This window comes from Streptomyces sp. NRRL F-5650 (assembly GCF_000721365.1).
Taxonomy (GTDB): domain Bacteria; phylum Actinomycetota; class Actinomycetes; order Streptomycetales; family Streptomycetaceae; genus Streptomyces; species Streptomyces ardesiacus.
Genome location: NZ_JOGV01000033.1, coordinates 1 through 115343 on the forward strand (window position 1 = coordinate 1; position 115343 = coordinate 115343).

Below are 115343 nucleotides of genomic sequence, written 5' to 3' on the forward strand. Positions count from 1 at the left end.
GACGACGCCCGCCGTCCCCCCCGCCCACACCCCCGTGCGGGCACCTCGCCGCGCCCCCTCCGCGGCACCCCCCGAAGGACGGGGAGACCCCGGCCCGGTGACCCCCGCAACCACCCCCGGAGCACACACCCAACCTCGGGGCACACACCCCCCGGCCACCCCGCTCCACAGCAGCCCCGGCACCCACACCAGCAGCACCGCCCCCCTCGCAGAACCCGGAGGTACCGGCCGGTGAACCCCGTGACCGCTCCTTGGATCCGCACCCGGCTGCGGGCCGCCCCCGGTGCCGCCGTCGCGCTGGCGGTGCTGGTGGCGCTGACCGCGTGCCTGGCCGCCGCGTTCCCCCGGGCGCTGGACCGGTACACGGACGCCGGGCTGCGCCGAGCCGTCGAGCGGGCCCCGGCCGACGTGACCGGCGTCCTGCTGTCCGCCGCTCCCGACCCGGGGGTGAACGAGGCGACCCTGGAGGAGAGCCTCCGGCCCCGGCGCCTCACCGACGCCTACCGCTCCGTCCTCGGCCTCGTCGAGCACCCGCTCGCCGCCGACGAGGAGCAGTCGTCCTACGGCGTCCGCACCACCGAGAGCCTGCCCTCGCCGGAGCAGTGGCTGCCGCGGCCCGACGGCCTGCCCGCGGAGATGGTCCTCGTCGCCCCGCAGGGCCTCGACGGCCACGCCCGGCTGCGCTCCGGCCGGCTGCCGAAGGTCACCGGCGGGCAGGCGGACGCCTCGACCACCGAGGTGGAGGCCGCCGTGACCGAGGAGACCGCCCGCACCCTGCGCATGAAGGTGGGCTCGGTCGTCCACGTACCGGGGCGCCGCGAACTCACCGTCCGCGTCACCGGCGTCGTCACGCCCGAGCGCCCCGACGGCGCCTACTGGTCCGTCGACCCCGTGCTGCGCACCCCGTCCCTGCGGCGCGTGCCGGCACCGGCCGGCGCCCCCAGCCCCACCTACTGGGTCGGCGGCCTGCTGCTGGCCCCCGAGGCGGGCCCCGCGCTCCTGGGTGCGGCCCCCGTGGTCCGCTACTGGAACCTCGCGCCCGACCCGGACACCCTGCACGCCCGCGACCTCGACGGGCTCGCCTCCGCGGTGGCGTCCCTGGAGTCCGGGCCCGCCCTGCAGCAGCTCCGCTCGAAGGTCAGCCCCCTGACGGACGCCACGACCGGCCTCGACGACGTCTTCACCACGTACGGGCGGCTCCGCGACGACATCGGCCCGCTCATCGCCGTCGCCGCGTCGGGCGCGGGCACGGTCGCCGCCGTCGTGCTGCTGATGACGGGCGGCCTGGCCGCCGGCCGGCGCCGATCCGAACTGGCCCTGCTGCGGGCCCGCGGCGCCTCCGTACGGGGCCTGGCGGGGCGGCTGCTGGCCGAGACGGCGGTCGTGGCGGTGCCCGCGGGCGCGCTCGGCCTCGGCGCGGCCCTGGCGGCGCTGCCCGGCGCCCGGCTGCTCCCCGCGGTGGGGGCCGCCCTCGCGGTCACCGCCGTGGCCTGCCTGGCGCTGCCCCTGCGGGCCGTCGCCGCGCACCACGCCGTTCGGATCCACGAGGGCCGCCGGGACGCGACCACGCCCCGCGCGTCCCGGCGCCGTGTCGTCGCCGAGCTGACCGTCGTGGTCCTCGCCCTCGGCGCGGTCGAGATCCTGCGCCGGCGCGGCGCGACGGACGGTGCCGGGGACCTGGTGGCGATGGCACCGGTACTGGTCGGCGTGATCGCCGCGCTGGTCCTGGTACGCCTGTACCCGCTGCCGCTGCGCGGGCTGGCCCGCCCGGCCCGGCGGCTGCGGGGCGCGGTCGGGCCGCTCGCGCTGGCCCGGGCCGGCCGCAGCTCCGCCTCCACGGTGCTGCCCCTGCTCGCGCTGCTGACCGCGTTCACCGTGGCGGCGTTCGGCGGCTCGGTGCTCAGCGGCGTGGCCGACGCCCGCGACCGGGCCGCGGTGCTCGCCGTCGGCGCCGACGCCCGGGTGGAGGCGACCGGGGCGCTGCCGTCCTCGCTGTCCGACCGCGTCGGCCAAGTGTCCGGGGTGCGGGAGGTCACCGAGGCCGGCGTCGACTGGCTGGCCAGGACCCCGGACGGCCGCCAGTCGGTGCCGCTCGCGGCGGTGGACCCGGCGGGCTACTCGGCACTGGCCGCCCGGACGGACCTCGGCGCCTTCCCCGCGGGGCGGCTCACGCGGCCGGACGGCGCCGGGGGCGGCTCCGAGGACGCCGTGCTGCCGGCGCTGGCCTCCCCCGCGGTCGCCGAGCGGCTGGGCGACGACGCCTTCCCCCTGCGCCTGGCCGACGGCACCTTCGCCACGCTGAGGATCGTGCTCGTGCGCGAGCGCACCCCGGCCGTGTACGGCGACGAGTTCCTCGTCGTGGACCGTGCCGGACTGCCCGCCGGGTCCGCACCGCCGAATGTGCTGCTGCTGACCGGCGACCACCTGGACGCGGGCGCGCTGCACCGGGCGGCGGACGACGCCGGCAGCGTCCGCCTGCGGTCGGAGGCGCGCGACCGGTACGTGGACTCGCCGTTGCAGTCGGGCGCGGAACGCGTCTACACCGCCGCGGTGGCCGCGGGTGCCGGGTACGCCGTCCTGGCCCTGCTGCTGTCCCTGGCGAGCGCCGCCCCCGAACGCGCCGCGCTTCTCGCCCGGCTGCGCACCATGGGCCTCACCCGTGCCCAGGGGCGCCGCCTGCTCGTCCTGGAGTCCCTGCCGCAGGCCCTGCTCGCCGCGCTGGGCGGCATCCTGACCGGCTGGGCGGCGGTACGGCTCCTCTCCCCCGGCATCGACCTGACGACCGTCGCGATGGCGACGACGACGTCCCCGGTGGGCCGCGCGGAACTGCGCGCCGACCCGTGGTCCCTGGCCGTCCCGGCGGCGGCGGTGCTGGTGCTGGCCGTGGGCGTGGCGGCGCTCCAGGCATGGTGGTCGGGCCGGCGCAAAGCGGTGACGGAACTACGGGCGGGCGACGCCCGATGACGGCGCAACGGGCACGGACACCCGATGACGGCGCAACGGGCGGGGTGACGCCCGATGACGGCACGACCGGAGACGCGGAGGACCGCGGACGCGGACACGGAGGAACCCCGATGACGACCGACCCCACCCTCGCCGAACTGACCGACCGCGCCGCCGCCTCCCGCGACCGGCCCGCCTACGGGCACGACGCGCTGATCACCTGCGACCGCCTGGTGCGGATCTTCAGCGCGGACGGGGTCGAGGTGCAGGCGCTGCAGGGCCTCGACCTGCTGGTCCGCGAGGGCGAGCTGATGGCGCTGGTCGGCGCCTCGGGCAGCGGCAAGTCCACGCTGATGAACATCCTGGCCGGCCTGGACACGCCGACCGCCGGGGCGGCCCGGGTCGCGGGGCGCGATCTGCTGACGATGACGGCGAAGGACCGCCTGGCCTACCGCCGTTCGGTGGTCGGCTTCGTGTGGCAGCAGACCTCGCGCAACCTCATGCCGTACCTGACGGCGGCGCAGAACGTGGCCCTGCCCATGCAGTTGGCGGGCACCGGCGGACGCCGGGCGGCGCGTGCCGAGCGGGCGCTGGAGCTGCTGGACCTGATGGGCGTCGCCGACTGCCGCGACCGCCGCCCGCAGCAGATGTCCGGCGGCCAGCAGCAGCGGGTCGCCATCGCGGTGGCCCTGGCGGGCGACCCGTCGGTGCTGCTCGCCGACGAACCCACCGGCGAACTGGACTCCCACACCGCGGAACAGATCTTCGCCGCCTTCCGCACGGCGAACGAGCACCTGGGCACCACGGTCGTCATCGTCACCCACGACCAGGCGGTGGCCGGCGAGGTGCGCCGCACGGTCGCCATCCGCGACGGCCGCACCTCCACGGAGGTGCTGCGCCGCAGCGAGGTGGACGCCGAGACCGGCCACGAGACGGTGGTGGCCCGCGAGTACGCCATGCTCGACCGCGTCGGCCGGCTCCAGCTCCCCGCCGACTACACCGCGGCCCTCGGCATGCGCGACCGCGTCGCCCTGGAACTGGAGAGCGACCACATCGCCGTACGCCCGGACGACAGCGAAACCCACGGCTGAACCCGGCCGGCCCCCGGGCGGTTCAGCGGACGCTGATGCCCAGGGCCCCGCTCCCCGCCCTGCGCAGGGCGACGGACCCGAAGGGCGTGCGCAGCCGCAGCCACGCGCCGGACGAGAACAGCCTGGGCACGTCCTCGCCGGAGCCGGGTGCCGCGGGCCGCCGCAGGAACCCCAGCGACTGGGCCGCGTGCACGGCCCGCACCGGCAGCCCGGTGCCGCCGACGGCCCGGGACCAGATGTCCCGCCCGATGCGGTCGAGTTCGGCCCGCGTACGGTCCTCGGCCGCGAGTTCCTCGGTGCGCGCCCGGAACTCCCCCACCGCGGCGGCGACCAGCGCGCGCAGGGCGTCCGGGGCGGGCAGCCCCGGCTCGGCCCGCCAGCCCCCGCGCGGGGGCAGCACCCCGGCCCACGGCGGCCCGGTCACCGCACCGGGGACGCGGGCGGTGACCGCCCGCTCGTCGACACTCTCCAGCAGCTCGCCCGCGGACACGGTCACGTCCAGCGTGACGTCGAGCCCGTTCTCGTACGGCTTGGCGAGGCGCACCGCGCGCACGGCCAGCACCTCGAAGGAGGGCGGCCGGCCGAAGACGGCGAGGGCCGTGCCGGCCGCCTGGAGGCGCACCGCGGCCGAACGGTCGTAGTGGATCAGCCGGGAGAGGAAGGCCGCGAGATCCGCGGCCTCCCTCTCGTCGGCGAGGTGGAGCACCGTCATGCGGCGACGGCCTCCTCCTTGTCGTCCGTGTACTCCTGGAGGAAGTCCCGCTCCTCGGCGGTGATCCGCCGGGGCCGCTGCGCCGCGAAGTCGAACGGCACGATCACCGTGGAGGCGCGGACGTAGACGACGTCCTCGTCCTTGACCTCGTAGGTGAGGGTGAAGGAGGCGGCCCGGATCTCCGTGACCCACAGCTCGATGTCGACCGGGCGGTGCCGGTGGACGAGCTGCCGCTTGTAGTCGATCTCGTGGCGTGCCACCACCGACCCCTGCTGGAAGTCCTTGTCCGGGCGGAACAGGAAGTCGATACGGGCCTCCTCCAGGTAGCGGAGGAAGACCACGTTGTTGACGTGGCCGTACGCGTCCATGTCCGCCCAGCGCAGTGGGCAGCGGTAGATGTGCCGCAAGATCAGCCCCGGGTCAGCTTCTTGTAGGTGGCGCGGTGCGGACGGGCGGCGTCCGCACCCAGCCGCTCGACCTTGTTCTTCTCGTACGACTCGAAGTTGCCCTCGAACCAGAACCACTTGGACTCGCCCTCGTAGGCGAGGATGTGCGTGGCGACGCGGTCCAGGAACCACCGGTCGTGGGAGACGACCACGGCGCACCCGGGGAACTCGAGCAGCGCGTTCTCCAGGCTGGAGAGGGTCTCGACGTCGAGGTCGTTGGTCGGCTCGTCGAGGAGGAGCAGGTTGCCGCCCTGCTTGAGGGTGAGCGCGAGGTTCAGCCGGTTGCGCTCACCGCCGGAGAGGACGCCAGCGGCCTTCTGCTGGTCCGGGCCCTTGAACCCGAAGGCGGACACGTAGGCGCGGGAGGGCATCTCGACCTGCCCCACGTTGATGTAGTCGAGCTCGTCGCTCACCACGGCCCACAGCGACTTCTTCGGGTCGATGTTCTCGCGGCTCTGGTCGACGTAGGAGATCTTGACGGTGTCGCCGACCTTGATGGAGCCGGAGTCCGGCTCCTCGAGCCCCTGGATCATCTTGAACAGCGTGGTCTTGCCCGCGCCGTTGGGTCCGATGACACCGACGATGCCGTTGCGCGGCAGCGTGAAGCTGAGGTCGTCGATCAGCACCTTCTCCCCGAAGGCCTTGCTGAGGTTGTTGACCTCGACGACGACGTTGCCGAGCCGCGGGCCCGGCGGGATCTGGATCTCCTCGAAGTCCAGCTTCCGCATCTTGTCGGCCTCGGCGGCCATCTCCTCGTACCGCGCGAGGCGCGCCTTGGACTTGGCCTGCCGCCCCTTGGCGTTGGAGCGCACCCACTCCAGCTCGTCCTTCAGACGCTTCTGCCGCTTGGCGTCCTTCTGGCCCTCGACCTTGAGGCGGGTGGCCTTGGTCTCCAGGTACTTGGAGTAGTTGCCCTCGTAGCCGTGCAGCCGGCCGCGGTCGACCTCGCAGATCCAGCCGGCGACGTTGTCCAGGAAGTACCGGTCGTGGGTGACGGCCACGACGGTGCCCTCGTACTTGGCGAGGTGCTGCTCCAGCCAGTTGACGGACTCGGCGTCGAGGTGGTTCGTCGGCTCGTCGAGGAGCAGCAGGTCGGGCGCCTCCAGCAGCAGCTTGCACAGCGCCACACGCCGCTTCTCACCACCGGACAGGTTGACCACGGGCCAGTCGCCGGGCGGGCAGCCCAGCGCGTCCATGGCCTGCTCGAGCTGGGCGTCGAGGTCCCAGGCGTTGGCGTGGTCCAGCTCCTCCTGGAGCTTGCCCATCTCCTCCAGCAGCGCGTCGGAGTAGTCGGTCGCCATCTGCTCGGCGATCTCGTTGAACCGGTCGAGCTTGCCCTTGACCTCGGCGACACCCTCCTGGACGTTCTCCAGGACGGTCTTCTCCTCGTTCAGCGGGGGCTCCTGCAGCAGGATGCCGACGGTGTAGCCCGGGGACAGGAAGGCGTCCCCGTTCGAGGGCTGCTCCAGCCCCGCCATGATCTTCAGAACGGTCGACTTTCCGGCACCGTTCGGACCGACCACACCGATCTTCGCGCCGGGCAGGAAGCTCAGGGTGACGTCATCAAGGATCACCTTGTCGCCGTGCGCCTTGCGCGCCTTGCGCATGGTGTAAATGTACTCAGCCAAGAGAAACCGTCCGGCAGCTTGATCAGTCAGTGGGCAGATACACCCCATCTTGCCGCACCGCCACCCCTGCGCGGAAACGCGTTCCCTGCGGGGGCTCTGACCTGCGGCTTCGCGGGATGGGCTAGCGGGCCCGCTGCTTGGGTCCGCGCGGTTCCGCAGGTTTCGGGCGCGGACGCGTCACTGCTCGTTCCTCCGGCGGACCAGCAGCAGGACCGCACCGCCGATCACGACCAGGCCGATGGCCGCGCCGCCGATGAGGGGGGTCGCGTCGGAGCTGCCGGTTTCGGCGAGGTTGGGGCTGGTGGACGGGGTGACGACCGGGGCAGGGGCCGGTTCGCCGAGGGGGCGGGTGGTGTCGGCGAGGGCCGCGCTGCGGGTGCGGCAGTCGAGGACGCCGGTGAAGCGCTGTTCGAAGCCGGCCGGGCCCCGCACGGTGAAGTCGTAGGGACGGTCCTCCGGCAACGGGACCGGCACCGTCCGGGTCTCGCCCGGCGCGATGGTGTACTCGGTGTCCAGGAGCTGGAAGGTGAAGGGCTCGTCACCCTTGTTGAGCGCGGTGACGTCCAGGGTGCCCTCGGCGCAGTTCTTCTCCGCGGACAGGGCGGGTATCGCGCCCCCGGCGGCCCAGGTGGCGGTGGTGGTCGCCGCGACCGTCGACTCGCTGGAGCCGGCCAGGATCTGGGTCTGGCTGCGGCTGTCGGAGGCGAAGGCCCGGCCGACCGGCACGGTCGTCGAGGCCTGGACGGTCAGCTCGGCGGTGCCGTCCTCCGCGTCCTCGGGCACGTCGAAGAAGAGCTGGGAGCCGTCGGTGACCTTGGTGACGGGTTCGCCCTTCTTGTCGACGATCCGGACCGCGTCCTTGGTCGCGGCGCCCACCGGGGGCGTCACCGTCGCGCCGCCGGCGTCGGTGTGGACCGTCACCGGGCCGAGCCGCTCACCGGGCCGCCCCGAGACGGCCGGCGGGTCCAGGGCTATGGACGCCGCGGGCTCGGCGAGGCCCCGGGCGTTCTTCTCCAGGTAGTCGGCGAGCCGCTCGGCCCGCGGGTCGACGGCCTCGACGTCCGTGTCGTCCGAGTAGCGCCAGATGGCGACCTGGGTTCCCGCCGCCGCCTCCTCCTCGGTGAGCGCGCGGACGCCCGCCTTCTTCGCGAGCGCGGCGAGATCGTTGACCTGCGGGTAGCCGTTCTGCAGGATCCAACGGACGCGCCCGGCGTCCTTGTTGACGCCCAGGGACGTCGCACTCCAGGGCGTTTCCCGGTACTTGGCGTCCTTCTGCGTCGGGTTCTGGATGTCGACGCAGTAGGTCTGCAGCGTGCCGCCGCCCTCGACGGACATCTCGAACAGGCCGGCCGGCACCTGCTGGTCGCCGTCCTCGCCGTGGATGACCGCCAAGCCGTGCGTCTTCAGGCCGCCTATCGTGGCCGTGGCCCCGCCCTGGCCCCGCGCACCCTGGTCCTGGGCGGCTGCGGCCGGGGCCGCGCCGGTCACCACACCGGCGACGGCGAGCGCCGAGGCCAGCGCACCGGCGGCCAGACGTACCGCCCCTCGACCGGGCAGAGACGGCGCAGCGAGCGAAGAAAACACACATTCCCCTTCCAGCGGGACCCGTTGACGTGGGGGGAACGGTCCCACCAGCAGAATCAGCAGCCGCACAAGGCTCGTTCGGCATCCTAAGGACGTGACGGGCCGGGGCCGCCGGCGATCGTCGTCCTCGCGGTGATCCGAATCGGAATCGTTATCGCCGAGAGCCGCCGTGAGCAGGGCTTATCGACAAATCCACCCCCCTTCGCTCCGGGCGCATGGGTCGATAAGCCGTGCTTCGGGCGGTTCCGGCAGGGTCTCGGTCTCACGCCACCGCGACGGGCTCCTGCCGCTGTGCGGGGGCCGTGGCGGCCCGGTCCCCGGCGGCTTCGCCGGCCGGTTGCGCCACCGGGGTCTCCCAGTTGGGTTCCGGCTGGGGTGGCGAGGCCGACGCCTCCGTCCTCCCGGTCCGCCGGAACGCCGCGGTGCCGCGGGCGAGGTCGTGGCCGATCGCCACCGCGTCGATGTCGGCCGAGGTCCGGCTCTGACCCTCGCGCACGTCGGTACGCACCTTCAGCCTGCCCTGCACGACGACGGGGTCGCCCACGGCCAGTGACGCCGAGGCGTTGGTGGCGAGCTGGCGGTTGGCCCACACCGTGAAGAAGTTGGTGTGGCCGTCCGTCCAGGCACTCTTCTCCCGGTCCCAGTACCGCGCGGTGACGGCGAGCCGGAAGCGCGCCGACGGTCCGTTCGCCAGGTCGCGGAAGACCGGCTGGGTGGCCACGTTGCCCACGGCGCAGATCATCGTCTCGTTCATCGCGAGTCCTCCCTCCCGTACGGGCACCTCCCGTACGGCGGCCGGGGCGACCGCGTTCCTCGCGATCGCCGTGACGGCCACACTGCCCGGGTTCGCGCCGGCCCGCTGCGGGGTGTGGAGGGGCCCGCGGCCTGTGGAAAACCCCGCCACCCCCAGAGGTGACGGCCGCGACCGGCCGCCGCTGCCTCGCCGCTTACCGCGCCGCCCCCACGCCCGTGACCCGCGCATACTGTTCCCGCACCTCGCGGTAGCGCAGCAGCTCCGCCGCCAGCGGATCCAGCACCCTGGCCCGGCCGCACCCCGCCGCCGCCTCGCGCAACAGGCGTTCGGCCTCGTGGCCGTAGCGCCTGGCGGGTCCGCGGGCCGCCAGGCGGCAGCTCCACTCGATGAGGGGACCGCCGACGATGCCGGACAGCATCAGCAGCACCGGCACGCCCAGGTTCGGCGGCAGGACGCCGACGATCTGGCCGAGCAGCCACAGGCCGCCCACCACCTGGAGCAGGGTCATGGCCGCCTGTGCGAGGACGGCCGCCGGCCACCAGCCGGGGCGCGGCGGACGCCCCGGCGGCTGCCCCGTGCGCACCGCCAGTTCATCGAGGGCCTCGGGCAGCCCGTGGGCGCCGCGGAGCGCCGCCTCCCGCATCGCCTGCGCCCACGGCGCGGGCAGCCCGGCCGACGCCCGCTCCGAGACGGTACGCACCGCGTGCTCGACGCGCTGACGGGCCGTGGCCTCCTCGTCCGCCTGTGCCCGCGAGGGCAGCCGTCCCGTGACGGGGTCGCGCCGGTCGTGGTACCAGCGCCACAGCCGCAGCCAGGGCGTTCCGCACGCACGGTTGGCGTTGCGCAGCCAGGCGCGTTCGGCCGCCTCGCCGGCCGCGGTGGCGCCGACCGCGTCGGCCAGGCGGTCCGCGAACTCCTCCCGCGCCTCCTCGCTGAGCCCGGTGCGCTGTCCGGTGACGTACACGGGGCGAAGGTGCCGGGCGGCGGCGTCCACGTCGGCCGCGATCCGGCGGGCCGGGGCCTGCCGTTCCGCGACGAACTGGCCGAGGCTCTCGCGTAGTTCACCGACGCCCTCGCCGGTGAGCGCGGACAGGGCGAGCACGGTCGCGCCGGGTTCGCCGTGCTCGCCCAGCGCGATGCCGTCCTCGTCGAGCAGGCGTCGCAGGTCGTCGAGGACCTGCTCGGCGGCCTCGCCGGGCAGCCGGTCGACCTGGTTGAGGACGACGAAGGTGACCTCGGCGTGGCCCGCCATCGGCCGCAGGTAGCGCTCGTGGATCAGGGCGTCGGCGTACTTCTCCGGGTCGACGACCCAGATCACGGCGTCGACCAGGGCCAGGATGCGGTCCACCTGCTCGCGGTGCTGGACGGCCGCCGAGTCGTGGTCGGGCAGGTCGATCAGGACCAGGCCCCGCAGCGGCGACTCGGAGTCCGGGTGCTGGAGCGGCCGGCGTCGCAGCCGGCCGGGAATGCCGAGCCGGTCGAGGAGGCTGGCCGCGCCGTCGCTCCAACTGCACGCGATGGGTGCGGCGGTGGTCGGCCGGCGGACGCCGGTCTCGGAGATGGTCACCCCGGCGAGGGTGTTGAACAACTGCGACTTGCCGCTGCCGGTGGCACCCGCGACGGCGACCACGGTGTGCTGCCCGGAGAGCCTGCGCCGCGCGGCGGCCTCGTCCAGCACCCGGCCGGCCTCGGCCAGGGTGCCGCTGTCGAGCCGGGCCCGGGAGAGCCCGACCAGTTCGCGCAGGGCGTCGAGGCGGGAACGGAGGTTCCCGTCGTAGGCGAGCGGCATCAGGGCGGCCGAGGAGGCGGCGGGCCTGCTCGGCAGTACGGCGAACTGATCGGCCCCGCCGCTCTCGTCCACCCGCCGCGCGATCAGCCCGTCTCCCCAGGCACCGCCCTCCCCGTCCCCGCCGGCGCCGGTCGCACCGTCGGTCTCGGCCCCGGCACGGTCCGCGCGGCGGTGCGTCCCGGTGCCGTCGTCCTGCACGCGCGCGTGAGGGTGGCCGCCGGAGCGGTCGCTCCCCCGGCTCCGGTCCCGCGCCCGCGTGCCGCGCGTGTCGCGCGTGTCGTCGCCCTCCCGGGCGTCCCCGGCGGTGTCCTCCCGGTCACCGTGCTCCCGCCCGGCACGCTCACGACGGCCCGCCTTGCCGAGGGGGGTCTTGTGCCCCCGGGCGTCGTCCTGCCGGTCCCGCGCGTCCTGCCGGTCCCGCGCGTCCTGCCGGTCCCGCGCGTCCTGCCGGTCCCGGGCGTCCTGCCGGTCCCGGGCGTCTTGCCGGTCCCGGGCGGCTTGCCGCTCCCGGCCGACCGGACCGTCCCGGTGCTCCCGGGCGTCCTGGCTATCCCGGCCAGCCTGACCGTCCCGGCTGCCCCGGCTGCCCCGGCCGTCCCGGCCGTCCCGGCTGTCCCGACGGCCTCTGTGATCACCGTCGTCCTCGTGATCCCGCTCGGCCGGAGTGTCCCGAGGGCTCCGCGCCTCCCGCGCGCCCCTCGCCTCCCGTACGCCTCGCGCCTCCCGACCGCCCGGTGTTTCCCGAGCACCCCGGCGATCCCGCTCGTCCTGACCGCCCCGGCGCCCCTCCCCGCCCCGGTCATCACCGTCGCCCCGCTCACTCTCCTCACCCCGGTCGTCCCGGTCGCCCCCGCTCCCCGGGGCGCTTCGACGGCCCTGCTCGCTCCGGTCGTCCCCGTCCACCCGGACGCCACGGCCGCCCCGCTCACCCCCGTCGTCCCGGGAGTCCGATCCGCCGGTACGGTCCGCCCGTGCCGCCTCCTTGGTCGTGTGCTCGGTGGGGTCCTGGTCAGTGACGGCGGTCACCGGTCACCTCTCCTTCTGCAGTACGGACAGCGCGGCGATGAGCTCTGCCTGGGGCTCGGGGTGCACCTCCAGGCCGTCGAGCGGAGCCAGCCTGCGCTCGCGTTCGGTGTGGATGACCCGGTCGACGTGCTCGTCGAGCAGCCGCCCGCCCCGGTCGCGCAGCCGCAGCGCGCCGTGGGCGCCGAGCCGCTCGGCGAGCCGCTCCCCGGCGACCCGCGCGCGGCGGCCGCCCAGCAGCACGGTGGCGACCAGGCCGGTCACCACCCCGGGGTCCGGGGCGAGGTTCCGGTCCAGCTCGCGGACCTCTTCCTCGGCGTACTCCTCCAGTTCGCGCCGCCAGCGCCGTACGGCCATCCCGATGCGGTGCTCGGCGCTCTCCGGGGCCGGTGCGCCGTCCGCGAGTTCGGGGGCGGCGGCCGCCGGTTCGTCGCGCCAGGCCGCGTCGACGCGTTCGTCGGCGGCCGTGACGGCGCACAGCAGCAGGGCGCTCAGGCTCTCCACCAGCGAGTCGAGCAGCTCCTCCGGGGAGCAGTCGAGGGGGAAGGCCCGCCAGCGCTTCAGCGCGTCCCCGGCGAGGACGGCGCCCGCCTTCAACCGGCCCCGCACGCGCGCGTGCTCGTCGTCGTAGGCGCTGTCGACGGCGGCGGTGAGCCGCAGCGCGGCGGCGTACTGCGCGGCGGTGGCACCGGCCAGCTCGGGCATCCGGGACTTGAGCGAGTCCAGGATGCCGTGGGCCGTACGGGCCATGGCGTGGTGCCGGGCGTCGAGTTCCTGGGCCCGGTGGACGAGCCAGGAGCGCAGCGGCGCCACGGCGCTGGCCGGCAGCAGCCCTCCGCCCCAGGCCGACTCGGGCAGTTCGGGAACGGTGAAGCGGGGGACGTCGCCGAGCCCGGCCTTGGTGAGCAGCGCCCCGTACTGCCGTGACACCTCGGCCACCACCTGGTGGGGCACCCGGTCGAGCACGGTGACCAGGGTTGCGTCGTACTCCTTGGCGGTGCGCAGCAGGTGCCAGGGCACCGCGTCGGCGTACCGGGCGGCCGTGGTGACCATCACCCAGATGTCGGCGGCGCAGATCAGTTCGGCCGCCAGGACGCGGTTGTCGGCGACGAGGGAGTCGACGTCGGGCGCGTCGAGGAGGGCGATGCCGGGCGGCAGGCTGTCGGCGGTCTCGACCCGCAGGACGCGCGCGGGGTTCTCACCGGGCAGGAGCAGGTCGTCGTCCGGGTCCCGGTGGGGCACCCACACGCGCGTGAGGTCCGGCAGCACCCGCATGCCGCTGAACCAGTGGTGGTCCTCCGGGTGGCACACCAGGACCGGTGTGCGGGTCGTGGGCCGCAGTACGCCCGCCTCGCTGACCCGGCGCCCCACGAGGGAGTTCACCAAGGTGGACTTGCCTGCGCCGGTGGACCCGCCCACCACGGCCAGCAGCGGCGCTTCGGGTTCCTTGAGCCGCGGCACCAGGTAGTCGTCGAGCTGGGCGAGCAGTTCGTCGCGGTTGGCACGCGCGCGTGGGGCCCCCGCCAGCGGCAGCGGGAAGCGTGCGGCCGCGACACGGTCGCGCAGGGCGGAGAGTGCGTCGAGAAGCTGAGGCCGTACGTCCAAGGTCACCACATGTGAAGAATGCCCAATTTTGAGGGAATTCTGAAGCATATGAGCATGATGAGCATGTCTGCGCGCCGACCGGACACTCCGGACCGAAGGGACTACCGGGACACGAGGACAGTCCAGGCATAACGAGTGGACAACACCCGATGCGCGAGACGCCAAAAGCGATGCACGATTCGTAACTGCCTGCGATTATCGGGATCGCTTCACCGAACCTCCACATAGAGCCACGGAGGGGAAGCATCAGGGACATGGAGCCGGGAGCCCTATCCTTGTCCCCGGCGACGTCACGGACCGGCAAGTTCCGGCCACCGCGACCGAGGCCACCACACCAGGCCCCCGTAGCTCAGTGGATAGAGCAGGCGCCTTCTAAGCGCTTGGCCGCAGGTTCGAGTCCTGCCGGGGGCGCCACTGACTCCCCGTCAGGATGGCGACGTTTTCGCAGGTCAAACTACATTTTACCTGCCTCTTCACCCAGCGTACGCCGGTTCCGCAGGCGGCGCAGGTGTCCGGCTGGCACTGGCTGGAACCGGGCCCATACGGGTGTCTGTCCCCCATGCGTCCCCCAGCCTCCCCCTGCTCAAAGGTGCCCCAGACGGTCCCTGCCAGGTCATGCAGAAGGCGGCCCGATGCCCACTCAAGGGGGCTTCGGACCGCCTGCCACCGCATCCGGCTCACGCCGCTTCGGGAACGTACCGGATGTCTTCGATCTGCTTCAGATAGTTGGCCAGCTGGCCGACGATGCACCTCGCATAGATCGCCAGCAGAACGGGCACGCTGTTGCCTGCCCACTCGGCGACCTGGGCCGGAGGGATGCCCTTGTTCAGCCATGCCGTCAGGCATGTGTGACGGCAGTCGTACACACGCTTCCCTGCCGGGGAAGCGAACTCGTGGGGGGCGAGGACTGCCTTCCGCGCCTTCTCCCAGACCCGCCGGAACACCGACCCCGCCAGCTTGCCGCCGCCCTCCCCCGGAAAGAGGAGGTCGGTCGGCTTGAGCTTGTAGCGCTCGATGATCTCGCGCAGGAAGGCCACGAGGTCGGGGTGGATGGGGACTGTGCGCGTGTCGCCCTCGGCACGGCCCTTCAGATCGCGGTCGTCGTGGGTGTCTCCGCTGTCGGTCCACTGGCTGCCGACCTCCGGGGTGGCCTGGTGGACCACGAACTCTCCCCAGCCTGTCTCGGGCAGGCTGGCGTCGCTGACCCGCAGTGCGACGGCTTCCTCCGGGCGGAGGCCGCCGTAGCACAGCGTGGCGAAGAAGGCCCGATAGATGAGTCCGCGCCGAGGCCGCTTGCCGATCCAGTCGAGGAGCGCGGTGACCTGCTGCGGGTTGAGCAGCGAGCGCTTGTCGATGGCCTGCGCCACCTTGGGAGCACCGCCCCCGCTGCCCTTGCCCTTGGGGAGGGGGTTTTGCCGCAGGATTCCGTGGCGGACCGCGTAGTCCATCGCCAGGTTCATGATCCGGCGGTTACGCGACACGGAGCTGGCCGCTGCCGCGGTTCCGTCCAGGAGGGTCCCGAGGGCCTTGACGACGACATCGACCTTCTCTGTCTGTTCCCACGCCGACATCGGCAGCGTGTTCCTCTGGACCCAGTCGAGGATGACCCGAATATCGTCCGGTATCGGCTCCTCGGGATTGGTCCGGCGCTTGGTGTTGAAGGCCCACTCCCGCAGCGCGGTGCGGACCTTCACGGCGTCAAACTGCTTGGGCGGCGTCCGGAGCAGAGCGATCGTGGCCGGGGTCATGGCCTTGGCGACGTTCTTTCGGTGGTTCGCCGAGGAGGAAGTCCAGGACTTGTCGACGAATTCCACAGCGAAATCATACCAGTTGGTCTCGGCCGCCTTGCTGGAGTAGGAGATCGGCTGACCGGTCTCAGTGCTGAACGGCTCGCCACGCTTGACGGCGGTCAATAGATCTGAACGGCGGGCATCCGCGAGCGCTTTGGTCGGGTAGGTCTTGCTGTGCTTCTTGGTGCCGACCTTCCAGACCACCTTGTAGGTGTATCCGTTCGCGCGCTTGCGACGCTCGATGTTGTAGATCCGTACGTCAAACGTGCCCTCTATCAAGAGGCGTCCTCACAATCACTAAGCCAGTTTTCGAAATCGCTGCGCCGTATCCGAAGGCTTCCGTTGGGAAGCCTGATACAACGCGGGCCCCGCCCCTTTTGGCGCCAGTCGTAGAAGGTGGATCGGGAGATCCCGAGCTCGTCGCACACGTCGTCGACGGTGAGCTTTGCCCCCGGTCGCGCTGCTACCGCCATGACGACACCCCGCAGGCGCTGGGGGCCTCGATGGCAGGTCGGTCTGCCGTCTTGAACTGAAAATGGGCAGGGGGTATCGCGGATCGGCACATGGAGCGGGGGTCCTTACGAGGAAACGCCAGAGCGACAGAGCGGAAGCAGAGCACTTGGTTCCCGCCGATCCGGCGAGGCGTCGCTGTCATTCAGCGAACCAGTGCTGCGTTTTAGGGCAGCAGTCGCCGCGAGCCGCGCATTACCTCCTGTCGTTGCGGCACGGTCGACTGCGTCCGCCGCGGCTCCACCGCCAAGCGCAGCCGAGTGCGAACGGCATCAATGGTCCGCACGATCCCCGGTTTCGCTAACCGGGGATCGTCTGCTATGTATCGCCCAGCACCGCGAAGACGTGGCCTTTCCGGTCCGGCCGGCGCCGGTCATGCGGCCAGTCGATAGGACCGCAGCGCCGGAGTCGCGCCGTCAGTGACGAGCACCAACAGACCGTCGTCGGTGAGGCGGTCAAGGTTTCGGGCCACGACGCGCTCGGGGGCTCCGACGACTCGGGCTACATGGCGAGTTGCCGCTCCAGGGTGCGCCGCGACGTGCGCGAGGACCGCGCGATCACGGCGGTAGCCGCGTTGCAGCAGGTCCTCACCGAATAGCCCGGCCGCGCAGACGCATAGGCACAGGGCCGTGGAAAAGGAGGCGTAGTCCTCGTTCCGTTGGGCCGTCCACGCGTTAATGGCGCCGAGCACCAGGAGGACGGGGGCAGTGAAGCGGGGAGATCGGATAGCGGCGTTCGACAAACGGACCTCCAGAGGGTCGGGCGCTCGGCGGAGCGGTCGAGGGAGCGGGGGTGGCCCGCTCTGGTAGGGCTGGCTGGCGAGCCGACCGGCGGGAGCCGGCATACCTTCGCTGACCTGGTGTTTTCCGGGACGTTGTACGTTGACATGGTCTCGGAGGAGCTTCCAGTCCCTCGGGGCTCTTTCTCGTCTGCCGTGGGCGAATGCCCTATCGGCTGTCTTCGGGGCAGGCCCGTCCTGGAACTATCCGTGCCAGCAGTGCACGACGCCGACCAGGCCCGCGCCGCCCTCCGGGAAGTCGGCCGAAGCCGCGGGTGACCCGGACGACCCAGGCGGCGTTGATCCCGGTATGACCACGACGATGCGGCTCACCCCGTCATCGGCCTACAGCGCGGCGGGAGCGAAACGGTTCCCCGCCCCGAGCTGGAGCCGATCTTCACCGACCTTGCCGAGCGGTGGGAGAGTGACGGCCGGGCCGTGCCCGGTCGCCCGGACGAAGAGTGGACGGTCCTCGCCCGTTGCTATCCCTGGCCGGGCCGCTGACCGCGCGGTGCGGGCACGGCCCCCACCGCCGCCCGCACCGCACCCCCAAGGAGCCCGTGGCGCCGTACGGCGCCGCGCCCGGGGCTGCTGGACCGGCACACCGTGGTTGGGCCCACCCGTCCGGCGGCCCAACCAGTCCACCACTTAGGTCCGGGGCTCACGCAAGGCGCCCGGCAGCACGAAGCCCTGGTCTCAAGGGGAAGACCAGAGCTGACGTGGCCCCGACGCCAGAACGCGGAATCGAAGGGCCGCGGACTGCACCGGCCCGACGTGGGGCGTCCGTACCAGTGCACGCCTCGCCGATAGCATCGCTTCCCACCCCGAGGAGGACACGCTCCACGTCGACGCACAGAGCCTGCCGCCGACTGGGAGCATGGTTCTCATGGAGCCGCTGCCGATCCCCTGCCCCGCCGACCTAATCCCGGACGCGACCGGCACGGACGCCTTCAACGCCGCCTACCGGCAGGCCAAGCACCAGCGTGCGGTGTTCGTCGCCGTCGAGCACCAGGGCCCGCGCTGGACGGCGAAGGCCGACGCGCTCACCGCCGACCCGCACCACACGGTCCGGGACAGCGCGTACGACGCGATCCGCGCCGCCGTCATCCGCCTGATCCGGACCCGGCAGGTCCGCCCCGACTCCTCGGCCGGCCCGGTCTACTTCGTGCTGCACGACATCGACGGCGAGCCCCGGGCCCGTGAGCTGGCCGCCGCCCTGCACGCCGCCCTGTACGGCGACCTCGAACCCCTTACCCGGGCCGTGCCCGAAACGTGACCTCGGCCCTGGCGTGCGGCGTCGTTTCGGGGGCATTCGGGTCGCGTTGACCGTGTTGCTCAGGACGACGGTGGCGGTGTGGGCTCAGTGCTGCACGAAAACGATGATGAGCCGCTGGCCCGCCGTCCCATACTTTCGGCCGCAACGTTTGTCGGCGAAGAACCGGTGGCCGAGGCCCGGGCCACTGCTCGTCGATTCCTGACCAAGGTGCAGGCCGTTCACGGCATCTCGCTGTCCGACCGCGCGCTGGGCGTGGTCCAGCTGGTGGTGAGCGAGCTGGTCACCAACGCCTACAAGTACGCGCCCGGCCCGTGCCTGCTGGACTTGGAGGTCACCGACGGCGTCGCGGCGATCAGCGTGTGGGACACCGATCCGACGCTGCCGGTGGCCCGCGCCGCTGACCCGGGCCGAGTCGGACAGCACGGCCTGGAAATTTGTTATGGCTGTGTGCCAAAGCTTCGAGGTGCGTCGCGAGCCGGTGGGCAAGCGCATGAAGGCGACGGTCACGCTGGCTGACGACCCAGGTGGACACCCGGCGGGCCGCCTGATGTGAACGGGCACGAGGAAGTCGTGTCAAGCCGCCTGGGGGATCGGTGGTGCGGGAGTGAACACTCGGTTGTCACGCAACACAGTCCATAGGACGCTGGTCCGGCCGCGGGCAAGGACGATCACGGCCTGCACCGTGCTTGCAGCCTTCGGCGCGCTTCTCCAGGTAGAAGTCGCGGCTCACGCAGGCAGTATGCCCTGGCCGGCCCCAGGCGGTTTACGGCCTGGTGGCGATGATCGCCTCGGTGCGGATCACCTCGTCGAACTGCCCGGAGGGGTTGAAGGCGAGGAGCGCTGCGCGCAGGTCCTGCTCGAAGGCGGCCTTCTGTTCGCCGAGCTGGGCGGGGCTGGAGTAGGAGAGGCTGAAGACCCAGCCGATGACCTCGTCCACGGTGCGGGTCAGGGTGTGGTCCCAGCGCGCGGTGTCGACCTGGGAGAACGGCGAGCGGGCGAGGACGTCCTGGTGGCGTTCCTTGGGGTGGGAGTAGGTGCCGGAGCCGGCGCGGCGCTCGGGGCCGAGGTAGCGGGTGCGGACCTCGTCGACGACGTGGCGCCAGTCGGCGGGCTCGAGGTCGCCGGGGGCGCCGCCGGAGGCGAGGACGATCGCTCCGCCCGGTTCGATGATCCGGTCGAGGTCCCGGGCGACCTGGTCGCGGTCCATCCAGTGGTAGGCCGCACCCATGACGGTCAGCAGGACGGGTCCGAGGTTCATCGCCGGGAGGGTAGTGGAGTCGCCCTCGCGCCAGTCGATGTTGGTGACGCCCTGCTCGGCGGCGAGGCGGCGGCCCTCTTCGAGCATGCCCTTCTCGGGGTCGACGGCGATGACCTCGCCGACGAGGGGAGCGAGGTCGAGGGCGATGATGCCGGGGCCGGCGCCGAGGTCGAGGACGCGCTGGGTGCCGTCGAGGCCGAAGCGGTCGGTGAGCAGGGTGTAGAACTCGGGCGCGTAGCGGGGCCGGAAGGCGGCGTAGTACGGCGCGGTGGACGCGAACAGCTCGTCGGGCGTGTACGAGGGGGTGGAGGAGGTCACGGGTCCAGTCTCTCGCGGGGGTGCGGTCAGGGTCGGGTGTTCGGTCAACGAACCGGAGCAGCGTTCAGGTGCTCCCACCAGTCGGCGAGGGGGCGGGCGCCGGAGCCCTCGCGGGCGACGGAGCCGTCGGGGTGGCGGTCGCGGGCGCCGAGGAGCTGCCGCTCGACGTCGTCCAGGTCCGGCCGGTCGAGGAGGTCGGGGGCGGGGTCGTCGACGGCGTTGAGCCACCGGTAGCCGTACTGCATCATCACGGCGAGCCGGTCGTGGCCGGAGTGGTTGAGGCCGCCGGCGTGCCAGGTGCGGTTCTCGAAGAGGACCGCGTCGTGGGGGCCGATGTCCGGTGTGATCGCGCCGGGCGGGTCGATGTCCCCCTCCGGGACTGTGACGGGCCCGGTGCGGGTGTGGCTGCCGGGCACGAACATGGTGAGCCCGGCGTCCGGGCCGGGGTCGGTGAGGAAGTACGCCACCTTGATCGCCAGGCGGGGTGTGTGCTCGGCGCCGAGGTCGGCCACGGTGGAGGACATGTCGCGGTGCCAGCCGTGCCGGGACGGCACACGGATGGTGCGCTGCTCGTCCGGCAGGGACGGCATGGAGATCAGGTTGCTCGACATCAGGTGGATGTTGGGGCTGAGCAGGCCGACGAGCGTGGGCAGCACGGCCGGGTTGGCGAGGAGCGGCAGGAAGGCGTCGTCCAGGGCGACGACGCCCCGGAAGCCGTCCTTGCCGTCGACCGAGCGGTCCCGGCCCGCGGTCCGGTCGGTGGTCAGGAGCCGTACGGCGGCTTCGGCCGCGCGGTCGCGGACCTCGGGGGCGAAGGCGCCGCGCAGGATGAGGAGCCCGTCGCGGTCGAAGGCGGCCAGCTGCTCCGGATCGGGTGCGAGCGGGGTGGTGGTCATCGCGGCTCCTTGAGCATCGAGAGCGCCTGGGCGGTGAGCGCGGCGGCGGACATGCCGCAGTGCTCCAGCAGGTCGGCGGAGGGCAGGGGGCGGCCGGGGTCGCGGTAGCCGACGACGCGGACGCGGGCGGCTTCGCCGCGGCCGGCGAGCAGGGCTCGTACGGCCGGGGCCTGCGTGACGGTGGCCAGCAGCAGCGGGACCCCGGGCGGGAACATGCGGGCGAAGGTGGCGGCGGGCAGGGCGGCGGGCCAGGTGTCCGGGTGGCCGAGGGCGGTGAGGTCGTTGACGTGCACGTAGCGGATGCGGGCGTCCGGGCGGGCGGCGGCGAGTCGACCGGCCGCGTCGGACAGCTCGCGGGCCGCGACGTCCCCGGCGGAGGCCAGGACGATGTCTGGGCTTCCGCCGGGGGTGCTGAGATGGGGCCAGATCGCGGCGCCGTTCGTCAGCTCTTCGCGGAAGGTGTCCGGGGGGAAGGTGAGGGTGTGGTGCTTGTCGGCGAGCAGGAAGTTCGCCCGGTCCCGCCCGGTGAGCATGACCGCGAGGACGGAGGCCGCGCGGGTGGCGTCGGCCGGGGTGTAGACGTGCACGGTGGGGTTCTCGGTCTCCAGCATCGCGGAGACGAGCCCGGGGTTCTGGTGGGTGTAGGTGTTGCGCCAGCCCAGCGAGGTGATCAGGTAGTTGATGTTCGCCAGCCCGCCCGTGCCGGTCGCGGTCTGCGCGCTGCGGTGCTTGATGTGCTGGACGAGCAGGCTGGTGTTGACCGCGGCGAACGCCTCGTACGTGGCCAGCAGCGCGTCGCGGCCGGTCTCGGTGTAGCCCTGCAGCCAGGCGTGGCAGATCTCCTCGTTGAGGATCTCGCTGGCCCACGTCGGAATCCCGCCGTCTGGGCCGTCGGCCAGGCAGATCCGGTTGGAGGCGGCCTCGTCCGGGCTGAACAGGCGGAAGGCGCCGGCGGCGGCGCGCTCGCGGATCACCGCGCTGAGCAGCGGCCACGCCTGATCTCCGCGGACGGCGAGCGGGGCCAACGGCGGGGCCGGGCGGTGCCGGGGCGGCGGGTGCGGCAGTGCCTGCCGTACGAGGTCGGACGGCTCCCCTCGGTCGGTGAACAGCGTGGCGGGCTCGTACGAGGTCAGCCACGCGGTGAGGGCGTCGAACTCCTCCCGGTTGTGGGCGGGTTCCTTCAGCGGGGTCTTGTGGACGGCCGGGGTTCCGGCGATCCGGCGGCCGGCGACTTCCTCGGGCCCGGTCGCGCCCTTGGGCATGGTCAGGACGAGCACCGGCTGGGGGCGGGCGACGCCGAGCGGGCGCAGCCGGGCGAACGCCTCGGCCAGGACCGTACGGAAGCCGGCCGTGTCGGAGCCGTCGTGGAGGAACGGCTCGTACCCCAGGCCGGTGAAGTACGCGCGCAGCTCGGCCTCGTCGAGCCCGGCCAGGACGGAGGGGCCGCCCATCCGCAGGCCGTTGGCCAGCACGACGGGCAGCACCGCGCCGTGCAGCCCCGAGCCGAGCAGCGCCCGCCGGGCCGTCCACGCCGCCGCGGCGGCGCCGGTCTCCAGCTCCCCGTCGCCGAGCAGTGCGACCACCAGGCGGTGTGGGGCGTCCAGGACCATGCCCTGCGCGACGGCGAGCGCCGGCCCGAGCTGGCCGCCGGTGTAGCGCACGCCGGGGATCAGCGGGGTGATCTCCCCGCCGTAGGCGCGGGTGTGCGGGAAGCCCGTGGCCAGCGCGCGCATGTCGGCCGCCGACCAGCCCGGTCCGCTGCCGGTCAGCGTGAGGGTCTTGGTCAGGTAGGCGTGGGCGAGCGCCGACGGTCCGGCGTGCCCGGCGCCGTGGACGACGAGGACCTCGCTGCCCGGGGGGCGCCATGCAGTGAGCGGCCCCAGGTGGGCGAGCATGAAGTTCACCGGCGGGCACACCCCCCAGTGTCCGCTCGGTGCCTCCTTCACGTCCTCCACCCTGAGCGGCCGGGCGGGCAGCACGTTGTCGTTCAGGTACAGCTGCGCGGCGCACAGGTAGTTCAGCGCCCGCCACGCGGCCGTGACGGCCGCGCCCGGCACGCGCGCCGCGGCGTGCGCGGCGGCCTGGCCCCAGTGGGGGAAGTCCCCCGGGCCTGCCGCGACAGCGGGCCCGGGAGCCACGACGGTCTCGCTCACCGTGCCGTTCCTTTCCGCGCGGCGACCGCGTCCACGGCGGCGGTGATCCGCCCGGCCCGGATCTCCTCGGTGCCGGCCTCGGTGACCAGGTGGAGGATCTGCGCCTGCTCGTGGGCGGGCACCGCCGCCCAGTCCAGCCCGGCCCGCTCCAGGGCGGCGGCCAGGTCCTCGGGCACGCTGCGCGGGGTACGGTCCCGCACGCCCTGCACCGTCAGCGGCACGCCGGTCACGCCGTCCGTGACGGCCGCGTACGGCACCGCGGCCTGCCCCCGCAGCGCGTAGGCCACGACGGTCTTGGAGCTGCCGGTGGGGAAGGTGACGCGCAGCTGGGCGCCGCGCTGGCCGACCGGTCCGCGGCAGGGCAGCAGCAGGAAGTCCCGGCCGCCGATCCGCTCCGGCCGCGCCACCACGTGCGCGATGTCGGCAGCGGCCGGCAGCGGCAGCAGGACCATCGGGTCCGGGCCCGCCAGAACGGGGACGGTGAGCTGGGGCGGGCGGGTGACGGCGATGATGCCGCCGGGGCCGCCCCCGGCACGCCGCGCCGCCTTGTGCGTGAACAGCGTCCGGTCCACCGTCGCGAGCAAGGTGTTGGTGAAGTCGTGCTTCCACCCCCTCTCCCGCTCGGAGGGAAGGTCCCCGGCAGTGACGAACATCAGGCCGAAGGAGACCGTCACCGGCAGCGCGGCGCCGAGCCGGTCCCGCAGGACCCCGAGGGCCTGGTGGAACTGGCCGGCGTCGTCCACGACGGCAGCGAGGATCACCTCGTCGCCGCCGAACGTCGCCGCGCAGCCGGAGTCGAAGGGCTGCTCGCGGAACCACTCGCGGGTCGTGGCCCCTACGGTCGCCATGACCTCGTTGCCGGCCAGGTGCCCGTAGGAGGTCGGGTTAGTGGAGTTCGTGCGCTCCACGTGGTCCTTCAGCCCGTCGACGTCCCCGATCGCCAGCGCCACCAGCCGCCCCGCCTCCAGGGCAGCGGCCAGGCAGCGCGGGATGTGGCTGTGGAAGTCCGGGAAAGCGACCAGGCCGGTGACCGCGTCCTCCCGGCTGCCCTCGCACCACGTGCGCAGCGGCAGCTGACTGGGGTCGAACAGCGGTACGGACGCAATCAGCGGATCGTGGGCAGGGGGCGTTGCCGGGCGGGACGTACGGGACGGCTCCATCAGCCGGCCACCTCCGATGTGATCGCCTCCACCGCCGCCCGGGCGGGCAGCAGCAGGAGGAGGGTGTTGAGGGAGTGCAGGCGCAGCGTGGACGCGGCCGGCATCAGGGGGCCGGTCGTGTGGTGACGGTCCACCCAGGCCGTGTGCCAACCGGCCGTCGCAGCCCCGCGCACGTCGGCGTTCACCGAGTCGCCGACGTGCAGTAGCTCCTGCGGCCGCAGCCCGCTGGCCCGCTCGACGGCCATGAACGCCTCCGGCTCCGGCTTGATCGCGCCGGTGCGCGCCGAGTAGAAGACCCCGTCCAGCAGCTCGCGGAACACGGCGGGTTCCTGCTCGGGAACCGAGGAGCCGAGCGCGTTGGTCATCGCGTACAGCGCGAAGCCCCGCGCGCGCAGCGCGGCCAGGGTGTCTGGCACGTCCGGGTACAGCTGCGGGTCCTCGGCCCGGCGCCGGGCCCGCTCCAGCACCTCGGTGAGCGCGCCCGTGAGCGCGGGCCGCCCGAAGTCAGCCGCGATCTCCTGGGCGAGGCCCTGCGGGGAGACCAGGCGCCGCTTGGCGCTCCTGCCCATGAAGGCGCGGGCCTCCTCCAGGGAGATGCCGAGTACCTCGGCGACCTGCCCGGTCGTCGCCACCGGCTCCGGGCGCACCAGCGTGCCGCCCATGTCGAAGCAGACCGCCCGCACCCCGGACCACATCGTTCGGCCGCTCATGACCCGATCTCCCACGCCGGGAGCGGCGAGGAGGTGACCGGCAGCGGGGCGAGCCCGGCGCCCGGCCCGGACGCCAACATCCCCGCCTCCACGTCGCAGGGCTCGGTGAACACCTGCTGCCGCAGCGGCTCCAGCGTCAGGTGCCACTCCACCGCCGGGACCTTGTCCCGGCAACACGTGCCGGCCAGCGCGAGCGCCGCCCACAGCCGGTCACCGTGCGGGAACGTCGCCATGCCCAGGCCAGCGGCGACCTCGATGGTGTGCAGGGAACGGGCCAGCCCGCCCGACCATCCCGGGTCGGTCTGCCACACGTCCACCGCCCCGCCGGTCAGCAGCCGCATCTGCTCGTGCTCGTCGACCGCGTGCTCACCAGCCGCCATCGGCACCCCGACCCCGGCCGCCCGCACCCGGCCCCAGGCGAAACCGCCCGGCTCCAGCAGCTCCTCGGCGAACGCGACCTCCAGGTCGGCCAGCACTGGCAGCAGGGCGAGCGCCTCATCCAGCCGGCACCGGCGCAGCCCGTCGACCATGAACCGGCCCTCGCCCGCCGCCTCCCGCAGCGCCCCCAGCACCCGGGCAACGGCTCGCGGGCCCTGGCGCAGCAGCTCCTTGGTGAGAGGCCACTTCTGCCCCCAGAACCCCTGCTCGGCGATCCACGCCGCCGCCTTCGCCGCCTCCGGACGTGCCGGGTCCAGGCCGAGCGCGGACGCGTACGCCGGCACCCGCTCCCGCACCGTGCCGCCCAGCAACTCCGGCACTGACCGGCCCGAGGCCCGCGACGCCAGATCCCAGCACGCCAGCTCGACCGCCGAGACGGCCTGCCGGGCGTGCGCCCCCTGCTGGTGCCGCCCGATCCGCGGCCGGTAGCCGAGCTTGCGCGGCGCCGCCGCATCGTGCCCGACCAGCCCGTCGGCGAGGGCGTCCACGACGAGCCGCGCCACACCCTCCCCGACCGGCGCGTGCCAGCCCGAGACCCCGTCACCGACCACCTCGATCGCGAACCGCGTCCGGTGCTCCGGCCACGACGGCCCCGCCGGCGCGACCGCCACCGCGGCCACCGCATCCGGTAACCCCTCCGGCAAACCGGCAGGCTGCCCGGCCACCGGCCACACTCGCACCGCCCTCACCATCGTCACGGCACCACCGCTGCGGCCGGCCATCAGATCCGCGCCCCGGCCAGCTGCTCCCCGGCGAAGGTGTACGCCCACGGCGAGCGGTAGTTCTGCCACCACTGCGGCCGCAGCCCCGTCTCCGCGAACAGCTCCTCGACCGCGCGGCGCATGGCCAGGTTCCACTCGATCGTGTCCGACCCCGGCGCCCGGTAGACGTCCATGAAGGGGTTGTGGGCCTGGAACGTCTGGAACCGCGGGAACGTCGTCGTCACCGGCACCAGCCGCTTCAGGTTCTCCACGGCCTCCTCGATCGGGTCCAGACCCACGATGTAGGTGAAGTCCGTGGTGATGCCCCGCTCCTTCGCCGCCCCGAGCGTGGCGACCATCTGGTCCACCGTCAGCGCGGCCTTGGACTGCTTGAGGATGCTCGCTCGGTTGGTGAAGCACTCCACCGTCAGCGTCAGGTGGAAGGGCCCGAGCTCGGCGGCCCGGTCCAGGCCCGCCTCGCTGGTGAGCACCGACGACAGGAAGTGCAGGGTCCCCTCGCAGTCAGTGCTGCGCATCGCGGCGCGCACGCCCTCCAGGTGCTCCAGGGCCAGGTGCTCGTAGAGGAAGCACCCGGTGCACACCGTGACGGTCTCGACCCCCGACAGGTCCGGCATCCCGGAGTTCGCCGCGAGGGTGGCGAAGTAGCCGGGCAGGTCGAGTTCGCGGATCGCCGGGTCCGAGGCGCCCTCCAGGGTGTTCGGGCAGAACGTGCACCCGACGCACTGGGACCGCTGGTTGGAGTTCAGGGTGAGCATCTTGGTGCCGTTGCGCCAGTAGCCCAGCACGGCGTCATCGTCCTCGATGCCGGTGACCGTGCCGACCCGCTCTCCGTGCAGCCGCAGCTCGTGCTCGTCGATCTCGAACGGCGAGTCCTCGCGGCCCAGGGAGAGGATCAGGTAGGACGGGTCGGTCGGCCGCGAGTCCAGCCCCAGCTGGAACCGCATCCGCGGCTTGTCCAGCGGTGAACGCGCCCCGCAGCTGTTCAGCGCGATGAGCAGTACGTCCTCGGGATTGATCTCCCACTCACGGGCTACCTCTTCCAGGTGGCTGACGGATTCGAGCATCGGCTTCCCTCTCTCGCCTGCGGAGTTGTGCACCTGCCCGGTTTCGCGCGCAGGTGCCGCGCGTGGCCTGGCCGACGACAGACGGTAGGCGTCTGGTCACCCCGATTGCTCACAGCTGTGAACAGTCGGAAGACAGGGGCCGGGTCACCCGCCAAGACCGCACTAGCCGCGCACGAAAACGTGCGCTTTCGCGTCCAGCGCCGTGCGAGGCGCCTCGCTGAGAGAAGCCAGAGGAGAGGACGGACGGACTGAGCTACCGAGTGATGCCCATCCGGTGCGCCAGGCCGCCGAGGTCCCGCTTCACGTGAGCGGGAAGACGCTTCCCAAGGAGGTAGCTGACCGAGTCCCCGATCAGCGCGTCGGCGTGGACCCTCTGCGGGGCGATGAGCTCCGCCCGAAGGAACCGCTCGGCGGCGGCCGACTCCTGGCCGCGGACATGGGCGAGCGCCCGGCCCAGATCGGAGTGGTAGACCGCCTGCCGACCGGGGGCGTTGATGATCTCTGGGTGAACCTCGGCTCCCGCCGTGATCGCGTCGCCGTGGTGCCCGAGGTCAGTGTTAAGGCTGACACGGTGGATCTTGACGTTCGTCGGCCCGAAGTTGAGATGGAACGCGCGCGTCTCCCCACTCAGCTCGGCCAGGCGCCCCGCCTCGGCCAGGTGCGACCGAACGTCGGAGGTGCGGTCGCCAGTCGGCCGGTTTCGATCCCTGGTGATGGTGGTGGCGGAGATCAGGTGGAGCTCACCGAGCAGCGCCTCCGCGTTCGGATGAGCGAGGTTCCGCTCCAGCAAGTTCACCGTGGCGGTTGCCTTGGACAACGCCTGTTCGGGGCTGCCAGCCGCCATGAGGATGTGCGTGGCGAAGAAACCGCTCAAGGCGGTATAGACGGGGTCCTCGAGTTCGGCGATGGCCTCGCTGGCCCGCGTCACGGCGATGAAGGCCAGGTCCATGTACCCCAGCGACTTCAACATGAGGGTGCACGCCGGGTGGTAGGCGTCGGCCAACAGCCTCAGCACCTTCATCCGCGCACGACCCTCGCTCGCCGCGACCGCCGCATGGAGATCGGCGAGCAGGGCCGGCAGCCTGACCGCCAAGGCCCCGTACTCCGCCGCGTGGTACAGCCGGTTCGCCCGACGGACCCGCGCCGCCAACCGGAGCATGGACTCCTCCGGCGGCCGTCGATCCGGCGGACTGCCCACAGCCATCCCCATCAGGGTGAGCCGCAGCTCCGGAATCGCAGCATGGGCCTCAGCAGCGTGCGGGTCGGCCGGGACGAAGGGCTGCCCGAGCAATTCCGCCGGCGCCACCTTCAGCGCGTCGGCGATCGAGTTGATGTAGGCGGGGTCCTTCAAGAGCCGCTGCCCGGACTCGACCATCGACAGATAACCGTTCGAAACGCCCGCCAGTCCAGCCAGCGCCCGTAAGGACAAGCCACGCTTGCCACGGAGCGTACGTACCCGCGTGCCGATCAGCTTGGCCAGCTGCTGCTGCCGCTCGTCCATCACCATCCGCCCAACTCCTGGATGATCCGTAGGTTAGGCCAGGTCCAGCCGTCGCAACGGGGCATTCCCCGAACAGGCAGTGATCACTTCATGCCGCAGCGCGCCGCGATGCCGCCCACAATGTCGGCATGGTTCCCGGCACGAGAGGACAGTACGCTCACCAGTTCGCGAGCGAGGGGTTCCAGCCTGGTGTGGAGCGGTGCGACAGACTCCGCCGTCACCAGGTCCGTGACCGCTTCCTCGAAGTGCTCGAGTCGTGCCCGCGCGGATGCGGTGAGCACCAGCAGACCGGCACGATCGCCGGCCGGGAGGCGGGCAGCCTCCACCGCGTAGTCAAGCACCTGGTCGAATGCGCCGCGCTCCGCGGCTGCGAAGGCCCTGGCGGACGCGACCGCGGACGCTTCGTCCGGACCGAGGACCATCGCCTCGGCCGCCTCCAGGAGCCGCTCACTCTCCGCTCCCTGCCCGAGAGAGGCGTGAGCGAGGGACAGCGGAAGCAGGACCTCGAAGGGGAGAGCAGCGTCCGTATCCGCAGCTCGGGTGACGGCGAGTCCGGGCTTCCCCATATCCATCAGCAACCTGACTTCCTCGACCATCGCCAGCATCAGGTCCTCCCCTGGAGGACGCACTTGGTGCAGCACGCTCCAGGCCAGATCGCGATATCCGATGCGGCGCAGCAGCCGCGCCACAGCGGTGTACGCCGCCGAGCTGAGCGAGGCTCCCACGTCGTTGCCAGGTTGGTGGACCGGCGAGCCGATCAGCTCCAACAACCTCGGAACCGCGGACGCGGCTGAGACGAGGTCTCCGCCATCATCGGCCGTTCGTATGGCTTCCACGAGTGCCGCCAGCTGTTCCGTATCAGTGTGGACGTGGCCCATTTCCCCCGCGAGCAGGCGGGCCAGATGACGACGTACGTGCCACGCAGTGGCGTGCACGGTGGCATGGTCCGCCCCGCACGGCGTGTACGGCTGGCTGGTCAGCTCGGCGGGGTCGAGGCGGAGGCTGGCCGCGAGCGTGCTCAACACGCGCCGCTGGTCAACCCAGTCTCTCCCCGACTCCAAGCTCTCGATCAGCTGCGCCGGAAGGCTTGAATGCGCCGCCAGTTCGGCCACGGTGAAACCTCGGCGTATTCGCCACTCAGCTAGGTGACGGCCGATTGGGGCGGGGCCGTCGCTAGTCATCTCCTGCGTCACCAGGGTGCTCATCCTCGGGCGGCGAAGCGCCGGTCGGGGGTCGGTCCCTTCTACGGGACCACATGGGCTTGGCGACGACACAGTAGCCACACAGAACTAGCCAAAGCGAATATGCCAGGTCCAGGCGTGTGGGAAACATCTAAGGCGGCAGCACCGAATGAGAGCCCGAACCTCGCGACTCGCCGCGCGAGCTCCCGCCGCTCGGTGCCTCAATGCCAGGCACAGCGGGGCAGGGCGTCGCCGGCGGCTCCATGAGGGCATTGTGCCGGCAGGAGCAGATGTAGCCGTGGAGTGTGTCCTAGCCGACGCGACGGCGTTGAACTGGTGAAGTGTCCCCTGGACTTAACGATTTCACCCCGGGCCCATGCGTTCGCCGATTTGCAGCGGCATGCCGGACGCGCGTCCGTGCATCACAAGATCCCCGTCCAGCGCCACGGCCGTGGCCCGCAGCGGCCACGGAGGCAGTCCACGCGGTGCTGGGCCTCGGCTCGCCACCGGGAGTTGGAGGCCGCGTGCTGGGCGGCGTAAGTCACCATGCGAAGTTCGCGAACGCCCGACAGGATGCTGTAGCCGGCCCATGCGGTGACGTCGTGGCCGTAGATGCCGCAGAACGCATCGTACTCGGCTGGCGTGACCGCGCCCGTGGTTCTGGCGCGCACCGCGGTGGAGACGAGATCCCACTCGGGCGGGCCGACCGAGAACCGCTCAAGGTCCATCAGCACCCATCCCCCCTGTGCGAGCCGTACGACGTTCCCAGGCCAAGCGTCACCGTGGACGGCTCTTTCAGGAAGCCCTGCGGGCAGGCCGGCGGTCCAGCGCTCCAGGAGGTCTTCGTACAAGCCCAGGAGCCACCGACGGTCGTCAGCTGGCAGGGTTTGCGCGGCGGACAGCCGCTCGGAGATACGGACGAAGGGGTCCAGGCGCCCGATGTCCAGGTCGGGGAGCGGAAGTGCGTGCAGCGCCCGGAGGGCCGCCGCAACGTCCTCGGTTGTGCCGTGCTCGTGGGCCCGAAGCTCTTCCCAGAACGTCACCACCCGACCTGCGGCCTCCACGGGTTGTTCGACGGACAGCGGCTTGACTACGGCGATCCCGCTCGATGCCAGCCACCTGGCTACGCTGATCTCCCGCGCAGCGGAGAGAGCGCGGTCGGGTGGCGCGATACGCGCGATGACGCCTCGGGGCAGCCGCCAGATCTGATTCTCCGCGATACGTATCGGTTCTGCGCCGCGGGCGTCTAGGGCGACCGCGGCGCACGCTGCCCGCAAGGCGTCGAAAGCTGGTGCCGAGTTCGTCATGGTCGCAAGGTAGCGGTGATGGCCTCCTGGAGGTGAGCCGCGTCCGGGATCTTCGAGTGCCGGCCAGCGAACTGGGCGAGCTGCCGTAGATCGTCTGCTGCGCGCAGGGAGGTGAGGTCTCCGCCGAGTTCCAGAGCCCTGTGCCCGATGGCCGCAGCCTCGCGTGGGTCGCCTCGCCGCATCACCAACGATGCCAGTTTCGTGCAGGACATCGCCTTGGACCGCAGGAACTGCGGACCATGCCCGCGTACGGCTGCTTGGAAGCGGTGTCCGGCCTGGGTTGGATCGTATTCGTCGATACCCACGGCGAGATCCCAAAGTGCGTGGGCGGTGTCCCCGTTGTGCTGGGCTTCGTCGTAGTACGCCATCCACGGCGGGTCGTCTTCGGGGCGTCGTTGCGCGAAGGCATCGTCGGCCGCGCCGACGGCAGCGATCGTCTCCTGCACGTTGCGGAGTTTGCCGAAGGCGCGCGCCCTGGCGGTGTGCAGCATGGCCCGCTCCGAGGCGGTCAACCGGTCCTGACGAACCAGTCCCTTCTCGGCGTTGGTCAGGCCGTCGTCGGCGTCACCGGTCCAGATGGCCTGCCGAGCCAGGAAGCTGTACCCCTTCGCGCGCAGGTGCCAGTGCTGTCCTTCCTCCGCGCACTCCACGGCGACCTTGAAAGCAAGGCGGGCTTCGTCGTGCCGGTAGACGTCGAACTGGCTCCCGCCGGCGACGAGGCCGAGTCGTGCGACAGCTCCGAGAAAGTCGGGGCGTAGGGAAGGGGGGCAATCGGCGGACAGAAGGCCGATGGCCCACTGCATCGAGTTCGTGGCCAGATGTCCGACCAGGCCACCGCCACCGTGGGTGTTGTCCCAGCTGTGCAGGCCAGCGGCGATCTCCTGCAACTGACGGATCTCCTTGGAACTGATCTTGTCGGGGATGGTGAGCTGGGTGGCCGGTGAGAGCAGGGCGGAGAGGTCTAACGGAGCGAGAGCCAGCAGGCCGCTGCTGATGGTGAGGAATCGTCGACGGTGCACAGAGTCAGGGCTCCTGGTTGACGAGGATGGGGCTCCTTTCTCCAGCATGCGTCCTTGCGGCTGCGGAGCGGATCCTTCCCCGGGGAGCGGGCGGCGCTTATCCGCATCGCGGCCATGTTTATCCGCATCCCCGAATACCATGCCCCACGCCCGGGTGAAGAGGCCGTCCGATCCAAGGGCGGCGTCCAGCCGAGGAGGCAGGTCCTCCGGACATCGGTAGATGCCCTTCTCGATCTTCAGGAGGACATCAACGCTGACCTGCACTTTTCTGGCGAATGGTCCCGCCGTCGAGAACCCCGCCGCCTTCCGCCTCAGACGTAGCTCGTGACCGAACCACGCTTCCGGGGACTGGGTGGGGTCGAGGACCTTCTCTGGTTGCGGCATGCGGCTCCTGACCTCCTGATGCGGATTCCGCGAGACATCCGCATCACCCACTGCACGCGCCCCTCGCGTGCTGCCTCAATAGTTGCTGACCGGTGCAGAACCAGTACACACCGCAACCGGAGGCCCGAGGAGGGGTTCCGGTCAACGAACTGGACTTGGACATGGTGGACCTTCTCAGTGCGCCTCCGCTCGGCACCCGGGGTACGGCAAAGGCCGTACCGGGACAGCTGTCACAGGACCTGGAGCTGTCTGAGAGGGCCATCCATCACGCCAAGAGAATCGTCATGGAGAGCGTCTGCATGTGGGGGTACGAGGAGCTGGCGTTCAACGTCGGCTTGGTTGTGACCGAGCTGTTGACCAACGTCATGCAGCACGCCAACGTGCCCGACCGCGGTGCGGGGAAACGAGCTCGTTGCGTCATCCAGGCCCTGCCCACGGGCGGCTGCCTGGTCGCCGCCGTCCACGACGACGACCCGACGATGCCACAGGAACGGCCGGCGGCCACCGACGCTCTCGACGGAAGAGGTCTGCACCTCGTCCGCGAACTCGCGCACAGTGTGTCGTTCGCGCCGGCGCAGGGGGGAAAGGACGTGGTCGCCGTCTTCTCCCTGGACTACGACCGCGAGGAGGCGGCGTGAGGGCACAGGCTCTGCTGGGCTTGCGCACGGGCCGGGTCGCCGCACGGCTCCCGGCCTCCTCCGATCCGGTCTCGCGTCTACGGCATGGGTGTGACGCGGGTGCAGCAGCGCGGGAGACGGTCGCCCTCGTCCTGGACGAGGATTCACCCCTTCCCGAGACACCCGAGGACGTCAACGCTCTGGTGATGCGTTTGCGCGGGCACGTGGAGATTCTCCACGCCGCACTCGAAGGCCCCCATGCCGAGCGCCTTGTGGCGCAGGCACATCGGCTCGCGCAGCAGGAAGCCCCCGACGGCTTCGTGCCGTCCCAGGTCTCCGAGGCCACTCAGGCGGTGGCGAAGGCCCGGGGTGACGGCAGCGCTCCTGTTCCGGCGGGAGGCGTGCCGGCCCCCGGTCCGGCAGGCCGCCGCCGGTGGGGGCCAAGGGGAAGCGTTGCTCGCAGTGAAACTCTGACCCTTGGGGCAGCGACGCTGATCCTCTCTCCTCTGACGGAGCCCTCGCTGAGCGCCGCGTCAACGCCCGGGCACGCCGTCATTAGGCGCCAAACGGCCGTCTCAGCAGGCGTTCTGTGGAGTGTTCACAGCTGTGAGCATCCGCTCGGCGCAGGTGACTACGGTCAACGTCCTCTCCGGGCTCGGACCGCCTGTTCGCGCCCATTCGTGGCAACTCCCTCCGACCGCAGTGCTACGCGAGGTGATGAGACGTGCTGGGGCTGACGGCGCAACGGGCGATGGTGCTGCTAGTCCTCTCGCGTGCGATGGCGGTTCTGGTGGAACGGCAAGCCGGTCTACGGACGCTCCGACGCGGCACGCCAGTAGTTGGCAAGCATCTCGCTCGGCCAGGCCGGCTGGCGGACGGCACCTTGGGGCCCCATCTCCTGGAAGTACGGAGCCAGGTCCACGATCGGCGTCCCGTCGACCGCATCGAGATCCGTCACCAGGAGGTCGCGACCGTCCACGCCCAGCAGTCTCGGATAGCTGACAGCCAGTTGGTTGGGGCGCCGGTGGTTGCGGTGGACGAATGTTCCGGTCGCCGGCCACTGCGGGTTGCCACGAGGGCTGCGGGCGTGGAGTTGGACGTCTTCGGGCTGCGCCAGGTGGAATCGCCATGTCACCGTCAGGTGGGAAAACTCATCGATGCCCTGGAGGGTTTCGAGGGGGTATGCCTCGTTGAGTCGGATGACCGACTCGACCCCGCCTTGGTAGTCGTCCTGAACGCGGGTGTGGCCACCGACGACCCTGGCGATCGATTCGACCTCGTACGTAGTCACCGGTACTGGTTCCTCTTCCTGGGAGACGCGGATCCACGAGCTGCCGCAGGGTGCCACAAGCACGTGTCGCGATCAGCCTATGGCCCGCAGCATGCTCCGTGCCCGGTGATCCAGTTCAGTGACGTGGCGACCCCCGCGTCGCCGGACGGGCGAGAGATCACTTCGGATACGGACGATGACATCGCGGGCACGACCGGACTGGACGCCCGTCATGGCGTCGAGTGCCTGGTTCCAGGTAGCGCATGCCTCGTCGAGGCGTCCTTGCTGGACCTGGACGGCGCCGAGATAGCCGAGCGTGACGCTGTGGGTTCGGGCGTACTGCTGGCGTCGGCGGGTGGCAACGCTGCGCTTGAAGTGGATCTCCGCGTCGAGGGCCTGGCCCATGTCGCGCAGAGAGCAGGCAGTCTCGTGGGCAAGGGAGGCTTCCTGGAAGAAGCTGACGCGGGGCGGCGCTTCATTGGTGTCGGCGCGGGCGAGGTCCCGCTCTGCGCGGCTGATGGCCGCGAGGGCGGCAGCCCGGTCGCCGTCGGCCGCGAGTGCGCGTGCGTGGACGATCGCCAGCAGCGCCTTCTCGCGGTGGCTGGCCTGGCCGTAGTGGTCGCGGGACATCGAGGCGTCGGCCAGGGCCAGCGCCCTGCGTGGATGCCCGAGGTCTACCGCTTGGTGGGCAAGGGCGCGCAGTACGTGGCCGCCGAGCGGTCCGTCTCCAGCTTCCGCCGCGATCCGGGCGGCGATGGTGAGGTAGCGCTGAGCGGTGCGGTGTTCGCTGGCGTCGAAGGCCATCCAGCCGGCGAGGTAGGTCATCTCCGCCACGGCCGAGTAGGCGTCGCGGCGCAACTGGTCTGTGCGGAATCGACCGCCGAGCAGCGGCACCGCTTCATCGAGCAGGTGGCTTGCCAGGGCTTTGCGGCCGGAGGCGCCACCTCGTTGCTGGTCGCGTGCGGAGTAGTAGACCGTGAGGTCGCGGATGTCGTCGATGTCCGCCTGTGTAACCGGGCGCGGCGATGTCTGCCGGCGGTTCGCCGCTGCGGCAGGGGCGGCTGCCCACCACGAGGCTGCGGGCAGGGTGAAACCGGCCGCAGAGTAGGCGGCGGTTGCCAACAGCTTGCGTCGGTGCATGTCGAGATCGTCGCTTCCCAGCTCGGCCAGTGCGGTCAAAGGGTCGACGCTCCAGTCGGAACCGCTGTCGGTCGTGCCTGTCGGCTCTTCCTCCAGCCCGAGGTCGGCCAGGGTGAGGCGGCGGCCGAGTCTGCGGGAGAGCGTCTCGCGCAGAATATGCGGCGCTCTGCCACTCGGCTTTGTGCCCTGGACCCACATGGCGATGTGCGAGCGGGAGATCGCGTCGAGTTCGCGCACTCCGCTCTCCGCGGCCACACGGGCAACCGCGGCGGCAGCTTGTGGCTGGGACCAGCCTGCTTCGCGCAGAAGTGCGGCGAAGGCGACGTTCCGTTCACGGGCCATGGAATGCCCCTCGGTTCCGAAATGATCTTTGACGCCTTTGACGGCCCTGCGGGCGGTACGGGCATACCGCTCGGCAGCGATTCACGGTTCGCTCAACGTAGCGGCCAGATCACGCACTTCGCACGCCGGTCGTCGGTGACACCCGGCGACTTCGGCTCACTTTGGCTTGATCCGAACAGGAGTTGTGTCATGCGCCTTTCGCTGAGCCCTCGCCGAGGTGACAGCCAGCTCGTAGGCGACCATGGACGGCGAGAGGCCGGCACCGTGGCGTCGATGCCGGAGCGCGATCACGTGGTAGCCGCGTCGGAGACGGTGACGCTCGTACTGGGCGAGGATTCGCCGTTGCCCGAAAGCGCTGCCGATGTGGAAGACCTTGTTCGCCTTCTGCGCGGTCATGTGGCCCAGTTGGGAGCGCGAACCGCTCCGGGCAGCCCGGCCCTGCTGGGCGCGCAACGGCTCTGCTCCGAACGCATCCCGGAGGGGTACATGCCCAGCCGGGTGTACCTGGTCCAGCTCGCCGAAGCGACTCAGGAACTGGTGGCGTATGTGGAACGCGTCGGCCCCCAGGCGATGCTCCCAGGGCGCAGGCGGCGTTGGCGGAAGCCGCGGATCAACGTGCTGCGCGGGGCGGTTTTCGCTGTTGCCCTCGCTTGCTTGGTGTTGGCCGCTTCGGTGCCGCGGACGTGACGGCAACCGGAGCCGTCGTCATCGGGCTGATCCTCGTTCCGATGGCCTGGCTTGTTCTTCGCGGCGAGCACGCAGCCGACCAGGCTCCGGCCGGCGAGGAGTCCCTGCCGTCTAGAGTCCCCCCTTCCCCGCCCGGGTGACACCGGTGCCTCTCGTTCCTACCGTTCCCGGCCGCTGCGGCGGCCCCGAAGCTGACCCCGGATCCGCGGGGCTGACGGAGATCCACACGATGAAGCGCCTTCCGCGTATCGAGCAGTACGGCCTGATCGGCGACATGCAGACCAGTGCCCACGTCTGCGACGACGGTTCGATCGACTGGCTGTGCTTGCCCCGCTTCGACTCGTCGGCCGTCTTCGCCGGCCTTCTTGGAACGCAGAAACACGGCACCTGGAGGATCGCTCCGGCCGCTGCCGCTGGCCGTTCCAGCTCCCGCGCATTCGCCGAGCGCCAGTACCGCGGTGACTCCCTCGTCCTCGAATCGGTATGGCGTACTCAGACCGGATCGGTCCGCGTCCTGGACTTCATGCCACCGCGCGACGGGGCACCGCAGGTGATCCGGATCGTTGAGGGCGTGACCGGCGAGGTGGAGATGATCTCGACCATGCGCCCGCGGCCGGGATACGGCAGCGTCAGCCCGTGGATCCACGAGGTCGGTGGGCGCATGGTCGCGGAGGCCGGCGCGGACGCTCTGTGGCTCGACACCTGCGTGCCGCAGGCGGAGAAGGACGGCGTCGTCGTCAGCGCTTTCGAGATCAGCGCTGGGCAGAGCGTGGCATTCGTGCTCAGTTGGTGCCCGTCCCACGCAGCCGCGCCCGACGTGCCCGACCCGCATACCGCGCTCACCGAGACGCTCGCCTTCTGGCAGGACTGGACGGAGGGGTGCACCTACGACGGGCCCTACCGCGAGGCCGTAATCCGGTCCTCGATCACGCTGAAGGCCATGACCTATGGACCGAGCGGTGGGATCGTTGCGGCGCCGACCACGTCGCTGCCCGAGGAGGTCGGCGGCGGACGGAACTGGGACTACCGCTTTACCTGGCTGCGCGATGCTTCCACCACCTTGGCCGCGCTGCTCGGGACCGGGTACCGGCAGGAGGCACAGGCATGGCGGCGTTGGCTACTGCGCGCCGTGGCCGGCGATCCGGAGAACCTGCAGATCATGTACGGGATCACCGGGGAGCGTGACCTGCTGGAACGGGAGCTGCCCTGGCTTCCCGGATACGAGGGCTCAACCCCGGTGCGGGTCGGAAACGGGGCCGCGGACCAGCTGCAGCTCGACGTGTATGGCGAGGTGATCGAGACCTTGTACCTCGCGCACCAGAGTGGAGTCGCTCACTGCGCCGCCACCGCGGTCTTGCACCGGCGGCTCATCGAGCACCTGGCGCAGCGGTGGCAGGAACCCGACGAGGGAATCTGGGAGATCCGCGGGGCACGCCGGCACTTCGTCCACTCGAAGGTGATGGCCTGGGTGGCGGTCGACCGCACCATCCGCCTGGCCGAGGGCGGCGCACTCGACATCGACGTGGCCCCTTTGATCCAGCTGCGGGCGACCATCCACGACGAGGTCTGCGCCAAGGGTTTCGACCCCGTGCGCAACACGTTCACCCAGTCCTACGGTTCGCAGGAGCTGGACGCCGCCACCCTGCTGATCCCCCGCGTCGGCTTCCTGCCGCCCGACGACCCCCGCGTCATCGGCACCGTGGACGCGGTACGTCGTGAACTGACCACGCCGGACGGGCTCGTGCACCGGTACCCGACCATTGGGGCTCGTGCCGGGGTGGACGGGCTGCAGGGCGATGAGGGCACCTTCGTCCTCTGCTCCTTCTGGCTCGTCGATGCCCTGGCCCTGACCGGTCGCCTCGATGAGGCCCACGCCCTGTTCGAACGCCTCCTGGTGCTGCGTAACGACCTCGGGCTCCTGGCCGAGGAGTACGACCCCGTCCAGCAGCGCCAGCTCGGCAACTTCCCGCAGGCGTTCAGCCACATGGGTCTGATTCAGAGCGCCCGGCTCCTGGATCTGCTGGCGACGCAGTCCTCCCGCCCCCGCGGTGCCGTCAGGGTTCCGGCGCCCCGCTCGACCTCACGCTTCACGCACCAGGCCCATGCAGACCTGATGCTGCAGCAGGCTTAGTCACCCCCACTTTTACGAGGATTCCCATGCCTGACAGCGCCTTCCCGGCACGGCCGGCCGCTACCGGCCACCGCAGACGGCGGCCCCCGGTCGACGCGTTCACGCTGCACCGTGCCCGCCGCGTCGTGGCACTGCCCCTGGTGCTCCTTGCCGGGCTGCTGGGTGCCGTCTTCGCTCTCTGGTCGGTGTCCGCGGTAGGCCCGGGTTGGCTCCTGGCCGGCCTGGTCTGCGGACTGGCTGGGGTCGCCATGATGGCGGCTCGCGGAGCGCAAACGGCCGCCGAAGCCGTACAGACGGCCGCGGAGGATGCCCAGGCAGCGGCCCTGGCAGCGGTCTCGGGGGCGGCGGCGGCCGTCGAGAAGTCGGTGCAGTGGTCGGCGGACGAGCTGTGCCGCGGAGGACGCCCGCCGCTGCCGGACCTGCAGACCCCTCAGTCGGCCAGTCCGCACGCCGAGATCGACAAGGCGCTCAGCGCGTTGCAGGTGCAGGCCATCGCGTCGCTGATACGGGTGCACGACGAGTCCCAGTCCGTCGTTCTCCTGGAAGTCCTGCGCCGCCTGGCCATGCGGGAGCACGCTCTGGTCGGCAAGGCACTACAGGCCCTGAGTCAGCTGGAGATGCTGACCGACGACCCGGAGCTGCTGGCGAAGATCTTCGAGATCGATCACCTGGTGACGCGGATGCGTCGCCAGGTCGAGAGCACGGCGGTGCTGGGCGGGCAGTCCCTGCGCAGTGTGCGCCAGCCTGTTCCCATCGCAACGGTGCTGCGCGGTGCGGTCTCCGAGGTCGTGCAGTACCCGCGTGTGGCCGTCGCCGCCGGTTCCGTAGGCGCTGAACTTGGCCTTCCCGGACACGTGGGTCCGGATTTGACGCACCTGCTGGCGGAGCTGATCGAGAACGCATGTGAGTGCTCCGATCCGGCGACGAAGGTGATGGTGCGGGCGCAGCGGGTGGCGAACGGGCTGGCGGTCGAGGTCGAGGACCGGGCCGTCCCCATGCATCCGCAGACGCGGGCTCAGATGAACCAGCTGCTCCAAGCCCCGGATGAGGTCGACGTCAGCGGTCAGGTGCGGGCCGGCCAGCTCGGCTTGCTGGTCGCAGCAAAGATCGCCCAGTCGCACGGGATGTCCGTTCTCCTGCAGGAGAACGTGACAGGAGGCACCACCGCCCTCGTCGTCATCCCGGCACGGCTCCTGGTAGCGATCCCTCCCGTCGACAGTGCGAGCGCGCCGTCCAGGGACACCCGCGCCACCGCGCCGCAGCCACAGCCGGTTGCCGCGGCTCCAGCCACCCCGAGGCGGGAGCAGGCCACACGCTCCGGCGCGGCAGGGGCGCCGGGAGCTGGAGAGGCACATCACTCTGCTGCGCCCGCTCTTCCCACGCGCAGGCGTCAGGCCGGCTCGTTCCGTCCGCCACGTGAGCGGGAGCAAGCCCCCGTGACCGCGGCGACGCCGGGGCTCGCAGCCGCCTTCCGCAATGGCTTCCGGGCTGGCGGAACCGCCGGATCTTCTCCGGCAGCGGCAGAGCAGCCCAAGCCCTGACTCGCCCCCTTCCCCCCATTGGAGCGACTTCTATGAGCACCCACCCTGAGATGAACAACGCGACCAGCGGCGCCCCCGCGTCCGAGACGACGGCAAGCGGACAGCGGGAGAACATGGCCTGGCTGCTGCGGCAGTTCGCCTCCGACGTCCCCGGCGTCACGCACGCCGTGCTGCTGTCGCGGGACGGGCTGCGGCTGCTGGACAGCGACGTCGACAAGGACTGGGCGGACGAGCTGTCGGCCGCTTTCAGCGGAGTGTCCTCCCTCGCGGCGAACATCACCGGCCCTACGCACAAGAAGAGGCCGGCCCGGCAGGTCATCATCGAGCGAGACGATTGTCTGTTCTTCGTCCAGAGCGCCGGTCGCAGCGCTGCCTTCGAGAACCACCCTGGCAACGAACGCGGAGTGGTGGACACCGTTCTGGCTGTCATCGCCACCACGGACGCCGACGCGGGCACGGTCGGGTACGAGACGGGCCGGCTGGTGGAGAAGTTCGCCCCCTACATGCAGATTCCCGTCCGTGTCGGCACGGGTGCTGAAGTCCGGTGACCGTGCACGGCCGCGCGGCCGAGGAGTCGGTGTTCGTGCGGACCTACACCTTGACGGGCGGGCGGACCAGGCCGCGGCACCTGCTCGCTCTGGACACGGTGCTGGACGCCGGACCGGGGCGGCCCGGCCCGGCGCAGGCCGAGGAATGCGTTCAGATCCTCGCCCTGTGCCGGGAGCGCCGGCGTTCGGTGACCGAGCTGGCGGGTCGGCTCGGTCGCCCCGTCACCGCGGTGAAGGTCCTTGTTTCGGACCTTTTGGACGCCGACGCCCTGGTCGTCCCCGTCACCTCCCCCTATGCCGCATCCGACACGGACTCGGACTCGGATGCCGGTCCCTCCACCCAGTTGCTGGCGGCCCTCTCGGCGGGCCTGAAGAGGAAGTGGCCTGATGCCATCGCCTACCCGCAGGCCGGGTGACCCGGCCATGGCGCTGCGGACGCCGTCTCGCCCGCATGGCGGCGCACCGACCGTGCTGAAGATCGTGATCGCGGGCGGCTTCGGTGCGGGCAAGACCACCGCCGTGGGCGCCGTCAGCGAGATCACGCCGCTGAGCACGGAGGAGTACCTGACTGAGGCGAGCGCGGACGTGGACAGCCTGGCCGGTGTCGAGGCCAAGCAGACCACCACGGTCGCCTTCGACTTCGGCCGGCTCAGCCTGCCCGACGCGCCCGTGCCCCTGGAGCTGTTCCTGTTCGGCACGCCCGGTCAGGACCGGTTCGTCGACCTCTGGTATGACCTCTCCCGCGGGGCCGTCGGCGCGGTCGTCCTGGTCGACACCCGCCGCCTGGAGAGCAGCTTCACACCGGTCAGCTTCTTCGAAGACATCCACTTGCCCTTCGTCGTCGCCATCAACCAGTTCGACGGAGCGCACCGCTACCACCCCGAGCAGGTCCGCACCGCCCTCGAACTGCCTGCCTCCGTACCGGTGGTCACCTGTGACGCCCGCGATCCGAACCACGTCGCCGGCGTCCTGCTGACCCTCGTCGACCACGCCGTCAAGAACGCAACCACGAGCCGCGTTCACCACGCACCCTCTACCACTCTCCAGGACGCCTGATGTCACAGCATCCCAGCGACCCCCACCTCACTCCCCAGGCCGCACCGCCCGCACTGTCCCTGCCGCGGCGCGACATGCGGGGCGCCGCCCGCGGGCCGTCCGTCCCGCCCGTCGCCGCCGCCACCGGGCCGCAGGCGCAGCAGGCGCAGCAGGCGCCGGAACTGGCGCAGCGCTACGAGCTGCTCGCACGCCTGGGCGTTCCCACCGTGGCCAGCGAGGACTTCGACGAGCTGGCCCGCGACATGGCCACACGAGCCGGGTTCCTGTACGGGTTCGTCAACCTCTTCCTGGAGGAGCAGACCTTCGTCGGACTGCACCAGCCGCCCGCGGACAGCGGGTACGTGATCGTCGGCCGCACGATGAGCCGTGACCACGGCTGGTGCCCGGAGGTCATGGCCCGAAGGAAGGCCCTCCCGCTGCACGACGTGCACGCCAGCCCCCGTTTCAGCGGCAACCACGTGGTCGACGCGGTCGGCATCCGCTCCTACTTCGGCGCACCGCTCATCCACGACAGCGGCACCGTGCTGGGCACGGTGTGCGTCATCGACCCCGAGAAGCGGCCCCTGAGCGAGGCCCGGCGGCTCAGAGACATCGTCATCGACGCCGGCGCCCAGGTGATGGACCACATCACCCGCGCGCCCGTCCGCTAGGCCGTTCCACCACCCCCACCCGGGAGCCGCAAGCGATCCCCGGCCGCTCCACCGTGCGACCTTCACCGAGGGAGAGGGAGACGACCATGCCCGTCACACCCACCACGCCGCCACCGGCGCTGCGTCCCTACCTCACCGCCCGCCACGACCTGCTGTGGAACGAGGCGGACGCCTTCGCAGCCGAGCACGTCGCGCCGCGCGCCGCGCGCATGGAGGCCGCTCCGGGCCGGGTGGAGCGCAAGGTCGCCGATCTCATGGCCGCACGGGGCTGGTTCGCCGTCACCGTCCCGGCCGTCTTCGGCGGGCTGAATGCCGGGCACGTGGCCAAGACCATCCTGATCCACCGCATCGCGCGCATCTCGGCGGCTGCCGCGGCCATCCTGCAGGCCACCTTGATTCCCGTCGGCGCTCTGCTGCACTTCGCCACCTACGAGCAGAGGTGCCGCTGGCTGCCCCGTGTCGCGGACGGCTCGCTGCTGTTGTCGATCGCCGTGACCGAACCGAGGGCCGGCGGACACATCGGCGGTATCGAGACCACCGCCGAACGGGCCGGCAGCCAGTGGGTGCTCACCGGCAGCAAGATCCATATCGGCAACAGCCACCTGGCGGGAGCCCACCTCGTCGTCGCCCGCACCGCCGAGACAGGCGTGAGCACCTCCCAGGCTCTGACCGCGTTCATGGTCGAATCCGACCGCCCGGGACTGTCCGTCCCTGACCACCGTCCCGGCCTCGGCCTGCACGGGTTCTCCGCCGGCCGCCTCGACCTCGACCACGTCCGCGTCCCCGAGGACAACATGGTCGGAGAGGTGGGCCAAGGGCTGAGCGTGGCCCAGAGCAGCAGCATCCTGTACGGCCGCCCCAACCTGGCCGCCGTCAGCCTCGGCATCCACGAAGCCGTCGTAGCCACCACAACGGCCCGTCTCAAGACCCGCTCCCGCTACCAGGGCACCCTGTCAGACCTGCCCGTACTGCGGGACCGCGTCGGCGGTATGGAGGCCCGCCTGCGCGCCGGCCGGATACTCGCCTACCAAGCCGTACACCTTCTCGATCAGGGCCTGCCCTGCGACGCCGACCTGATCAACGCCAAGTACCTGGGCCACCAGTGGGCCGCGCAGTCCGCGCAGGACGCCATGGAACTGCACGGCGCCCACGCCCTCGACGGCGACTACCTCCTCCAACGCCTGTGGCGCGACATCCAGCACACCTACCCGCCCGCCGGAACCGGCGAAGTCCAGCGCATACGCCTGGCCGACGCAGCCTTCGACGAAGACCACTTCCAGTGGTCCGAACGCCTCGCCGCCGAAGCCGCCTGGACACGACCCGACCCGACCGCGGCATAAGCCCCCGTGCGCGGCACCCCGTGAATCCAAACCGCCGCGCACGGGCCCGTGCCGCCGGCCCCCGCCCCCCGTCGGGGACCGGCGGCACCCCACCCGATGACCGCCCATCCCAGCCGAGAAAGAGACACCGTGACCCCGCCCGTGACGACCAGCGCACCGATCACCCCCCTGACACCGACCCTGCAGCGCATGGCCCAGCACCTCGCGAACGGCCTCACCCCCCAAGAGATCGCAACGGAGACCGGGCTGTCGGCCGCTACCGTCCGCCAGTACGTCCGCGACATCCGCGAGAGCCTCCATTGCCCGCCCCGCTGCAAGCCCCCGGTGATCGTGCACCGCCTGTTCACCACCCAGCAGGTGGCCCCTGCGACGGCGGACCGGCCAGCGCCGGAGCTCAGCTCCGAGCAGCTGCTGCTGATCCGAGCCGTCGCTGAGCACAGCGATGCCCGCGACATCGCAGTCGCCGCCAAACTCGCTCCCGCCGACCTGCGCGCCGCACTCGACCAGCTCCTGGACGAGACGGGCGCGCGGGACACGACCCAGCTGGTGATTCTGGCGCACGGCTGGAAGGTGCTGTCGGCCGAGCAGGCCCACGCGACGCAGAGCGGAGCGAGCCGGTGAGCAGGCCCCCGACCCCCATGGCCGGCGAGGAGCGACCGGCTGCGGCATCATTCGCGCCGGCGCCCCTGGCCGCCATATACGAGGTCCGCTCGTTACGCACGGACGCCGAGCGGGAGGAAGCTGCCGCCCTCGTCCAGGACCGTCAGCGCTGGCTCACCATGCGCGGACTGCCGGTGCCCGCTCGAGCCGACATTCCGGCTCTTTTCCGCGATCCGCAGACGAGACCGGCCGGGCTGTTCGAGGACGGGAAGCTCCTGGCCTGCATGATCCCCGACCGCGACCCTGTCCTCGGGTGGGGCAAGGGCCCGTGCCTCGTCCTCGGCTGCGTCCACACTCTGCCCGAACAGTCCGACGACATCACCCGGCTGATCACCCTGTGGGCCTCCGACTTCGCTGCCCGGCAGGGCCTCCCGGTCGTCAGGGCCGAGGCACTGGCGCGCCATGCCCTCGACGCCGAGCCCGTCGCCGCCCTTCTGCGTCGGCTCACCGACATGGGGTGGGAAGTACGGGGTTCCGGCCCTGGACGAGAGGGAGACCGAGTCACACGTCTCGAACTCACCGCCGAGCATCGGTCCGGGCTGAGCGCGCTGATCGGCTGCCACGTCCACGAACCGCACGCAGCCTCGGACGATAGGGGCATCGCGTGACGACCGCCGCACCCGTGCGGCCGGACCTCGCCCGCGAGCTGATCGCCCGCGCTGCAGCGTCGGCTGTTCACCGGGCCCAACGCATGCGCAACCAGCTCGATGCGGTCCAACTCGGCCGAGGCCGGCATGCCGATCACGCCAACACCGCGGTGCTGCGGCGCATCCTGGCTGAGTACGACTGGCCCGGCCACCGCCTCGTCGGCCCTGCCGCGGCCCGCGCCGCCTGGAGCATCGCCCTTCACAGCGACGACGCACCCGACTTCCAGCGCGCCGCCACCACCTTGCTGGAGCGTGCGGTCAGGGCCGGCGATGCGCTCATCCAGCACTGGGCGCACCTGCACGACCGCACCCTGATCAACAACGGGCACGCCCAGGAGTACGGAACCCAACTTTTCCTGGGAGCCGACGGCATCGTGCTGTGCCCGTTGCGCGCGCCGGAATCACTGGACGAGCGCAGAGCCCGCGTCGGGCTGCCGCCCATCGCCGTCGCCCCGCAAACGGTGCGCCGCCGGTATGCCCCGGTGCCGCGCGTCGAAAGCGCCCGGGCCGGGGCGCTGGCGGAGGCCGCATGAGCCCAGCCGCCGCCCCTCCCTGGCCGGTCGCTCGTCCACAACGTCGCCTTACGAAAGGACCCGTTCCGCTCATGAAGCTCACCACCGCCGTCCTCGCCGCCGGTGCGGCCCTCTCCCTCACCACCGCCGCGGTCGGAGTCGCCCGGCTGAAGCAGAACGCGCGGCACCAGAGCGAGCGGAACGACGCCGTCCTCACGCGCAACCAGCTCGACTGGCTGGCGCAGCTGTCCACCAACCCCGACCTCGCCAAGCTCTGGGCGCCCGAGGACATGGACGTCGAGGAGTACATGCAGCTGGTGAAAGCCAACCAGCTCATCTGCATCCTCAGCCTGCGCGACCGCCTCGGCTTCGTCCGTCACGGCCACCTGCCGTTCTACGCCGCGAAGCTGATGGAAAGCGACGTCTGCCGGCGCTACTGGGACCGCTTCGGCGACCTCCGCGCCCAGGAGGCCGAAGGTGATGAGCGCGCCGAGCACTTCACCAAGGTGCTCGACCAGGCCGCGAAGCACCGCGCGCAGGCGCAGCCCGCAGCGGCCTGACGGCACCGCACGCCCACCCCAGACACCGCGGGTCAGGCGACTACGCCGACCACCGCCGTCTGGCACCGATCTCCGGGACCCGACCGGGTCTCGGTATTCCGCACCATCCACCACCCCTAGGAGGCAAGCGTGACCGCCATCCAGACCGAGAGGCCGACCGCACCCGTGCAGGCGGACCTCGTGAAGTCCGACGACGACCCCTTCGGGCTCGACATCACCTTCATCGAGGGCACGCCGGCGACCGAGACGGTCCTGATGTGCAGCACGGGCGACACCTGCGGCAGCTCCTGCCCCAGCGCCTGCACCACCTCGTAACCCGGGTCAATCCCCCGGCAGCGCGGGCCGGACGGGGGTCACCGTCCGGCCCGCCCCCGCCCGCCACGCCAGAAGATGAGGAGAGCGCTGATGACTCGGCAACGGCCCTGCTGGTACGAGGGCGTGGGGCAGGCCATGCTGCGCGCCGCGGTGCACACGAGCGAGCCCACCATGCCGCCCTGGCCGGCGGCTATGGCGCCCGTGCAAGAGTGGCGTGCGTGGCTGAGCGCGGTGTGGTCCGACACCGATTTCCACCGGACGGTGTCGCAGGCGAGTCCTCACCTGGCCGAGCAGGTGCAGGCCATCCTTGACGGCCGCACGCCGAAGACGCGCCGGATGCGCCGGGCGGCGCTGGCCACGGCCCGCTACGCGATCCGCTACGCCCGCCGCTCCACCCCCTATGGCCTGTTCGCCGGGATCGCCCCGCTCGGCTTCACCCAGGCCACGTCCGTCCGCTTCGGCGAGGAGCACCAGGTCGTCACCCGCCCCGACCCGGTCGGGCTTGATGCGATGCTCAGTGCCTGGGAGAGCGACGCCGCACGCATGGCTATCGCCGAGGTCTGCGTCAACACGCTGATCCGGCGGCACGGCCAGTACATCCATGTGCCGTCCGAGGGCGACGCCGCCTTCCGCCTCGCCCTCAGCCCCGCGCTGCGTCTGATACTCGACCTGGCCCGATCGCCAATCGGGTACCGCCAGTTGTCCGACAAGCTGGCCGCGGAGTTCCCCGCCGTGAGCGGCACCGCGCGCGAGCGGCTTCTGGGTGAACTGCTGCGGGTGCGGCTGCTGCGCTCCTCCCTGCGCGCGCCCGCCACCATCACCGACCCTACGAACGTCTTACCGCCTGCGGCGCGCACCAAGGCAGCCGGCCTGCGGGCAGCGTGCGACCTGCGGCTGGACGCCGACGTGCGGCTGCCGAAGCAGGTGCTGACCGAAGCGGAGACCGCGGCGACCATCCTGGCCCGCCTGGCCACCCATCCGAATGGGACACCGGCCTGGCGGCGGTGGATCGAACAGTTCACCGAGCGCTACGGCGAGAACACCGCGGTGCCGGTAGAGGTGGCCACGGATCCCGACCGGGGCGTGGGCTTCCCGGCAGGGTTCGTCACGGCGAGCGAACCGCCCCGGCCGATGTCCCGGCGCGACCGCCTGCTGCTGGAGCTGGCCGGCACCGCCGCCGCGGAAGGCAGCCGCACCGTCGCGCTGACCGCAGCGCTGATCGAGGAACTGGAGGCAGCAGCCGGCGACACGCCCCAGATTCTGGCTCCCCACCTCGAACTGGCCGCACAGGTCCACGCCACCTCCATCCCTGCTCTGGACCGGGGCGACTTCCGGCTGCGCGTGCTGACCGTCTCCCGCTCGGCCGGATCGATGACCGGCCGGTTCTGGCACCTCTTGCCAGGCACTGAGGCGACGTACGCGAACCTGCCCACCGTCGATCCCGAGGCGGAACTCGCGCAGCTGTCTTTCCACGCCGGGCGGGTGCAGGCCGACCTGCTCACCCGCGCGCCGCAGGCCCTGTCCCGCGTCGTCAGCGTCGGGGAATTCCGCCGCCCCGAACCGCACGTCCTCTTCCCCCGCGACCTTGCGGTCACCGTCGCCGACGGCCGCCCTCAGCTGGTGGAGTCTGCGACGGGCAAGCGACTTGAGCTGCTGGCCCCCACCGCCATCAACTTCCTGTGGAACAACTACACCCCGCCCATGGCCCGCTTCCTCGGCGAGATCAGCCGGGCCGCCACCCCGCAGGTGACCTGGTTCGACTGGGGCGCTGCCTGGACCCTGCCCTTCACCCCGGCCCTGACCTACCGGCGCACCATCCTCACCGCCGCCCGGTGGAAGATCCGCAGCCGTACGCTGCCTGCCCGCACCGTCCCACTCCAGCAGTGGGCGGAGCAACTGAACGCCTGGCGTGCCCGGTTCGGGGTGCCTGAGCGGGTCCTGCTCGCGGAGGACGACCAGCAGCTGCCCCTCGACCTCACCCGCGACGTCGACCTGGACCTCCTGCGCGCGCACCTGGACGCCAGTCCCTTCGGTATCGCCACCCTGCACGACGCGCCCCCGGCGGGCGCCGACGGGTGGATCGGCGGCCGGGCCCACAGCATCGTTGTCCCCCTGGCCAGGCGCTCATGACCACGTCGACCGTGCCCCGCACGCAGGACCTGTCCGAGGGCGCCCTGGGGATGGCCCTGCTCGACATCGAGCGCCGTGATCTGTCTGCCGCCCGCCGCCACCTCACCCAGGCGACCGTCCGAGGGGTGAGCACCGGCAGCAACGCCAGCCTCTTCCATGGCGCACCCGCGCTGGAGTTCGTCCTGGCCCGCGCTCGCGGGGCCGGTGACGACGTCCGCGCGGCCGTCGACCGCGTGGTGGACGCCCGGCTCGCCGCCGCCCACCGCCGGCAGGCGACCGGCGCGTTGCCCCACCTCGCCGAATGGGACCTCATCCGCGGCCTGACCGGTCTCGCCGCCCTGCTGCTGGATCGCCGCCCGATCGCACCCAGGCTGCCCGACGTGCTCGCTTGCCTCGTCGCGCTCGCACCCCGCGCCCGCTGTGAAGGTCGGGTCGTGCCCGGCTGGTGGTCGCCGGTGGGCCCCGACGGCGCGGAGATGTCCGGTGGACACGGCAACAACGGCATGGCTCACGGCATCGCGGGACCCCTGGCCGTGCTCTCCCTCGCCCTGCGCGCCGGCGTCAGCGTCCCCGGACAGGAGGAGGCCCTCGGCACGTTCGCCACCTGGCTCGACCGGCACGGCACCCACTACTGGTCCACCGCAGCGCACCTGGACGCCGGCCAGCCGCCCGCAGCGGAGCCGTCCCGCCCGTCCTGGTGCTACGGCCAGCCCGGCATCGCCCGCGCCCAACAGCTCGCCGCGATCGCCCTCGGCGAGACCGCCCGGCGCCAAGCGGCTGAGGACACCGTCGAGACCCTCCTGACCGACCCCCTGCGGCTCGCCCGCATCACCGACTCAACGCTCTGCCACGGCTGGGCGGGCCTGCTGACCCTCACCCGCGCGGTCGCCGCGGACAGCCCCGCTCCCGCACGCTTCACCCCCATCATCCAGGACCTGCACCGACGGCTGGCCGCCGACTGGGAGCACCTGCCCAGACCCGGCTTCATGGAAGGCCGTGCCGGCGCCCAACTCGCCTTGAACGGAACCGACCACACCGGCTGGACCCGCGTCCTCCTGCTCACCTGACCTCGCCCCCGCCGCCTCGCAAGGAGTTCCCTGCCCGTGACTTTCGACGACGAGAAACTGCCGATCCCTCCGGACACGTCCTGGTGGCATGCCTCCGTGACCTTCCCCGACCCGCACGCGGACGCCGCGCGGGCCCTGGCGACCGCGCTGGCCGGGCGCCGCTTCCACTTCCTGCGCAAGGACGCCGGCGTGCGCCTGCGCACCGAACAGCCCGCCACCGACCTGCTGGACCAGCTCGTCGACGACCGCAGGATCACCGGCTGGACGGGCGGGATCTACGAGCCGGAGACGCACGCCTTCGGCGGTCCCGAGGGCATGGACGTCGCGCACGACGTGTTCTGCGCCGACAGCCCGGCCGCGCTCGCCGAGACCGGCACCCCCGGCGCCCGCGAGCGCAGCGTGATGCTGTTGTCCGCCATGATCCGCGAGGCCGGGCTGGACCCGTTCGAAGCCGGAGACGTCTACGCCCGGTGGGCCGCCCTGCGGCCTCCCGTCACCCCGCCCCAGGGCCCCGCGCTCGAGCAAACCGTCTCCGCGATGCGGCGGCTGATGAACGCGGACGCCGCCCGGCGCCCCGACGCGGAAGCGGGCTGGGTCGTGCGTGTCGCTGCGTTCGAGGACGCCGGCCGTCGTCTGCGCCGGCTCGCCGCCGACGGCCGACTGATACGCGGAATCCGGGCCGTCATCTGCCACCACGCGATCTTCGCGTTCAACCGCGCGGGCGTGCCTGCCGACGTGCAGGCCGCCACCGCATGGCTCGGCCGTCACATCGCCTTCTCCACCGGAGAAGGAGCTGACGTGTCCACCCGCAAGTCCGCATCCGCGGACCCTAGCCTCCCTCGAATGGAGACCACCGTGACACCCGTAACCGACCCCCACGAGCTGCGCGAAGCCCTCACCCAGCGCCTCGTCAACAGCGGCCACCTGCGCAGCCAGACGGCTATCGACGCGTTCCGCACCACCGACCGGCACGCCTTCCTGCCCGGCGTCGACCTGAAGAGCGCGTACAAGGAGGACGCGGTCCCGATCAAGCACGACGAACACGGCGAGATGATCTCCTGCATCTCCGCGCCGTCCATCGTCGCCACCCAGCTCGAACAGCTCGACGCCAGGGCCGGCCACAAGGTCCTGGAAGCCGGAGCCGCCACCGGCTACAACGCCGCCCTCCTCGGCAAGATCGTCGCCCCCGGCGGACAGGTGTGGACCCTCGACGTCGACCAGGACCTCGTCGCCGGCGCGAACAAGAACCTCGCACAGGCCGGCGTCGACAACGCCACCGCTGTGCTGGCCGACGGCGCGGCCGGACTGCCCGAACACGCCCCCTACGACCGGATCATCTTCACCGTCGGCGCCGGCGACGTCCCCGTGAAGATCCTCGACCAGCTCGCCCCCGGCGGACGCCTGGTCCTGCCCATGCGCATCCGCGGCAGCATCTCCCGCTCCTTCGCCTTCGAACGCGACGGCGACACGTGGAAGACCGTCTCCTGCGAGATGGCCACCTTCATCCCGCTGCGCAAAGGCGTCTGCGACGACGTCTACACCCTCGTGCCCATGGCCGGTGAAGGCAACGTCCGCCTGGAGACGTTCAGCGAGCAGGACGTCGACCGCGACGCTCTGCGCACTGTCCTCGACCAGCCGCAGACCAAGCTCTACACGGGGGTGAAGTTCCGGCAGGGCTCGCCGTGGGAGTGGCTGTACCTGTACCTGGCCTGCGTGCTGCCCAACGGCCTGTCCCGGCTGCCGGGCCAGCGTCCCGGGTTCACCCCGCACTTCGCCTGGGGCTCCATGGCCGCACTCGACGGCGGGTCGCTCGCGTACCTGACCATCCGCGAGGGCGAGGACGAGAAAGGCCGGTACTGGGAGGTTGGCGTGGTCGGCCACGGTGAGGACGGCGCCGACCTCGCCGAGCGCGTCGTGAACGAGATCCGCGCCTGGGACGCCAGCGGCGGCAACGACGCCCCCGAGCCGGGCTTCAGGATGGCCGTCGCCGACTTCCGCGGCCGGCTCACGGCGGACGATCCGCGCTTCGTCGTCGACAAGCCGTACAGCCGATTGGTCGTCGACTGGGCGCGCAAGGGCTGAGCCGGTGATACCCGCGATAGCCAGCCGCATCCCCCTGGTTCGCCGCACCAAGGCGCCCGCGCTCCCCTTGGAGGAGCGCATCAACCACCTCACCGGGCTGACCGTCGCGCCCGCAGGTGCGGGCCACCACGACCTGGTGGCCCGCGCCTGCGGGGTCCTCAACTACGCGGCGCTCATCGCCTCCGATGTCGGCCTGCCCGATCTGGCCGAGGACCTGTGCTGGCGCCAGCACCAGGTCTTCGCCGACGCCGGACGCCTCAGCGGACGGGTCGCCGTCATGTCTCTGATGCCGCTCGTCAACCTCGCACGGCTGCTGACCCGCGACGGGCAGGGCGAGGCCGCCTACGACCTGCTGCTCCGCCTCAACCACGCCGCGCGGCAGCGGGAGAAGACGGAGATCGGCGGACGCAGCGTCGACCTCTCGGCCCTGACCGGGACGGATGAGGAGCACCGCAGGGTGTGCCAGGAGCTGTGGGTCACGCTGCTCGTGGACGGCGCCCGCGCCCTCGCACAGGTCGGCCGGTGGGCAGACGCGGCCGACGCCATGGCCCAGCACCGTGGCATCGGCAACCGGCTCCTCGACGGCCGCCAGATCAAGATCATGGCCCTGATGGAGCAGGGCCTGGACGAGCAGGCCCGCCACCTCATCGATACCACCCGGCCCGCTGAGCCCTGGGAGAGAGCCATCGCCCTCCTCCTGCACGCCCACTGCCGGCCCGTAGACGCCCCCGTCACCGCGGTCGACCTCGACCGCATCGTTGATGAAGCCGTCCAGCTCCTTGCTCATCCCGATCCGCCGACCGCCGCCTTCCAGACCCGGACGGGCCTGTCAGCCCTGGAACTGGACCGCAGCGGACGCCATGCCGCCCGCCTGGTCGACTCCCTTGTCAGCGTCGCCCGACTGGATGCCTGCGCGGCACGTGACGCGCTGCACCACTCCGTCGCCGCGTCCGCCCTGGACGACCGCGCGAAAGACGCGCTCAACGCGGTGATCGCCGCGGCCGGACTGGGATCGGGCGTCCTGTCCGCCCGCCACCATGAAGCTCTGACGGGCGCGGTCGGCCACGCCGAGACAGAGCTGGAAAGGCTGCTGCAGGCCGAACCAGATCCCGGTTAGGAGGGAGGACGACCGGGAGGCCCCGCCGTGCTCCCACGGTGTTTGGCGGTGTCGGCGTTTCGGCCATTTCCTGCTCACAGCCGCTCCAAGCCGGACCTGGGATCCCTCGCCCGCGGGGTCGGCTGAGGCAGGAAACAGCGGGCTCTCCACCACGACCGAATGACGTGTGTTCGAAATCGCAGCCATGTCGTTAGACCTCACGACTCAGCCGCAGCGACCGTCCAGGGGGAACGATGACCTCGGCCATTACGCAGGACCAGCCGCCGCAACCGCCAAGGGGGACGGTGCCGGACGACGAACCGCAGGAGGCCGTTGTTCGAGAGGAGGAATTCCTCTACCGCGACGAGTCGAGGCTTCAGGCCGGCTCCCTGCTGACCTCCCGCACCATGGCGCGGCGCCTGCCCTCGCTCGTCCGGCGCTCGGTGCAGATGGCCTGGTGCGTGGACCGGGGCGCGACCATCGGTCTGCTGGTGTGCCAGATCGGGAGCGGCGTCCTCGCGGCCCTCGGCCTCTTGGCCGTCACGGGTACGATCACCGCGCTGATCTCCTCGGGCCGCATCACCGAGCGGCTGTGGGACGCCGCCCCGCAGCTGACTGTGATCGCCGCCGCCACCGGCTTGCGCGCGCTGCTGGGCATCACGGTCGTCTGGCTGACCGGCCGTCTGCGTCCGGTGCTCGGCCGGGCGGCGGAGCTGACGATGATCGAGGCCGCGCTCGGTGCGGAACTGGCCGCCAACAACAAGCCCGGCTACAACGACGCCTACGACATCGCCGACCGCGGCGCCCAAGTCACCCCCGACCTCGTCGAAGAAGCTCAAGACGTCCTCGCGGCCACCGCCACGCTCGCGGCCGGCGCCACCGTCCTGACCGTCCTGCACCCCCTCCTCCTTCCCCTGCTGTTCCTCGCCTGCCTGCCGCAAGCCGCCGCCTACGTCCGCTCCGCCCGCGTGCTCTACCTCGCCGGGCTGGAGACCTCCGGGCGGCGCCGGATGCTGGGCAAGCTGCGCTGGCACATGGCCTATCAGGAGTCGAGTGAGGAGATGCGCGCCTGCCTGGCCGGTCCCTTCCTCATCGGCCGGTATCGGAAGCTGGCCGCCTCGGTCAACGCTGCCGAACGAAAAGCTGCGAACACCGGTGCCTGGATGGGTCTGGCTGGGGCCGTGGCCGGCGGAGTCGCCTCGACCGCTGTGTGGGCGGCGCTGCTGTGGCTTCTGGCCTCGGGGCGGATGAGCCTGGCGGCCGGCGGCGGCGCCGTCTTCGCCCTCCAGACCGCCACCGGCTCGGTGCGCGGCATCATCAACGGCGGGGCGCGCCTGGTGCGCACGGGCTGGTATGTGCAGGACTGGCAGAACTTCCTCGACAACGCCCACGGTCAGGCCATGGCCGACTCCCGCGGCACCGTGCCCGTGACCGCGGCCCCGGAGCGGTTCGAGGTCCGCGACGTCACGTACCGCTATGACGGCGCTCCGAAGGACAGCCTGAGCAACGTCTCCCTGCACGTGCGGCGCGGGGAGATCGTGGCACTGGTCGGGGAGAACGGCTCCGGCAAGACAACCCTCTCGCGCCTGCTGTGCGGGCTGCTGCTGCCCACCGAAGGCGACGTGGCCTGGGACCACGCCTCCACCGCGGACCTGGACCCGTGGGGGGCGTGGGAGCACGTCGCGCTGGTGCCGCAGAAGTTCACGTACCTGCCGCTGACGATGCGCGACAACATCACCTTCGGGCAGGGCGACACCAGCGACGCTGCGCTGCTTGCCGCATGCGAGGCTTCCGGCGCCGCGGAGATGTTGCCGGGCCTGCGCTCCGGGCTGGACACCCTGCTGACCAGTGAGTGGTTCGGCGGGCAGCAGCTCTCCGGCGGGCAGTGGCAGCGTCTGGTCCTCACGCGCGCGTTTCACCGGCAGGCGGCGCTGCTGGTGATGGATGAACCCACGGCCGCGCTCGACGCCCGCGCTGAGCATCGGATCTTCGCCGGTTTGCGTGAGCTGGCCAAGGACCGCGCCATCTTGCTGATCACGCATCGGCTCACCAACGTGGCCGTCGCCGACCGGATCGTGGTCCTGGACGAAGGGCGGATCGTCCAGGAGGGCACCTACGCCCAGCTCACCCAGCAGCCGGGTCTCTTCCGGAGCCTGTGGGAGCTGCAGCGCCGGATGAGCGGCGACAGTTCCTGATCACCCTAGCCGTTCGTCGCTGCCCACTCGCCCGCCCACCGTCTCGGAAGGCAGAGTTACGTGCCCTCTCAGGTCTCCCCTTCGGACCACGTCCCACCGCGTTCGGCCCTGCCCGCAGCGCAGTACGCCGCATCCCGGCATGCGGCGTGGCTCGGCGCCGCCGCGATCATCACTGACCAGGTGGGCCGGGTGCTGCTGGTGCACCCCACCTATCGCAAGGACGGCTCGTGGCTACTGCCCGGAGGCGTCGTCGAAGCCGGCGAACATCCGCACGTCACCTGCCGGCGCGAGATCACCGAGGAACTGGGCCTCGATCTGCCCCTCTCGGCCGTGCTCGCCGTCCATTCCTTCTCCCCGCACCACCCCGACCTTCAGCTCGGCACGCCCTGCCCTGGCGAGGTCCGGTTCGTCTTCGACGGGGGAACCCTCTCCACCGACCAGGTGGAGGCGATCCGTCTGCCGCGCGAGGAACTGTCCGAGTACGCCTTCCTGGAGACCCGGGACGCTGTGCAGCGGCTGCGCCCGGTGGACGGGCAGATCATGCTTGCCGCATACCGTGCCCGGCTCGGGAACACCGCGACCGCACACCTCGCCGATGGCCGGCACATCCTCGGTGTCCCGGCGCTCGATCGCCATGACGTCCACGTCCGCTACCGGCCCTTGTGGGACAGCCCTCTTCACCGCGATCCGGTGCCCGAGCGGCTGCCCGTGCAGCAAGCCTGGGCGTGGTGCTTCGTCCCCGACGGCCGGGTCGTCGTCGTGGCCGACCCCGGCCCGCGGGGCGCGCTGCCGATGCTGCCCGGCGGCACCGTGGAGGCGACCGATGCGACGCCCGAGGACACCCTGTACCGCGAAGCGGCCGAGGAGGCCCAGCTCACCCTGAGCGATCCAGTGCGACTGGGCTGGGTGCTGGACAAGACGGGCGAGGTCTACGGCGGCGTGGGGCCCAACGCGAGGCTTCGCCTGGCCGCCCGGGTCACCGCCATCGGGCCGGCGGCCGTCGACCCGGCCACCGGACGCTCCTTCGCTCGCCTGCTCGCCACCCCTGCCCAGGCTGCGGCCCTGCTGGGGTGGGGCCAGCCTGGAGCGCAGCAAGCCCAGCTCGCCGCGGAGACAGCACGCGAGCGGTGGGGGCTGCCCATCGCTCGCACCGCCGCCGTCGAGGAGATCCCGGCGGAGGGGATGCTGCTGAGCTGACCCAACCGCCCGCCCCGCCTCGATCCCTCCCGCTCCATGCACCTCTGAGGTAGCCCCATGCCGTTGTCGCACTATCACATCCGCACCACCGTCGATGCTTACCTCGCTCGGCACCCTCACGAGCGCGACCAGCTCAGTGGACTCCTGCACGCCCTCGACCGTCCCACCGACATCGCCAGCCGCTCCACCTTCACCGGGCACGTCACCTGCGGCGCGATCGTCGTCGACCAGCTCGGCCGCGTCCTGCACGTGCTGCACCTGGCGAGCGGGAAATTCCTCGTCCCCGGCGGCCACACCGAGCCCGCCGACGAGTCCTTGGCAGCCACGGCGCTGCGGGAGCTGCACGAGGAGACCGGGATCCCGCCTCAGGCCGTCGCACCATGGCCCGGCTACGAGACTGTGCCGTTCGACATCGACATCCACGACATCGACGCCCACCCGGGCAAAGGCGAACCGGGCCACCAGCACTTCGACTTCCGGTTCCTCTTCCGCCTCCACACCACGACCGACGTGCCGCTCGTGCTGCAGGAGGAAGAGGTCGGCGGCATCGAGTGGCGTCCCGTGGACCGAGTGACCCAACCGACCCTTCGCGAGAAGCTGCTCAAGCTCCCATCAAAGACTGAGCCGGAGGAGACGGCCAACGCCTCCGCCCTGATCTACAACGCCTGTACGGCGAGGACTACGTCCGCCTCATTCCCGGCCCTCGGCAGCGCGGCCCGTGGGAGTGGGACATGCTCGCCATCCTCAAGACTCACCTCCTGGAGACGCCGGCGGATGCGACCACCCCTGAGCAGCGCAAGGAACTGAAGGCCAAGCTGCTTGCCATCCTTCAGGCGGCCGCGGCCACGCAGACCAGGGCGATGAAGCCCACGGTTCGTACTGTGGGCAAGCGAGTTCAGCCCAAGCGTCAGCCGAAGCGGAAGCGCTGACCCGCGAGACCTCGCTCCCTCCGGACCGGAGGCCACCCTGCCTGTCCTACCGAATCCTGGCCGTTACCTGCTCGATGTACGTCTCCAGCGGCTGAACCCCCATGTGGCCGCAACGCCTCGACCCGGTCCGGGTTGCGAGCGGGGCACACCTTTGTGCCCCGAGGCGGATCAGGCTTGCGTGTAGCGAGCGAAGAACTCGATCTCGGTCTCCGAGATGCGCCGCGGACGTCCTGTGTCCAGGTTGTAAGCGGCCATCTTGGTCGTGGCTTCGGCGTACGTGCGGTCAGCGTCCCGGATCGCGTATCCAAGCTCGAGCCGCGCTCCCCGGCAGCTGACGACCCATACATCCACGTCTACCGGCTCCTCTCGGTACACCAGAGGAGCGCGATAGTCCACGGTGGACTGGCTGACCACAAAGGCGTATTGACGGCGGTCGGCCTCGTCGGCGGGCAGCAGATCGCTGAACATCCGCGTCCGTGCTTCCTCTAGATAGGTGAGGAACAGCGAGTTGTTGACGTGCCCGTAGGTGTCCGCATCGGCCCAGCGCAGCGGGAGCGGATAGGTGTACTTGGTCATCTTGGTCTTCCTGTGTAGAGGGCAGGGTGCAGCAGAGGGGCGCAGGCTGGGAAGCCGTCCGCCGAGGCGGCTTCCCAGCGGAGCTGCTGGGTCTAGGGCTCTCGGCCAGTCTCCCGGGTATCCGGCTCCCCGCATTCGCGATCTTCGATCATGTTCAGGACATCGCGCAGCACCTGCTGCTCGGTGTCGCGCTCTTCGAGGAGTTCTCCGATGCGCGCGGCTGCTGCGTCGGCTTCTTCCGGCAGCGCCGCGCGAACCAGCTGAAGCATTTCGGCGCGGCAGGCGCCGTGCACGGCTTCCCTCGGTACACGCGCGATGACGGTGGCAGGCGAGACATGGGTTACTGACCAGCAGCCAGCCACCTCTTCCACCGCCCACACCACGGTGCGCTTGTCAGGTGACAGCGTCAGCTGGGCATTGGGGCCTACGACCCTACTGATCGCCGGCATCGGGATGCCGTTCCCGCCGGCCAGCGCTGCCGCGTCCTCTGCGTTCGCCACGACCATCCGGGAGGCCAAGGCCGCCGCTTCCCGCCTCCAGCGGGTCGCGGCGTCCTCGGCCACGCGATTCTGCGCGTGCCGCTGCGCAGCTTCCACATCGTCCTGGTTGGCTGTCGTGGCTGCCCAGGCGTTCCGGGCGCCTCCGAGCGCGTCGCGCTCGTCTTCGCCGCCCTCGACCCAGGTGATCACGACGAACCGGCACTCCGGCATCGAGGCGGGGTAGAGGACATGGCTGACGACCTCGACCGTCTCCCAGTCCAGCGCCGGCACGTTCATGCGGAACACATGGCCGTCGCGCGTCTCGCCCATGTCGTGCTCGGACTCCCAAACATGCCGGACGTCGGGATCCTTCTTGACCTTTTCGATCAGCTCACGCAGCTCGGCGTCATCCGGCTTCGTGGCCTCGGCGAACTTGAGTATCTTCACGTAGGCCGAGGCGTGCATGTCCCAGTCCTGGTACTGGGTACGCGCCTCCGGCGACGTCAAGGCCCACAGGATGAGGTTTGCCCCCGGCTCCATCACCCAGGGCCACCACTCGGCCATAGCGGTGTTGAAGCCCAGGATGTTCCAGTACTGGTCGCACAGGTACGCAGGACTGGGGAGCTGCCGGTCGATGAGCAGACGCAGGGCCTGCTGGAGTTCCGGCTGGCTCGCGCCGCGCGGCGGGATCAGGTTCGAGCCGATGTTGTACAGCAGCAGTGCGTGGCGCTCCTCGCGGTCCAGGCCGAGCAGGGTCGCCAGGGATTCACACTGCGCAGGGGTGAGCCGCGGCGGCGTCGCACCCTTTTCGATCTTGCGATAGGTGCGCTCGCCCATGCCCAAAGCCTTGGCCGCTCGGGGTTGAGTGACACCCGCAGCCTTGCGCCACCGGCGCAGCAGCGCACCGAAGCCCATGTACTGGCCGGCGGGCTGCTGCCCGCCGGCGCCCTTGCCGGAGGTCTCCTCTTCCGCAGCGCCAATGCTGTCAGGCTGGTCCGGTTCCGTCGCGGCCATTGAGATCCTCCCTCTCCTCTCGGACGGAGACGCCTGATTCGGGCATGAAAAAAGAGGGGCAGCGCAATTGCTGACCCCCGCCCTGCCGTCTCCCCACTACGACCATACGCAAAGATTTAGCCGATCTTGACCACGTGTGGCCTCGCCCACATACCACGCGGAATGCGTTGTTTATTACTCAACGGAATGTGGCGGTACTGAAGCGACGTTCACTGCCGAATCGGTCATCTCGCCAAAGAGTTCATGATCAATCCGTTAAACCGGCAAAAGTTTGCCGGTTTTCGTTCAGGGCCTCGCCGCCCGGTCTAGACCAGATCGCGAAAAGCCCCGCCCCCTCCAGGCGGATCACCTCATTCCGCTTACGCCGCAGGCGACTTACGGCCCCGTAGGGGAACCGGAGGACACGCGCCAGCCAACCAGTCTATGCGCGTAAAACGGGCAAAAGATCGCGTTGACGCCCTCGTGCGGCTTGGCTTAAATCCATCTGACCAGCCAGTTCCGCACGTAGTGGCATGAAGCACAGGGGGGCGCAGTGGAGATCATCTCCGGGATACGCGGAGCGATCCGACAGTTGCCTGCGTCACGGCCCGCGACCTCGACGCGCAGGCGCCGGTGTCGGCGCCCTCCCTCAGCGACTTGTACCGCAGCCTTTAGCTAAGTCTGGATCTTGTCGCGGCACCCGCATATGTTCGTCGTCCCTCGCCGGGCACCCCGCCCGGCGTCTGACGCCAGAAGGAGCGGCATGCGGTTCACGCGCGCCAGCGAGGTCAGGTAGCCCAGAAAACAGCGGCGGCGCCCGAGAGGTGCAACTCCCAGACGCCGTCCGCCAAATGGCACTCCTGCCCGTGCAAGGGCCGGAGATTTACCCACCTTCACCGCACCGGGCCAATTCCCAAACACGCCCCGGAGCGGCTTCCACTTCAGAGGAGAGTGTTGCATGCGCACTGCCCTGCGCAAAAGGCCGGTCAGTCCGGCCAGCGCGGCAGGCTGCCCCCTGTCTACCGCCGGCGACCGCATACCGGCTCGGCGGGGCTCGCTCCATCGCGGCGTCGGGGGTGGGGTCTGATGGCACGCATCCGCACGATCAAGCCCGAGGCGTTCGAGTCGGAGGACCTGGCCTCGGTCAGCCTCACCGCCGAGCGGACCTTCTTCGGGCTCCTGACCCAGGCCGACGACTCCGGCCGGCACCGTGACCACCCCGCGATCATCGCCGGGCGGCTGTGGGCCCTGCGTCCGGAGCACACCGCCACGCACGTCGCCCGCGACCTGGACGAGCTGGCCTCGGCCGGGCTGGTGTGCCGCTACACCGGGTGTGACGGGCGGACCTGGCTGCACATCGTGACCTGGGACCAGCACCAGAAGATCAACAAGGCGACCGTTTCCCGCCTGCCGCGCTGCCCCACCCACCAGGCCCGGCAGCACTGCGGCAAGTGTCAGGACGCGGCCTGCCCCAGCACGCGCGCAGAGGCATCTCCCTCGGCGGCACTGACTCCTCCCGGAGAGCTCCCGGAGGACTCCCGGAGCCCGCAGGGAGGGCGCCCCAGCCCCCTCACCCACGCCACCGGCACCCCGGAGCGTGCCCTGGAGCCCGAGACGGCAGCGGTCGGCACCCCCGCGGCCCCCGGCTCGACGCCGACGGGTAAAGCCGCAGGTCAGACGGCACTCCCGGAGGAGTCCCGGAGGATTACGGGAGGACTACGGGAGGAGTCACGCCCTGGATCTAGGATCTTGGATCCTGGATCTTTCCTTACGGGGCGCGAGGCGCCCGCGCCCGACGCCTCCTCGGCGAAGGTCTCGGCCAAGCAGCTGGTGGCCGAGTACGTCAGGGGCTGTGTCCGCCGCCCTCCGGAGGACTTCCTCGGCCATCTGGGCCGGAAGATCAACGCCCTGCTCGACGAGCGGTTCGAGGCCGACGACATCCGCGCCGCACTGGACAAGCTGCGGTCCAAGGGGCTCAACCCCAGCGTCCTGCCGAGCCTGGTGAACGAGGTCGTCAACGCCACGCCTCAGTCGGCTGCCGCGCTGTCGTCCGCCTCCGGCGCGGGGCCCTGGGCCAGCACCGGCAGCTCCTACACGCCCTACCTCAACCCCACCGCCGAGCCGAAGACGTTTGGAGGCCGCCTGTGATCCGCGCCCGCTTCGCCGACCCGCAGCCCGCAATCTCCGAGCGGCTGCGTGAGCGCCTGGAGGCCAAGCTCGCCGAGCGCGGCCTGGACCTGGACCGTCAGCTGCCGGACAGCCCGGAGCCGATCCCCGCCCTGGAAGCCGCCCAGGCCCGCATCCCGGTCGACTACCGCGACGCCGTGCCCGAGCACCCGGACGTCGCCGCATGGGTGCGCACCATCGCCGGCAACGCCGTGGCGCCGAACACCGACGGGGTCAACCCGCACTACGGCGCCACGGGGCGCCGGCAGATCACGCACGGGCCCAGCCTGCTGCTGTGGGGCCCCACCGGTACCGGCAAGACCCACCAGGCGTACGGGGCCATCCGCGCGCTGACCGCCGCCGGGTGCGGGGTCAACTGGTACGCGACCACCGCCGCCGACCTCTACGCCGAGCTGCGCCCGCGCACCGGGGCAGACCCCGAGTACCTGCTGCGGCGGATCATGCGGATCCCGCTGCTGCTGCTCGACGACCTCGGGGCGGCCAAGCCCAGCGAGTGGACCGAGGAGATCACCTTCCGGCTGGTCAACTGGCGCTGCCAGCACCGGCTGCCGACGATCGTCACCAGCAACATGCCGCCCGTGCGCACCTCCGAAGTGCCCGCGCGCCAGCCAGTTCTGCGCGAGCGGGTCGGCGACCGCGTGCTCTCCCGCCTGTCCGGCATGTGCACCGCCGTCGAGTTCACCGGGCCCGACCGCCGCTTCCAGCGCCGCTGACCCGCTCCTGCGCCACCGATCCGCCGTGCGGCCCCGCTCGCCGCACCCTGTCCCGCCTCGCCGCACACCACCGCATCGCGGTGCTGCCCTGCCCGCCATCGAGCGAGGCGACCTCGGAGACTCCCTTGCGCTACAAGACCACAAACGACTCCCCCGCACCGGACCTGCGGGGGATCGCCGACCACAGCTGGCATGCCCGGGGGGCATGCCACGGCATGGACCCGGCTCGCGCCGACGCGCTGTTCTTCCACACGCCCCGGGACCACCAGGCCATCGCCGAGGCGAAGCGGACCTGCGCCACCTGCCCGGTGAAGAAGGACTGCTTCAACTACGCGATCGACAACCAGGTCCGCTACGGCATCTGGGGCGGCCTGACCGACAAGGAGCGCCAGCCCTGGCTGGCCAACCTGAGCAAGCGCCTGGACTACGGCCGCGTACGCGCCGCCTTCCAGGGACGCGACGTCCACCTGAGCACCGCGGAGCGCAGCACCCTCATCCACCACGCCTACCTGCGCGGCTGGAGCCCGGAGCGCGTGGCCTACCTCCTGAGTGCCGACCTGGACTGGATCCGCGACCTGATGCGCGAGGCCGCCCACGTTATCGAGGACCGGGACCGCTACTGGGGCCTCGACGAAGTCGACGACGCCGACGGCGAGCACCCCCTGGACGACGAGAGCACCACGTCGGACGGCCCCCGCCGGCTGCAGACCCATGCCCTGATCGCCTCCCTCGGAAAGGCTGCATGACCACCCCACCGCTTCAGAGCCTGGGACCACTTCGCCGTCGAGATCACTCAGACCGCGAGGTGCCGCCGGTGAGCAAAACGACGACCCACCGCAACTTGATCATCGGCGGTGCGGCCCTGGTCGCTGTTGTCGCCATGGCGGCCTCCGCTGCTACGCTCGCCGCCCTCGGCCGTGCCGTGGGCTGGGGAAACGTGCTCTCCTGGGCCCTTCCCGTCAGCGTCGACGTCCTGGCCCTGGTCGCCGGCCTCGCGTGGATCGCCGCGGGTAACGGCAGCAGCCTCGGCCGCGTCCTGACCCTGCTCACCGTCGCCGTCTCCGTCCTGCTCAACGCCTTGGGTCACCTTGTGTCGACCGGGCACCTCACCGCCAGCCCGTACTTGGTGATCGGCGTCTCGGCCGTGCCACCACTCGCGGCAGCACTCGCCGTGCACCTCGGTGCCACCGTCACCACCGATCGCACCGCTCCCCGGGCGGACCACGCGCGAGCGGACCACGAGCGCGGACCGGCCGAGGGAGCTGGTCCGGCGGGCGCGGACCAGGGCGCCCCGGCGGACCAGATGCCGGACCGCGAGCATCCACGGACCGCCGACGACGCCGCGCGGACCACGGACCAACCGGCCGGCTCCACCCCCGCGGATCACGACGCCCCGGCTCCGGACCACCGGACCAACCCGGTGCCGGACCACGACGCGGACCACAACGGTCCTACCGCGGACCAGCCCGCAGACCACCCGGCGCGGGCGCGGACCAGGGCGCCCCGGCGGACCAGATGCCGGACCGCGAGCACCCGCGGATCACCGACGACGACGCGCGGACCACGGACCAACCGGCCGGCTCCACCCCCGCGGACCACGACGCCCCGGCTCCGGACCACCGGACCAACCCGGTGCCGGACCACGACGCGGACCACAACGGTCCTACCGCGGACCAGCCCGCAGACCACCCGGCGCAGCAACGAGCTGTTCAGCGACCTCCAGGCCGCCCTGTACGCGGACCCGGCGCTTGCTCACCTCCCCCGCGACACAAGGAGAGCCCGATGAAGACCTGCGAGCGCTTTGTGCGCATCAAGCGCGGCTACGAGCAGGACATCGCCTACCTGCGCAACCACTCCCAGCGCAGCGCGGGCACCACGGCGGCCAAGACGAGCGCGACCAACGCTCTCGCCGTGAAGTCCCGGATGGCCAAAGCCCTCGGCCGGCACTTCGAGCGCTGCCCGATCTGCGGATGACGAGGCGATAACCGCAGGTCAAACGCCCTATCCCAACTCCGTGACGCGGTGGCCCGGCCTGCTGCCGGGCCACCGCCCCGACCCTGGAGGGCCCGCCATCCGCTCCCGCAACTCTCGTACGTCGATCCCGACCACAGCCGAAGCGAGCGCCTGGGCCGAGGTTCTGGTCCGCCGGCACCTCCTGCACACCGCCCTCCTGGCCCCGAACGGCCAGTGGCTCGTGCAGAGCGCACCCGAGGCGCCCGTCCGCGTCCTGGACGGGCCCGCCGCCCTGGTCGATCTCGCCGCCCAGATCCAGCACCACACCCGCACCACGAGGAACCACACCCGATGACGCACCCGGACGATGCCCAGCCCCGCACCCCCGAGAAGCCGGTGACCAACCCCCTCTCGCGGGGAGCAAGTTGGGGCGGAAGCGTAGCTTCCGCCGACCCCGCCCCCAAGGGGGCGGGAGCGGACCAGCACCAGGGGGCGCAGGTCCGGCAGGCTTCGACCGAGGGCGGACCGAAGCCTGGGGGGAAGAACGAAACGAACCGCCGTCGTCACCGCTCGTCCGCCGCGCCACGCGCCCGTCAGCGTCCGCGCCAGCCGCGCGAGAAGAAGCGTCTGCACCAGCCCAATGCACGCTTCAACGACGAAGAGTTCGCCCTGATCAAGTCCGCCGCCGCCCAGTCGAATCTGTCCGTCGCCGGCTTCCTCGCCCGCTCCGCCCTGCGCGCCGCCCGCGACCTTGACCGCACCGCCGCCGAGATCGCCGACGACCGCGAAGTGATCACCGCCCTGTTCGACTCCCGCCGCCGTCTCGGCTGGGCGGGCAGCAACCTCAACCAGGCCGTCAAGGCACTCAACTCCGGAGCCGAGGCCCCGCAGCTCGAGGCGGCCATCACCGCGGTCCGCGCGGCGGCCGACCGCGTCCACGAAGCCGCCGCCCAGCTCATCGCCCACCAGCAGACCCCGGCATGATCCCCAGCATCAACGATCCGGGCGACCGGACCATCGGTCTGCTCCACTACCTGTACGGTCCCGGGCGGGCCGAGGAGCACGTCGACCCCCACCTCGTCGCGTCCTTCGACGGCCTGGCGCCCGATCCCGGCCGCAGCGACGACTTCGCCGCCGCCATCAAGGACCTGGCGGTCCTCCTCGACCAGCCCGTCCAGGTCCTGCCCGCGCACGCCAGGCCCGCCAAACATGTGTGGCACACCTCGGTGCGTGCCGCCCCCGGCGACCGCACCCTGTCAGACGACGAGTGGGCGGACATCGCCCGCCGGGTCGTCGCCGCGACCGGTATCGATCCCGGCGGCGGCGAACCCGGCTGCCGCTGGGCAGCCGTACGCCACGCCGACGACCACATCCACATCGTCGCCACGCGGGTGTGCGAGGACGGCAGCAGCCCCGACGACTTCCGCTCCTACAAGCGGGCCCAGGCCGCATGCCGTCTCATCGAAAAGGAGCTCGGCCTGACCCTCGTCAACCCGGGCGACGGCACCGCCGCCAAGCGCCCCTCCAGCGCCGAACGCCACAAAGCGCAGCGCCAGGGCCGCGAGCAGACCGCCCGCGAGGAACTACGCGAGACCGTCCGCCGCGCGGTGGCCGGCGCCACCAGCGAAAAGGAGTTCTTCGACCGGCTGGCCGCAGCCGGCGTGCTCATCCGCACGCGTGCCGCGCCCTCCGGTGACCTGCTCGGTTACAAGGTCGCGCTGATCGACGACCGTAACGAGGACAACGAACCGGTCTTCTTCGCGGGCTCCACGCTCGCCCCCGACCTCTCCCTGCCCCGTATCCGTGAACGCTGGTCCGCCGCCCAGCAGGCCCCCGCCACCACTCCGGAAGATCCCGCCGCTGCGCCGAGCGGTCCGGCGCGAGCACGCCGGCGTGCGGCAGCCGCCGCCTGGCAAGCAGTCCTGAGCATCGACCACGGCGACGACCACCAGGCCGCCGCGCACATCGCGGCAGCCGGTGAGGTCCTCGACGCCCTCGCCAAGACCTCCGCCGCCCACACCCGCAAGCAACTCCGTGAAGCAGCACGCGCCTTCGAGCGGGCCTCCCGCTCCCACGTCCGCGCCGAGCGCGGACACGACCGCGCCCTGCGCCAGGCCGCCCGCGACCTCGTCTACAGCGGACCTGCCCTGGGCCGCGGCGAGGACGGCGCCACCACCGCCATGGTGATCGACATGGTCGCCTTCCTGGTCATCGCCGCCGCCCACTGGCACGGCAAGAAGAACCACGCCCAGCAGGCCGCAGCCGCCCGCCAGGCCGCCGAACACCTGCGCGCGGCCTACCACTCCGCCGCCCAGCACCCGATGGCCGTCCTGCGCCACCGTGGCCGCCGTCTCTCCCAGCCCCTCCAGCGCCGCCAGGCGGCCCACCTGCGCCAGGCGGTGCCGGAGCTGGCCGAGCAAATCCTCGCCGAGCCCGGCTGGCACGCGCTCGCCGCCACCCTCGCCAACGTCGAAGCCGCCGGCCACGAGCCCGCCACCCTGCTCTCCGAGGCCGCCGCCCGCCGCGAACTCGACACCGCCGAGTCGGTCAGCGACGTCCTGGTCTGGCGGCTGCGCCGCATGGCCGACCTGCCCGCCGACGCCTCCCCCATGCCCGAACCGGGCACCGCCACGCCGCAGAGCGCCGGGCGGCCGACGCGCCCCTCCAGCGGACGCAACACCCGGCCCAGGAAGGCAAGGTGATTACTGAATCTGCAAGTCGCAGCAGGTCAGCGACCTGGGGCACTCTCCGTGTGGCCGATCAACGACGAAGAAGGGGACAGATGTTTCGACGACGTGCTGACCGCGAGTTCCGTGACGCCCAGCTCGCCGGCCAGGCTCTGCTGGAGATGCACGCGACCTGGGCGGCGCCCGACTTCGTCAGCCCGGCCGCCGACCCGACGCCGACCCGGCAGGACGGCAAGGGCGTCGAGGAGGTGCCCGACTTCCTGCCGCCGGACCTTCGCGTGCCCTCACGCCACGAGGTCGAGGGGCTGATGATGCGCTGGGAGCAGCCGCTGGTCATCGACGGCGAGGTTCGCGAGTGCCCGCAGTGCGGCGCGTACCGGGACTGGATCGTCTTCAGCATGCGCGACGACACGATCTGGCTGCGCTGCCGCGCCGGTCACAACACCGCAGAGCCGCGTCTGGACCCGGCCTGGTACAACCGCAACTCCGGTCCCGTGGACCGCTTCCACCCCACTCTGGACGACGGCCTGCGCCACCTGGGCCACTGACCACCTGTAGCCCCTCCCGCCGGCATCGGATCGCGTGTCGGCCCCAGTCAGACCGTCCGCTCCGCACCAAGGGGTTCACTTGCGTCACCACACCACGACCGCCCTCGTCCTGACTACGCTCGCCCTTACCGCCTGCTCCGCCGACCCCTCCGGCCCCGCACCGACGGCGTCCTCCTCGCCCCGCGGTGGAAGCGGCGCCGCCGACGCCAAGCCGCTGTCCTCGGCCGCAATGAGCAAGCGGCTCCTGACCGAGAAGGACCTGGGCGGGAGCTACGTACGCAAAGCCGAGGGCACTCAGCACAACGACGACGTCACGGTGATCGGCTGCCCCGCCCTCGACAAGCTCGGCGGGGAGGCGGCGACCGGCCAGAGCCTCGACTTCCCCAACAAGGCGAAGGTCGCGTTCACCTACAGTGGCGGCACCGACTCCGAGGTGAGCGAGGAGCTTTACAGCGACACCGCCAACAAGCTGTCCGACGGCGTCGGCCGTATCTTCGAGGCGATGGCCTCCTGCCCGAAGTACCAGATCGTCTCGGGCAGCACCGCCATCGACATGACCACTCAGACGAGCACCGCTCCCAAGCTCGGCGAGGAGCAGTGGAGCCAGCTGCTCACCTACTCCGCCGGCGGCCAGCGCAGCGTCGTCAAGCAGACGGCGATCCGTAGTGGCAGCGTCCTGCTGATCGTCTCCGGCTCGCCCGGACTCGTGGACACACATCTCAACGAGGCGTTCGCCAAGGCCCAGGCCGACTCCTAACCCACAGTTGTATCCGCAGCCCCGCAAGTGCACCTCGCTTGCGGGGCTGCCTGCTGCCCAGACGGGTCTTGGTGTGCTGCCGCGGGCGCGCGGCCAGCGCCTGGTCCAGTACGTGGTTGGGTGCCAGCGGTACCTAGTGATCACCTCGCCAATGCGGCGGGCGCCCCTCAGAATGCAGTCCGAGCAGTACCTGTGTCGCATGGGTCGGCCGCCGCGGGCATATCTGCATCCTGGAGCAATGACGGAGCGTGAAGCTGCCTCACTAGAATTCTTCGCCCTAGTTACAGTGCGGGCAGGCGCCGAATCCGAGCGTTTGGGGACAAAGCTGGGCCCAGACGCTCACAGACTGAGGGAAGACCGTCATGCTGCGCCGCGATACCAATGACATTTTATACTCCTGGTCGCCCTCGCAATCGGGGGCGTTCTCGCCGGCTGGTTCCTGTCCGAACCGGCCTCGACCGCGGGCGTGGTGATGGCTGCGATCTGTTTCAGCAGCTCTCATACCCGCGCCGGTTTCCAGGCGAGCTCACGGGCCAGGTCCCCGATGGTCAAGCCGGTGAATCCTCCTCCATCGGCCCGGGGCTTGGAGTGAGCACGCTCACTCCAAGCCCCGGGCCGATGGAGGAGGATTCACCGGCTTGACCATCGGGGACCTGGCCCGTGAGCTCGCCTGGAAACCGGCGCGGGGCCAGTTGCGAAGGGCCTTCTTGAGCGCGCTGGTCGCCAGCTTCTTGGCCTGCTCCTCCCGCTTGCCAGGGCTGAGCGCGGGCTGGTTGACCTCCAGTGCCTTGGACTGCTGCTTGATGCACAGGTCCAGGTAGAGACGCCGGGCATCTCCGAGCCCCGAGTCGAAGGCGTCACGATCGGTGAGCCACGGGGCGATGTGCTGCCAAACCGAAGGGACGGTGAGGGCCTGCATCCAAAAGTACCGGAAGTACACCGCGTTGGGGGTGTCCATGTTGGTGATCTGGTTGATCGAGTTGCTGGAGTCCTTGCTGAAGGCGTACCTGCGGTCGCGGGCACGGCCGCGGTCGATCTCGAAGAAGGTGTTCCACGCGGTGACCAGGGCTTCCGCGAATGCGGGAAGGTCCTTGAGGTCGGCGCCGCCGGGCTGGTTCTTGCGCATCTCCCACAGGGAGCCGAGGGTCATGACCATTCCGAGCTGGCAGGCGTGCGTGTTGAACACGCCGAAGGCGGCCTTGCAGCGCCTGATGGCGTCGGGGCGGACGGAGCCGAGGTATTCGTGCGCGCGGTGCTCGTCGAACTCGCTCTCCTTCTCCTTCAGAGCTTCCCAGGCCCGGATCACGTCCGACTTCGGGGGCTTGGGGCCGTCCTGGGTGCGATTGGTCTGGTAGTGGTCGTAGCTGTCGCGGAGGGTCCAGTAGATCCCGACGCCGCCAAACAGGGCGTCATGGGCGAGCTGAGCGTGGGTGTTCGCGGTGTGCCAGCTGTCCTTGAAGCTGGTGAGGGCTGCTGCGTGGGCGGCGTAGGGTGCGGTCCGGGACAGCAGAGTCAGGATGGCCTGGCCCCAGGTGTCCATGAACCTGCCGGCCAGGGCCTCCGAGCGGCCGAGCGGGAACTTGGTGTCGCCGATGCCGTCCAGATCGTAGGCATAGCCGGCGTCGTCGAGGTACTCCGGCAGGAGGCTGACCAGGTCGAGCTGGGTGCGCATGAAGCGGTCGCGTTCCTCGGCCTTCTCCCTGCCGCTGATCGGCTGAGCGAGGTTGGTGAGGTATTTGGGCGGGCCGAAGATGCAGCGGTTGACGGCCATCTTGAGCAGGTGGATATTCGTCATGACCGACCAGCGGGCGGGGCGGCTGGTGTTCACCTCGGGGTTGTCGTACTCCACCGCGTACAGTGGCAGGTAGCTGCCGCTGCGGCCGCGCAGGGCGCTCAGCATGCTGCGGGTGAGTACGTTGGACAGCTCGCCGTCGGACAGCAGGATGATCCGGGACTCGCTCGGGGGACGTGCCTCCTTGTTGACATCGACGAACAACTTGCGCGCTGCTTCATGGGGCCGTGAGGGCTCGCCGGTTTCACCGGGGAACCAGCAGACGGTCACGGGCACCTCGATCTTTGCCAGGTCTACCTCGGAGACCTGGTACTCGCGGAGCAGGCTCTCGACCTGATGCTCGTAGAAGGGGCGGAACTGGGCGCCGCTGCCCTGCCAGCTACGGGAGAGCGTCCGCTCGACGGCCAGCAGCGCCATCGCCCGGTGCTGGCCGTCGAGGACGACCAGGCTCGACTCCGACTGGTTCCACCACAGTTTGCCGAGGTTCGCCCCGTGGAGCTGTCCTTCGGCGTCGAGGAGGCGGTGGACACGGAAGGCGTTGCCAGCCCGCTCCTCGCGCCATTGCGCGTCGTCGTGCTCGACCGGCGTTGGAGCGCCCAGCGCGGGAAAGGAGGTCGGCCGCTTGTTCTGGAACGGCAGGAGCACGGCGACGATCGGCGGGAAGAATGCCGGACCGGTGGACTTCTGCTTGAGCAGGTACGGGATCAGGTTGACCGCCACCCGGTGGTCGTCCAGGTCTCGTTGAAGCAACTGGTTGAAGTCCAGGTCGCCCGCGTCCATGACCTCCCGGACCGGGGCCAGGCTCTTGGTGAGCTGCCGCTCGGGCGCGTCGGCGTCCCCTCCCAGCCTGGCCTTCGTCATGATGTAGTCGACGCGGCCGGCGGGAGTGTCAAAGCTGCCCCAGGTGCCCTGTACGTAGTCACGGAAAGTGATCTTGGAGCCTGAGCCAAACATCCTTGCGTTGCCTCTCTGAAGACGGTCGTGCCGCGGCGGGCGGCGGGACTTGGTGCTCGCGGGAGCCGCGCGATGGTGCGATGGCGACGGTCCGGGAGTCGGGCCTCGCGCGGGTTCGGCGGCCGGTGGTGCCCGGGAGCGGCGGCGTGGGCGGGGTGCCGGAGGCGGCCCCGCCCACGGCGGCTTACTGGTCCTTGAACTCCTCGCGGAGCAGCGCTTCGGTGAACATGCCCCAGTAGGTGCGCAGGTCATCGAACCGCTCGGGGTCCTCGTACATGCCCTCTGCCCGTGCGTAGCCCATGAACAGCAGGTCGATGGCGGCTTCCGCTCGGCGGGCCAGGTCGGTGAGCTCCTCCGGCTCCATGCCCTGTGCGCCCTCGTCGGCGACCTTCTTCAAGGGTGCGTAGACCCGCTCGAAGAACGCGTGGCGGTGGTTGAGCTTGACCACGGACTTGCCGTTGAGGTGGTGGATCACCAGGAACTCCTTGCCCGGCCACTGGGCGTCCAGCAGCGTGATGGGCTTGGAGTTGATCTGCTCGCGAAGCTTTTCGATCTTGGCGGCGTCCTCGTTGGCGTCCAGGCCCATGTCCGCAGCGGCCTGCTGAACCACTTTCTCCTCCTGCTCGGGGGTCGCCCCCCGGCCGGCCAGGCCGCTGGGAAGGGCCGGGACGACCTTAGAGGCGGTGTCCATGCTGCCGCTGTGCTCGCCGTTCTCGAACCGCCTCTGGGTCTCGGTCTCTTTCCACAGTGCCCGGACCTGCCTGAGGGCCTGCTTCACCGGGGGCTTGAGCCACTCCCGCAGTTCGGTCCGCAGCTTGCTGACCGGCTCCGCCCCGCGCTTGACGTTGCGTACCTGGAAGTACTCGTCCAGCTCGGCGGGGAAGCTCACCTCCACCGCGACGTAGCGCAGGACCTTGTCGCTGCGTCCGCCCTCCAGCAGGCGCGGGATGATGTCGTAGTAGATCTCGCGGCCGTTGCGCAGGATGCTGATCTTGGCTGTGTTGTCGGCGTTGATTTGGAACTCGGTGATGTCCTGACCCTTGTAGTCCACCTCGCCGCCGGCACCCTGCCAGGGGCGGAACTCCTTGGGGACGATAGCGACCGCGACGTGCACCTTGTGGCCGTCGATGTTCAGGTCGGTCTCCTCGATGAGTTCGCCGCGCGGGTCGAGCGGCTTGTACCGGGAGATGATCCTCGGGTTGTCCCGGAGGAAGAGCGGGTCGTGGAGGGTGACGACCTTCCCGTCCAGTTCGAACACCCGGCCGGTGTCGATGAAGGTCCGGTAGGCACGGGCGATGAACTTGCGCAGTTCGGCGATCTTCTGGTCGAGGGAGGTGCCGTAGGTGCCGCCGCTGGAGAGCCGGTCGATTTTTCCGAACACCACGACCGTTCCGGAGGCGAACGGCCGGTCGTCGCGCCCGACCATCAGCTTGGCGGCCTCTGCGGGCCAGGCTTCGGCCTCGGTGGTGGTGATGTAGTGCTGCTTGCCGTCTCGGATCTCCTGCAGGTCGATGTAGCTGTGGTAGATCTTCGGGTTGCCGGTCTGCTTGCTGTAGATGTCGATGCGCTCGCCCAGGCTGAGGCCGGCGAGTTTGAGGCCGACTCCGAACCGTCCCAGGCCCTGGCGCTTGCCGTAGCGGCTGCTGTAGCCCATGGAGAGCACGTGGTGCATCTGGGTGGGGTCAATGCCGATGCCGTTGTCGGCGATGATCATGCTGTCGATGGTCTTCTTGCCGCGGCCGAAGACCGGCAGCACGCGCATCAAGGTGGCCTCGGCCTCGATGGAGTTGTCCAGGGGCTCACCGATGGCGGCGGTGAGGTCGAAGCCGGCGTCGCGCATGGAGTCCAGCGCGCGGTCCACCTGGATGAGTTCAGCGCGGTGGTCGTCCGGAGCGAGGAAGAGCGGGGTGTTCGCCATCATGGGTCCTTAACTTGCGTCAGTGGGCAGGGACTCGTGGCGTCCCCGGGTTTGGGCGTGAATGCGGGTCTGTCGCGCGGCGCGCTGCCCGGGCAGGCAGAACGCGCACGGCGTGGGGTGGAAGTCGGGCCGGTCGGGGTGGATGCGGTTGGACACGTGCGGCGCCAGGAGGTGGAACAGCGCGCACTCGACGTCGTAGGCTCCGGCCACGCTGGGGTGCACGTCGTAGGTGAAGTAGTCGCCGTGCCGGTCGGTGCAGTGCCGAAGGAGCCGACGGCGGATGTCGGTGTCGCTGCGGCCGATGTAGGTAGGGTGGCCGGTCGCCGTGTACAGCACGTAGGTGCCGATCCGCTGCGGCGGGATGAGGGCACGTACGAGCCAGGGCCGCAGCCGCATGGGCCTGGGTGTCACGCCGCTGCCTCCGCATTGCGCCACAGCGTCCTGGCGTGGCGGCGGGCGCGGCTGATGCGCTCGCGCATCCGCGGCAGCGGCACACCGTGGTGGTGGGCTATGGAGGTGGCGTCGTGGCCACGGGCGAGGTCGCCGAGCAGATCGCGCTCGGCGCTGGCGAGTTCCGGTTCGGCCTGCAGCCACGCGAGGATCTCCACGACCAGGTAGCGGGCGTCGGTGTGCCCGTGGTCGGCGCGCTCGTGGTTGAGCGGGATGAGGGGTGCGATGGTGCGGCGCCGCTCCAGCGTCTCGTAGGCGTGCCCCATGGCCGACCGGATGCGGTGCTGAGCGGGGGTCGAGGCGTCCGTCGGGTTGCGCAGGAGCTCGTCGAGGGCGCGATCGATGCGGTCGAGCTCGTAGGTGTCGCGGCTGGCCAGCGCCTGCTTCTGCAGAGCTGTGACCGCCCCGGCGACGGGGTGGCTGATCATGTTCGCTCCGGGATGTCTGGTGGTGGGCCCCATGCGGTGGCACACGTCCGAAAGGTGAAGCGGTGTTATGGAGTTGTTTGCATGAGAGTACCGGACGGGACTGACAGGTGACGGCGTTTCGCCGAAGCTGGCTGCTTCGGGCCCTGCGACCCCCTCCACCTATAGAGATCGGGCGGCAGACACGGTTGTTGCAACGAACCACGAAGGTTTTTGACGGAGCGTCGGCAGTCGTCCGCGGGCGGACGTGCCAGGGCCCGCCTCCCGAAGCGTGCGGGAAGCGGGCCCTGGTCGTCGTTGCCCTACTCGGCGGTGATGGCGAGGAGGTCCTGGATGGAGCGCAGGTCCTGGCGTCCGGCGAGGAAGCCGATGCCGCGGTGCAGGTGGATCAGCAGCGTCTTGCTCACGGCGGAGTCGGTGGGCTCCTCCCCGTCAGCCACGCACCTCTGCTTGAGCAGCGACAGGTAGATGTCGCCGTGCGGGCCAGCGAAGGTCTTCCAGGCGATCTCCACGTTGGAGTCGGTGGTGATGTCCCGCACCAGCGGGGTGGAGGGGTCGCGCAGGGACAGTGCCAGCGCCCACCGGCACAGCTCGTTCCACTGGGTCAGTCCGGTGTGGCGCTTGAGCCAGGCCAGCTGGTCCTTGGCGGATTGGGACAGCCGGATAGTGATCTCAGACGGCATGCAGGACTCCCTCGGTCCACCAGTAGCCCTCCGCGACGCGGGTGGTGAACGTGGTGTCGTCGTGGACGAGGACGTAGCTGTGGGCGATGGACGGCCTCAGCCGCTGCAGGAGGTGTTCGTCGATCTCCTCGTCCGTGGACAGCAGGAGGACCTGTCGACCGGCATGCGGGAAGTACCGGTCGACGAGGTGCTCGCGGTGGCGGCTGTCCAGACGCCCGAGCGGGGTGTCGATCACCGTGGGCAGACGGTTGCCTGCGACCTTGGCCAGGCCCCACAGCAGCGAGATGGCCAGTAGTTGGCGCTCTCCGGCGCTGAGCCGCGCGGGGTCGATGGCTTCCTCGTCGCGGTTGGTCAGCGCGAGCGTGAACTTGTCGGTGTCGATCCGCAGGTCCTTGATCAGCCCGCTCTTGCGCATCAGCGTCTGGAAGCTGCGCAGGACAGCCACTTCCAGGCTGCTGATGTGCTTGCGCAGCAGCGCCTCGCCGAACCGCTCCAAGGTGCTGCGGGCCTTGTCCGCGTAGGTGATGATGCGCTGGAGCTCCTCCTCGCGGATGAACGTCCTGACCCTCTTCTGCCGCGCACGCTCCAGATCTGCCTCTAGGCGCTCATGCCGGGATTTGGCCTCCGCGACCAGCGCCCGGTGATGCTCCACTGTGGCGCGGGCGACGATGACGGCTTCAGCGGCCTGCTGGCGGTCTTCGATCAGAGTCTTGATCTGCTGCTCGTCGGGAACCGCCGCCAACTGGCGCTCGGCCTGCTGGAGTTCGCGCACGGTCTTGTCCGCAGCGCGAAGGAGCTCCGCCGTGCGGGCTGCGTCTGCCTCCAGCACCTCCTCCAGCGCCGACAGCTTCTGTGCGAGGTCGGACGGCAGGGACAGGTCCAGGGCCAGTTCAGTGGCGGAGGCGCGCTTCTTGCGGTCCGCGGTCAGCTTCCTCTTCAGCGCGGTGCGGGCCGCGGCCGGCACGCCTTCCAGTAGCTGGTCGACCAGCCAGGCATCGCGCTGCTCCAGGACGCCGATGACCTGACGAGCCTCGGCCGCCTCCTGCTCGCGCACGGCCTGCTCCCGCAGTGCTGCCAGTTGCTCGCGCAGCAGCAGGAGCGGCAGGGGTCCCTCGGCGAGGCCCCGAAGGTCCTTTTGCGTCTGGGCCAGACGCTCCGCCGTGGCTTCCTTCGCAGCCTCGAGCCCGCGCCGCTCCTCGTACAGCTTTCCGCCGGCGCGTTCGAAGTCGCGTTCTATCTTGGCGAGCTGGGCCTGGGCAACGTCCAGGCGCGAGGTGGCCTGCGCCAGGAGTTGGCTCTGGTCGGTCACCTCCTGGGCTGCGGCCTGCGACTTGGCTTTGAGGTCGCGGATCTGTTCGAGGATGCCCTGGTCCTCTTGCGACAGCCGTTGGCGGCGCTGGAGGGCGAGCAGGTCGGTCCGCAGCTGTTCGACGGCCCTGACGCCGAGGAGGGATTGGACGGCGGCTTCGATGACGCCGGCGGCCCGCTCGGGGTCGGCGAGCTGTTCGACCTTCTCGCCGTCGAAGAAGAACAGCGAGGCCACCTCGAGGGGGAGGATCTCCTCGACGTGCTCAGCCCAGTTCTCGCTGATCGTGTCGTCGTACTTGCCGTCCACCGTGACGGCAAGGCTCTCCCGAACCTGCTTGCCGCTGACGAACCAGGTACGGGCGACCTCGTAGGTGCGGGGGCGACCCTCGACGGTGATCGAGAACTCCAGCCGGAGTTCGGCGCCCCGGCTGGCATCGGCCGCGCGGTTGATGCTCTCGCGCAGGTAGGTGTCGTACGAGCGGTTGCCGCGCCCGCTGCAGCGGGCCCTGGGCCCGTACAGCACGAGCTGGATGGCGTCGAGCAGGGTCGTCTTGCCGCAGCCGTTCAGGCCGCCGATCAAGACGATCGGGCGCTTCGGCTTCACCCGCAGATCCAGGCTCTGCCGGCCCTGGTAGGCGCCGAAGTCGTGCAGCGTGAGGTTATGCAGGTGCATCGGTGGTGATCTTTTCGTCCAGCATCGTCTGGGTCGGGTCGCTCTCGCGCAGTTCCTGCAGCCGCTTGGCGAACGCCAGCGCGTCGTCCGCGTCCTCGTAGTAGCCCTTCTTGATCGCCTTCTCCAGGGCCTCGAACAGGCCGGCCCGCCGGGTCATCGTCCGGTACTGGCGCTCGATCGCGAGGAGCTCCCGGGTCATCGAGAAGTGGATCGGGTCGTCCTCGCACGCCTCCTTGAGCAGGCCGATCTCCTCGGCGCCCAGGACGAGCTGCTCGTCCAGCGGCGGGCCGGGGAACTTCTCGCCGGTCACCTCCTCGTAGATCTGCGGCAGGGAGTCCTCGACCTCGTGCTTCTCAAAGACCCAGATCCGGCGGATCTCATGCAGCTCCGCCATCGAGATCAGCTCGATGTTGCGCACGTGCTCGGGTGCCCTCTTGCGGACCTGGGCTTGGGCGGCGAGGAGCTTGCGCAGCCAGTCCTCGCGGGCTGACTGCTTGTAGGGGCCGGGGATGGGACGGTCGCCGAACAGTTGGACGTTGCCGTTCATGCGGCGGAAGTCCCGCGTCTGGGCCTCTTTGGTGACGTCGTCGAGCTCGTTGCGGAGCTTGAGCAGTGGCCGCATCCACTGCTTTTCGTCGTCGTTGCGGATCATGGCGGTCATCGACTTGTCCTGCTCCACCAGCGTGCAGGTCCAGCAGCCGAAGCGGCTGTCGCCGCACGAGGGGGTGCTGTCGTCGACAACCAGCGGGCACTCGGAGTCATCCGAGGCGCCCTGGTACATCGTGAGCAGGTCCTTGTTCTTGTGGCCCCACGGATTGGGGTACTGCATCAAGAACGCCCACACCTCCTCGGTCGACCACGCCTCGATGGGGCTGTAGACGAGGGAGTTGGGGAGGTTACCGTTGGGCGAGAGCCGGTCGCGGACCCGGCCCTTCTCGTGCCGGGCCATCGCCCGTGCCCGGGCTTGGCTCTCCGCCTTGCGGATTCCCAGCACGAGGATCGCCTCGCCGTGCCGGCGTACGACGCGCCGGATGAAGGCGTTCGACGGCTTGATCTTCAATCGCTCGGTGCACCACCGGAACTTCGGACGGGGCGCGGGGTAGCCCTTGCCGATCAGACTGACCCAGAAGGTGTCCTTGATCTCCGGGGTCAGCTTGTGCGACTCGATGGGCAGATTCTGTTCCTGCGCGGCGGTACGCATGGTGTCCAGGGACTGGCCCACCCAAGCGGAGACGACGGGGTTCTCCACCAGGGTGTCCGTGCTGATCACGTGCACCGGCTTGGTGCGCTGCTCGGCTGGCAGGTCCTTGAGCGCGAGCCACACCAGCTGGAGGACAGCGGTGGAGTCCTTTCCGCCGCTGTAGCCGACCACCCACGGCACCTCGTCAGCGACGTAGAGCTCGCGGATTTCCTCCGTCAACTCCTCGACGACCTCCGCCAGAGGCCGGTCCTGGAAAGGCGCCGCCTTGGGGGTGCTCATTTCTCTCCTCGCAGGTAGGCGTCTTCCACACGCTGTTCCTCGGCGCTCAGCTCGAGCCCCAGGTGGTGACGCAGGTAGTTCACGGTCAAGGTCAAGTTGTGGTGGCTCTTGGAGACCCGCCCGCCGACCAGCGCGCGCCCCTCCCAGTCGGTGTTGGCGCGCGACCAGTCCACCGACGACAGGCGCTTGAGCGTCGGAGTCCAGCTCCGCGGCGCCAGCGACTTGCGCAGCAGCGAGTTGCCCACCCGCCCCAGCGCGTGCAGCGCGATCCCATGGCTGTGCAGGTAGTCGCGGCGCACCTCCGAAGCCGATAGCTCCCGGCGCCGCACCAGCTTCCACTCCGGTATCACCGCATCGACCGCGCCCCAGTACGCCTCGGCCAGCGACTGGGACTGCTCCTTGGTGATCTCCAGGCCCTGTAGCAGGGACTGGGTGGCGTAGTACACCGAGCTCAAGGTGAACAGCTTGCGCGAGCGCTGGGACAGCGTGGAACTCTCCATCTCCACGAAGCCCTTGAACACCGGTGCGCGCAACGCCAGCAGCCGTACCGTGGTCGCCAGATCGTCACGGTGGTCGTACAGAACACCGATCGAGCGCGGCGGCCGTACGGCATGCCGGTTCAGGTCGGCGAACATCTGCTGGCAGCGAGCGAGTCCGGCGTCGTGGAAGAAGACAACGGCGATCGTCTCCTCACCCAGATCGGGATTCTCCTTCAGTGCCTGTTCGATCGCGGCACGCCGGTGCTGACCGTCGTTGATCAGGAACCGTGCGGCCATCGAGATCCGGATCTGGCCGGCCCGCATCCCCACGCCACTGTCCGCGATGCCCTCGAAGTGGATGTCGCCGTCGACGGAGGCCGTCAGCGCGCTGAAGACGTAGTCGCTCGGGTTGTCGACGATGTAGCGCGTCAGCGCCGGCAGCCGCCCCTTGTTCAAGATCCGCTGGGCGCGCACCTCGGGTGCCAGCTCGTCCTCGTCGAAGAGGAAGATCTTCGGGATGAGCCGCAGCGGGCACATGGACACGTAGAACTCGCGCCCGGCCTGGATGCCGCGGATAGCCGGAAAAACGTACTCAAATCCGGCAGACGTCGCCGGTTCGACGGGCTGAGAAGCAACAGAAGATCCCACTCGCTCACGCTATCGTACGTCAGGTAGATGACGTACAGGACGTGCAGATTAACGCTCGAAGGTGGGTTGGGTTCGATGGTGACGTACCTCGATGCGGCGGCGACGACGCGCGTGGACCAGCGGGTGGCCGATGTCGTTCTGCACTGGATGACCGCGGAGTTCGGCAACGCGGGCAGCCGCCACGAGTACGGCGTCCGGGCCAAGCGTGGGGTGGAGCGGGCGCGCGAGTACCTGGCCAACACCGTGGGCGCGGAGCCCGACGAGCTGATCTTCACCAGCGGCGCCACGGAGAGCAACAATATCGCCCTGCTCGGGCTCGCCCCCTACGGCGAGCGCACCGGCCGGCGCCACATCATCACCTCCGCCATCGAGCACAAGGCGGTCCTGGAACCGCTGGAACACCTGGCTGGCCGCGGTTTTGAGGTCGACTTCCTCAAGCCCGGCCCCTCCGGCCGGATCACGGTGGAAGCGGTGATGGAACGGCTGCGGCCGGACACCCTCCTGGTGTCGCTGATGCATGTAAACAACGAGACCGGGGTGATCCAGCCGGTCGCCGACCTCGCGCGGCAATTGCGGGCCACCCCCACCTACCTGCACGTGGACGCAGCCCAGGGGTACGGCAAGGTACCCGGCGACCTCACCGCCCCCATCGACATGATCAGCATCAGCGGCCACAAGATCGGCGCTCCCAAGGGTGTGGGAGCGCTGGTCACCCGCCGCCGAGAGGAGATGGACGACGAGCGGGTCCCCCTCGAACCCATCATGTTCGGCGGCGGCCAGGAGCGGAAACTGCGTCCCGGCACCCTGCCCGTGCCCCTGATCATGGGACTGGCCGAGGCGGCGAAGATTTTCGAAGCCGAGCACGCCCAGTGGCAGGCCGCTGCCCAGGACCTGCGCTCCCGGTTCCTGGCCGGGCTTGCGTCGACACGCTTCCAGGTCAACGGCGACCAGGAGCACGTCGTTCCGCACATCCTCAACCTGTCCTTCGAGGACGTGGACGCTGAGGCCTTCCTCGTCACCCTCAAAGACCTGGTCGCGGTCGCGACCGGCTCGGCTTGCACCAGCGCCTCGTACACCCCCAGCCATGTGCTCCGCGCCATGGGGCTGTCCGAGGAAGCGGCCTCGAACGGCTTGCGCTTCTCCTGGGTCCCCGGTCAGGCAACGGACTTGGACGTCGAAGAGCTGGCCCGAGGAATCGCGAAGCTGAAGCCGCGCTCCTGACCGCCTCATGCCTGCGTGCGTACCAGGCGATGCCCGCGCAGGGCTCTTCCGCAGCGGGCAAGTTCGCTCTCCCAGCCCTTCTCGGTGCCGATCAGGTGCGGGTTTGCGTACAAGCCGGCCCGCACCTCGGCCTCGGTCAGCCGCCGGTACTTGGCCGCGTCCGGGTCGTCGGGGTGGAGGAACTCGTGCTTGCGGTGCAGGAGCGGCCGGTTGTCGCGGCTGCCGTAGGAGTGGTGGGAGGTCTCGAACGTTGTGAGATCCACCTGGTAGGACGTCAGCAGGCGGGGGTGGGGGTCGCCGTCGAAGTCCGGGTAGTCCAGCCAGCTGACCGCTCGTCCGCGGTGGCAGAGCTTTGCCACCGTCCACGTCGGCGGGCGCCCGGCAGCGATCGACGCGCAATGCTCATACAGCCGCAGCACCGTGGGCATCCGTCCCACAGCGCGCCGGTGGACGTACAAGGCGGTGGGCGTCAGCTTGCCCACCGCGGAGGCGTTCATCGCCCCGCGGACGTAGGTGTCGTCCCGCAGCTTGAGCAGGAGCCGGTCCGCGCGCTGGCATGCCTCCTTGTAGGACGAGAAGAAAGCCCGGATGTCCAGTTGCACAGTCAGCGGCAGGCTGGTGAACGGCCCCCGGCCGTTGAACAGTTCCACCGCGAGGAACAGCAGTGTGTTGAGGGTCGTCCGCTTGGCTCCCTCGTCCACCTTGGCCGGGTCAGCGGATTCGCGGACAAGCCGGTTCACCTCGGCCGGACGTAGATGCTCCAGCAACTGGGCCGTGGGTACGGGCATCTCCTCCAGCCGCGGCGGCCGGCCGCGACGCTCCACGTGGTCGACCAGCGCGGCAATTGCGGAGGTCGTGTCGTCGGAAGCTAGCCACTGGTCGTCGGCGATGATGCGACGCGCCAGGTAGCTCAGCCGCGCCGTGTCGTCCTTGAAGGCGTAAAGGATCCCCGGCGATGCGGAGACAGCACGGACTCCCGTGACTTCTTCCACGTACGTCCGCAGCTCGCTGGCCCCATACAGGTGCTGGAATGTCTTGCGCCGGGTCAGCAGGCCGTCGCCGTACTCCTCACCGCTGACCTTCGACCGTTCCCAGTTCAGACGCGCGGAAACGATCAAGACCGTGCCCGCCAGCTCCCAGGCGCGCCGAAGAGTGCGATGCCGCTCCGCGGGGTCCTCGATGACGTTCAGGACGTAGGTCAGCAGCACGACTGGACACGGCTCCACGCGCACGTCCGGCTGGTAGAACGGATCCCAGCCGACCGCTACACACCCCATGTGCCGCAGCGCGCGCACATCCTCCCCACGCCCGCAGCCGTAGTCGAGAACCGTACCGCCGGGCAAGATCTGCCTGTCGACGATCGCCTGGCGGGCTGGAACCGAGAGCCCACCTCTGCTGATCGCAGTCAGCCGACGCTCGCTCCCCCAGTCACCATCGTCCATTGATCACGTCCTTACGCGCGCTCAACTGACGGGCCGGCTGCGTCCCACGGGATGGCCGTCGAACACCCTGAGCGCCGGAATCCCCGGGGTACGTCTCAGCCCCGGGGATACGACCAAGGTTAGTGGTCCACCAGGGCTTTCCCTCGAGGATAGCGTTGACCGTCAAGCGAGGGGGAGCCTTCCGTGCCCGGAGGGCTCCCGCCCTCATGACTCCGCCGGCGAGGACATCCGGCGTTCCTGTTACGTCATCCCCTGTGGTTCGTAGTGGACGATCTCACGCATGGGGACCAGCTTTCCGTCACGGATCTCCCAAACCTCTTTGAACGCCGCGCAACGGGCGAGGACGTCGGCGCCGTCGCGCACCAGCTGGTGAGAGCGGGTGGTCGCCAAGAACATGCGTCTGGGGCGTTCCGGCGCGCCGGGTATAGCAGACTTTGAGTAGCGGGCTGTGCCAGTGTGCAGCAAGAATGGGCACCCTGCAGACCTGTCCGTAGCCGCAAAGGTCGCGCACTCAACGTGCATCGGAGGATCCAGTGTCAGGCGACGCCGGATCACTGCAGGACCACCGATCACGGCCCGCCAGTAGTCAAGAGGGGCACCGCACAGACCGCACAACCCGTCACGGATGCACTCCAGACGTCGAGCGCCGTCGACCTCAGTGAAATCAGGAAGTCCGTCGGGGCGAATTGCCGTAACGTACGAGATCGGGTAGCCCCTGCGGTCGCGAGGACGCCGAGCAAGCCACTTCGGCAATGCTGTTACGCTTCTTTTGGTAGCCGGGTTATCTGGCCTCATCAACAAACTCCAATGGTCGGTCTGAACCATGTCGCTCATAAGCGCCTGGCTGATGGTCGTGACTTTTCGTGCTCATAGCCGCCAGCCGCCCTCGCTGACTTGGTGAGCTCTTCGAATAGGTCCACGTTGACATGGAGTGGATCAAGATATCCAGTCATTCGCGTCTGCCGTGAGCGATGAGAGTGAGGAATGCGCTGCATGCGATTCCCCTAGGACTGGATGCTCGCCGGGATTAATCGACCCGAAGAAAATTTGAGCTTTGGCACGGGCCGTGTCCCGCGTGATGGTCGAATCGAATCTCCGGGCACTGACATTCCATCGGAGTCACGGCCCTGGACGGGATTCGCGGCGTGACCGTTGCCGGTCTCGACGCAAGGTGGTGGCGAGGGAACGCGCCGTCGATCAAACGTCCGGAAGGCTGGAGAGCAGATGCGTGGCTGTACACGTCACTCAGTAGCTATAGGTCTTCAAGGCGAGCCCTGGAGGCGCCTCGATAACCCCTGCCCGTGATCGTGTTACGAGCTCTACGGAAAGCGCGCCGACGCCGACATGAGCGGCGGCGTTGCCGGTGCCGGGTCTCTCTCACCGGACGCGTCTGGGAGTGAAGACCTTAACTTCTCACCCCTCGGGTGAGTCTGTAGAACAGCGACAATACTCGCGGGGGCGCTACCGAACTGCGGTGTGAGGCCATGTGCGGCAAAGGCGCGGCCGGACGCCTTTGGACGGTGTACAACGAGGAATCACGGATCAGGACGCCGCACATGCTCTGATCAGGCAAAATGGCACCCAGCACCACGAGCCAGCACCGCCTATCACAATCGCTCATGGTCACGGCCAGCGGCTGGGTGGCGTCGAGCAGGACGCCATAGTGGGCGGTGCCGTTCGTGCGGCCGATGGCGAGCCGGATCAGCGGCAGGGACAAGGAACCTCCGTGGAGGTAGGCGGCGGGGAGGAAGTGGTCAGACGCGTACGCACACAGTCCGTCGTGCTCGGTGGCGAGGGCGCAGCCATCCTCGCAGGGGTGGCCGGCAAGGGCCTGGGCGGTGTCGGCCTGCTCGTGGCAGTCGATGCCCCAGGCCGGCGCCTCGGCGAGGTCGCGGTTGCGGGCGAGGAAGCCGGTGGAACCGCAGTGCTCGCAGCGCTGAGCCTCGGCGGCGGGGGGCGGGTTCGTCAGGGATGCCTCTTTCTGGGGCTGAAGGCGTGTACGCGGCCTGGCGAAGGCAGGGCCTGGCAGGGTGCCGGGCCCTGTTGTCAGCCGCGGTGGACGATGGTGAGGCGGTTCTCCGCGCTCTGCGGCAGCCGGTGGCGTGCCACCGGGACCGGGGATGCGAGCGAGGCCGCGAAGAGTGCGACCAGCTCGTTGGGGACGCTCGGGCTGAAGTTCGCGCACCACAGATAGGGGGCACCGAAGATGGGCTCGGCCCATGCCTGCCAGCCCATCAGGTCCTCCCGCAGATCAGCGTCGGCGATCAGGTCCGGCAGCATCTCGAGCGAAACGTGCGAGGCGAAGCCGGGGTCCGTGGCGGCGGTGAACGGACGGTCCACGTCACGGATCCAGCCCTGCGCGCTCAACGCCGTGACCACCGTCTCGGGCGCGTCGAAGCCCGTATCGGGCACCGCGCTCGCGTCAAGCCCGACGAGGAAGTCGTGAAGTGCCTCGTGCGGCACGCCGGTGGTGAAATATGCGTTCCACTGCACCAGCGCGCTGCCGGCATCCGAACGCGCGGAGATCTGCAGGGCCACCCGCAGGCCGCCGAGCGTGAACGGACTGCTGGCCAGGACCCACTCTGCGCCGCGCAGCTCGTCCGGGCTCACGTACAACAGCGTGTCGCGGGAGGTCGGCCACATACGCCATCCCAGGCCGGTGAGGGTGTCACCGACCCGCTCGGCGAGGGCGTCGTCGTCGCCGGCCAGATGACGCGGGGTGACCCAGCGCACCAGGTCCGGCAAGGCGGGGCGAGAGGAATCAGAGGGATGGTGCGGGTTCAGGGGCGCCTCCGTGGGCTCAGGGGTGGTTCACTGCCCGCCACTGGGGCGGGTGCCGCGCCGTCGGCGCGGCGGGGCTTCGGTCGGCTCGTGCCAGGTCAGCGCGACCGCGACGTCGGGCAGCAGGGGGCCGAACTGCTCGGCCGGCTCCGGCTCGGTGAGCAACAGCACTGGACGCCCCTGGTCGTCGCGGGCGTCAGCGACGGCGCCCGCACGGTGAGCCATCGGGAAGTCGGGGTTGATCGCGAGCTGCACGACGGCCTCGCGATCGCAGGCCGACAGCCGGTCGAGCAGGTCGCCGACGGTCAGCTCCGGCAGCGCTTCGATCGGCTCGGTGTCCTTGGCTTCGGCGAAGAACACCACCGGTCGGCCAGCGTCGTCGCGGGTGGGGACCACGCCGCCCAGCCGACGGACCGTGCGGGCGAAGGGGTTGATCCACAGGCGAACCACCACGTCGCGGTCACTGGCGGACAGACGATCCAGCAGGTCGCCGACGGTCAGCTCCGGGGCCAAGACGTTCTCCTTGCAGTATCGGGTGCCCCACCAGGGGCCGAGAGCAGGGTACGTGCCGTACATGAGCAGCGGCCCTGAGCCGCGCGTGAAGAGTGACCGGGTCACAGGGGCCGGGACGTGGCCAGCACGCGCTGGACCGTGGCCGCGACGATCTCCGCCGGCGTTTCGGTGTCGAAACGGATCCGGTAACCGGGGACCTTGGCGGTACCGGTGACAGCGAGTGCCCAGCCGTCGCCGTCGGTGCCGGGGCGGCCGAGCGGGAACCATCCGAGATAGAAACGACCGTCCTTGCTGCTGACGTGAACATCGGCCCGGTCGTCCACAACGAGGTTGAAGAACTCCGCCTTAAACAGGTCGGTGACCATCGTCGCCTGGCCGGGTCCAAGCTGCCACGAGCGCAGCCGCAGGGCCTCGGTGGTGGTAGAAAATCCGGGCGTGGAAGCTTCCACGGTCACGGGCAACACCTCTCTGACCTGGGGTTTCGGGGAAGGTCGTCTACGTTGGCATGTCCCTGGCGGCTTTACCAGTCCTTCCGCGATCTTTCCTGTCTGCCCCCGGCGAACTGCCGGGCGCGGGTCTCGCGCATCACCGGCAGGTGGACGGGCCGCCTATGCGCGGGTCGTCGCCGACCAGGCGGCCCCGAGTTCCACGAGCCTCCGGCGGAGCCGGCCTCGCTGCTCCTCCAGGACCAGCGAGGTGGGCGACAAGACGAAGACGTTGTCCCGGTACGGGAGGAACCCGAGCTGCTTCCACCCTCTGGCGATCTTGGCCGTCACGCGGTTCCACTCGGCTTCGTTCCGCAGTCGGTTCGCACTCAGGTCGGCGTCCCGGGCGAGCACGCCACGGCTCGGCATCCGGGCATCAGCCGGAAGATGGCTTCGGCGGCGAGGATCACACCCAAGCCTCGGCCTCTCCATTCTTCGCGCAGGGTGACGCGGTCCATGACGAGCAGGTCGGAACCGCTGTACTCCAGCAGCTCACTGACCTCGTCCGTGTAATAACCCGTGGCGGGATCGAGGAGGGCCTGGGCGATCTCATAGAGGTCCTCCGATGCCTCCTCCATGGCCGCGTACGCACTGCGTCCGCGGTCGAGGTGCACACGAAAGAAGGTCATCGAGCCGACCGTGCTATCGCTCGCGATGTCCGCCGGGCAGTCCTCTGCGTCGCACGCGCCGGACGCCGTCGGGCCACCGCTGCTGTCGTGCTCCCGGCAGCGGTGGAGGATCTCCACGCTCCACTCTTCCAGGGTGTCCGCGTCAGAGGTGTCACTCAGCGTGTCGTTGTAGACGATGCGCAGATGCAGCTCGGAGGGGTCGCCAGGGAGCGGCAGGGGCTCGATCACCACAGCAGCCTAAGTGAGGACATCAAGTCCTCTCTGCGTCTACGTTGGACATGACGAAGCCCCCGGAATCGCGAGGCGAATTCCGGGGGCCGTATTAGAGGGTCGTGTTGTTAGCTCTCGGTGGAGCCGTCGTTGTCGGAGTCGTCCGTGCGGCGTCGGCGGGCAACCAGGAGTGCCCCGCCGCCAGCGGCGAGCAGGACTCCGGCGCCGCCGAGCAGCCACGGGGTGGCATCGGCGCCGGTGTGGGCGAGGGAACCGCCAGGCTCCGGTGCCGCAGTGCTCGATGCGGTCGCCTCGGAGGCCGGGGAGTCAGTCGGCTTCTCCGTCGGCTCCGGGGTGCCGTGGTCACTGGCGCTGCCGGACGTCGGCTTCTCGGTCGGCTTGTCCGTGGGCTTCTCGGTCAACTTGTCGGTGGGCTTGTCCGAGGGGTCGGGGCTCGGCGGAGTGGTGTGGGTCTTGGCGTTGGTGACTGTCACGGTGACCGGATCGCCGGGCTTGGCCTTGAAGTCGCGCTGCCCCTTGTAGAGGTCGTATCCCGCGGGCGCCTTCGTCTCCTTGACCCAGAAGTCGGTGCCGGTGCGGTTGTTGACCGGGAGCTTGGCGGTAGCGGTGCCCTTGTCGCCGGTGGTGAGGGTGAGGAGGGTCTTGTCGCCGGTGCCGATGTTGACGGTGGCACCGGCCAGGAGCTTGCCGCTCTTGTCGTCCTGGGCCTTGAGCAGGACGGAGGCGGGCTTGAACGGGTCGATGATGGTGAGCGGCGCGTCGGCGCCGGGGGTGACGATGACGTCCTGGTCCTCGACGACGTCGTGCAGCGCGCTGCCGCTGGAGGTCTCCTTGAGCCGGTAGACGCCCGGCACCAGATCCTTGAAGGCCAGGTGGCCCTCTCCGTCGGTCTTGCCGCTCCCGGCTTCCTTGCCCGTGGAGTCGTAGAGGGTGAAGGACGCGCCGGCCAGGACGTCGCCGCCCTCGTCCTTCTTGAGGATGGCCACCCCGCCGCCCTCTGCGGCATTGCGCGGGGCGGGCGCGGTTGCGGTGGGCGAGGCCGGGTCCGGGGCCTGAGCGGAAGCGGACGGGCTCCAGACCAGGGATCCAGTCACGGTAGCGGCCACGGTGAGGACCGCGGCGGGCAGACAGCGGGCGGAGCGGGTGCGCAAGTAGGAACTCTCCAGGTAATGAGGCGGGAGGTACAGGGGAACGAGGGGGGTGTGGTCCGCGGGCCCGGCTCGGGCCGGTGAGCGCCGCAGGCGCAGTGGCCTGCGAGGAAACGGGCGTGTGCCGCGCCGGGGCTGTCGCCGCGACGTACAGATGGCGGCGGGTGTGGAACGGGATGTCCTTCACCGCGCGGGTCACCGGCTCCGTGGAGACCAGCGAGGCGGTGAAGGCGGCGACCAGTGTGGTCGGGGTGCCCTGGGAGAACCGTGCGCGCCAGTAGGGCTCGCTCGGGTATCCGCCCCAGACCGACCAGGTGGGTGAGTCGGGGTGAAGATGGGTGGCGTAGCGCTGCTGTACGACACCGAGGGAGTCGGGATCGCGGAAGAACTGGGTGCCGTCGGTCTTGACCTGGTGGCTCCAGCCGCGGGTGAGGAGCAGCGTGTACGCCTCCTGCGGCGGAGTGTCGTCCGTGAACAGCCGGTCCTGGTCGCTGTAGCGATCTTCAAGGTAGAGGTCGAGGAGTTCGGTGTGGAGGTCATGCAGCAGCTCGACGGGGGTGGTGATGTCGAAGCTGATCTGCCAGGCCGGGGGCCGAACGGGGCGCGGTTGGCGGTGACCGTCCACTTCCCCTTGCGCGGGCTGTCGGCGTCGGGGACCAGGCCGGCGAACAGTCGCAGGCAGGGGCTGGTGGCCAGGGCCCCGCCTTCGTCGGACTGATGTACGGACCAGTCCTCGGGAAACGGCCAGGCCGTAGCAAGGTCCATGGGACCGGGTCCCGCCAGGTGGCGAGGCAGAACCTTCACGGCCCGCTCCTGGTCGAGTTTGATGAAGGGGTCGGTCGACACGGGCTAGTCCTCAGCGGCGGCGGGCGGGAAGGGCGGCAGCGGCCGCGGCCGGTGGGAGCGTAGTGGTGCTCCAGCGGGGGACGCTGTGCGTACCGAGCGCGGGCGGGCGGCGCCGGGCGGCGGCAGCCTTCCGGACGTCGAGCGGGGTGGGGGCGGGAGGTTTCGGCGGCTCGACGGGGGTGAGCTGGGCGAGTTGAGCGAGTCGCGGGCTCAGGTCGGCCTGGTAGCGGGCAATGGGGGTCGGCGCGACGAAGGAGGCGGCCATGGCGGCGATCAGGCGTTTCGGGGTGCGGGCGGTGAAGTTGGCCTGAGCACGGACGCTCTTCCGCTCTGGTCCGGCCCACAGTGTCACCACTTCGGCATCGGGGTCGCTGGTGACGACGTCGATGCTCGCGCCGGCCAGCTGGTCCGGGGAGACGATCTCGATCGAGCCGTGTGCGAGGGGCTTGCGTTCCCAGCCCGCGTCGAGGAGAGGCTGGACTGCGTCGGTCCAGTAGTACGAGCGGTCCGTCAGGAACCTCTCGCTGTCCTCGTCCCACTCGCTGGCCAGGGCGTGGATGAAGTCGCGGACGATTTCCGGCGGCATCTTGTCGCTGACGCTCGCCGTCCAGCGGGAGGCGGAGACGGCGTCCTCGGCGGCGCTGATCTTCCACACGTCGAAGTCGTCGCCGAACCAGCCGATCTTGATGCGGTGATCCGGTGAGGTGATCAGGAGCTGGCACGGTCCGTCGTCGAGGTGGTGGTGCGGCCAGTCTTCGACGGGCTCGAAGGCGGGGTCACCGATTCCGCCGAGGCCGGCGAGGTAGCGCGGGGAGACGTAGACATCTCCCTCGATCGTGGTGGGGTCGGTCATGGGCACTTTCGTCGAGGTCGGGAGGAAGATCAGCGGGTGGCGGCTGGGCGCGCGGCGGCTGTGGCCGGCCTCGGCGCGGCGGGGGCCGCCGACAAGTGCGGTGTTGCCGACGCCGGGAGCGGGGTGAGTTCGGCCAGGACGCGGCGCTTGAGGGCGCCGCGCTGGTCGGCGTTCAGGACGGACGCGTCCAGTCGGCCGGGGCTGGTCTCGAAGGGCCGCAGCCGGTGGCGGACGTGGTCGTAGGCGGCAGGGTGCTCGTCGGCCAGGCGGTTAAGGGCTTGGTCGAAGACGCGGCGGTGGGCGGCGTGCTCGGGCTCGTCCTGCTCGCGCTGGGTGATGGTCTGGGCGTACTGGCGGGCAACGCGGGTGTTCTCGGCGGTGCGCTGGTGGACGGCGACGAGGAAGCGGCGGGCGTTGAGGACAGCGAAGGCGGCCTGCCGCGGCATGGCGTCCAGGTCGGTGGTGAGCGGGCCGAGCACCGTCGCGCTGGTGGCCCCGGCGAGCGGGGCTGTCATCTCCGCGAGTTCGTCCAATGCGATGCGCCAGCGGCGCACCAGCAGTGGGTGGCGCAGCTCGACGTTGCGCTGGTCCTGCTCACGTGCATCGGCGGCGACGGTGTTGCGGAAGGCGAGGGGGCTCTTGACGAGCAGGTCGTGGACGGCCGGGGTCATGGTGGCGAAGAGGTAGCCCTCGCTCGCGCCCCGCTCGATGGCGTCAAACACATCGGCCGGGCCGGGCCGCTCGGTGCGCGGCTCGAGCTGGGCTGTGGCGTATTCCTGGGCGAGGAGTTGCTCGAACCGATCGGGGAAGGCGCTGCGCAGCCAGAGGCGGGCCGTGGCGGCGGGGTCGGTGTCCAGCCGGTCGCGTCCGCGATGGCGGCCGTGACCAGATTGCGGAAGCTGTCCTGCAGAAGCGGTTGGAGTTCCGCGGCGCCCATGTGAGCGACGTCGTTCAGACGCAGGGAGCGCCGCTCGAACGAGGGAGTTCGGGAGGGGTGGGGCATGGCGGTGGTTCCTGTTCAGCGGACCGTGCTCGGGGGCCGGGCGCGGATTACGCCGCGGACGCGGACGGCTTGGGTGCGACGGCGAGGGTGAGGTGCGCGAGGGCCTCGTCGGCGCGCGCCTGGGCGACGTCGGCCGTGGGCCCGGTGGTGATCAGGAATCCGGCGCGGGCGCTGAACATGTCGCCGGCGGGCGACAGGGTGACCGTGTCGCCGACCGTGCGTTGGAAGGTGACCTGCTCCAGCCACGGTGTGCGGGTGGCGAAGCCGGCATCGAGGTGGCAGTGGGTCAGGGTGCCAGAGGCACTGGGGTACAGCAGCCGGATCGCGGCGGCGCTGTGGCGGGTGCGGGCGAGGTCGGGGGCCTGGCGGCGGGCGGTGTCGGCGGCGGCGCGGGCGAGGTCCACGCCGGTGGCGAGCTGGACGAGGTGGCCGATCATGTCGCCGCCGATGCGGGCGTTGACCTCGATCAGTCGGGGGCGGCCGTCGACGAGGCGCATCTCGACGTGCTGGACGCCGTCGGTAATGCCGAGCGCCTTGACGGCCGCGGCGGCGACGGGCGCCACCTGGTCGAGCAGCGGATCGGCGGCATCGACGCTGTGCGCGATCTCTTCGAAGAACGGCGGCGCGCCGAGGGTCTTGCGGGTGACGGCCACCGCAGTGGTGTGGCCGCGGTGGGTGACGCACTCGACAGAGACCTCGGGCCCGTCGAGGTACTCCTCCACCAGCACCTTGGTGCTCTCGATGCCGTCGCGGGCGCCGGCGGCGGCGAACTCGAAGCCGCGCGGGAGTTCTTCGGCGCTGTTGACGCGAATGACGCCGAGGCTGCCCGCGCGAGCGGCGGGCTTGAGCACGACCGGATAGCCGATCGTTTCGGCGGCGAGCGCCGCCTCCAGCAGGGAGCGGGCGGTCATCGACGCTGCCGAGGGCACGCCATGGCGGGCGAACAGAGTGCGGGCGGTCGCCTTGTTGCGAGCGGCGTCCATTGCCTCTGGGCTGTTCGTCGGCAGTCCGAGGCGCCGTGCCAGGCGCGCGGTCTGGACGAGATACCACTCGGTCCATGTCATCACCCCAGTCAGCTCGTGCCGCTCGGCCAGGGCCTGGCCGGCAGCGGCCAGCGCCCGGGCGTCGCAGGGATCGGCGATCTCGAAGTCGGTGATGAACTTCCGCTCCCAGGTGGGGGCGGCGGGAGTGATCAGGACGACGTCGTACCGGGCGGCGACGGCTTCGAGGCAGTAGCCGCGGTACGCCTCGGCCTCCGGATCGGCGGCGGCAACGACAAGGATGGTGGGCAAGGACTCTCCAAGGCAAAGCAGGTAATGGGCCGTTCGGGCACGGTGGGGTCGGTTCAGGGGGTGCGTCGGCGGCGCAGCTCGAAGACGGAGGCCCACTCGGGGTGGTCCGCGATCAGCTGCCTCGCGTACAGAGCGGTGTAGTTGTTGTTGAGCCCGCGCAGCCCCTGCGGGAGTCGCCAGCGCAAGTCCTCGAACAGTTCCTTGAGCCCGATGCGGGTGGCCCCGGCGGCGAGCCGTTCGGCCGTCAACTTCTCCAGGGCCCGGTAGACGTAAGGGTGTGCGGCGTCGAAGGCGAGGAACTGGTCGGTGATCGTGGGCCGGGATCCCGCGCGGGAGGATGGGCGGCGCACCCGGGTGACGGCCTGGGCAGGGTCAGAGAGCACGGGCATGGGAGGGATCTCCAGGGGGACGGGAAAGGACGAGGTCAGGCAGGGCACGGTCAGGCGAGACGGGCGCGGAGACCGGGTAGGGCGCGCAGGCGCATGAAGGCGGCGCACAGGCCGAGGGCCTGGAGCACCGCGCAGGCGGTGATGACGCGGCCGAGCAGGGCGGCCGGCACCGTGGCGACTAGGAGGCCGGCCAGGGGAAAGGGCAGCAGGAGCAGCAGGATCGTCAGGGAGAGGGTGGCGCCGAAGACCTGCTGCGGGATGAGGTGGGAGCGCAGGGTGCGCAGGACCACCGTCATGCCGCCCTCGCCGGCCATGAGCACCGCGATCAGCACGAGGTAGGCGGTGTAGGTGTGGGTGAGGGAGACGGCCAGGCATGCGCTGGCCGCGACGGTGGCGGAGAGTGCACCGACGGGCCACAGACCGAAGCGGTCGATCGCGCGGCGGCACACCGCGACCGTGATCAGGGAGGCTCCGGCAGCCACTGACCAGATCAGGCCCACGTCCGCGCTGGAGTGTCCGAACTGCTTCACCACGATCACCGGAGCGGCGGCCTGGAGCAGCCCGATGGCGAGGTTGGACACGGTCAGTCCGCACACCAGCCAGCCCAGGGCGGGCAGGGAGCGCAGGGTCGTCCATCCGGTGCGCAGCCCTGCGAGGACCGGCTCCGGCATCTCGGGCTGCCCGGCGTGCTGCCGGGGTGCGAGCGCGCACGCGAGGAGCGAGAAGACCGCGATCGTGGCCAGCATCCCGGCGGCCCCGGCCCGCTCCAGCAGAAGGCCAGCGATGGCAGGGCCGGCCAGGGTGCCGACCTGGTCGATGCCCAGGAGTACCGACTGCACGCGGTGGGCGCGCTCGCCGGCCTGGCGGCTGGCGACGCCTCCCGCGGTCTCCGCTGCGATGTAGGAGAACTCGGTGAGTACGCCGGTCAGGGCGGCGAGCAGCATGACGGTGACCGTGGTGGGCAGGCCGACCTCCATCTGCGGCAGCGCAAGGGCAGCGGTCACCACCACGGCGGCCCGCATCGCCGAGGCCACTCGCAGCACGCGGGTGGTGCCGTGGCGGTCAACCATGGCCCCGGCGACGGCGAACGCACCCAGGCGCGGGACCCACTCCAGTGCGAACGCCAAACCGGTCAGGGCTGCGGAGTTGGTGGTGGCGAGCACCAGCAGCGGGATGCCGTACGTCGTCATGGCGAAGGCGCCGGCGTCCATGCTGCGGGGCAGGTAGATGCCGCGCAGCAGGGTGGGGACCGGCCGGCGGGCGTGCCGGGGTCCGACGCGGGATCTCACGCAGCGGGCTCCATCTCATCCGCCGCGTGGGAGGAGTGCAGGGCTGTGTCGTGCACGACGTACGCATTCGTCTGGAGCCAGGCGGCCAGTGCGCGCTGCGGGCCGTCGAGGGCGGAGATGGCCTCACGGGAGAGAACCGCTCCACCGGGGACCAGCAGCCCGCTGGAGTTGCCGAGCCTGGCGACCCCGCCTTCAAGCCCCTCGGTGTGGCTGAGCATGATGAGGGTGCGCTGGACACGGCTGACGAAGTCGCTGGACACCGTGGGGAACTGGTGGGTGCGGGCCCAGTGCGCGGCCGTGTCGTACACGTCGGCGAGGTCCTCGCCACGGGAGGTGAGCCGGTAGCGGACCCGCTCGTGCTCGTCGCCGTAGACGAGGCCAAAGGCGCGGGCTCGGTCTATGGCGTGACCAAGCTGGTGAGCGGTCAGGTCGCTGAAGGCGGCCTGCAGGCTGCCGCGGCGGCGGGCGATGGGGCCGTTGTCGGCGATTTCGCTGACGAGGCGGATCAGGGCCGGCAGGGACAGGGCGCGGATGGTCTGGCGCCTGTCCAGGCGGGTGGTCGGGCATCTGGTCATCGACGGTGGCCTCCTGCCTGCGGGAGGGTGACGGGGCGCACCGGTATCTGGTGGGAGAACAGATCAGTGGGCTTCCAGGCCGTGGCCGCGGGCTGGGTGGACAGGGCCGGGGCCGCTGCCGCCGGAGCGGGGGCCGCGGGTGCCGGTACGCGGGGCTGGATGGTCAACCATGGTCCGGACGTGGTCTGCGTCGCGGCCGGGGACTGGCCCCACAGGGGGTGGGTGTCGGCGTCGGCGAGCGGGCGTCCCGCGGCCCAGGCGCTCAGAGCCCGGTAGACGGGGGCGAGGGCGTGGCCGGTGGCGGTCAGCTCGTAGGCGCGGCCGTCCTTGCGGACCAGGCCGTCCTCGACCAGGCGGTCGACCTGGGGGTAGATGTTGCTGAGCCGGTAGCTCGGCATCGCCGCGGCGGACAGGGCCTTGGCGCTGGAGGCGCCGCGGGCCTTGAGCGCCCACAGGATCGGCGTGGCGTGCCGGGGGCCGATCAGTGCGAGGGTGTCTTCGATGTTCTGCGCGGGCGCGACCTGGGTGACCGGCTCCAGCGTCCCGGTGTCCTTGTTCTTCACCAGGGGCTTTTCCAGGTGCTTCTCGCCCCAGGCGGCGATCACGGTCAGGACGGGCATCAGGTCGGCGCCGCGTCCGGTCAGGCCGTAGGTGACATGTCCCTGGGCGACCTCGGTGCGCTCGACCAGCCCGCAGTCGGTGAGCTTGCGCAGCTTGGGGTGGAGTGTGCCGTCGTTGAGCCAGGGCAGGCGCGGCTTGATCTCCGCGTAGCGCAGGGGCTGGGCGGACAGCGTCATCAGGATCCACACGCTCCACAGCGGGGCGATCATCTCCAGCGACTCGGTGACGCGTGAGACGTCGACCTGGGTGGAGCGGGGCAGACCGGTGGTGGCCAAGGGGGTAACTCCTAGGGCGGGGCGGATGGTTCAGCGGGTGCGGGTGGCAGCAGGTGCCGCAGCGGAGGCCGGTACAGCAGGTGCTGACGACGGCGGAGGCGGTGCGGCGGGGACACGGTGCAAGCTGGCGAGGACGGCACTGACGGTCTTGGCGTGGGCGTCCCGGGTGGCGACGGATTCAGCGATCCGGCGAGCGCAGTCGAGCAGGTGGCCTGCCTCGAACTTCCCGATCTCCCGCTCGGGGTCAGCCAGTTCACGCAGTCGCTGCAGCTGGAAGGTGATGTTGCGCTCGGCGAGCTGCAGATCGGCGTGGCTGCTGGTCAGGGCGGCGAGCATCGTGCCGGTCGGATTGGTGTCGGCGTGGGCTTCGAGCGCGGCCATCGGCTGGCCGTACAGCTCCTCGATGCGTCCGGCGATGGTCTGGGAGGTGGAGTGGGGCAATCGGGGGCTTTCACGGTCGGCGGGCCCGCGCCGCCCCGGCACGTGCGGGTGCCGGGGCGGGCGGGAGCATGGTGGCGAGGCGGGGCTGGGTGAGCTGCGCCGGCCGCTCGGGACGCGGCCCGGGCGGCGGCATCGTGCGCAGCAACTCGCCGAGTGCGGTGGCGTATCCGTCACGGGCCGACAGGGCCGCCTCCATCCACTGAGCGTCGAACCACAGGTCGTCGGCGGACAGTTCGCCCATATCGCGGTCGGCTGCGGTGGCGTCGTGGATGCGGTCGCGGACCCGGGCGACCTGCTCCTCGGCCACCGCCAGCCAGGAGCGCAGCTCCAGGGCGCGCGTCAGAGCGGCGGACGCCTCGGGGCCCGCGGCCTGCGCGTACAGCTCGCTCAGCGAGGCGCCGAAGGCTTGGATTAGCGCCTCGTCCTGGCTGGTGGGCTTGTGCACAACGCTCACCGCGTCGCTCCTCGCACCGGGACGGATGGCGTGGGCGCGGCGCTCGGTACCGCTGCGGTCTGAAGGGCCGGGCTGCGACGGAGGGCTGCTTCGGTCCCACGCCAGGCTCCCGGGCCCCTGCGGCCCACGGAGTTCGGGTCGGTGTAGTGGCGTACGACCATCGCCCGCCCGTCGCGCACCGCCACGGCGGCATTGACCTGATGGGCCAGCGCCATGACCGGGTCGTCCAGCACGTCACCGGGTGCACTGTCGAGGGCCGCGACGAGCGCGTCCTCGGCCTTCTCCAGTACCTCCTGGGCCTCGGCGAGCATGCCGTACCACTTCACGACGACGGTGGCGTCCTTGGATGCGTGCGGGGCCGCGGCCACTGCCCGACGCAGGTCGGCCAGCGGCATCTGGAAGCGGGCCTCGATCTGCTGGGCGATGACGCCCATCACGTCGTCGGCGTCGTCGGACACGACACGGCTCCTTTCCTTGGAAATGCGTGGGTGGCGGGGCGGGGGCGCGCTTCGCTGTTCAGCGGCGAAGGGCGGCGCCGGTCTGGGAAATTCGCGTAGCCGGGCGGCTAGTCGAGGCACATGTAGACGTCGCGGTAGACGTACGAGCCGGAGACCCAGCCCTTTACGCCCGTGCTCTTGTCGGTGATGTAGTGCCAATTCCCGCTGGTCTTGTGAACCGTGAATCGGTGGCTTCGGTAGAGCACGCCGACGGCGGTGGACTTCGTGCTCGCCTTGGAGCGGATCGTGACCGCACTCGTGTGCACGGCCCACGGTCCGGGCCGGTCACACGGGCGGCTGGCCGACGCGGACGCCGGCGCCTGGGCGGGTGCCGCGCTCGCGGACGTGGCGCCAAGGAGCGGCAGGGCGAGCGCGCCGGCAACGGCGACAGAGACGGCTATGCGGGGTGAGCGCATGAGGAAGTGACCTCCAGAGGAGAAAGAAGGGAACGCGGAAACACACCCGGGCTGATGCCGGCGGGCAGTGGTTCAAGAGTCCGGAGAATCCCCGGTTTCGCTAACCGGGAATGTGCTGCTATGTTTCGCCCTTCGCCGGGCACCGAGCCCTCCCGGAAACACCTCAGAGGAGACCCCGGGATGACACGAATTCGCCGCTTCCGTCAGCGAATTGGGCCCGATCGCGGCGCAGGCGTGGTGGGCACTGCGGACGCGGCGGTGTGCCGGGTCGCCGGCGAGGTGGTCGGCAGGGGAACGTCCTCGCCCGACCAGTGGGCGTGCCACCAGGCGGTGGCCTGCTCGTAGGTCGAAAAGCCGCCTTCGCGCAGGGTGTGCGTCCAGTGCTCGGGGTCGACCTTTTCCAGCAGCACGCGGAAGCGCAGCGGCGCCTTCTCGTCGGTGGCGGCCAGGAGCACCGTGATCTGCATGCGGTCCGGGTCGTCCGAGGTGTAGCTGGTGACAAGGGCGAAGCGGTCGCCGTCGGCGGTGAGGCGGTCCTCCAGCGCCTTGGTGGCCTCGTCGGCCGCGTCGGTACCCATGCCGGGGAGCAGGCCGATGCCCTCCTTCGGGCAGCCGCGGGCAATCAGCCAGCTCTGCGCCATGGCCGGCAAAGGCAGTCGCTCGTGCCGGAAGCGGAAGGTACGGGCCTCCACGTCACGCTGCAGGTGGAGAGCCACCAGCTGCGGCTCTCCGGGGATACCCCAGGTCACCGCGCCGTTGTGCAGGACGTAGTAGCTGTGCCGCTGGTCGTCGGTGTGGTGCTCGGCGAGCACGGTGAGTTCAGTGGATTCGATATCGATGTGCTGCCAGAACTGCGCGGCGACACGGTCGTTGACGGCGTCGTAGCCGTCGAGGCGGAAGTCCGGGGATGAGGGCATAGGGGCTTTCGGAGCGGGGCGCACACGGGAGGCGGGGTTCAGCGGCGGGCGGGGGTGGCCGCGGGCCAGGTGCCGGGCCGGGGCACGGGAGCGGTGCCGGGCGCCTTGGGCGAGCGCGGGGCTGTCAGCGCCGCACGGCCGGTGTCGGTCAGCGTGACGGGCTGGCCCGCCGTGACCGGGTGGGAGGTGTCGCGTACCACCAGGCGGTCCTCTTCGAGGCGTTGCAGCTGGCTGTAGGGGATGCGGGTGCCGGAGGCGGTGACGACGTACAGCTGCTGGGTCAGCAGGTTCTGGTGGAGCTTGGCGCCCTGTGTGATGGCGAGCAGCGCCGCGACGTCGGGCGCCGGGAGGTTCGGCACGTCGCGCGGAGCGTTGTCCCGGGCGGCGGCTTCGACGGGCTCGAGCGCGGCCACGGCCTCGGCGTGGCGCTGGTCCCGGGTGCGAGCCGCGTCCTCCAGCAGGCCGACGGTCCGGCCGATGCGCTCGAACAGCGCGCCATCGACCGGGTACTCGCCGGAGGAGAGGCTGTGGAGCTGGGACCGGTAGAAGGTCACGTTGGTCTCGGCCTGGACGAGGGCCCGGTGGGCGTCGGCCAGGTGCGCGTGCTGTTCATCGAGCAGGTCGCGGTCGCGGTGCTGCCACAGCCGGTCGATGCTGTGGCCCACGGCCGCCTCGATGCGGTGATCAAGCTGGGTCAGAGCCTTCTTCACCGGAGCGTTGCGGGGCATAAGGGGTTCCTTGGGGTATCACGGGGGCCGGTGTGCGAGGCCGCTCATGCCGAGGGGCAGGCGCACGTCGAGGTGCGCTCCGTGCCGCATCTCGCGGACGGGACCGAGACGGCGAAGGAGGCGGAGCATCGGCTGGTTCGACGCCTCGGTGTAGGTGCTCAGGGTGTGGGCGCCCCGGTCATGGGCGTACTGGGCGGCATGCCGGGCCAGCGCGGTGCCGATGCCCCGGCGCTGGTGGGCATCGGCGACCTGGAGCCCGAGGTCGAAGACGCCCGCTTCCCGGCTGACAGGGCCGACGCTGACCAGCGCGAGCGGCTCATCGCCGGCACCGAGCCCCAGCCAGCAGTCGGCATGCGCCAGCAGCCGGCCAAGGGTGCGGGGCGACGGGCGCGTACGGCCCCAGCGGCGGAGCAAGTGCGCGGGAGAACAGCGCCGGTGGAAGGCGTCGACGAGCGGGAAGTCCTCGGCCCTCACACGGCGAAGGGCCATGAGGGCAGGGTGCCTCAACAGGAGCAGTCGGGCAGCGCGGACGTGAGGGAGCTGCGCAGATATCCCTTGAGCTGGTGGGTGCCGAAGCGGACGTTGCGGGGCCGCACGCCGTACGGTGCCAGCAGGCGGCTCAGACGCAGCGGGGTGAGATCGGCATATGACCAGCGGCCTTCCGCCATGCCGGGCAGCTGGCGCAGGCTATCGGTGAGGTCGGCCGAGGACATGGCGGCCGGATCACCGTCTGCGGCGAAGGCGTCGAGGCACGCGTGGACGATCGTGTGCTCGGCGGCCGGGCAGGAGCGACAGTCCACCGCGTCCTTGGCGGTGTCCTCGTCGCTGTCGCCGACGGCGTGGGTGCAGCAGCACGGGACGCTCAGCAGTCGGGTCAGCTCGGCGCCAGCCAGCACGCGCAGGATGAGGACGTCGGTGAGCTGCTCCAGCTGCTCGTGGGCGCCGGCGAGACAGCCGGCCGACCCGCCGCCGGCCACGGCGAGGAGCTGCGCGTCCATCTGCTGAACTCGCCAGTAGGCGTCCAGGATCGCCCGGTGGTGCGGGTTCTCCTGCGGGGTGTCGAGGCCGGCGAGGGCTGCCGTGAGGTCGTCGAGGCCGGAGGGGAAGTGGGTCGTCAAAGAGTGCGGTCCTTCAAAGTCGGGGACAGGGCGGGGCGGGGAAGGCCGGGTGCGGCGTACGGCGGCGGGCCCGGCATCGGGGCTTCGCGGCGCGTCTCCAGCTGCGGTGAGCTGGAGCGGGCGGCGTGGGCGAGCGCACTGGTGGGGCGGCGGGTGATGCCCAGGCGTTTGCGGGCGACGTTGTACACGTCGTGCCGCTCGCGAGGGCGGACGGCCACCACGTGGATCTCGGTGCGGTGCGCCGAGGCGGGCGGGGCAGGGCGCTGGGCGTAGACGACGCGCCAGGCGTTGCGGTGATCGACGTAGAGCTTGCGGTACCCGGTGAGTTCGCCGTTCAGCTTGGTGCCGAACAGCTTGGCGTCCACGACGTCCTGGAGCTGGGCGAGGGCCAGGTCGCGGATGTCTGCGGGGGCCTGGAGGAGGTCGGTCAGGGCGCGGGGGTCGAAGGAGAGGCCGAAGGCCGGCCGGTGTTCGGGCCCGCTCATGGGGCGGCCTGGTCCGGCTCGCCGGGCTCCGGCTTGTCCGCGGATGCGGCGCGGGTGGAGCGGGTGGAGGAGGTGGGGCCGGGCAGCAGGCGGTGCGCGTCGCGGTCGGGGTCGGTCTGGCAGGCCGAGAGCGGGCCGCCGGGTGCGCGCACATAAGCGAGGCAGTGAGTGAGGAAGTCGCGGTGCCACACGAACATCCCGGAGGGTCCCGCCTCGGGGTCTTTGTGCTGCTGGTAGGCCATCCACAGGGCGTGGAGCCAGGCGACGACGTCGTCGTGCTCCTGCCACTGCTTGCACCAGGGTGCAGCGGTGGTGACCTCGGCGCCGTAGGTGCGGATGAGGAAGCCGTCGACCCAGTCGGAGAGCGCATCCAGCTCGTCCTCGTACTCCTCGCCCTCCAGTTCCAGGATCGGGCGCGGCTCCGGCGGCACCAGGGCCGGCGAGCCGGGCATCCCGGGAAGGCTGGGCATGCCGAACGCCGCGAAGGGCGAAGGGTCCGGGGGTGCCGAGAGGCTGTCGAGCTGCCGGGCCTGTTCGGCGGTCTGCTCCATGAGTTTGCGGACGCTGGCCTCGATGCTCTCCAGATTCGAGTCCGGCAGCCGGACAGGTTCCATTTCCCCGTCGTCGGGGAGGTCTATGGATTCAGGCACGAAGGGGGTCTCCTTGAAGCCGCGGCCGGTTGCGTGAATGACGGCTCCACGATCCAGAAAATCCCCGGTTTCGCTAACCGGGGATCCGGTGCTATAACGCATCACCCGGCACGGGGGAGAGACCGGCGAGACCGGCCGCTATCCCCCCTGCCGGGCGGCGGAGGACGGTCAGGCCGACAGCGCGAAATCATCCTGAGACAAGAGCTGTTGCACCGTCTCGGTCAGCCGGTCGGCGGCCACCTCGGCATATTCGCGGGTCTTCTCCACCCCGATAAATGAGCGTCCCTCCAGCAGGGCCGCCACGCCGGTGGACCCAGAACCGGCGGTGAAGTCCAAAACGGTGCCCTGCTCCGGGCAGATCTTCACCAGCTCCCGCATCACCTCCACCGGCTTCTGCGTGATGTGCTGGCGGTTCTTGCCCGAGGGCTGCGAGGCCGAGTAGAGGCCGGGCAGGTAGACCGGGTTCCGGGAGCCGTCGATGGCGCCCTTCGAGCCCCAGATGATGAACTCGCAGTTCTGCGTGAAGCGGCCCTTCTGGGGCCTGGCCTGCGGCTTGTGCCAGGCCAGCACGCCACGCCACAGCCAGCCGGCCGCCTGCAGCGCGTCCGTCGTCGTCGGCATCTGCCGCCAGTCGGTGAACAGCAGCGCGGTGCCTCCGGTCTTGGTCAGCCGGTGCGCCTCGGTCATGATCTGCGTGAGCCAGAAGCCGTAGGAGCGCTGGTCCATGTTCTCGCCGGTGAAGTCCGGCAGGACGTGCTTGGCGTCGGCGGAGGTGTACTTCTGCCGCGCGCTGCGGCTGGTGCGCTCCTTCGCTGTCCGGCCGCCGCTGTTGTACGGCGGGTCGGTGATGACGGAGTCGACACATCCGTCCGGCAGCGTCGCAAGCACGCTCAGCGCGTCGCCCTGGTGCAGGGAAAAAGGCAAAGGGATACCCCAATTCGGGTCGGGTGAGGGTGGGTGATGCACTCCGGCTCGCGCACAGAACCCGGCGGAACAGCCGCAGGCATGACGATGCCCACGGCCCGCAATGCGGGGTGCGAGGGGGAGGAGCCAAAACTGTAGAGCACGATCCCCGGTGGAGCGGTGTCGCCGCCAAAATCCCCTAAATCAAGCCTTGATCACGTTTGATTTCGGAGACCGGGGATCTGGGCTTACTGTTTTGGAGCTGCCCGGCGGACACCGCCGTTGGCCACCCCCTCCCCTGCCCTCTCCGAGGTACGCCCTTGCCCGAACCCACCTGAACCCGACCGACGCACGCACAGCGAGGTGCAACTCGCCGCGTGCGTCGGGGGCCCGATTTACCCACCACCGGCCGCCGCGGCCTCCCTCAAGCACGCCCGCGCGGCCGGGACTTCACCTTCAAGGACGCCCTTGTGACAACTCCCTACCCACCCCTGCCTGAAACCCGGTCGCCGGGAGGCGTGCCGGATTGAAGGCGATAGCCGCCGGCATCGGCGTCGTCTTCCTCTCCCCCCTGCTGCTCGCGGGCACGGCCATGATGGTGGCCGCCGCCTCCAGCGAAGCCGCCGAAACCACCAGTGGGCTCAGCGGATGCCTGCATGACGTCGACACGGACGCCGTCACCAAGCAGGTGACGAAGATCCTCGACGGAGCGTCCGGCAAGGACGTGAAGGTCGAGGGCCTGTCCCTGCCTGCCGAGCAGGTCCCCAACGCCCAGACCATCGTGGCCACCGGCCTCTCGCTCGATGTGCCCAAACGCGGCCAGATCGTCGCGCTCGCCACCGCGATGCAGGAGTCACGGCTGCGCAACCTCGGCTCCGGTGACCGCGACAGCCTCGGGCTGTTCCAGCAGCGGCCCAGCATGGGCTGGGGCACCGCCGAGCAGATCCGCGACCCGGTCTACGCCTCGGAGCGGTTCTACAAGGCGCTGCTGGAGGTGAAGGGCTGGCAGCAGATGACCGTCACCCAGGCCGCCCAGGCCGTGCAGAAGTCGGGCTTCCCGGACGCGTACGCGCAGTGGGAGCCGCTGGCCACCGCCCTGCAGAAGGCCATCGCCGCCACGTTCCCCGGCGGTGAGAAGGACAAGCCCGCCAAGGAGGGCGACGCGTCGAAGGACACCAAGGCCCCGATCTCCGGCTGCGGCCCGGCCGAGGACGGCTCCTCCTACGGGCGCATCCCCGAGGGCAGCGTACCCAAGGGCTACACGATCCCCAAGGACGCCGACCCCAAGGCGCGTAAGGCGATCGACTGGGCGATGCACCAGCTCGGCACGATGTACCAGTGGGGCGGATCCTGCACCGCCGCGCACGGCCCTGACCCGATGGGCCGCTGCGACTGCAGCAGCCTGATGCAGCAGGCGTACGCCAAGGCCGGCGTCCAGCTAACCCGCACCACGTACACCCAGGTCAACGAGGGCAAGGCGGTCTCGCCCGACAAGCTGCAGCCCGGTGACCTGATCTTCAGCCGCGGCACGGCCCAGCGTCCCGAACATGTCGGGATGTTCATGGGTGCGGGGCTCGTCATCGAGGCCCCCAAAACCGGCAAACCGGTACGTATCACTCCTCTGAAGGACTGGGCGATCCTCGCCGTCCGCCGCGTCCTCTAACGCCGTCCTGGCGCCCAGGCCCCGCCCCACGTTGGCCGGGCCGGCCTTTCTCGGCGCCGCTCGCGCCACTCCCCTCCTCTTTCCCCCTTTCGCCCGGGCTGTATCCGGCCTGCGCACGCAAGGAGCCCCGCCACACCCATGCCCATACCTCTCGCAGACCGCGTCATCCAGCTCGCCTACGACCCGGGCATCTCCCCGCAGGGCGGCGGCCTGCCCGGCCTCTCCGTCCTGAAGAACGTCGTCAACAGCATCAACCTCTTCGGCATCGTCGCCGTCGTCGGTGCCTTGGCCGTCTCGCTCGGCGTGTGGGCCTGGGGCCACCACACCGGCGGCCACCAGGCCGAGGCCAACGGCAAGAAGGGCGCGCTCGTGTCCGCGGGTGCAGCGCTCGGCCTCGGCGCGGCCAACGGCATCGTCGCGTTCTTCAGCGCCCTGGGGTCGCAGGTCCACTGATGAAACGTTCCTCCTCGTTCTCGCTTTCCTCCTACGGCGTCGGCTGGTCGGCCAACCGCCGTATCGCCATCGTCGCGGTCACCCTCACCGTCCTGCTGGCACTGGCCGCCGCCGTCGCGTTCTTCACCGGCCGCGACCACGGCGCCCCCGCCGGGCCGGATTCACCGTCCGCCGCCGGCAGCGCCTCGCCCTCCCAGGAGGCGCCGCAGCCGGGCACGGGATCCGGGTCCGTCCCCAAGCCGCCCCAGATCGCCGAACCGATCGCCTTCGCCAAGGCCGCGGCGGCGATGCTCTGGTCCTACGACACCCGTGACACCAGCCGTGACCAGCAGCTGGCCGGCATGCGCGCGTGGATGTCGAAGGAGACCAAGTACGCCGACTGGACCTCGGTGTCCGCCCAGGTGCCGGATCCGACGCTGTGGTCGCGCATGGCCGACAACGACCAGCACGCCACCGCGACGGTCACCGAAGGCCACTTCCCCTCCGCGTTCAAGGCGGCCCTGGCCGAAGACCCGTCCGCGATCACCAAGGCGTACATCTACGTCGTCACCGTCAACGGCAAGCAGGAGATCGCCTGGAAGAAGGGCGGCGGCGGAGCCGAGGAGCGCGCCGTGACCCTGGCCGTCCAGTGCCGCCCCGGCCACGACTGCACCCTGGCCGCCATCGCCCCGAACGTCACGCAGTGACCCGCGCCTGAGACACGAAAGGAGGCCGACTTCCCGTGGGTTTCTGCGATCTCCCCCTCGCCGACAAGGTGTGCGGCATCGCTGGCGCCGCCAAGGGCGCTGTCGACTTCGCCAGCGATCCGGGCAAGGTCATCGGCGACTGGATGGCCAAGTCCGCTGGCGAACTCGCTGCTGCGGCGGCCGACCTGGCCGCCAAGGCCGTCAACGCCACCACCAGGGTCGACTTGAACGCGGGCTGGTTCCGCGACAACTACGAGATGCTGCTGCCGATCGGCCTGGTCATCCTCGTCGCCACCTTCTGCGCCCAGCTCGTGCGGGCCGCGATGAAACGCGACGGCCAGGCCCTCACCCAGGCGTTCACCGGCACAGCCTCCGGTGTGATCTTCGCCTTCAGCGCCATCGCCCTGACCACCGTCGCGATCGAAGTCGTCGACGCGCTGTCCGACGGCTTGTTCAAAACGGCGCACCTGTCGATCGAATCGGCCGTGCGGCGCATCGTCAAGGTAAGCCAGATCCCCGCCCTGGCCGGGCTGGGCTGGCTGGTCGCGGTCTTCACCGCCATCGGCGCCGCGATCGGAGCGTTCCTTTACTGGTGCGTGATGATGGTCCGCAAGGTCGGCATCCTCGTGATGGTCACCTTGGCCGTGTTCGCCGGAGCCGGCGGCGGCTGGGAAGTCGCCCGCCGCTGGCGGCGCGGCTGGATCGAAGCCACCGCCACCCTCGTGGTCTCCAAACTCCTGATGACCGTGATCTTCGTGCTCGGTATCGCCGCCATGGGCAAGTCCGAGGCCAAGGACGGGCTCGGCGCGCTCGCCGACGTCATGTCCGGCATCGTGATCATGATCCTGGTGCTGCTGTGTCCGTACGCGACGTTCAAGTTCGTGCACTGGGCCGCGGAGGGCACATCCGGCGAGGACATCCATCGCGCCGGTGGTGCCGGAGCCCAGCTCGCCAAGCAGCACGCCGAACGCGCAGGCCGTAAGGCCGCCGCGATGGCGGCCACCGCCGGAACCGGCGGCGCAGCAGCCGGAGCGGGCGCCGCCCCGCAGGGGCCCGACTCGGTGCCCGGCGGCTTCCCCGGTGACATCGCCGCCAACCCCACCGGCGGCAATGACCAGGGGTCCGCAAGCACGAGCGGTTCTGGTGCTCCTTCCGGCGGCCAGGGCATGAAGGACGGACTCGAGAAGGCCGTCCAGCCTCCGCCCACCAGCGCCACCGACGACACCAGCGGCCAGTTCGGCGGCGGGCCCGGCCAGGGCGGACCCGGTTCAGGCTCGGGATCCCCGTCCGGCGGCGGGTTCATGTCCAACCCGGCAGGCTCCGCCATGCCTCCGCCGCAGGGCGCGCCTCCGGCCCCGAACTCCGCTGCTGCGGGCACTGCCGGCGGCGCCGGAGCACCGCCTCCGCCGCCTCCGCCCACCGGCCTCTGACCCCGTCCCCTCCCGCCGGAGCGGCACGCGTACACCCCTGTCCGTGCCGCTCCGGCCCCGCCCGAGCACCACCGGAACGGCCCTTGTCTGAACTGTCCATCACTCCGCTCACGGTCAAATTCCCCCACCGGTCGAAGCGCGGCATCCTGCTCGGCCTAACCCTTCCCCAACTCGTCCTGGTCTCCGGCGCGCTGGCGTTGCTGCTGATCACGGTCGTCAGCACCGGGCTGCTCGGCGCGATCGTGCTCACCCCGCTGTGGGCCGCTGTCGCTGCCCTGGTCGTCATCCGCCGCCACGGCAAGTCCCTGATCGACTGGGCTCCGATCGTCCTCCGATTCGCGAGACGCCGCCACAGTGGGCAGACCCTGTGGCTGGCCCGCCCGGTCACCCGGCCCCGCCACGACGGCACCCTGCACCTGCCCGGCACCGCGGCCTCCCTGCGCGTCGTCACGCCCTCGGACTCGGCCAACGGCGCCGCCGCGGTCCACGACCCGCACAACCAGACCCTGACCGCCGTCGCCCGCGTCTCCAGCAGAGCCTTCGCCCTGCTCGACCCCGCCACCCAGAACCACAACGTGGCCGGCTGGGGACGCGCGCTGGCGGGCATCGCGCGGACCGGGCACGTCGCCTCCGTGCAGGTCCTGGAGCGCACCGTGCCCGACAGTGGCGACACGCTCGCCCGCCACTGGGCCCAGCACGGGCGCCCCGAGACCCCGGTCGCCGGGCAGGTGTACTCCGAGCTGGTCGCCTCCGCAGGCCCGGCCGCCGCCCCGCACGAGGCGTACCTGGCCATCTCCCTGGACCTCAAGGCCGCCAAGCGCCTCATCTCCCAGGCCGGCGGCGGCTTCCCCGGAGCGTTCACGGTGATGGAACAGACCACCAGCGCCATCGCCCAGGCCGCCCGCAGCGCCGGCCTGATGGTGACCGGCTGGCTCACCGCCCGCGAGATCGCCGCCGTCATCCGCACCGCGTACGACCCCAAGGCGCTCTCCGGCCTGCAGCAGTGGTCCGAGAGCGGGCGCGCCGAAGCCGACCCGGCCGCCGCCGGGCCCGTCGTCCAGGTCGAGGAGTACGACCGGGTGGCCACCGACTCCGCCCGGCACGCCACGTACTGGGTCGAGGACTGGCCGCGTACGGAGACCGGCGCCGGATTCCTCCACGGGCTGATGTTCACCGCCGGGGTGCGGCGCAGCCTGTCCCTTATCTACGTGCCCCAGGGGCTCGAGTCCGCGATGCGCGACGTCCAGCGTAAGAAGGCCGCGATCATCTCCGATGCCGCCGAGCGATCCCGCCGCGGCCAGGTCGACTCCGAGGCCGACAGCGTCGAGTACGCCGACGTCAAGACCCGCGAGCGCCAGCTGATCGCCGGACACGCCGACGTCGCCCTGACCGGCCTGCTCACCGTCTCCGCCGAGACCGACGCCCTCCTCGACGCGGCGTGCGCCCAGATCGAGACCGCAGCCGTCACCGCCCAGGTCGACCTGCGCCGCCTCTTCTACCAGCAGCCCGACGCCTTCGCCGTCGCGGCACTCCCCCTTGCCCGCACCACCCTCTAAGCCCCCGGAACCGCACTGACACCGATCAACGACCGCGACGGTCTCCTCCGCGAACTGCAGGCCCTGCTTACCTCCTGCGAGGAGCTGGTCGCCCGCCACCGCGCCGTCCTCGACCAGTACCGTGACCCCGAAGGGGAGGTGATCGAGGAGAAGCTGCGCGAATACGACGACGCCCGTATCACCACGGCGATCGAGGCCAGTGACCACCTCGACACCGTACGGAACCGCCTCGCCCATCTCCTCGGCCCGCCTGCGCCACGCCCTTTCACCCTGACGTTCGCCGGTCATGAGCGGCACGCCGGCGACGCCCCAAGAAGTTTCGTCGTCACCGCCATGAACCTCGATGACGCCGCCCGCATCCTGGCCGGCCTTCCCAGCTGGCACGAGTGGTACCTGGCTGACGCCGGGACCCCTGACGGCCAGGGCGCGGACATCATCTACCTACCGGAGCAGAGCCATCCCGGCCTCCCGACGCGCGGCGAATACGTGGACCTGCGCGACGAGCAAGAAGCCGCTGCGGTGCCTGCGACCGGCGTCACCCGAACCTCGCGCACCCGCCTCTCCGTACCAGTGACCGCCTCGCCCCTGGCCCCCACTCCCGCCTCCCCGGCGGCAAGGACCTCCCATTGACCCAGATCCGTCCCCGCGAGCCCGACTCGCACCCCTATCTGCGCGCTGCCACCGCAGGCGTCCGCCATCACACCCGCGCCCTCGTCACCGAAGCGGCCACCGATCCGGCGCCCGCGGATCGCACGCACCTGGACGTGCTGCACGCGCACCTGATCGCCCTGCACCGCCTCCTCGACCAGCTCCAGGCGGCCACGCGACCACCGCACCCGGCGGCAGGCCGGCATCTGGCCACCGCCGGAACCCGGCTGTGGCAGGCCACGGCCGCCGTGCACGACGCCTTCCATCTCCTGCCCGCCGTCCACGCAGCCGCTGCCGACGAGGAGGAGTGCCATCCCGAGCGGCTTCCGGAAGGCCCTCCAGTGCTGACGATCTGCCAGCGCCACCTCACCGCCGGCCACCTCGTCCGACGCACCACTACCCCCACCGACCTCAACAGCCCCGGGCACGGCCGCACCACCGCCTGCGTCCAGTAACTCCCCGCCCTCGAAAGGCACTGCATGCGCAAGTTCAAGCGCTCCACCTCCACCGCCGTCATCCTCGCCGCCCTCGTCGGCACCGCCGCGCTGGCCACCGCCACCCCGGCATCCGCCGCCGGCTACCACTGCACGACCAGCACCAAGTCCGTCGACGACGCCGCCTACGACGGCTTCTGGGCCGACAACTGGGACTTCACCGTCAAGCTGTGCTCCCGGCAGTCCGGCGACTACCTCTACAGCTACGCCTCCCTCTCCTGGGACGGTCCGGCATACGCCCAGGCCGACGACTCCACGATCTTCGACGGCGCGTACTTCAAGCTGCAGGCGAAGAAGTCCGTCGCGGGCACCGACCCGGTCCTGAAGTCGGCCAACTACCACGGCATCGAATCGCGGCTGGAGAACAGCGACTCCAACGCCAACTACAACAACCACTACACGACGCCGGTCATGAAGACGAAGGTCGGCCCGGCCCGCGTGCTCACCGACGGCGAGTTGTACCTGGACTGGAACAACGACGGCCACGGATACGGACGCCACCAGTTCACCGCCTCACCGGTCGTGTGATCGCCCGCCGCCCCGACCGCCGTCACCTGAAAGCCGCTCCGCCATGACCCACCGGCCCGCCCGGCGCGCCCGCCGCGCCTCGGCCTCCCCTCTGTTCACCCCGCACGGCACCGACCGCGCCAGCCGCAAGGCGGCCCGCCGCCAGCTCGCCGAGGCCGCAGCCAAGGCCCGCGCCGAAGCCGCCCTGCACCCGGCCGACACCGAAGTGGCCGAGCAGGAAATGCCTCGCCCCCTCTTCCCGCCCAGCGGTCGCCCCGGCCCCGCCTCCGCCCGCGGTGGCAAGCTGAAGCTGCCCGCGCACCGCATGACCACCGCGACCGTCGCGGGCGCCTACCCCTTCCTCGCCGAAGGCGGGCTCGGCGCCGAGGGCATCTACATCGGCCGCGACGTCCACGCCGAAGCGAGCTTCTGCTTCGACCCGTTCGCCCTGTACGGCAAAATCGAAGGCTTCACCAACCCGAACGTCCTGTTGGCCGGTGTGATCGGCCAGGGCAAGAGCGCCCTGGCGAAGTCCTTCGCCCTGCGGTCCGTGGCCTTCGGATACCGCGTGTACGTGCCCTGTGACCCCAAGGGGGAGTGGACCCCGGTGGCCGCCGCGCTCGGCGGCACCTCCATCGCGCTCGGCCCGGGGCTGCCGGGCAAGCTCAACCCCCTGGACGCCGCCCCGCGCTCGCCGTCGGTCTCCGAGACGGACTGGGCAAGCGAGATCCGCAAACGGCGCCTGCTGCTGCTCGGTTCCCTGGCCCGCACCGTGCTCGGGCGGGACCTGATGCCGATGGAGCACACCGGGCTCGACGTCGCCCTGGACGCCGTGGTCACCCGCGCCGCCGCCACCGGACGCACCCCGCTGCTCGGGGACATCGCCGCCATGCTCAACAGCCCCGACGACCTCGACGCCGCCGGCGGCCTGATGTCCGGACGCCTAGGCGATGCCTCCCGTGACCTGGCCCACGCCATGCGCCGCCTGGTGCACGGTGACCTGGCCGGCATGTTCGACGCCCCCTCCACCGTGGCGTTCGACCCCAGCTCGCCGATGCTCACCATCGACCTGTCACGGCTCGGCGGCTCCGGCGACGACACCGCCCTCGTCCTCGCCATGACCTGCGCCTCCGCCTGGATGGAATCCGCGCTCACCGACCCGGGCGGCGGCCGGCGCTGGATCGTCTACGACGAAGCCTGGCGCCTGATGCGCCACCCCGGCCTCCTCCAGCGCATGCAGTCCCAGTGGAAGCTCTCCCGCGGCCTGGGCATCGCCAACCTGATGGTGATCCACCGGCTCTCCGACCTGCTCACCGCGGGCGACGCCGGATCCCGCGGACGCGCCCTGGCCGAGGGCCTGCTCGCCGACTGCTCCACCCGCATCATCTACCGCCAGGAAACCGACCAACTCCACGCCGCCGCATCCCTCTTGGGGCTGACCTCAGTGGAGAGCGACGCCATCGCCCACCTCAACCGCGGCAGAGGGCTCTGGAAGGTCGCCGGGCGATCTTTCATCGTCCAGCACCTCCTCCACCCACACGAATTGTCACTGTTTGATACGGATGCCCGCATGCACTAGCCCATCGAACAGCCGATCGGAAACCCGTGACCGCCGCTTCACAGCCCAGCCCCACCGATGCACAGGCCGAGAGCCCCGCTCCCCCTCCCGCCGTCGGCTCCCAGATGGTGATCGATGCCCTCGGCACCTCGCCGCAGCACCTCGCCCGGCTCCACAAGACCGACTCCACCGAGGGCGTCGTCGCCTGGCTCGTGGCCGTGGCCGCCCGTCATCTGGACCGCGTGCACGAGCAACTCACCGATGCCGCCCAGCGCGCGGCCTCCACTCTGACACGCGTCGCCAACGGAAAGTCACAGATCAACTCCCTTGGCGTCCTGCAGAACAGCGCCACGCAGATCGACATCCTGGCCGCGCGCCGCGCCGATGCCGTCGAGCGCCTCAAGGAAGTCCTCCACGCCTACCGGCAGGTGACAACGCTCGATGACACCACCGCACAACCGGCGCACCGCGCAGGGCAAACCCCCATTCACCCGCCCGCACCCAGCGCCCCTCCCGGCCGCGTACCGCTCCGCCGGTGACCCTGCCTCTCACATCCCAGGAACCCATGCCCGCCTCCCGCACCGACCTCGCCTGCTTCGCTGACGTCCTCGCCTCCCGCCTGCCAGGCGACTGGCACAGCACGTACCGCCGGCACGATGCGTACAGTGACCAGTTCCCCCTCGACGACGAGGTCTGGGACAACGGCCACGTCAGCTGGGCGTTCAGCGCATTCGTCCTCGGTCACGACGCCCAGCTGTCCGGACCCGACGGTCAGCGACTGTGCGTCATCGACCGCCCCCTTCATCGCGACCAGTTCCTCGTGGCCCCCCTCGCCCCAGGCGAAGGCGTCAAACCCCACCACTTCGCCGGCGTGGACGAGCCCAACGGCATCAAGGTCGGCAACGACCCGGTGCGTGCGGCCGTCGCGGTCAGCCGCCGCATCCTTCCCCGCTACGAACGCGCCCTGGCCGCCGTACGCCACAACGCGCAGGCCCAGCCCGAGCCTCCGCTGCGCCCCGCGCCGCCCGAGGTCGACCAGGCCCTCACCCTCACCCGGTACGCCGACGGCGCCGTCGGCACACCGTACGCGACGGTTCCCGCCGCAGCCCGCACCCCGCTCTACGTCCACGGCTTCCAGTACCACCCGCACCAAGGTGCCTTCCTCCTGCCCGCCGCGTACGGCAAGGCCGGCCAGGCCCTGCGCATCCAGGCCGTGGCAGAGCAGCTCGCTGCCCACGGCATCGGCGTCAACCTCCGGCACAGCCCGCCGCCTCCCCTCGCGCGGCCTGCACTGAACACCCGTGCCCCACTGCCGGGCTCGACGTCCGCCGCCCACCGCCGCTAGCGCCGCGCCGAACATCGCTGCCCGCCCGCCTTTAGGAGATCCCACCTGTCCATGCCCCGTGCCATGCCCGTGATCCCCGCCACGGCGGGCGTCGCCACCACCACCGACCCGGATAGCCGCTACGTATACGGGCGTCTGGTCCTCGCGCTCACCGACCAGCTCAACGGCGCAACCTCCTACGAGCACGCCGCGGCCCTCACCGACCAGGTCCTGGAACCGACCGACGGCCTGTTGGAGAGACTCGCCGAGTTCTTCGAAGCAGCAGCTGAGAAGGCCAAGGAGGCCGACCACGACGACGGGTTCGACCTCCACTATGACCTGGAGGACGCCGCGGCCACCTTGCGCGGTCTCGGTGAAGACCTGCACGTCGCCGTCGACCGGATGCGCGCCCTGGCGCCCCGCGCCCCCGCACGCCAGACCACCAAGGCGACCATCTCGGGCCCGAGCATCGGGCTGCCGCCGGCGGCGCTGCCCACGCCTGGTCGCACCCGGTGAAGACATCACAGCCGCCCCGGCCGGCCGCTGATCTGGATCAGGTGGCGCACCCGCGCGCTCTGGCCGAGCGCATCCACCATGCCGCCGACGGCCTGCCGACCCCCCGTGTCACCGACCGCCTCTGGAAGCCTCCACTGACATGGACAAACACGACATAATGCCCCGCTTCGGGCCAGCTTCGCGCTCGCGTCACCGCACAAGGGAAGGCGAAACATAGCGGGCAATCCCCGGTTAGCGAAACCGGGGATTGCCCGGACTCTAGAGGCGGATCACCCACCCGCCGCCCTCTTGAGGAGCACCTCATCCGCCGCCCCCACCACCGCCTCCCCTTGGCTATCGCCACTGCCTGCGTGGCCCTGGCCGCGACCGCCTGCACCAGTGACAGCGACAGCCCCGAGGCCAAGAACCCCGCCCCGGCCGCCAGCGCCGACAAGCAGCGGGGGCTGCCGCCCGCGCTGACCAAGCAGCAGGCCCTCACCGAGATCGACCGGTACTCGACGGTCAACAACAGGGCCAATACCGACCGTGATCGCGCCCTGCTCGACACCATCGAGGACGGCCCGCTGTACGCCATGTCGGTCTCCGAGTACAAGGAGACCGAGGGTCTGACCACATCCGAGCGCAAGGCGTACAAGCCCTGGGCGTACGACACGCAGAACGCCCAGCTGTACATCCCGCGGATCGGCCCCGGCCAGCCGCGCTGGTTCGCCGCCGCACTCTCCGGCACCAAGGACAAGGCCCCCAACCGGCTCGCCGTCTTCGCAGAACAGCCGCAGCACAAGCGGTGGGAGATGGTCTCCGTCGCCGACCTCTACGGCACGGACCTTCCCAAGGTCGCCCTGGACGCCGACGGATACGCCACCGCTGTCCCGGCCAACGACAACAAGGAGCTGGCCGCGGACGCCGACCTGCTGCGCAGTGGCATCCTGGACAACTTCGCCACCGGCGGCCAGAACTCCGGGAAGAAGATCTTCGCCGCGAGCAAGGCTCGTGATCAGCAGATCAAGGTCCACGACGAGACTGGCAAGCAGTACGGCAGCCAGGGCACCAGCACGTTCGCCGGTGCTGCCAACCGCTACCGCGACGCGTACGCACTCAAGCTCGCCGACGGTGGTGCGCTGGTCTTCTTCTCCCACACCCACACCCAGACCGACGCGGTCGCCCGTTCCGGTCTGCAGCTCAATCCCGGCAAGGACGACCGGGCCTGGCTGCATGACATCCCGCGGCGTTCCATCCAGTACACGTTCGTCTGCAACGACGCCGCCATGGTCCCCGCGAAGGCCGCCCCCTCCACGCTCCTGGCCTACACCTGCGCCCGCACCGACGCCTCCGGCCCGCCCGTGAACTCCGCGTCCCTGCCCCGCGCATAGCGCGCCCCTCGACCGCAACCGCACCTGGAACAGCCCTTGCCTAACCCCGACTTCGAGCTGTACGACAACGTCGGCCGCGACTCCGATCAGATCGCCGCCGCCCGCTACGGCATCGCCAGCGACCGCGATCTGCTGCGCTGGGCGAAGCGAGATGCCGAGCCCTTCCTGGCCGAACACCCTCTGCCGGGCGCCCCACTGCCGGGCCCGGACCTCTCCCCGTATCACGACGCACTCGCCGCCGCCGTGACACCGGCGCAGGCCAGCGCCGTCACCCAGCACCTCCTGGACGCTGCCGAACCGGTGCTCCAGGCGATCAGCGACTACCTTCTGTCAGCGGCCCGATGGCGCGGCCAGAACCGCGGAGCGGAGCCACAGTCCCCGCCCAAGATGTTGATGACAGCAGCCAGTCGCAGCCTTGACGTGCTGGCCCTGGCGCACCGAGCCGACCTGGCCCTCCTGCGTGCCGCCTACGACCCAGCGCCGGCACCGAAGGCGCGGGGCAATGACCCGACCAGCACGGTCGCGCTCCCCCCGGCGCCGCCGAACGCCCCTCCCACCGGACCGGCTGCCGGCCGGTAACCAGCACTTCTTCGAGGCCACTTGTCCACACGCTCCGTCATCGCACGCCCCGTCGGGACCGGCTTCTGCGGCGTATACGTCCATCACGACGGCTACCCCAGTGGCCGTCTCCCACTGCTCCTCGCCGCTTACCAGCACCGCTTCGCAGGAGACATAGACGCCCTGACCGAGTACCTGATCGATCGGGTACCCATCGGCTGGTCGTCGCTCGGCGCTGACCTCCTCGCCGGCGTCCCGGCATCCCTGCGCGCCGAACTCACCTCCCCTCGGATGCTGCCGGGGCGGCAGTACGACGAGGCCCGCACCCCGGATGCTCCGCCCGTCCGTGTCACGGACGCGGTCGCCGGCGGCCTGGACTGGGGCTACGTGCTCCATCCCCACCTGGGCATCGAAGTCATTCCCCTACGCCGGGAAAAGACCGGTCCCGTCGTGCCCTGGGACACCGATCCGCGCACTCGCTTCAGCGATCACCAAGTCCTGTGGGCTTCCGACCGGCCGGTACCGGCCACTCGACCGCCGAACGCCATGCCGCCCTCCCCCTCTTCGTCCGCTTCGGCAGCTGCCACCGCGCTGGCCCGGCCCGCACAACACCCGGCACGCCCGTTCCGCTGACCACCACCGCCCCTTCGAGGTCCCTTGTCCACCGGATCATGTATCGCCCGCCCCACGGAGACCGGCTACAGCGGCATATACGTCCACTTCGACGGCTATCCCAGCGGTCGCCTCCCGCTGCTCCTGGCCGCCTATCAGTACAAGTTCGCCCGCGACGTGGAGGCCATGAACGTCCACCTCATCGACCAGGTGGCCATCGCCTGGGAGGAGCTGGGCACCGACCTCCTCGACGGCGCCCCCAAGCCGCTGGTCCGCAAGCTGACCGGCGGAGACAGGTGGCCCAGCCGCGAGATGGACAACCTCGTCACCTCCGACGGCTCCCCTCCCGTGCGCGAGGTCATCACCGAGGCCAACTCCAGCTCCCTCTCCTGGGGATACATCTTGCATCCCGAAGGGATCGAGGTGATCAGCCTGTACGCGGCCGACCGCGGACCGATCGTCGACTGGAACACCGACCCGCTCACCCGGTTCAGCGACCACCCCTACCTGTGGCTCCCGGGACACCCGGTGCCGGCCACGCAGCCACCGCGCACCAAACGTGCCCTCGCCGTCGCCACGAAAACCACCCCGGCAGCCGCCAAGCCCGCTGTCCGTCGCTGATTTCGCATCCCTCGCCACTGGAGAACCTCCTGTCCCCGCACCCGCGCCCCGAGATCACGGTCGTCATCGCCACCCAGCTCCGGCCCGAACGGCTGGGCTACCTCACCGACCTGCACGCCAGCCTGACCCGGCAGACTGTGCCGTGGGAGGCCGCCCTCGTCCTCGACGGCGCCGACCGAGCCTTCCTGCCCGCGCCGATCGCCGCCGATCCCCGTGTCCGCGTGGTCGAACTTCCGCGGCCAGTCGGCGCCGCCGCCGCGCGCAATCTGGGCCTGCGCACCGTCCGCACGCCCTTCGTCTGCTACAGCGACGACGACGATCTGCTCAGCGACGACAGCCTCGCCGTCCGCCACCGCCGGATCACCGAGACCGGACTGGGCTGGGTCGCGGGCTGGAGCGCGGACCTACACCCCGACGGCACCACCACGATCTGGCGCTGCCCCACACCGCCCGGCGTGCACCAGCCCGGCGACGTGACCGGGTACTGGACCAGCCCCGACGCTCAGATCCCGCTCGGCCAGACCATGCTCCTGGCCCGCACCGACCTCGTCGTGGCAGCCGGTGGCCACGGTGGGCTGCCCCAAGGCGAGGACTTCGTCATGGTCAACGGCGTCACCAACCTCGCAGCCGGTGAGCTGTTGCCACATATTGTGTATTTCTACCGAAAGCATCCGTCTCAGATGACGGCAG

General features: G+C 70.7%; 109 protein-coding genes, 1 tRNA gene and 2 pseudogenes (1 of these 112 running past the window's edge). 54 read left to right on the forward strand and 58 right to left on the reverse strand.

Annotated elements, in window-relative coordinates; translation table 11 throughout:
* The first annotated feature begins 231 nt into the window (after positions 1-231).
* A complete protein-coding gene (locus tag IG88_RS0125545; RefSeq protein ID WP_031045686.1) occupies positions 232-2964 on the forward strand; it encodes an ABC transporter permease in 2733 nt (910 codons plus the stop codon).
* A 110-nt stretch (positions 2965-3074) separates the two neighbouring features.
* Positions 3075-4034 (forward strand): ABC transporter ATP-binding protein, encoded by a 960-nt coding sequence (locus IG88_RS0125550; RefSeq protein WP_031045688.1) that lies wholly within the window; start codon positions 3075-3077, stop codon positions 4032-4034.
* A 22-nt stretch (positions 4035-4056) separates the two neighbouring features.
* Here the strand turns inward: IG88_RS0125550 and IG88_RS0125555 are convergent, their stop codons facing one another.
* The 7 genes from IG88_RS0125555 to IG88_RS0125585 form a co-directional block, all read right to left on the reverse strand.
* On the reverse strand, positions 4057-4746 hold the full coding sequence (locus tag IG88_RS0125555; RefSeq protein ID WP_031045691.1) for a hypothetical protein: 690 nt from the start codon (positions 4744-4746) through the stop codon (positions 4057-4059).
* Positions 4743-5153 (reverse strand): acyl-CoA thioesterase, encoded by a 411-nt coding sequence (locus tag IG88_RS0125560; protein WP_031045696.1) that lies wholly within the window; start codon positions 5151-5153, stop codon positions 4743-4745. The genes IG88_RS0125555 and IG88_RS0125560 overlap by 4 nt, the downstream gene beginning before the upstream one ends.
* A gap of 2 nt (positions 5154-5155) precedes the next feature.
* Positions 5156-6820: an energy-dependent translational throttle protein EttA gene (gene ettA / locus IG88_RS0125565; protein WP_031045697.1), complete on the reverse strand. Its 1665-nt coding sequence runs from the start codon at positions 6818-6820 to the stop codon at positions 5156-5158.
* 177 nt (positions 6821-6997) lie between these two features.
* Positions 6998-8404, reverse strand: a complete 1407-nt coding sequence (locus IG88_RS0125570; RefSeq protein ID WP_031045698.1) for a Cys-Gln thioester bond-forming surface protein — start codon at positions 8402-8404, stop codon at positions 6998-7000.
* A gap of 262 nt (positions 8405-8666) precedes the next feature.
* On the reverse strand, positions 8667-9158 hold the full coding sequence (locus tag IG88_RS0125575) for a single-stranded DNA-binding protein (protein ID WP_031045699.1): 492 nt from the start codon (positions 9156-9158) through the stop codon (positions 8667-8669).
* Positions 9159-9351: 193 nt separating this feature from the next.
* A complete protein-coding gene (locus IG88_RS0125580) occupies positions 9352-11973 on the reverse strand; it encodes a GTPase (RefSeq protein ID WP_031045700.1) in 2622 nt (873 codons plus the stop codon).
* Between the two features lie 3 nt (positions 11974-11976).
* Entirely contained in the window at positions 11977-13584 is a 1608-nt protein-coding gene (locus tag IG88_RS0125585) for a dynamin family protein (protein WP_031045702.1), read from the reverse strand.
* A 329-nt stretch (positions 13585-13913) separates the two neighbouring features.
* Between IG88_RS0125585 and IG88_RS0125590 the strand changes: the two genes are divergently transcribed.
* A tRNA-Arg gene (locus IG88_RS0125590) sits at positions 13914-13989 on the forward strand.
* 263 nt (positions 13990-14252) lie between these two features.
* On the opposite strand, the gene IG88_RS0125595 is transcribed toward IG88_RS0125590, so the two are convergent.
* The gene (locus IG88_RS0125595) at positions 14253-15644 is read right to left on the reverse strand and encodes a tyrosine-type recombinase/integrase (protein WP_234332280.1); all 1392 of its coding nucleotides are present in this window, start codon (positions 15642-15644) and stop codon (positions 14253-14255) included.
* The gene (locus IG88_RS0125600; RefSeq protein WP_420712097.1) at positions 15641-15928 is read right to left on the reverse strand and encodes a helix-turn-helix transcriptional regulator; all 288 of its coding nucleotides are present in this window, start codon (positions 15926-15928) and stop codon (positions 15641-15643) included. Before IG88_RS0125600 ends, IG88_RS0125595 begins: the two co-directional genes overlap by 4 nt.
* Positions 15929-17530: 1602 nt before the next feature.
* On the opposite strand from IG88_RS0125600, the gene IG88_RS0125610 reads away from it, so the two are divergent.
* Together IG88_RS0125610 and IG88_RS39045 are read left to right on the forward strand one after the other, a co-directional pair.
* Entirely contained in the window at positions 17531-17929 is a 399-nt protein-coding gene (locus IG88_RS0125610) for a hypothetical protein (RefSeq protein ID WP_234332281.1), read from the forward strand.
* Between the two features lie 90 nt (positions 17930-18019).
* Positions 18020-18482: pseudogene (locus IG88_RS39045) on the forward strand (ATP-binding protein).
* A 210-nt stretch (positions 18483-18692) separates the two neighbouring features.
* On the opposite strand, the gene IG88_RS0125620 reads toward IG88_RS39045, so the two are convergent.
* The 11 genes from IG88_RS0125620 to IG88_RS0125670 all read right to left on the reverse strand — a co-directional run bounded on the left by IG88_RS0125620 (position 18693) and on the right by IG88_RS0125670 (position 32040).
* The gene (locus IG88_RS0125620) at positions 18693-19505 is read right to left on the reverse strand and encodes a class I SAM-dependent methyltransferase (protein ID WP_031045710.1); all 813 of its coding nucleotides are present in this window, start codon (positions 19503-19505) and stop codon (positions 18693-18695) included.
* Positions 19506-19549: 44 nt separating this feature from the next.
* On the reverse strand, positions 19550-20401 hold the full coding sequence (locus IG88_RS0125625; protein ID WP_031045711.1) for a phytanoyl-CoA dioxygenase family protein: 852 nt from the start codon (positions 20399-20401) through the stop codon (positions 19550-19552).
* Entirely contained in the window at positions 20398-22554 is a 2157-nt protein-coding gene (locus tag IG88_RS0125630; RefSeq protein ID WP_031045712.1) for a phosphoketolase, read from the reverse strand. The genes IG88_RS0125625 and IG88_RS0125630 overlap by 4 nt, the downstream gene beginning before the upstream one ends.
* Positions 22551-23714, reverse strand: a complete 1164-nt coding sequence (locus IG88_RS0125635) for a hypothetical protein (RefSeq protein WP_031045713.1) — start codon at positions 23712-23714, stop codon at positions 22551-22553. The genes IG88_RS0125630 and IG88_RS0125635 overlap by 4 nt, the downstream gene beginning before the upstream one ends.
* Entirely contained in the window at positions 23714-24424 is a 711-nt protein-coding gene (locus IG88_RS0125640) for an HAD family hydrolase (protein WP_031045714.1), read from the reverse strand. Before IG88_RS0125640 ends, IG88_RS0125635 begins: the two co-directional genes overlap by 1 nt.
* Positions 24421-25473, reverse strand: coding sequence for an enolase C-terminal domain-like protein (locus tag IG88_RS0125645; RefSeq protein ID WP_234332282.1), 1053 nt, complete (start codon positions 25471-25473; stop codon positions 24421-24423). The genes IG88_RS0125640 and IG88_RS0125645 overlap by 4 nt, the downstream gene beginning before the upstream one ends.
* A gap of 110 nt (positions 25474-25583) precedes the next feature.
* Positions 25584-26648, reverse strand: coding sequence for a radical SAM protein (locus IG88_RS0125650; RefSeq protein ID WP_031045717.1), 1065 nt, complete (start codon positions 26646-26648; stop codon positions 25584-25586).
* Positions 26649-26901: 253 nt separating this feature from the next.
* A complete protein-coding gene (locus IG88_RS0125655) occupies positions 26902-28155 on the reverse strand; it encodes a helix-turn-helix domain-containing protein (RefSeq protein ID WP_234332283.1) in 1254 nt (417 codons plus the stop codon).
* A 77-nt stretch (positions 28156-28232) separates the two neighbouring features.
* Positions 28233-29354, reverse strand: coding sequence for a helix-turn-helix domain-containing protein (locus tag IG88_RS0125660; RefSeq protein ID WP_051852048.1), 1122 nt, complete (start codon positions 29352-29354; stop codon positions 28233-28235).
* Between the two features lie 398 nt (positions 29355-29752).
* Positions 29753-30637, reverse strand: coding sequence for a phosphotransferase family protein (locus IG88_RS39050; RefSeq protein WP_031045725.1), 885 nt, complete (start codon positions 30635-30637; stop codon positions 29753-29755).
* Positions 30634-32040, reverse strand: a complete 1407-nt coding sequence (locus IG88_RS0125670) for a helix-turn-helix domain-containing protein (RefSeq protein WP_234332286.1) — start codon at positions 32038-32040, stop codon at positions 30634-30636. The genes IG88_RS39050 and IG88_RS0125670 overlap by 4 nt, the downstream gene beginning before the upstream one ends.
* A gap of 92 nt (positions 32041-32132) precedes the next feature.
* On the opposite strand from IG88_RS0125670, the gene IG88_RS40330 reads away from it, so the two are divergent.
* A complete protein-coding gene (locus IG88_RS40330) occupies positions 32133-32678 on the forward strand; it encodes an ATP-binding protein (RefSeq protein WP_158854058.1) in 546 nt (181 codons plus the stop codon).
* Positions 32679-33465: 787 nt separating this feature from the next.
* On the opposite strand, the gene IG88_RS0125685 is transcribed toward IG88_RS40330, so the two are convergent.
* Positions 33466-33948, reverse strand: a complete 483-nt coding sequence (locus IG88_RS0125685; RefSeq protein WP_031045740.1) for an SAM-dependent methyltransferase — start codon at positions 33946-33948, stop codon at positions 33466-33468.
* Positions 33949-34020: 72 nt separating this feature from the next.
* On the reverse strand, positions 34021-35409 hold the full coding sequence (locus IG88_RS0125690) for a hypothetical protein (RefSeq protein ID WP_031045743.1): 1389 nt from the start codon (positions 35407-35409) through the stop codon (positions 34021-34023).
* Between the two features lie 21 nt (positions 35410-35430).
* Here IG88_RS0125690 and IG88_RS44455 point away from each other — a divergent pair, with 21 nt between their 5' ends.
* The 20 genes from IG88_RS44455 (at position 35431) to IG88_RS0125790 (ending at position 56630) form a co-directional block, all read left to right on the forward strand.
* Complete coding sequence (locus tag IG88_RS44455) at positions 35431-36096, forward strand: DUF6415 family natural product biosynthesis protein (protein ID WP_234332287.1); 666 nt, start codon at positions 35431-35433, stop codon at positions 36094-36096.
* A gap of 229 nt (positions 36097-36325) precedes the next feature.
* Positions 36326-38227 carry a glycoside hydrolase family 15 protein gene (locus IG88_RS0125700; RefSeq protein WP_031045749.1) on the forward strand — a complete coding sequence of 634 codons (1902 nt, stop codon included), beginning with the start codon at positions 36326-36328 and terminating at the stop codon, positions 38225-38227.
* Positions 38228-38253: 26 nt separating this feature from the next.
* Positions 38254-39768: a sensor histidine kinase gene (locus tag IG88_RS0125705; RefSeq protein WP_031045751.1), complete on the forward strand. Its 1515-nt coding sequence runs from the start codon at positions 38254-38256 to the stop codon at positions 39766-39768.
* Between the two features lie 32 nt (positions 39769-39800).
* Entirely contained in the window at positions 39801-40316 is a 516-nt protein-coding gene (locus IG88_RS0125710) for a roadblock/LC7 domain-containing protein (RefSeq protein ID WP_031045753.1), read from the forward strand.
* On the forward strand, positions 40313-40732 hold the full coding sequence (locus tag IG88_RS0125715; RefSeq protein WP_031045755.1) for a DUF742 domain-containing protein: 420 nt from the start codon (positions 40313-40315) through the stop codon (positions 40730-40732). The genes IG88_RS0125710 and IG88_RS0125715 overlap by 4 nt, the downstream gene beginning before the upstream one ends.
* Before the next feature lie 7 nt (positions 40733-40739).
* Positions 40740-41372 (forward strand): GTP-binding protein, encoded by a 633-nt coding sequence (locus IG88_RS0125720; protein WP_031045757.1) that lies wholly within the window; start codon positions 40740-40742, stop codon positions 41370-41372.
* The gene (locus IG88_RS0125725; protein WP_031045760.1) at positions 41372-42022 is read left to right on the forward strand and encodes a GAF domain-containing protein; all 651 of its coding nucleotides are present in this window, start codon (positions 41372-41374) and stop codon (positions 42020-42022) included. The genes IG88_RS0125720 and IG88_RS0125725 overlap by 1 nt, the downstream gene beginning before the upstream one ends.
* 86 nt (positions 42023-42108) lie before the next feature.
* Positions 42109-43362 (forward strand): acyl-CoA dehydrogenase family protein, encoded by a 1254-nt coding sequence (locus IG88_RS0125730; RefSeq protein ID WP_031045763.1) that lies wholly within the window; start codon positions 42109-42111, stop codon positions 43360-43362.
* Between the two features lie 141 nt (positions 43363-43503).
* Positions 43504-43983 carry a LuxR C-terminal-related transcriptional regulator gene (locus IG88_RS0125735; RefSeq protein WP_234332288.1) on the forward strand — a complete coding sequence of 160 codons (480 nt, stop codon included), beginning with the start codon at positions 43504-43506 and terminating at the stop codon, positions 43981-43983.
* Between the two features lie 74 nt (positions 43984-44057).
* A complete protein-coding gene (locus tag IG88_RS0125740; protein ID WP_031045767.1) occupies positions 44058-44630 on the forward strand; it encodes a hypothetical protein in 573 nt (190 codons plus the stop codon).
* Positions 44627-45202, forward strand: coding sequence for a DUF6624 domain-containing protein (locus IG88_RS0125745; protein ID WP_031045769.1), 576 nt, complete (start codon positions 44627-44629; stop codon positions 45200-45202). The genes IG88_RS0125740 and IG88_RS0125745 overlap by 4 nt, the downstream gene beginning before the upstream one ends.
* A gap of 71 nt (positions 45203-45273) precedes the next feature.
* Positions 45274-45741, forward strand: a complete 468-nt coding sequence (locus IG88_RS0125750) for a DUF6082 family protein (protein ID WP_031045771.1) — start codon at positions 45274-45276, stop codon at positions 45739-45741.
* A gap of 129 nt (positions 45742-45870) precedes the next feature.
* Positions 45871-46056, forward strand: coding sequence for an FxLD family lanthipeptide (locus IG88_RS39055; RefSeq protein WP_037836663.1), 186 nt, complete (start codon positions 45871-45873; stop codon positions 46054-46056).
* Positions 46057-46146: 90 nt separating this feature from the next.
* Complete coding sequence (locus tag IG88_RS0125760) at positions 46147-48186, forward strand: lantibiotic dehydratase family protein (RefSeq protein ID WP_234332291.1); 2040 nt, start codon at positions 46147-46149, stop codon at positions 48184-48186.
* Complete coding sequence (locus tag IG88_RS0125765) at positions 48183-49253, forward strand: lanthionine synthetase C family protein (RefSeq protein WP_031045778.1); 1071 nt, start codon at positions 48183-48185, stop codon at positions 49251-49253. The genes IG88_RS0125760 and IG88_RS0125765 overlap by 4 nt, the downstream gene beginning before the upstream one ends.
* Before the next feature lie 36 nt (positions 49254-49289).
* Complete coding sequence (fxlM, locus tag IG88_RS41635; protein WP_031045780.1) at positions 49290-51335, forward strand: methyltransferase, FxLD system; 2046 nt, start codon at positions 49290-49292, stop codon at positions 51333-51335.
* 4 nt (positions 51336-51339) lie between these two features.
* Positions 51340-52452 (forward strand): hypothetical protein, encoded by a 1113-nt coding sequence (locus IG88_RS0125775; RefSeq protein WP_031045783.1) that lies wholly within the window; start codon positions 51340-51342, stop codon positions 52450-52452.
* A gap of 233 nt (positions 52453-52685) precedes the next feature.
* Positions 52686-54626 (forward strand): ATP-binding cassette domain-containing protein, encoded by a 1941-nt coding sequence (locus IG88_RS0125780; protein ID WP_031045785.1) that lies wholly within the window; start codon positions 52686-52688, stop codon positions 54624-54626.
* A 60-nt stretch (positions 54627-54686) separates the two neighbouring features.
* On the forward strand, positions 54687-55823 hold the full coding sequence (locus IG88_RS0125785; RefSeq protein WP_031045788.1) for an NUDIX hydrolase: 1137 nt from the start codon (positions 54687-54689) through the stop codon (positions 55821-55823).
* 57 nt (positions 55824-55880) lie between these two features.
* Positions 55881-56630: an NUDIX hydrolase gene (locus tag IG88_RS0125790; RefSeq protein ID WP_078861611.1), complete on the forward strand. Its 750-nt coding sequence runs from the start codon at positions 55881-55883 to the stop codon at positions 56628-56630.
* 290 nt (positions 56631-56920) lie between these two features.
* Here IG88_RS0125790 and IG88_RS0125795 read toward each other — a convergent pair whose 3' ends face one another.
* Entirely contained in the window at positions 56921-57328 is a 408-nt protein-coding gene (locus tag IG88_RS0125795; protein ID WP_031045794.1) for an acyl-CoA thioesterase, read from the reverse strand.
* Between the two features lie 92 nt (positions 57329-57420).
* Positions 57421-58821, reverse strand: coding sequence for a helix-turn-helix transcriptional regulator (locus IG88_RS0125800; protein WP_051852051.1), 1401 nt, complete (start codon positions 58819-58821; stop codon positions 57421-57423).
* Positions 58822-59886: 1065 nt separating this feature from the next.
* Here IG88_RS0125800 and IG88_RS0125805 point away from each other — a divergent pair.
* The 10 genes from IG88_RS0125805 to IG88_RS0125850 all read left to right on the forward strand — a co-directional run bounded on the left by IG88_RS0125805 (position 59887) and on the right by IG88_RS0125850 (position 67645).
* A complete protein-coding gene (locus tag IG88_RS0125805) occupies positions 59887-60948 on the forward strand; it encodes a hypothetical protein (protein WP_051852052.1) in 1062 nt (353 codons plus the stop codon).
* Positions 60948-61700, forward strand: a complete 753-nt coding sequence (locus IG88_RS0125810) for an ATP-binding protein (RefSeq protein ID WP_031045802.1) — start codon at positions 60948-60950, stop codon at positions 61698-61700. The genes IG88_RS0125805 and IG88_RS0125810 overlap by 1 nt, the downstream gene beginning before the upstream one ends.
* A 125-nt stretch (positions 61701-61825) precedes the next feature.
* Positions 61826-62446: a WhiB family transcriptional regulator gene (locus IG88_RS0125815; RefSeq protein ID WP_031045805.1), complete on the forward strand. Its 621-nt coding sequence runs from the start codon at positions 61826-61828 to the stop codon at positions 62444-62446.
* 68 nt (positions 62447-62514) lie between these two features.
* The gene (locus IG88_RS40675; protein WP_031045807.1) at positions 62515-63486 is read left to right on the forward strand and encodes a DUF2637 domain-containing protein; all 972 of its coding nucleotides are present in this window, start codon (positions 62515-62517) and stop codon (positions 63484-63486) included.
* Complete coding sequence (locus IG88_RS0125825; RefSeq protein ID WP_031045809.1) at positions 63483-63674, forward strand: hypothetical protein; 192 nt, start codon at positions 63483-63485, stop codon at positions 63672-63674. Before IG88_RS40675 ends, IG88_RS0125825 begins: the two co-directional genes overlap by 4 nt.
* A 40-nt stretch (positions 63675-63714) precedes the next feature.
* Positions 63715-64008 (forward strand): hypothetical protein, encoded by a 294-nt coding sequence (locus tag IG88_RS0125830; protein ID WP_420712098.1) that lies wholly within the window; start codon positions 63715-63717, stop codon positions 64006-64008.
* Complete coding sequence (locus tag IG88_RS44460) at positions 64005-64637, forward strand: plasmid mobilization protein (RefSeq protein ID WP_234332294.1); 633 nt, start codon at positions 64005-64007, stop codon at positions 64635-64637. The genes IG88_RS0125830 and IG88_RS44460 overlap by 4 nt, the downstream gene beginning before the upstream one ends.
* Positions 64634-66355 carry a relaxase/mobilization nuclease domain-containing protein gene (locus IG88_RS0125840; RefSeq protein ID WP_031045818.1) on the forward strand — a complete coding sequence of 574 codons (1722 nt, stop codon included), beginning with the start codon at positions 64634-64636 and terminating at the stop codon, positions 66353-66355. Before IG88_RS44460 ends, IG88_RS0125840 begins: the two co-directional genes overlap by 4 nt.
* Positions 66356-66435: 80 nt before the next feature.
* Positions 66436-66888 carry a hypothetical protein gene (locus IG88_RS0125845; protein ID WP_234332295.1) on the forward strand — a complete coding sequence of 151 codons (453 nt, stop codon included), beginning with the start codon at positions 66436-66438 and terminating at the stop codon, positions 66886-66888.
* Positions 66889-66967: 79 nt separating this feature from the next.
* Entirely contained in the window at positions 66968-67645 is a 678-nt protein-coding gene (locus IG88_RS0125850; protein WP_031045825.1) for a hypothetical protein, read from the forward strand.
* A gap of 598 nt (positions 67646-68243) precedes the next feature.
* Here IG88_RS0125850 and IG88_RS0125855 read toward each other — a convergent pair.
* The 8 genes from IG88_RS0125855 to dndB all read right to left on the reverse strand — a co-directional run bounded on the left by IG88_RS0125855 (position 68244) and on the right by dndB (position 78455).
* On the reverse strand, positions 68244-70391 hold the full coding sequence (locus IG88_RS0125855) for a DNA sulfur modification protein DndB (RefSeq protein ID WP_051852053.1): 2148 nt from the start codon (positions 70389-70391) through the stop codon (positions 68244-68246).
* A gap of 184 nt (positions 70392-70575) precedes the next feature.
* Positions 70576-72309: an ATP-binding protein gene (locus IG88_RS0125860; RefSeq protein ID WP_031045831.1), complete on the reverse strand. Its 1734-nt coding sequence runs from the start codon at positions 72307-72309 to the stop codon at positions 70576-70578.
* Positions 72310-72318: 9 nt separating this feature from the next.
* On the reverse strand, positions 72319-72720 hold the full coding sequence (locus IG88_RS0125865) for a GIY-YIG nuclease family protein (RefSeq protein WP_031045835.1): 402 nt from the start codon (positions 72718-72720) through the stop codon (positions 72319-72321).
* A complete protein-coding gene (locus tag IG88_RS0125870) occupies positions 72717-73187 on the reverse strand; it encodes a hypothetical protein (protein ID WP_031045837.1) in 471 nt (156 codons plus the stop codon). The genes IG88_RS0125865 and IG88_RS0125870 overlap by 4 nt, the downstream gene beginning before the upstream one ends.
* A gap of 299 nt (positions 73188-73486) precedes the next feature.
* Positions 73487-73867: a DNA sulfur modification protein DndE gene (gene dndE, locus IG88_RS0125875; RefSeq protein WP_031045840.1), complete on the reverse strand. Its 381-nt coding sequence runs from the start codon at positions 73865-73867 to the stop codon at positions 73487-73489.
* Positions 73857-75848, reverse strand: a complete 1992-nt coding sequence (gene dndD / locus IG88_RS0125880; protein ID WP_031045843.1) for a DNA sulfur modification protein DndD — start codon at positions 75846-75848, stop codon at positions 73857-73859. The genes dndE and dndD overlap by 11 nt, the downstream gene beginning before the upstream one ends.
* Positions 75835-77328, reverse strand: a complete 1494-nt coding sequence (gene dndC, locus IG88_RS0125885; protein WP_031045846.1) for a DNA phosphorothioation system sulfurtransferase DndC — start codon at positions 77326-77328, stop codon at positions 75835-75837. Before dndC ends, dndD begins: the two co-directional genes overlap by 14 nt.
* Complete coding sequence (dndB, locus tag IG88_RS0125890) at positions 77325-78455, reverse strand: DNA sulfur modification protein DndB (RefSeq protein WP_037836665.1); 1131 nt, start codon at positions 78453-78455, stop codon at positions 77325-77327. The genes dndC and dndB overlap by 4 nt, the downstream gene beginning before the upstream one ends.
* Before the next feature lie 75 nt (positions 78456-78530).
* Between dndB and dndA the strand changes: the two genes are divergently transcribed.
* Positions 78531-79676, forward strand: coding sequence for a cysteine desulfurase DndA (gene dndA / locus IG88_RS0125895; RefSeq protein ID WP_031045851.1), 1146 nt, complete (start codon positions 78531-78533; stop codon positions 79674-79676).
* A 5-nt stretch (positions 79677-79681) separates the two neighbouring features.
* Here dndA and IG88_RS0125900 read toward each other — a convergent pair whose 3' ends face one another.
* The 26 genes and pseudogenes from IG88_RS0125900 to IG88_RS0126045 all read right to left on the reverse strand — a co-directional run bounded on the left by IG88_RS0125900 (position 79682) and on the right by IG88_RS0126045 (position 100678).
* Positions 79682-81118 carry a DNA phosphorothioation-associated putative methyltransferase gene (locus IG88_RS0125900; RefSeq protein ID WP_031045853.1) on the reverse strand — a complete coding sequence of 479 codons (1437 nt, stop codon included), beginning with the start codon at positions 81116-81118 and terminating at the stop codon, positions 79682-79684.
* 2046 nt (positions 81119-83164) lie between these two features.
* Entirely contained in the window at positions 83165-83863 is a 699-nt protein-coding gene (locus tag IG88_RS0125915; protein ID WP_234332296.1) for a DUF317 domain-containing protein, read from the reverse strand.
* A gap of 66 nt (positions 83864-83929) precedes the next feature.
* Positions 83930-84412 carry a hypothetical protein gene (locus tag IG88_RS45165; protein ID WP_324609013.1) on the reverse strand — a complete coding sequence of 161 codons (483 nt, stop codon included), beginning with the start codon at positions 84410-84412 and terminating at the stop codon, positions 83930-83932.
* 101 nt (positions 84413-84513) lie between these two features.
* Positions 84514-84876 (reverse strand): DUF317 domain-containing protein, encoded by a 363-nt coding sequence (locus tag IG88_RS0125930; RefSeq protein WP_420712099.1) that lies wholly within the window; start codon positions 84874-84876, stop codon positions 84514-84516.
* Positions 84877-85020: 144 nt separating this feature from the next.
* Entirely contained in the window at positions 85021-85188 is a 168-nt protein-coding gene (locus tag IG88_RS40340; RefSeq protein ID WP_158854061.1) for a hypothetical protein, read from the reverse strand.
* Between the two features lie 38 nt (positions 85189-85226).
* Positions 85227-85754, reverse strand: a complete 528-nt coding sequence (locus IG88_RS40345) for a hypothetical protein (RefSeq protein ID WP_158854064.1) — start codon at positions 85752-85754, stop codon at positions 85227-85229.
* A gap of 110 nt (positions 85755-85864) precedes the next feature.
* Positions 85865-86908, reverse strand: coding sequence for an MSCRAMM family protein (locus IG88_RS0125945; protein WP_031045871.1), 1044 nt, complete (start codon positions 86906-86908; stop codon positions 85865-85867).
* 253 nt (positions 86909-87161) lie between these two features.
* A pseudogene (locus tag IG88_RS44465) lies at positions 87162-87530 on the reverse strand (DUF317 domain-containing protein); the annotation flags it as partial.
* A 231-nt stretch (positions 87531-87761) separates the two neighbouring features.
* Positions 87762-88604: a DUF317 domain-containing protein gene (locus IG88_RS0125960; RefSeq protein WP_031045877.1), complete on the reverse strand. Its 843-nt coding sequence runs from the start codon at positions 88602-88604 to the stop codon at positions 87762-87764.
* Between the two features lie 29 nt (positions 88605-88633).
* Positions 88634-89326, reverse strand: a complete 693-nt coding sequence (locus tag IG88_RS0125965; protein WP_051852054.1) for a hypothetical protein — start codon at positions 89324-89326, stop codon at positions 88634-88636.
* Between the two features lie 328 nt (positions 89327-89654).
* Complete coding sequence (locus tag IG88_RS0125970; protein ID WP_420712100.1) at positions 89655-90899, reverse strand: ATP-grasp domain-containing protein; 1245 nt, start codon at positions 90897-90899, stop codon at positions 89655-89657.
* Between the two features lie 53 nt (positions 90900-90952).
* On the reverse strand, positions 90953-91288 hold the full coding sequence (locus tag IG88_RS39065) for a hypothetical protein (protein ID WP_031045885.1): 336 nt from the start codon (positions 91286-91288) through the stop codon (positions 90953-90955).
* Positions 91289-91338: 50 nt separating this feature from the next.
* Complete coding sequence (locus IG88_RS0125980) at positions 91339-92577, reverse strand: MFS transporter (protein ID WP_031045887.1); 1239 nt, start codon at positions 92575-92577, stop codon at positions 91339-91341.
* Positions 92574-93152: a hypothetical protein gene (locus tag IG88_RS40350; RefSeq protein WP_051852055.1), complete on the reverse strand. Its 579-nt coding sequence runs from the start codon at positions 93150-93152 to the stop codon at positions 92574-92576. The genes IG88_RS0125980 and IG88_RS40350 overlap by 4 nt, the downstream gene beginning before the upstream one ends.
* Positions 93149-94048 (reverse strand): winged helix-turn-helix transcriptional regulator, encoded by a 900-nt coding sequence (locus IG88_RS0125990; RefSeq protein WP_031045894.1) that lies wholly within the window; start codon positions 94046-94048, stop codon positions 93149-93151. Before IG88_RS0125990 ends, IG88_RS40350 begins: the two co-directional genes overlap by 4 nt.
* Positions 94049-94078: 30 nt before the next feature.
* A complete protein-coding gene (locus tag IG88_RS0125995) occupies positions 94079-94489 on the reverse strand; it encodes a hypothetical protein (protein ID WP_031045897.1) in 411 nt (136 codons plus the stop codon).
* A 10-nt stretch (positions 94490-94499) separates the two neighbouring features.
* A complete protein-coding gene (locus IG88_RS0126000; protein WP_031045899.1) occupies positions 94500-94943 on the reverse strand; it encodes a hypothetical protein in 444 nt (147 codons plus the stop codon).
* Complete coding sequence (locus IG88_RS0126005) at positions 94940-95401, reverse strand: hypothetical protein (protein ID WP_031045901.1); 462 nt, start codon at positions 95399-95401, stop codon at positions 94940-94942. The genes IG88_RS0126000 and IG88_RS0126005 overlap by 4 nt, the downstream gene beginning before the upstream one ends.
* A gap of 107 nt (positions 95402-95508) precedes the next feature.
* Positions 95509-95856: an SH3 domain-containing protein gene (locus IG88_RS0126010; RefSeq protein ID WP_031045903.1), complete on the reverse strand. Its 348-nt coding sequence runs from the start codon at positions 95854-95856 to the stop codon at positions 95509-95511.
* Positions 95857-96059: 203 nt separating this feature from the next.
* Positions 96060-96773 carry a hypothetical protein gene (locus IG88_RS0126015; protein WP_037836670.1) on the reverse strand — a complete coding sequence of 238 codons (714 nt, stop codon included), beginning with the start codon at positions 96771-96773 and terminating at the stop codon, positions 96060-96062.
* 38 nt (positions 96774-96811) lie between these two features.
* A complete protein-coding gene (locus IG88_RS0126020; RefSeq protein WP_031045908.1) occupies positions 96812-97501 on the reverse strand; it encodes a hypothetical protein in 690 nt (229 codons plus the stop codon).
* 18 nt (positions 97502-97519) lie between these two features.
* Positions 97520-97990 carry a GNAT family N-acetyltransferase gene (locus IG88_RS0126025; RefSeq protein WP_234332297.1) on the reverse strand — a complete coding sequence of 157 codons (471 nt, stop codon included), beginning with the start codon at positions 97988-97990 and terminating at the stop codon, positions 97520-97522.
* A 14-nt stretch (positions 97991-98004) separates the two neighbouring features.
* Positions 98005-98619, reverse strand: a complete 615-nt coding sequence (locus IG88_RS0126030) for a DUF3631 domain-containing protein (RefSeq protein ID WP_031045913.1) — start codon at positions 98617-98619, stop codon at positions 98005-98007.
* Positions 98616-99104: a hypothetical protein gene (locus IG88_RS0126035; RefSeq protein ID WP_031045915.1), complete on the reverse strand. Its 489-nt coding sequence runs from the start codon at positions 99102-99104 to the stop codon at positions 98616-98618. The genes IG88_RS0126030 and IG88_RS0126035 overlap by 4 nt, the downstream gene beginning before the upstream one ends.
* Positions 99101-99718, reverse strand: coding sequence for a DUF4913 domain-containing protein (locus tag IG88_RS0126040; RefSeq protein WP_031045918.1), 618 nt, complete (start codon positions 99716-99718; stop codon positions 99101-99103). The genes IG88_RS0126035 and IG88_RS0126040 overlap by 4 nt, the downstream gene beginning before the upstream one ends.
* Before the next feature lie 204 nt (positions 99719-99922).
* Entirely contained in the window at positions 99923-100678 is a 756-nt protein-coding gene (locus tag IG88_RS0126045; protein WP_031045921.1) for a DNA-methyltransferase, read from the reverse strand.
* Between the two features lie 505 nt (positions 100679-101183).
* Here IG88_RS0126045 and IG88_RS0126050 point away from each other — a divergent pair.
* The 17 genes from IG88_RS0126050 to IG88_RS0126125 all read left to right on the forward strand — a co-directional run.
* Positions 101184-102320 carry a C40 family peptidase gene (locus tag IG88_RS0126050; RefSeq protein ID WP_031045924.1) on the forward strand — a complete coding sequence of 379 codons (1137 nt, stop codon included), beginning with the start codon at positions 101184-101186 and terminating at the stop codon, positions 102318-102320.
* A gap of 138 nt (positions 102321-102458) precedes the next feature.
* Positions 102459-102773: a DUF6112 family protein gene (locus IG88_RS0126055; RefSeq protein WP_031045928.1), complete on the forward strand. Its 315-nt coding sequence runs from the start codon at positions 102459-102461 to the stop codon at positions 102771-102773.
* On the forward strand, positions 102773-103459 hold the full coding sequence (locus IG88_RS0126060) for a hypothetical protein (RefSeq protein WP_031045931.1): 687 nt from the start codon (positions 102773-102775) through the stop codon (positions 103457-103459). The genes IG88_RS0126055 and IG88_RS0126060 overlap by 1 nt, the downstream gene beginning before the upstream one ends.
* A 35-nt stretch (positions 103460-103494) precedes the next feature.
* Positions 103495-104889: an SCO6881 family protein gene (locus IG88_RS0126065; protein WP_031045933.1), complete on the forward strand. Its 1395-nt coding sequence runs from the start codon at positions 103495-103497 to the stop codon at positions 104887-104889.
* A gap of 83 nt (positions 104890-104972) precedes the next feature.
* Positions 104973-106445, forward strand: a complete 1473-nt coding sequence (locus IG88_RS0126070) for an SCO6880 family protein (RefSeq protein ID WP_031045937.1) — start codon at positions 104973-104975, stop codon at positions 106443-106445.
* Between the two features lie 138 nt (positions 106446-106583).
* Positions 106584-107075: a hypothetical protein gene (locus IG88_RS0126075; RefSeq protein WP_031045941.1), complete on the forward strand. Its 492-nt coding sequence runs from the start codon at positions 106584-106586 to the stop codon at positions 107073-107075.
* Positions 107072-107548, forward strand: a complete 477-nt coding sequence (locus IG88_RS0126080) for a DUF6238 family protein (protein ID WP_031045943.1) — start codon at positions 107072-107074, stop codon at positions 107546-107548. Before IG88_RS0126075 ends, IG88_RS0126080 begins: the two co-directional genes overlap by 4 nt.
* Positions 107549-107572: 24 nt before the next feature.
* Positions 107573-108115 carry a hypothetical protein gene (locus IG88_RS0126085; RefSeq protein WP_031045946.1) on the forward strand — a complete coding sequence of 181 codons (543 nt, stop codon included), beginning with the start codon at positions 107573-107575 and terminating at the stop codon, positions 108113-108115.
* A 43-nt stretch (positions 108116-108158) separates the two neighbouring features.
* Positions 108159-109673 (forward strand): ATP-binding protein, encoded by a 1515-nt coding sequence (locus IG88_RS0126090; protein ID WP_031045949.1) that lies wholly within the window; start codon positions 108159-108161, stop codon positions 109671-109673.
* 104 nt (positions 109674-109777) lie between these two features.
* Positions 109778-110191: a hypothetical protein gene (locus tag IG88_RS41645; protein ID WP_063760642.1), complete on the forward strand. Its 414-nt coding sequence runs from the start codon at positions 109778-109780 to the stop codon at positions 110189-110191.
* Between the two features lie 26 nt (positions 110192-110217).
* The gene (locus tag IG88_RS0126100) at positions 110218-110997 is read left to right on the forward strand and encodes a hypothetical protein (protein WP_051852056.1); all 780 of its coding nucleotides are present in this window, start codon (positions 110218-110220) and stop codon (positions 110995-110997) included.
* Between the two features lie 51 nt (positions 110998-111048).
* Positions 111049-111492 (forward strand): hypothetical protein, encoded by a 444-nt coding sequence (locus tag IG88_RS42820; protein ID WP_234332298.1) that lies wholly within the window; start codon positions 111049-111051, stop codon positions 111490-111492.
* A gap of 329 nt (positions 111493-111821) precedes the next feature.
* Positions 111822-112862, forward strand: coding sequence for a hypothetical protein (locus IG88_RS0126110; protein WP_234332300.1), 1041 nt, complete (start codon positions 111822-111824; stop codon positions 112860-112862).
* 36 nt (positions 112863-112898) lie between these two features.
* Positions 112899-113441: a hypothetical protein gene (locus IG88_RS0126115; protein ID WP_234332301.1), complete on the forward strand. Its 543-nt coding sequence runs from the start codon at positions 112899-112901 to the stop codon at positions 113439-113441.
* A gap of 21 nt (positions 113442-113462) precedes the next feature.
* Complete coding sequence (locus tag IG88_RS41655; RefSeq protein ID WP_234332302.1) at positions 113463-114053, forward strand: hypothetical protein; 591 nt, start codon at positions 113463-113465, stop codon at positions 114051-114053.
* A gap of 24 nt (positions 114054-114077) precedes the next feature.
* Positions 114078-114653 (forward strand): hypothetical protein, encoded by a 576-nt coding sequence (locus IG88_RS0126120; RefSeq protein WP_031045965.1) that lies wholly within the window; start codon positions 114078-114080, stop codon positions 114651-114653.
* A gap of 65 nt (positions 114654-114718) precedes the next feature.
* Positions 114719-115343, forward strand: the 5' portion of a protein-coding gene (locus IG88_RS0126125; protein ID WP_324609014.1) for a glycosyltransferase. It continues 119 nt past the right edge of the window; the window shows 625 of its 744 coding nt (coding positions 1-625); its start codon is at positions 114719-114721; its stop codon lies beyond the right edge, outside the window.

Coding starts and splice junctions, on each gene's coding strand:
- IG88_RS0125650 (WP_031045717.1), bottom strand. CDS start 26,648: ATGCTCGAATCCGTCAGCCACCTGGAAGAGGTAGCCCGTGAGTGGGAG.
- IG88_RS44455 (WP_234332287.1), top strand. CDS start 35,431: ATGATCTTTGACGCCTTTGACGGCCCTGCGGGCGGTACGGGCATACCG.
- IG88_RS0125855 (WP_051852053.1), bottom strand. CDS start 70,391: ATGTTTGGCTCAGGCTCCAAGATCACTTTCCGTGACTACGTACAGGGC.
- IG88_RS0125800 (WP_051852051.1), bottom strand. CDS start 58,821: ATGGCCGCGACGGAACCGGACCAGCCTGACAGCATTGGCGCTGCGGAA.
- IG88_RS0126085 (WP_031045946.1), top strand. CDS start 107,573: ATGCGCAAGTTCAAGCGCTCCACCTCCACCGCCGTCATCCTCGCCGCC.
- IG88_RS0125625 (WP_031045711.1), bottom strand. CDS start 20,401: ATGACCACCACCCCGCTCGCACCCGATCCGGAGCAGCTGGCCGCCTTC.
- IG88_RS0125860 (WP_031045831.1), bottom strand. CDS start 72,309: ATGGCGAACACCCCGCTCTTCCTCGCTCCGGACGACCACCGCGCTGAA.
- IG88_RS0126035 (WP_031045915.1), bottom strand. CDS start 99,104: ATGAGCGGGCCCGAACACCGGCCGGCCTTCGGCCTCTCCTTCGACCCC.
- IG88_RS0125700 (WP_031045749.1), top strand. CDS start 36,326: ATGAAGCGCCTTCCGCGTATCGAGCAGTACGGCCTGATCGGCGACATG.
- IG88_RS0125705 (WP_031045751.1), top strand. CDS start 38,254: ATGCCTGACAGCGCCTTCCCGGCACGGCCGGCCGCTACCGGCCACCGC.
- IG88_RS0125870 (WP_031045837.1), bottom strand. CDS start 73,187: ATGATCAGCCACCCCGTCGCCGGGGCGGTCACAGCTCTGCAGAAGCAG.
- IG88_RS0126090 (WP_031045949.1), top strand. CDS start 108,159: ATGACCCACCGGCCCGCCCGGCGCGCCCGCCGCGCCTCGGCCTCCCCT.
- IG88_RS0125550 (WP_031045688.1), top strand. CDS start 3,075: ATGACGACCGACCCCACCCTCGCCGAACTGACCGACCGCGCCGCCGCC.
- IG88_RS0125575 (WP_031045699.1), bottom strand. CDS start 9,158: ATGAACGAGACGATGATCTGCGCCGTGGGCAACGTGGCCACCCAGCCG.
- IG88_RS0125690 (WP_031045743.1), bottom strand. CDS start 35,409: ATGGCCCGTGAACGGAACGTCGCCTTCGCCGCACTTCTGCGCGAAGCA.
- IG88_RS0125640 (WP_031045714.1), bottom strand. CDS start 24,424: ATGAGCGGCCGAACGATGTGGTCCGGGGTGCGGGCGGTCTGCTTCGAC.
- IG88_RS0125555 (WP_031045691.1), bottom strand. CDS start 4,746: ATGACGGTGCTCCACCTCGCCGACGAGAGGGAGGCCGCGGATCTCGCG.
- IG88_RS0125960 (WP_031045877.1), bottom strand. CDS start 88,604: ATGACCGACCCCACCACGATCGAGGGAGATGTCTACGTCTCCCCGCGC.
- IG88_RS39050 (WP_031045725.1), bottom strand. CDS start 30,637: ATGACGAACTCGGCACCAGCTTTCGACGCCTTGCGGGCAGCGTGCGCC.
- dndE (WP_031045840.1), bottom strand. CDS start 73,867: ATGCCGTCTGAGATCACTATCCGGCTGTCCCAATCCGCCAAGGACCAG.
- IG88_RS41645 (WP_063760642.1), top strand. CDS start 109,778: ATGGTGATCGATGCCCTCGGCACCTCGCCGCAGCACCTCGCCCGGCTC.
- IG88_RS0125635 (WP_031045713.1), bottom strand. CDS start 23,714: ATGGAGCCGTCCCGTACGTCCCGCCCGGCAACGCCCCCTGCCCACGAT.
- IG88_RS44460 (WP_234332294.1), top strand. CDS start 64,005: ATGACGCACCCGGACGATGCCCAGCCCCGCACCCCCGAGAAGCCGGTG.
- dndC (WP_031045846.1), bottom strand. CDS start 77,328: ATGAGCACCCCCAAGGCGGCGCCTTTCCAGGACCGGCCTCTGGCGGAG.
- IG88_RS0125725 (WP_031045760.1), top strand. CDS start 41,372: ATGTCACAGCATCCCAGCGACCCCCACCTCACTCCCCAGGCCGCACCG.
- IG88_RS0125780 (WP_031045785.1), top strand. CDS start 52,686: ATGACCTCGGCCATTACGCAGGACCAGCCGCCGCAACCGCCAAGGGGG.
- IG88_RS0125765 (WP_031045778.1), top strand. CDS start 48,183: ATGACCACGTCGACCGTGCCCCGCACGCAGGACCTGTCCGAGGGCGCC.
- IG88_RS0125795 (WP_031045794.1), bottom strand. CDS start 57,328: ATGACCAAGTACACCTATCCGCTCCCGCTGCGCTGGGCCGATGCGGAC.
- IG88_RS0125760 (WP_234332291.1), top strand. CDS start 46,147: ATGACTCGGCAACGGCCCTGCTGGTACGAGGGCGTGGGGCAGGCCATG.
- IG88_RS0126100 (WP_051852056.1), top strand. CDS start 110,218: ATGCCCGCCTCCCGCACCGACCTCGCCTGCTTCGCTGACGTCCTCGCC.
- IG88_RS0126015 (WP_037836670.1), bottom strand. CDS start 96,773: ATGCCCTCATCCCCGGACTTCCGCCTCGACGGCTACGACGCCGTCAAC.
- IG88_RS0125825 (WP_031045809.1), top strand. CDS start 63,483: ATGAAGACCTGCGAGCGCTTTGTGCGCATCAAGCGCGGCTACGAGCAG.
- IG88_RS0125840 (WP_031045818.1), top strand. CDS start 64,634: ATGATCCCCAGCATCAACGATCCGGGCGACCGGACCATCGGTCTGCTC.
- IG88_RS0125660 (WP_051852048.1), bottom strand. CDS start 29,354: ATGAGCACCCTGGTGACGCAGGAGATGACTAGCGACGGCCCCGCCCCA.
- IG88_RS0126040 (WP_031045918.1), bottom strand. CDS start 99,718: ATGGAACCTGTCCGGCTGCCGGACTCGAATCTGGAGAGCATCGAGGCC.
- IG88_RS0126010 (WP_031045903.1), bottom strand. CDS start 95,856: ATGCGCTCACCCCGCATAGCCGTCTCTGTCGCCGTTGCCGGCGCGCTC.
- IG88_RS40350 (WP_051852055.1), bottom strand. CDS start 93,152: ATGACCAGATGCCCGACCACCCGCCTGGACAGGCGCCAGACCATCCGC.
- IG88_RS0125805 (WP_051852052.1), top strand. CDS start 59,887: ATGGCACGCATCCGCACGATCAAGCCCGAGGCGTTCGAGTCGGAGGAC.
- IG88_RS42820 (WP_234332298.1), top strand. CDS start 111,049: ATGCCCCGTGCCATGCCCGTGATCCCCGCCACGGCGGGCGTCGCCACC.
- IG88_RS39065 (WP_031045885.1), bottom strand. CDS start 91,288: ATGCCCGTGCTCTCTGACCCTGCCCAGGCCGTCACCCGGGTGCGCCGC.
- IG88_RS0125790 (WP_078861611.1), top strand. CDS start 55,881: ATGCCGTTGTCGCACTATCACATCCGCACCACCGTCGATGCTTACCTC.
- IG88_RS0125710 (WP_031045753.1), top strand. CDS start 39,801: ATGAGCACCCACCCTGAGATGAACAACGCGACCAGCGGCGCCCCCGCG.
- IG88_RS0126025 (WP_234332297.1), bottom strand. CDS start 97,990: ATGGCCCTTCGCCGTGTGAGGGCCGAGGACTTCCCGCTCGTCGACGCC.
- dndD (WP_031045843.1), bottom strand. CDS start 75,848: ATGCACCTGCATAACCTCACGCTGCACGACTTCGGCGCCTACCAGGGC.
- IG88_RS0125730 (WP_031045763.1), top strand. CDS start 42,109: ATGCCCGTCACACCCACCACGCCGCCACCGGCGCTGCGTCCCTACCTC.
- IG88_RS0126055 (WP_031045928.1), top strand. CDS start 102,459: ATGCCCATACCTCTCGCAGACCGCGTCATCCAGCTCGCCTACGACCCG.
- IG88_RS0126060 (WP_031045931.1), top strand. CDS start 102,773: ATGAAACGTTCCTCCTCGTTCTCGCTTTCCTCCTACGGCGTCGGCTGG.
- dndA (WP_031045851.1), top strand. CDS start 78,531: ATGGTGACGTACCTCGATGCGGCGGCGACGACGCGCGTGGACCAGCGG.
- IG88_RS0125900 (WP_031045853.1), bottom strand. CDS start 81,118: ATGGACGATGGTGACTGGGGGAGCGAGCGTCGGCTGACTGCGATCAGC.
- IG88_RS0125655 (WP_234332283.1), bottom strand. CDS start 28,155: ATGGTGATGGACGAGCGGCAGCAGCAGCTGGCCAAGCTGATCGGCACG.
- IG88_RS0125750 (WP_031045771.1), top strand. CDS start 45,274: ATGAAGCTCACCACCGCCGTCCTCGCCGCCGGTGCGGCCCTCTCCCTC.
- IG88_RS0125845 (WP_234332295.1), top strand. CDS start 66,436: ATGTTTCGACGACGTGCTGACCGCGAGTTCCGTGACGCCCAGCTCGCC.
- IG88_RS0126020 (WP_031045908.1), bottom strand. CDS start 97,501: ATGCCCCGCAACGCTCCGGTGAAGAAGGCTCTGACCCAGCTTGATCAC.
- IG88_RS0125670 (WP_234332286.1), bottom strand. CDS start 32,040: ATGCCGCAACCAGAGAAGGTCCTCGACCCCACCCAGTCCCCGGAAGCG.
- IG88_RS0125720 (WP_031045757.1), top strand. CDS start 40,740: ATGGCGCTGCGGACGCCGTCTCGCCCGCATGGCGGCGCACCGACCGTG.
- IG88_RS0125610 (WP_234332281.1), top strand. CDS start 17,531: ATGGTTCTCATGGAGCCGCTGCCGATCCCCTGCCCCGCCGACCTAATC.